The organism is Vibrio iocasae, assembly GCF_042245395.1.
Classification (GTDB): Bacteria; Pseudomonadota; Gammaproteobacteria; order Enterobacterales; family Vibrionaceae; genus Vibrio; species Vibrio iocasae.
Window position 1 is genome coordinate 519,044 of record NZ_CP145310.1, and the last position, 115,343, is coordinate 634,386.

Below are 115,343 nucleotides of genomic sequence, written 5' to 3' on the forward strand. Positions count from 1 at the left end.
TTTGGTCATTACCTGATGGGTTTGCCCATTAGCATTCTTTCTATGTTCGGAATGATGGCCATGACGGGCATTGTTATCAATGATTCACTAGTACTTATCACTCGATTTAACGCTGAATATAGAAAGGGTGTACCTCTGGAAGAAGCACTAATTATTACAGGTACAAGCCGTTTAAGAGCGATTTTTCTGACTACAATCACTACGGTTTGTGGCTTGATTCCGTTATTGCTTGAGAGTGCAGAGCAGGCTCAGTACCTAAAACCAGCAGCCGTGTCTCTGGTGTTTGGGGAGCTGTTTGCCACAACGGTGACCTTGATACTTATTCCGATATTACTTGGAATCAGTAGCAAACCTGTTTTTAGTAAAAAGCAGCAACAGACTGAAATGGAATTACCTGTAGCCGTGCAATAAACACCATCTGGTTTGCATTTATCTTTTCTAGTCGCCATAGTAGGGGTTATCTATCTTGTTTAACCTCTATCTATGGCCGATTCTTCAAACAAACCCTTCAAATTGGTACCAGAAATAGCTTTGCTGGAGTCATTACCAGAGCACCATAGAAAACGGTTTGAGTCAGCGCTTTACATGATGCATAACTCTCTGGAAGAGAGTTTGTCCTGGGAGCAGATAGCCGAAAAAAGTGCGATATCCCCATACCACTTTCATCGTCAGTTTACTCAACTGTTTAATGAAACCCCGGGACATTACCTGAGCCGCGTTCGGTTGCAATATGCTGTATACCTATTGTTTATCGACAATGGTTTAAAAATAACGGAGATTGCGCACAACTGTGGTTACTCCTCTTCTCAAGCAATGGCAAAAGTGCTTAAGCGCGAACTAGGGATGACTGCAAAGGATGTTCGCCAACATGTAGAGACGGGGACACCGGATGAAACCTCTCAGCTTCTGGAAAAACTTTCGCACCCGGGAAAGAGTTTATCTATGGAGAAGCAACTTGCCAGTTCAATGCCAACTGAGCTTGTATGGTACCCGGCAAGGGGAATGAAAACCGTTGATATACCGGATTTTGACTGGGACTTGATTTTTGATACATACAAAGAGAAAAGTACTCAGCTTATTGGTGCCACGCAGATTACAGAACTGGAGAAACCCTGGAACGAGATACGTTATAGAGCTGGAGAGTGGCAACTTCCCGAAGAGCAGTTCGATTTCTATATAAGCGAAGGCTACTATCTTTGCTGCGAAGTGTATCTTATTACGGATACTGCCTACGCGGCAGCAATCGACGGTTTGTTCGAGCAAGCAGAATCGCAAGGGTATCAGATAGACGAGAGCGGTTATCTGGTGGAGATGGTTCGTGACGTGGAACTTAGAGAAGAGGGTGGTGCTACCTTTGCTCTTCAGATACCGGTCACCCTATGATTCTCTGTTAGCGTTCTAATAAGGGAGGTTGTATGAAAAAGGCGTTGATAGATTTATCTGAGGTCACAGAGGTTTCCTGTGATACGGATAACATATGGACTCTATTTGGCCCTCCAGGAACACTATCTAAAATGCCGGTCACTCATAGGGATCAAATACATGTACTTGATCAGTCATCTACGCTAAATGCGTACGATGCTTTTAATCATACTGACCTGCTTTCAGGGGATGATGGATGGGGGAACCAGCCGTTCGCGGGAAATCCATTTAAGCGAGTTGAAACTTTCCACATGTTGAAAGACAGCGACAAAGATCTTAAAAAGTGGCTCTATCAGCGAGGTATCCCATTTAGCAATGAGGTGCTGTTGTTACCAGTCTATAAGAGTGAAGATGAACCCGCGATATTGACCACCTGGAAAATCGTCATCAAGAACGCTCAAGAACTGTTTGAGATGGATAATCTTGTCATCGTCAGCAATCACGCAGACTGGTGCCTTTATTATCACCATGATGGATTGATTACTGTAGGGCAGGAGCCAAGTGGCACTATTATCAGTGAGATTCGATAGAAAATAGCCTACTTATAATAGCTGTTCAAGCACGCTTTAATCGCTTCAATATTGGTAGGATTAATGATGTTTTCATCACGTTCTTTTTCTATCAGTCCATCATTAATCAACTCATGAATAATTCTGTTGTATGCCCTTTCTGTGCAGCCAAATCTCTGTGCTTCCTGATACATATAAGTATGGCTTAACGGCATGGAGACTTCGGTATAACGATGGAGTATGTCTTTTAAAATATTGTACTTCAATGGGTACAGAGAGCGCTCTATCGCCACATCCATCGAGCTTTGATATAGCTTTGAAGTATTGCAGTTCATCCAAAATGCTATCTTGCCATCATGTATAAGTAATTCAGAAAGTTGCTCCTTAGATATAACAACCAGTTCTGTATCAGCAGTTGCAACAATATCAAACTGGCAGAGCTCATCGGAGAAACACTCTACTTCTCCGAAGAACCGATCTTCCGAAAAGTAATCACCCAGGCTCAAAGTCTTCCCGTTTCTGGCAGTATGATAAATCGCGTACTGTGCAACACTCGCCCAATAAACGAAATCCAATACCTGATTTTGCCTAACAATGTACTCGCCTTTCCGAATACGAATCTCTTTGTAGCCTTCGTTTTTGATGTGTAAACGGATGTGCTCCAAACCTTCCTGAAGTAACTTACTCTTGTTCATTGTTAAGCCTCTGCCTCTTATTGCTTACTTAAATCTTTTGATGAGATTCAGGTAAAAAGGAGCAATTAACTCCGATCTGTGAAGAACATTCTTTCAAGCAAGACAATTGTCCTTCATCTGTTTTATCTGGCAATTGATAATACCATCATCTTATTGAACAAATAAAGGATAAAAAATGACTCCTCATATTAATGCTAAGCCTGGTGCGTTTGCAGAAACAATTTTATTGCCTGGCGATCCTTTGAGAGCAAAATATATTGCAGAAACATATTTGACTGATGCTGAATTAGTTTCTGATGTCCGAAATATGTTTGGCTATACTGGATTTTATAAAGGAAAGAAAATATCAGTGATGGGACACGGAATGGGTGTGCCGTCTGCATCAATATACTTTCACGAATTAATAAAAGAGTATGGTGCTAAAAGTCTGATTCGAATCGGTAGTTGTGGCGGGGTCGCCGATGATATTTATGTACGTGATATTGTCGTTGCAACGGGCTCTGGTACTGCTGGTAATACTAATCGTGTTCGTTTTGCTGGCTACGATTATGCGGCTGTACCCGATTTTGAACTATTAAAAAGGTGCTGGGAAGTTGCTGAAAGAAACGATGTGTCAGCCAAGTTCGGTTCGGTGTTTACTAATGATCTCTTCTACGGGTGTGATAAGGATTTACTTCCGGCACTTCAAAAAATGAATATTTTAGGTGTTGAAATGGAAACCTCAGCACTGTTCGCCATTGCAGCAGAAAACCGCGTTAAAGCCTTGAGTATATTGACGGTGTCCGACCATATTGTGACTGGTGAAGAGACAACAGCGGAAGAACGAGAGACGACTTTTGATCAGATGATGCTTCTTGCTCTGGACACTGCAGTAGGTATCTGAGTCATGTTTGATGTCGAATTTATTGGGTACCTGGGTTCGCTCTTTGTTGGCGTATCGTTACTAATGACAAATATGAAGCGGTTGAGATATATAAACTTTTGCGGCTGCGTTATGTTTGTTATCTATGGCGTATTTATTAATGCACTGCCAGTAGTATTTATGAATGCCTTTTGCGCATTGATTAACGTATATCACGTACTCAAAATAATTAAACAAAAAGAACAGCCATTGGTGTAATTCATTTAATGCCACCTAATATAATTTTGGTGGCTATTCCTATTTTAATCCATACCCTACGAGGTTATTATGAGTGTTCTCATCAGCATCTTGGGTATTGTTGTGCTTTTAGGAGCAGCAGTACTTATTTCTGAAAATAAAAAAGCAATTAATTTACGCACTGTAGGTGGTGCATTTGCTATTCAACTTGGCCTTGGTGCCTTTATTTTATATGTCCCTATCGGAAGAGATATTTTATTAAGTATTTCTCAAGGTGTATCTAGTGTCATCGCCTACGGTGGGAAAGGCATCGAATTTCTATTTGGTAATTTAGTCAACTTTAGTGTGGAAGGCATTGGGTTTATCTTTGCTTTTCAGGTTTTACCTATCATTATTTTCTTCTCGGCTTTGGTAAGCGTTCTTTACTACCTTGGCATCATGCAATGGGTTATCAAAGTGCTTGGTGGCGGTCTGCAAAAGGCGCTGGGTACCTCCCGGGCAGAATCCATGTCGGCAGCGGCAAATATTTTTGTTGGTCAGACGGAAGCACCTCTGGTTATTCGTCCTTATGTTCCGAAAATGACTGGCTCAGAGCTCTTTGCGGTTATGTGTGGGGGCTTAGCTTCAGTTGCGGGCTCGGTGCTGGCTGGTTATGCAGCGATGGGTGTCCCGATGGAGTACCTGATTGCAGCATCTTTCATGGCAGCACCGGGTGGCCTTCTTTTTGCGAAAATCATTAAGCCAGAAGTTGATACGCCTGATGAAAACGAACTGGAGAGCGAAAAGGGTGGAGAGGAATCAACAGAATCTGACGAGGAGAAGCCTACGAATGTTATTGACGCTGCTGCAGGTGGCGCTTCTTCTGGCCTTCAGCTGGCTCTAATCATTGGTGCTATGCTAATTGCTTTTATCAGTTTAATTGCAATGTTAAACGGGATACTGGGAGGTATTGGTGGTATTTTTGGAATGCCGGAACTGACTCTCGAACTGATACTTGGCTACATGTTTTCTCCACTGGCATTTCTTATTGGGGTCCCATGGGAAGAGGCGATGGTTGCAGGTTCCTTTATCGGCCAAAAACTGATTATCAATGAGTTTGTTGCCTATCTGAATTTCGCTCCGTATCTGGCTGATGCCACTGACATTATCTTATCTGACAAAACGAAAGCCATTATCTCATTCGCACTGTGTGGTTTTGCCAACTTAGCTTCTGTCGCAATCCTGTTGGGTGGTCTTGGTACTTTGGCCCCTAAACGTCGTGGATTTATTGCAAAGATGGGTCTTAAGGCTGTTGCCGCGGGCTCACTATCCAACCTTATGTCTGCAACAATTGCTGGCTTGTTCCTTTCTTTCTAATTACTCATGAGTGGGGCGTCCGGCTCCACTTATTTCAACACACTGTATTCATTTAATAACGAGATTAGGCATGAAGCGCGCAATTATATTGGTTTTAGACTCTTTTGGCATTGGTGCAACAGAGGACGCAAAAGACTTTGGTGATCAGGGTGCAGATACTCTTGGTCATATCGCAGAATACTGCTTTGCTGGAAAAGCAGATGATTTAGAAAGGAGGGGCCCTCTATCTTTGCCGAATCTAGCAAAGCTTGGATTAGGGTTGGCTGCGAAAGAGTCAACGGGTAATTTGCCGAAAGGGTTTGGCGATACTCCAGATATTATCGGTGCTTATGGCCACGCAGCTGAATTATCTTCAGGTAAAGATACACCATCGGGACACTGGGAAATTGCGGGTGTCCCTGTTTTATTTGATTGGGGCTATTTTACTGATAAACAAGCCAGTTTCCCTGTTGCATTATTAGACAGGATTGTTCAACGCGCTCAGCTACCGGGCTATTTGGGAAACTGCCACGCCTCCGGTACTCAGATTCTAGATAGACTAGGTGAAGAGCATATGAGAACAGGAAAGCCTATTTTTTACACGTCTGCAGATTCTGTTTTTCAAATTGCCTGCCATGAAGAAAGTTATGGGTTAGAGAATCTAATAAAATTGTGCCAAATTGTCAGAGAAGAGCTCGACGGATATAACATAGGAAGGGTTATAGCCAGACCTTTTGTTGGTAGTAAATCCGGTTCGTTTGAACGAACAGGAAATCGAAGAGATTTCTCGGTAGAGCCACCATCTAAGACCGTTCTAAGTAAACTAGTGGAAGAGAAAAGAGGTGAAGTGATCTCTATTGGCAAAATATCTGATATCTATGCTGGATGCGGTATTACCCAGAAGGTAAAAGCAACAGGTATAGATAACTTGTTCGAAGCCACCTTAAAGCAGATAGGCTCTGCTGGAGATGATACGATTATTTTCACCAACTTTGTTGACTTCGACTCTCAATTTGGTCATCGTCGCGATGTTAAAGGTTACGCGAAAGCCCTGGAGTACTTTGACTCTAGATTGCCAGAACTCATCAACAAGCTTAAAAAAGATGACATACTCATTCTTACAGCTGATCACGGTTGCGACCCAACATGGGAGGGCACAGATCATACGAGAGAACATATCCCCGTTCTTGTGTATGGAGATAGGGTGAACTCTGGAAGTTTAGGTAAAAGGGAATCCTTCGCAGATATTGGTCAAAGCTTGGCTACTTACTTCCAGTTATCAGAAACGGATTATGGTAAGTCCTTTCTGTAGATAATATTAATTTAAGTTCTTCGAATAAATAAGCTCCTTATAATAAGGGGCTTTATTTTTGTTTTTATAATGTCACGCATTATATACAAGACAATTGTCCTGTATGAGTTAATAAAATATCTCATATTATATACCTGCCCTATTAAATAAATCAGGTTAATAAAATGAAAAAAACACTTTTGTCTACACTTTTACTATCCCTTATTTACCCGTCCTATTCGTTCTCCGCTGAATACAATGATATACATGAGAATGACTATAAATGGATGCAGTTTAATTTAATGCATGCATTCAACGAGAAACCAGGTAACTCCGACCATGACTACTTAGAAATGGAATTTGGCGGTCGCTCTGGAATATTCGACCTCTATGGTTATGTTGATGTTTTCAATTTAACAAGCGATCCAGATAGCGATAAAGCAAAAAAGGATGCAAAGATCTTTATGAAGTTTGCACCAAGAATGTCTATCGATGCGGTTACTGGGAAAGACCTTTCATTTGGCCCCATAAATGAGTTGTATGTTTCTTCCGAAATGAACTGGGATGGGAACACTACAAATACGGCGGGCTATGCTGTAAATCAACAAAAAATCGGCTTGGGGGCAGATGTTACAGTCCCTTGGCTAGGAAAAGTGGGGATGAACTTGCTAGGTGTGTATGACTCACATCATAAAGACTGGAATGGCTATCAGATAGGAGTTAACTGGTTTAAGCCTTTTTATTTCTTTGAAGGCGGAGCATTCCTATCTTATCAGGGCTACGCTGAATACCAGTTTAATATGAAAGAAAGTTATTCAAAGGAAAGTGGTGGTGGTGCTACTTATCAGGGATTGCATTGGCATTCCGAGCGGTTCGCAGTCGGTTATGGATTGAAGGCATATAAAACAATATATGGGCTTGAAGATGGTGGGTTTGCCGGTGATACAACTGGTATTGGTCATTTTATTTCGGTTACTTACAAAATATAAATTATAAGTAGTAAATGTTTGAATAAAACAGTGACTAGATTTTGTTTTATTTTATAACTACTCAATGTTGAATTTAAAGTGGTTATTTATATTAATGTATTAAAGGTGAAAAATGAAACCTAAATTAACTACTACTCTTGCAGTTGTGCTCTTGTTTATAAGTAATTTAGCAATGGCAATAGAACGTGATATTAGTTTTTTTGTTGATGATCAGAAAGTAGTGGGTACGTTAAATTTGCCAGATGACGTAATTAACCCTGATATTGTACTCATATTTCATGGTTTCTCTGGTAATAGACATGAGTTACTTATAAATGGCGTAAATGAACATTTTTATGACAGATTAGCACGTAGCTTAGCGAATAAAGGCTTTGCCTCACTTAGAATTGACTTTCGTGATTCAGGAGACAGTTATGGTGAATGGGCAAATACAACCTTTAGCAAACAGATTGAAGATGGTAATGCGGCAGTTGAGTGGATTCTGAATCAGCCGGGCCTAAAAAAATCGAATATCTCGTTGATTGGATGGAGTCAGGGAGGGCTTGTCGCTAGTCACGTTGCACAAGATAATCCGCAAGTTAAAGCCGTAGCACTCTGGGCTCCAGTGACACATCCATATTTAACCTATTCCCGATTGTTAGGTGATGAACTGGTACTCGATGCAGCCTTAAGCGAAGAAGATAAGCTTTTTGAAGCGACGTTACCATGGGGAACAAAGACTCAGCTTCGAACTGGCTTTTTTAATGAGATTCTTACTATCAACCCTATCGCTGCAATCTCTGACTACAAAGGACCACTTTTGGTGATTCGAGGTACAAAGGATGAACTTATTCTTAGTGCCGATAGTTGGGTTAAATACCATAAGGGAAGTAACGCGCTGATAGAGCTGGATACCGATCATTCCTGGAGTTTATTCGAAGGGCCTGATGTTATCGATAACCAGTTGCTACCCAAAACAATCGGATGGCTTAAGGCAAACCAGTAGGCAGGAAGTTGTCACCCTCTGCATGCAGTTGTCAGAGGGTGATACTTTGTTCTCAATGCTTATGCTCTGGATAATAAGGAAGAAGCTGTTTAATGGCGTTTTCTAGCGCATCAACGTTTTTCAGGTCGGCTGTTTGTTTTACCTTCATCGCGGCTACTATCACTGAGTGGTGGTTTTTAAGTCTTTCGACGTAATCTTTCTGAGAGGCTTTCACTCGTTGTGTGAGGAAGTAATCGCTGATAGTCGAGATGATTTTTTGAGCGTGCAGTTCTTTGTTCATTACCCATCGGACAGACTGATTTGTTGCTTGTATACCGGATTGCTTTTCAAGCGCAGACATTTCCATTACCGCTTTTCTGGTTGTTTGCATGTCCTCTAGCATGGACTGCACACGTGCATGATCATCGTATATACCACACGGTACCTGACAGTGGCTCTGGGCTATTGGTGAGAAAGCCAGAAAGCTCACCGTCAGTAGAATGGTATTAACTAATTTATTCATTTTCGCTCTCCTCATAAGGTCGAATTAGCCTATGGTCTGACATCAAAAATGAGTATAGGTGATAGATTAGTTACTACCTTTTCATTGTAGGTTTATAAATGAGAATCCTTCTAATATCGTGCATTACCAATTTAGCGGTCCTTGAGTAAGCAATTAACTAAACTGGTACGCATCCATCGCTAATACATCGTACTGGACGGCATCATGTAGTCGTACCACTTCAGATAAATCACTGCTACCCATGGCGCTGAAAAGCGGCATAAAGTGTTCCTGAGTCGGGTGATTGAAAAGTGCATGAGGAGCATGCTTAAGATATTCAATCAGCGAACCTGTATCTTTAGCTTGCAACTTGTCGTCGACCCATGCGGTAAAGGCATCCACTTTTTGGCGTTTCTCTTTGTTCGGGTTCGGACTAAACACTTCTCGTAGGTTGTGGCTTATACCCCCGGAGCCGATCAACATGACACCTTCTCCACGAAGAGGCGCAAGCAACTTGCCTAATCGGTAGTTGCTTTCTACTCCGATTCGGCTGTTGATTGAAACCTGAACAATCGGAATGTCAGCATCGGGATACATTAGATAGAGCGGCATCCACACACCGTGATCCCAACCAAGCTCAGCATCCAGTCTGGATTCGATACCGGCATTCGCAAAGATTCGAGCGATGTCTTCAGCGAGTTCAGGGTGACCGGGTGCCGGATATTTGAGACTGTAAAGTGGTTTTGGAAAACCGTAAAAGTCGTAAATAAGTTCCGGTCGTTTTCCCGCTGTAATTATGACGTCATCAGCCACATCCAGATGTGCAGAGAACACGACAATCGCTTTAGGTTTTCCCAGTTGCTGGCCCAACTGAGACAAAAAGCGTGAGGTTTCTGAGTCCTCTATAGCCAGCATGGGGGAACCGTGGGAAATAAATAGTGTTGCCTGTTTCTCTATTCTCATGGCTAAGCTCCTGAAGTCGCTAAGTGATCCATATTATCCAGCCATAACGGGTGTGGCTTATTTAGACACAAACCTGGATTTATGGGAGTGGTAATTTTTTGCGATTACTTTTATGAAATTATTCTTTATTGAAGTAAGAATACAGTTCGTGGATATGTTGATAAATGATGCTAGTATTGAATAATTATCAACATGTTATTTTAAATAGGAGGCATGATGGACAAGCTTGATATGATGAAGACTTTCATCGCTGTTGCTCAAGAAGGATCGTTTTCCAAGGCAGCAGATAAGCTGGATATGTCACCTCAACTCGTTAGTAAGTACGTCTCAAACCTTGAGAAGAAGTTGCAAGCTCGCTTGCTAAACCGAACGACAAGAAAGGTGACTTTAACGGAAGCTGGCAGGCAGTATTCAAGTCGTTGTCATCAGGTTTTAGATGATATTGATGAGATGGAAAACTCACTTATCGACTGGCATCAGAAGGTTGCTGGTGTGCTTACTATCAATGCACCCATGTCTTTTGGTCATCGCCACCTGCCTCGTGTTCTTTTGGATTTTCAGAAAAAGTATCCTGATGTAGAAGTGAGGTTGAATCTTACTGATTCAAAAGTCGACATCGTGGCTGAAGGTGTGGATGTTGCCCTGCGTATTGGTAACTTGAACAGCGAAAGTATCATCGCCAGAAAGATTACGACCAGTAAAATAGCGGTGCTGGCATCACCGTCTTACCTAAAAAAGTATGGAACACCGGTAAAACCAGAACAACTACGTGATCATGACTTTCTTAACTATTCTTACGCAGATCAGGACCAACTGGAAGGCTTGTTGGGTATTAACGCCTCTGAACTGAACATTCGTTATAGCCTATGTGCGAATAACGGAGATTTGTTGATAAGTTCCGCTATTTTGGGGGCTGGTATCACTATTCAACCGACTTTCATTGCTAATGATGCATTAAAGGAAGGGAAGTTAATTCGAATTCTACAAGAGTATGAACCTGAACCTGTGGGGTTATATCTGATCTATGCCAACCGCCAGTTTCTTCCAAGTAAAACCAGAGCTTTTATCGACTTCTTTAGTGAGTACTATGAAAGCACGCCATACTGGGATCAGTTCTGATAAAGCGGCAGATTGCGGATTCTCTTATCAAGTTCCTCAATTTGCTGCTGGTAACGCTGAGTTTCGGTGGAACCGATAGCTTTATCGAACGCTTTTCCTTTGACTGGTTTTGGTAGTTCACTCAAGGCCGGAAAGAAGACGGATTCTCCTCGACTTGCTGCGAGCAAATCTTGCCCCTGTTTTGCAGCCTTTACGCTTGAGGATAGGTAACGGGAAAACTCGGCACCGGCTTTGTCGGCCATCAGATCTGAGAAATCAAATCCAGACCCTTTTGGATTCGCATCATACAACTCTTTTAGCTCTCCCACTTGTACGCTCAACGCGCTATTTCCCAGCCGCTCCATGACAGCCGAATATAAGAAGTGCAGTGAAAGGTCGGCTCTCTTTCCAAGAGTGGTAACTTTCTTTGGCATTTTCTTAAGTGTTTGTATTACTTCAGGTGTATCGGCTTTAATTACCTCTGCAAATCTGTGGTTCGCATACGCAATAGCGACCGCCCATAGCGCGGCTTCGTTCTCAGTTCGTGGGTCACTCGCTTCACTTCGTATTTGGGCGAGTTGAAATGCTCTGGAAAGTACGATGCTAAGTGACGCATTTCTCTCTGCGCTGCTCCATTTTATATCGGCTAGGTATTCTAAGTACGTATTGATGAGTTCCGGTTCGTAGACCTGAACTTCTGGCTCAGAGATGGTTTTAACCGCTGAAGCAACATTCTTGAGCCCACTTTGTATCCGTGCTTTGAAGTTGGGGGATTTGGTTGCTGTGAGCAAAACGAGTTGATTATGAATCTGAACATTGTTGATAAGCTGATTCACGGTGTTTTTCACACTGTTATCAAAAAACAGCTGTAATGAACTGTCTATGGTTTGTTGAACAAGAAATCCGGGAATTGACATGTTACCTAGTTGGCAAGACTCTATCGCACCAGATTCTCTTCCAGATACCAGGTTGCAGCTTACATTCAGATAGCCATCAAACCATTGATTTCGAATGTCCAGTGAACCGTTTAAGGACGCTTCTCTTCCCTCAACTTGACTCTCAAAGTTTGTTCTCGGAAGCAAGTGGGAAGCCGCTGTCATCACATCTTCGACCCCTCTTTTAGTGAGTATGATACGCACTTTCGGTGAAGGGCCGAATACCTGATACGAGATTCTTTTGTACTGAAGTACTGCGTTGTTAACCTGCTTTGGAGAGGCACTTTTCGCGGCAACAAGTGGGGTGTCAGAAACAGCATTTACAACAACATACAGAGTACCCATTGGCAGAGCAAATAGAAGAAAAATGAACAGGTACTTGATGACTTTAAACACAATGATAGCCTCACGAAAAGATGAAGTATGGATATCAAATATTTATAACTATAGCAATCGATTCCCTTATTCTATGCAGATAGCTCGAATAAAATTAAAAATAGAGCAATTGCTCATATAGGCCGAGTGAAGCCTTTTAGAATAACGATTTATAGGTGATTGCGGTCACATTTTAAACATACCCCTTTAGTGTAGTTTTTTTCTTAATTTGATTTATATCAGTAATTACGTGACTTGCGTCACTATGATTCTACCTAATTTTGATTACTACATTCAGGTAGCCCAATGAGCAATAAGATGCGTCTGGTCGTTATTGGTAACGGCATGGTAGGCCATCGTTATATCGAGGATTTAGTGGAAAAAGCGGATATTCAGAACATGGATATCACCGTATTCTGCGAGGAGCCACGAGTAGCGTATGACCGAGTCCACCTTTCTTCCTATTTTTCTCATCATACTGCGGATGAGCTTTCGCTGGTTAAAGAAGGTTTCTACGAGAAGCATGGCATCAACGTACTGATTGGTGAGCGTGCTATCAACGTAAACCGTGAAAGCCAGATCATCTACTCTAGCAGTGGACGTGAAGTAAAATACGACAAGTTAGTTTTAGCGACAGGTTCTTATCCTTGGGTACCACCAATCAAAGGTAACGAAGGTCCGGATTGTTTTGTATACCGTACAATCGAAGATCTGAAAGCCATTGAAGCGACTGCGAAGAAGAGCAAGTCAGGTGTTGTTGTCGGTGGCGGTCTGCTTGGTCTTGAAGCGGCAGGTGCGCTAAAAGCACTGGGTGTAGAAACGCATGTGATTGAGTTTGCTCCGGTACTTATGGCTGAGCAGCTTGATCTTCAGGGTGGACAGCAACTTCGCAATAAGATCGAACGTATGGGTGTTCAGGTTCATACCAGCAAGAACACACAGGAAATTGTGGCGGAAGGCGTAACGGCTCGCAACACGATGAGATTTGCTGATGGTACTGACCTTGAAGTCGACTTCATTGTCTTCTCAACCGGTATCCGTCCACAGGACAAATTGGCCCGTCAGGCAGAGCTGGATATTGCTCCTCGCGGTGGTATTGCCGTTAACAACAACTGTCAGACTTCTGATGAGAACATTTACGCTATCGGTGAGTGTGCATCCTGGAATGAAACTTTCTTTGGCCTTGTTGCTCCAGGCTACAAAATGGCCCAGGTTGCGGTTGACCACCTTGTAGGTAACGACAACAGCTTTGAAGGCGCAGACATGAGTGCCAAGCTTAAACTGCTTGGCGTTAAAGTAGGTAGTATCGGTGATGCAAATGGCTGTACACCTAATTGCAAAAGCTACGTTTACCTGAACGAAGATGAAGAAGTCTATAAGCGTCTGATCGTTTCTGAAGATGGCAAAAAACTGCTTGGTGCCGTTCTGGTTGGTGATACTTCCGATTACGGAAACCTTCTTCAGCTCAAACTGAACGACATTGATCTGCCTGAAAAGCCGGACACTCTAATTCTTCCTGCTCATGCGGGGGCTGAAAAGCCGGCGCTGGGTGCCGACTCACTTCCTGAAAGCGCAGTTATCTGTTCATGTTTTGATGTGACCAAAGGCAAGATCGCTCAGGCTGTTGCGGACGGTCATCATACGCTTGCCGACGTTAAAGCGGTTACCAATGCAGGTACAGGTTGTGGCGGTTGTATCCCTCTGGTTACCGACGTTTTGAATGCAGAACTGTCTAAAGCGGGTATCGAAGTCAACAACCACATTTGTGAGCACTTTGAATACTCACGTCAGGAATTGTTCCACCTAATCCGTATCGAAGGTATCAAGACATTTGATGCACTTCTTGAGAAGTACGGGAAAGGGTACGGCTGTGAAGTGTGTAAGCCCGCAGTAGGCTCTATTCTGGCTTCTTGCTGGGGTGAACATATCCTGAAACCGGAACTGGTTTCTCTGCACGATACCAACGACAACTTCCTTGGCAACATGCAAAAAGACGGTACTTATTCAGTTATCCCTCGTATGGCGGGTGGTGAAGTAACACCTCAGGCACTGGCTGTGCTAGCAAGTGTTGCGCAGGAATACAACCTGTACACCAAGGTAACCGGTGCTCAGCGTATTGGCTTGTTTGGCGCACAAAAAGATGATCTTCCGGCTATCTGGAGCAAGTTGATTGATGCAGGTTACGAAACTGGCCAAGCATACGGTAAGTCCCTGCGTATGGTGAAAACCTGTGTTGGTAGCACCTGGTGTCGCTACGGTGTTCAGGACAGTGTTGGTCTGGGTGTTGAGCTTGAAAACCGCTACAAAGGCATTCGAGCTCCTCATAAGATGAAGTTTGGTGTATCTGGCTGTACCCGTGAATGTGCCGAAGCACAGGGTAAAGACCTGGGTATCATTGCTACCGACGCGGGCTGGAACATGTACGTTTGTGGTAACGGTGGTATGAAGCCGCGTCATGCCGATCTGCTCGCGTCTGATCTGGATAAAGAGACGCTCATCAAATATGTAGACCGTTTTATGATGTTCTACGTTCGTACCGCAGACAAGTTACAGCGTACTTCGGTATGGATGGAAAACCTTGAAGGTGGTGTCGACTATCTTCGCGAAGTCATTGTTGATGACAAGCTTGGTATCAATGAGCAGCTTGAAGCAGATGTTCAGAAGCTGGTGGAAAACTTCAGCTGTGAGTGGAAAGAAACAGTGAATGATGAATCGCAGCTTAAGCGCTTCTCACACTTTGTTAACTCAGAAGAGCGCGACAACAACGTCATGTTTGTTCAGGCTCGTGAGCAGCACCGCCCGGCTACATTTACCGAAAAACACCCTGAAGCGAAAGGTGACATCCTACATGTCTCTCTTGGCAACAGCGCATCTACAGAAGAGGAAATGGCATGAGTAACTGGACAACAATCTGTCAGCTAGACGACATCATTCCCGGCACTGGTGTATGTGCTTTGGTAGACGGTGAGCAGGTAGCTATCTTCCGCCCAAGAGCGAACGATGAAGTTTTTGCGATCAGTAACATGGATCCGTTCTTTCAGGCGAACGTGCTTTCTCGTGGCCTTACAGTTGAACACAAAGGTGAGCTTTGGGTTGCCAGTCCTCTTAAAAAGCAGCGCTTTAATCTAAAGACAGGTGCATGCATGGAAGATGAGCAGTTCAACATAAAAGCTTACGAAGTACGTACAGTTGACGGTCAGGTAGAAATAGCAGCCTAAGCAATAAATCTAGGGAACTCCCTTAATGGAATGAGGGAGTCAAAGATTGCATAGCAAAAGGCTTTCAGATAACTCTCCGATTTGTGTGGAAGCTTTTGACTATTCATTCTTATCTTTTAATTTTTAACTTTTGAATAGGGACTTAAGATGTCGGATCTAAAACCTGTAGAATTTGTACAAACCATGATAGATGTTGGTGAAGCGAAGGTGAAAACCAGCACACGTGACCTTCTGCTGCGTGGCACCATGGCGGGTGTTATTCTTTCGCTAGCTGTAGTGGTTGCTATCACGACCATCGTTCAAACGGGCATGGGCATTGTTGGTGCATTAGTATTCCCGGTTGGTTTTTGTATTCTGAGCCTGATGGGCTACGACCTGGTAACGGGTGTATTTGGTCTTGCTCCACTGGCTAAGTTTGATAACCGTCCGGGTATCACCTGGAGTCGTATCCTGCGCTGTTGGGGACTTGTTGGTCTGGGTAACCTGATTGGTTCACTGATTGTTGCTTTCCTTATCGCACTATCTCTAACTAAAAACTTTACTATCGACCCTAACGCGGTTGCTCAGAAAATCATTGCTGTAGCGACTGCCCGTACGGTTGGATTTGAGACTCTTGGCACTGATGGTTGGATTACCTGTTTTGTGCGCGGCATCTTCTGTAACCTTATGGTTTGCCTTGGTGTAATCGGCAACATGACAGCTCGCACTGTTGCTGGAAAAATTGCTGCAATGTGGTTACCTATCTTCACATTTTTTGCACTAGTGTTCGAACACACGGTAGTAAACATGTTCCTGTTCCCACTTGGCATGATGCTGGGTGCGGACTTTGGTATCGCAACATGGCTGAACTTCAACCTTGTTCCTACTATTCTAGGTAACATCGTAGGCGGTTTGGTATGTACTTGTATCCCGCTATACATGACGCACGCTAAGACGGCACCGTCTATTGACGCTAAGCAAGATCAGAAAGTAACAGCAGAGCCTGCATTTAACGCTCGTTAATTCTTCTGACAAATTGTCTATGCTTACAGGGAGCCCGATTTTATCTGGCTCCCTTTTGTTTACTTTATCTATTTGGTTGATTGCAATATGAAAGAAGTATCTTCACACCAAAGCTCGAATGGATTTGTTTCTCTGGTTGGTGCCGGACCGGGTGATCCGGATTTACTGACAGTAAAAGGTCACCGGGTCATTCAGCAAGCTGACGTGGTGGTTTACGATCGTCTTGTTTCCCCTGAAATTCTCGCTCTGGCAAAGGACGGAGCGGAAATGCTTTATGTGGGTAAGAAGCTGGATTTTCACTGTGTGCCACAGCATGACATTAATCAGCTACTGGTTGATAAAGCGCAAGAAGGAAAGCGAGTTGTCCGGTTAAAAGGGGGCGATCCTTTTATATTCGGCCGTGGTGGAGAAGAGATTGAAACGCTGGCGGAAAATGGTGTTAAGTACGAAATTGTTCCGGGAATAACCGCTGCCGCAGGCGCAACCGCTTATGCTGGGATCCCGCTTACCCACAGAGACCACGCACAGGGTGTACAATTTGTCACAGGTCATATCCAGAAAGACGGGCAAGAGATCAATTGGCAGGCATTGGCGCAGTCTAATCAGACACTGGTGTTTTATATGGGTTTGAAACAGAGTGGCTATATCTCTTCTAAGTTGATCGAACATGGTTTGGAAGAGGAGAGCATGTGCGCTGTGATAGAAAAGGGAACCACATCTTCGCAAAGGGTTCATACCTGTCACCTTGTCTCGCTAGGAGAAACCGCCGCAAAAGCAGAAAGTCCGGCGCTTATTGTGGTTGGCTCAGTCACTTCACTGCATGAAAAGCTACACTGGTTTAAACCAGAAGAGATGTAAGTTTCGCGCAGATAGCTAAACCAAAGACAGCTAAAGATAGAATAAAGATAGAAAAAGGCCACATCACCCGATAATTGATGTGGCCTTTTTAATAGGATTTGCAGTAACTTGAGTTTCTATTTCCTTAAAAGAAGGTTAGATACCCAGAGCCTGACCACCACCGATCTGAACAGTTTCAGCAGTCATGAATGAAGCATCTTTGCTTACAAGGAATGCGATAACTGAAGCTACTTCTTCTGGCTGACCAAGGCGGCCAAGCATGATGCTGTTTGCCCACGAAGCAAAGACTTCTGGCTTAGTTTCTTTGATCTGCTTGTGGAATGGCGTATCGATAGTACCTGGAGATACACAGTTAACACGGATACCCGCAGGAGCAAGTTCTTTAGCAAGAGCGCGAGTCAGAGTATGAACCGCTGCTTTAGAAGTGCCATAGATACCTGCACCTGGACCACCTGCATTCCATGCTGCGTTAGAAGTAAAGTTAATGATAGACGCGTTGTCAGATTTCTTAAGGAAAGGAATTGCAGCGCGAGATACAAAGAATGCGCTATCAAGATTAAGAGCCATTACTTTATGGAAGAACTCCGTTGTCATTTCTTCGATTGAGCTACGGCCACCAAGACCACCGGCGTTGTTAACAACAACATCGATCTTACCAAACTTGTTACCGATAGTCGTTACGTTTTCTGTTACCGCGTTCTCATCAGTAACGTCAAAACCATAGTATTCAGCTTCTATACCAGCTTCGTTTAGCTCAGCAACGCGAGCCGCACCGTGTGCATCTTCGATACCATTAAGGATAACAGTGTAACCATCCTGACCCAGACGTTTCGCGACCTGGAAACCAATACCACCAGTTGCACCGGTGATTAATGCGATTTTATTAGACATATCTGTACTCTTCTTGTGAGTTGACCGTTCGTGCAAACAGAGTCATTAATGCTAACGAGTTGCCTGCTTTAGCAGAACTCTGCATGGCTCGGGGAACATATGGGTAGAATATCAAAAACAACCTTAAATGCAATATTGTATTACAAGTAAATCGTAAGATCTGAGACAGAGATGATCGAAGCGGGTTACACGATTTGTATTAATATGAGATTAAGAAACTGGTTTTATAACAAAGTCGTGCCTGAAAATAAAAATCATATAAATTTATAATTTAGCTCAGTTTGATCTATGTTCTGCTTGCAATTTAGTGATCACATTCATAATAACCAATTGTATTAGTAGCTAGAATTGAGTATCAAATTCACATGGACATGAAACTAAAAAATGAAAAAGGTCAGCTTCAAAGCCAAATTGCTCGCGTTGGTTGTTTTAATAATATTCTCAACAATTCTTACCTCTTTTTTAAGTGCAAACTATTTTATTAGTAGTTACATCTCTGAGAGTGATACCAAAACGATAACGACCAAAGTCGGCATGGTTAAGAAGTTGCTTGAAACCGCTATCGCAAGCGATGTTAAAGTTGCTGAATCTTCAAATTTTAGTATCAATGAATTACAGCAAACAATAGATAAGACAGGCTTTGCTGATGTAGTAAAAGTCACTTACGGTGTTGCTGTGACTAAAGAAGGCATTCTGGACAATAAAGCGGAAGCTGCGCCTTATCTGGAACTGGTAAAGCAATCTGCTGGTAAGACAACCGTCAGTGATGTCTATTTCGACAACGGGAAACCGATGATTTCTATTGTTGTCGCTGCTGATGAGAATGCAGGTAACATATTTTATATCGACCTTAGCCTTGGTGAACATATACTCGCGGATGCATCCGGAGAAGGCAGTTATTTCGAACTGATTGATGAAAAAAACACGGTTGTATTTAGTAATAAAACAGATGGTAATTTAACACCTATTTCCCAGCCTATCAGTTTTGGTGGTAAAGAGTGGAACCTTACTGGTTATGTTGACCTGGATTACATTCAGGCTAATACAGACCGACTCAATGGCGCAATCACCATCGCGCTTCTCATCGCTGCTGCCATTATTATTCCTATCAGTGTAGTACTAATTAATATCGCGTTTAAACCAATCGTGAGCCTTCGTGAGTTAATTACTGAGTTGGCCAGTGGTAGTGGCGACTTAACCCGTCGTCTTGATGTTTATACCAAAGATGATCTTGGTCAGATTGCAGAAGGCATCAACCAGTTTATTGCTAACCTTCAGTCGATGATGAAAGAAGTTTCTTCTTCCAGCCAAAGTATTAGCTCTGAGATTACTCAGCTAGAAGCTCAGGCTAGCTCAAATCAGGATTTGCTCAGTGCACACAGTGCAGAAATGGATATGGCCGTTACCTCGGTGACCGAGATGAGCTCAACAGCAGACTCTGTCGCACAAAGTGCAGCAGAAGCAGCTAAATATACTCAAACCACTAGCGAGCAGGCGGGCGCGTCTAAGCAAGCGGTACAACACGCGATGAGCAGCGTTACTGAACTGATGGTTGAAGTTGATAACATGTCGAACTCTGTTATTGAAAGAAGAGCCGATGCAGAAGAGATTCACTCTGTATTGGGTGTTATTGGTGAAATTGCAGAACAGACTAACTTGCTGGCTCTTAATGCGGCCATTGAAGCAGCGCGGGCAGGGGAGCAGGGTCGAGGGTTTGCTGTCGTGGCTGACGAAGTGCGGGCACTGGCTTCACGTACTCGAAGCAGTACTGACGAGATTGGTTCCATGCTCGATAAGCTTAAGTTTGGCAACGAAGATTTGGTTAATCGAATGGAAACAACCAAGCAGAGTTGTCAGCAAACAGTGGATACAACATCAGATGTTATGAACTCACTGGACACCGTTACTTCTTCAGTGATGGAGATTAACGATCTTGCTGCTCAGATAGCGACATCTGCAGAAGAACAAAGCTCGGTATCGGAAGAGATAAACCGAAACATGAGCGCGATTCGCGAGATGATTGATACGCTGAACAGTAATGGTCAGTCTACCGTAGAGAGTACTCATCAGTTAACTGGCACCAACGACCAGCTGGTTGATATCGTAGGTAAGTTTAAGATCTAACAATCAAACGTAAAATAGGCGACCATTGCGGTCGCCTTAAACAATCTAGATTGCCCCTTCATTATCAAAATAGTTTAGCAAGGGGGATACCAGTTGCTCGTCGCCCGATCTCCAAAATGCCTGAATTGGGCTGACAAACCCTTCCTGTCCTAGTTTAGTTTTGACCTCTTTTACATCATTCCAGCTGTCTGCGTGCATATGTGTGGGAAGAAATGCCCAGCCTCTTCCCTTTTCCAATGTGTACCTAAAGATTTCCTCATCATTAATAATTTTATTATTTGGAGTGAAAATATACCTGACATCCTTTGCTTTATTTGTATAGGCGCGTGGTAAAAGCTGAGTATGTTTTAACAGTTTACTCATATCAACTGAATCTGAACCAAAAAAGTTTTTAAGTGCGTAAAACCTATATTCCATAGAACCAATCATTTTCCAGTCGAAATCACCAGGAATTTCGTCACCTTCATCAGGTGTAATTATTAGGTCTACAACTTGATTATCTAGGAAGTCTCGGGAGTAATTACCACTCAATAAAATAAACTCGACATCTATATTTTGCGTATGGCAGTAATCAGTAAGGTCTAGGATTATTTTTTTCGGGACAACACAGTCATAAGCTACTCTGATTATTCGTTTATCTGCACTTGGCTTATTTTTTTCGACGGTATTCTGCCAAACACCTATCTGGCTGAGAAGCAATGCAGATGGGCTGTATATGTCGTTTCCATAAGGTGTTATTTGCATCTGTCGAGATGTTCTATCAAATAACTTGTGACCAAGTTCATCTTCTAAAGAATCGATGTGTTCAGACACTGTAGCTCTATTTTTGCCGATCTGTTTTGCAGCGAGTGAAATATTTAAACACTGTGCAACATGAACAAAAGAAATCAGTTGGTTATAGTTAAAGTCTTTCATGTTTAAATTCATCTTATTATGTATTGATTCTCAGTTGGCCTTTAGTGTTGGAAAAGCCTATGGCTGGTGATTTCTACCATCTGAGAAATTAAGATATAAATTCAACATCAGAATCATATCCAATGCAATCATTTATGTGAGACATTAATCATGGATAAAATAATAGCTAAGAAAAACGATGTTGAATTAGAAGACCACTCCCGTCGAAATTTCTTTAAATTAAGCATGGGAACTGCGGTGGGTGCTGCAGCAATTACTGGCTTTGCTCATGCTGACGCTAAAACTAGCGACATTAAAGGAGTTATGCATGGGGATTTTCCGGTTCCTATAGACCCTGATGTGTTGAAGCCTATGCCTCAGGAAAACTCTGTGTGGACTTTTGTTTCCAATAAGTCATTGGGAGATAAATATCCGGAGAGGAACCAAAATTTTGCTGGTGGCTGGAGCTTCCACGATAACCATCTGAATCCGTTTGTTGCGATGGATAACGCTAAACCTGGGATGCGTCATCTCGATTTAGCCTTAGAAGGCTCTGCTTGGATAATGAACCAATACTTGGCTCCGGGAGCCACGGAAATGGACTTCAATAAAGGTGTATACACCTGGAATCAAGAGCATGTTTCTCCTGAAAAGTGGCAGTTTGATAGTGGTGAAGACGCGAACTTGAGTATCAAATCTGCAGCAAGGCTCATGGGAGCGGTGCGCTGTGGCATTACAAAAAACAAAAAGGTATGGAACTGGGACCCTCTATACCATTACGAGGAAGACAGAGAAGTTTCCTGGGATGAATTCCCATTCGATCCTAAAAGCGTGATTGTAATACTTGTCGATGAAGACTACGAAGCGGTATCCACTGCACCATCCTTTATCTCTAGTGCTGCTTTCGCATTGGCATACGGAAAAATGGCCACGGTTGCGGGCACCATGGCGAACTTTATTAGGGGGCTGGGATACCAAGCGGTTGCCTCTGGCAATGATCTAGGTAACAACGTGGCATACGCTATTGAAGCAGGCCTTGGTGAGGCCGCAAGAAATGGCACCATTATGGCCCCTCGGTTTGGGCCGCGCGTTCGTATAGCAAAAATCTACACAGATATGGAACTCCCGGAAGATGGTTACGATAAACCAAGATCGTTTGGCATCATGGAGTTTTGTCAACGGTGCAAATTATGTGCAGAAAAATGCCCTTCACAAGCAATCAGTATGGACGATGAACCGGGTTGGGGGCCTACTTATGAAAATGGTGAAGACCCACTCTATTCGTGGCACCACCAACGTGGTGTAAAAAAGTTCTATAACGATGCGAAGAAGTGCTACAAGTACTGGGTTGATGGCGGGAATGATTGTGGTGCTTGTATCACTGCGTGTCCGTGGAACAAACCTGACTTTTGGCATCATAGATTGATTGATGCGTCCAATGTATATACCGGTGGCCCAATCCATAGCTTTATGAAAGTTATGGATGAGCTATTTGGCTACGGCGATATTTTTGATGAACAAGCTGTTCTCAATTTCTGGAAAACTGGTTCGGATATAGATGTGTAGAGGAGATGAAAAGATGATGGGACTTATGTGGTATCTGTTAGGTATGTTTACTGTTGCTTCATTTGTGGGCTATAGAAAAATTTCCGGTCTGTATCGACTCAATATCATTGCAATACTTGGTCTAATGACTTCGGCAGCAGGCATATGGTTTTGTGTTGCGTGGTCCTGGGCTTCGTTTGCTGAGCGAGAACCGCAATCTGGAGCTATGGGATTGATAATGTTCGGACTAACTTCCGTGGCTATTTTTGCAATTACTTGGCGAACTCAGATAGCACCAAACAAGCTGGTTCAAAAATAGCGAAACTTTAACGGAGCACAACGAATAAGGATCCCGCTCACAACCGGAAGGCAAGGATGCACTAGTTAATAATGTAGCAGGAGTTACTTTGATGTCAGACCAGATTCAAAATACGAAATTAAGTGATGCACAGGAGAACTATCTGAAAGCTTTGAACATTATTAAAAGCGAAGATACCGATGCTGATTCAGCTATTTCATACCTGTCTAAAGCAGCTAATCATGGGTTGAGAGAGGCACAGTATCAGCTGGGTGTTATCTACTTTAAAGGGCAGTATGTGCGAAAAAATCAGGATGTTGCTCTAGAATGGTTTGAAAAGTCTGCCGCCGTAAACTATATACCTGCGCAGTTTGCATTAGCAACACTATATACTCAGGCAGAAAAATATCAGCAAGCGCTCGTATATTTAGAAATACTAGCGAAGGATGATGTTCCTGAGGCCCAAACAAACCTTGCCGATTTTTACTTATGTTCGAAAGGCGTAGATAAAGATATAAAAAAGGCAGTACTACTGCTTACTCAAGCTGCCAATAACAATGATAGATTAGCCCAATATAGGTTGGGCTTGCTCTATTATCAGGGAGTAGACGTACCTACAGACTATATAAAAGCAAGAAAGTACATAGTGTTAGCTATGGAGCAACATTACCTGCCAGCATATTTTGTTATGGGTGCAATGCTTGAACATGGCTACGGTATCAAAAAAGATGTTACTAAAGCTTACTCTCTTTACTACTACTGCCAGTCCTATGGAATGCTAGAGCTTTCAGAGTTATTGGAAGATATTTTAAATGACCATGACGCGATCGAGCAGCAGCACATCCAGCTCAAATCACAGGAGTACTATAGATATGAACCTGCCCCTGAGTAATCGTTGGATGGGTGAAGTAGATTTCGCCCCATTGCTTAGCGAAAAAATCATGAGTTTCGATATATGGGGAGGGATCAGTTCAGCAGAAAGACTCAGAGGTAACTTTAAGGGGAATGATTTCAAATATATGACCCTTATGTACTCTACTTATTCCGTATCAATCGAAGACGTACGTAAAGAGCCACCCGCATTCTTAAACCAGAGCGATAGCAATGTTGAAAGGGTTTTATCAGCGTCAGTACCAATTGTTCATAAAAGTTCTTTGATTGATAGAACTCAGGTGGCAATGTTAAACCAGTTTTTTCGAAAGTTTGGCATAGCTGAAGGAAATGTATGGACGATCCTTGTTCCTGTTAATGAGAGTCTGGAAAGTAGATGGAAAGCGACAGTTTGCTTTGATATAGAGCCTGATGTTGAAAGCAATCCAACAACTTTTATAGAAAGGCACAAGGAAGAGCTATGTTTAATCAGTGACAATATCTATAAAATGTGGCGATTATTCGATGGTGGGAACTTTAATTTATACAAAGCCAGAGGGACTTTTTGCTCAAAAGCTATAGAGATAGCAACCATGCTTGCGGATGGCTATTCAACGAAAGCAATGGCTGAGAAACTAGAGATGACAAACTCCGGTATTGAATATCATATTGAGTCCATGAGGTATATATTAGGCGCTAAAAACCGTGGAAATCTGGTCGCAGAGTTGTTTCGGAAGGGTATCATTACTTGAATTAACCTGGATTCAAATCGCTGGTCCAAACAGATTGTACCGTTGGGTAGATTTCATTACCCCTAGAGCTACATATTCATAAGGCTTGCTCTCGTTCCCGTGTAGGAGTGAAGCGGGAACGAGCGCAGTACGTTTTGATAGCGTGCTGGATATGTAAATTATTAATCTGGCACAGAACTTTGAATACCCTCGCTAACGTTAATTTGAGTGAAAAAAGTTTATCAAGCCTCTGTCATTTCATTGCGCGTAATAATTTCATTTTGAACACTTTCACACAACTCAACAAAGAAAGCGCTATAACCAGCAACCCTCACAATTAAATCTCGATATTGTTCTGGATTCTTTTGTGCGTCAATGAGCGTCTCGTTGGTGACGCAGTTAAATTGCATTTGCCCGTTGCCAAGCTGTGATGCAGTTCGAATCACATTGGCGAGTGCAGCTTTACCTTCTTTATTCGACAATAAGTTGGGGGAAATTTTAAAGTTGTGCGCCATTCCTAAACTCATTGATTCTACATTAAGTTTTGATACGGATTTAACCACAGCAGTGATGCCATTAACGTCATAGCCTTGATTTGGGCTCATTCCATCAGATAAGCAAGTATTTGCCTCTCTGCCATCAGGTGTTGCTCCTATCATTTCTCCCAGTGGCGTATTAAATGACTGTGAAAGGGTGCCATGAATATGATGCGCAAAAAGAGAATCATGTGCGTTCATTTTTGCTTCTGTATAATCAAGAATATCTGCTGTTATTTGATCCACCTGATCGATATCGTTGCCAAATTTGCTCGCGTTCTGGCAATCCAGGCGAACTCGTTCATAACCTTGCCAGTCACTATTTAGTGCTGTCTTTATTTCATCAAGCGTATATTCTTGCTTATCATAGACCAGCTCTTTGATGGCATTGACAGAGTCTGCATAAGTAGCAAGCCCCGCAAAAATAGTTCCAGGTCCAGCGTATAACTTAGCACCGCCATTGGTGACATCTAATCCTGACTCAATACAACCTTCAATAAATAGCGACATGTACGGTGTGGGATTATGTTTTCTGAATTCATCTTGAATAAGGTTGGTTGCTATGCAGTTATTATCGATGACGAAATCCAGCCGCTCTTTTAACGCAGAATCAAACTTTTCAAAGGTATCTAACTCAGCGAGTTTGACGTCATTAAACCAAACTTTATCTGTTGAGTATGAATTTAACTTCCCATTGTTAAATAACAGCTCTAGCGACATGGGATATTGAGTAAAGCCGCCTGCTGTCCATTGATGCATTTGCCCTGAAATCTGAGGCTCTACACAACCCATCAAGCTATAATCTCTCGCTTGTTGAATAGTTGCTCCCTTAGCAAGCATCATTTTGATATGCGCATCATCAAAATGTACTGCCGGCATACCCGCACCAGCATTAATAACGTCAACTATCTTCGCTAAGTATTCAGGTGGTGATTGATTATGCACACGACAGGCAAGAGTTGGTTGATACAACTTAACGTCCGCTACTACATCCATGATGACATAAGTTAGTTCATTGACTCCGTCTTCGTTATCCGCTTTAGCACCACCCACGGTCATGTTTATATAAGGCATATAACCGGCAAAATAAGTTGCCGTGGCACCCGGTGTATACCAGATCATTTCAGAGCACTTGATCATGAAACAGGAAAATAACTCCTTCGCTTGTTCAGTAGTTAATACTCCGGCATCAATATCATGGCGATAAAATGGATACAGGTATTGGTCGATTCTACCTAGCGATGTACTGCATTGATTTTCTTCTAGTAGAAACAAAGACTGAATTGTCCAGACGGCTTGGAGTGCTTCATGAAAACTCTTCGGAGGATGGGTTGGCACATTCCTATTTATTGCACTAATAGCGATAAGTTCATTTTTTCGTTTTTTGTCGTTCGCTTCCTCAGCTAGCGTCATTGCCTTGTCAGATACTCTTTGGGCGTATTCCATGATCCCTTGGCATACTTCCAGTGAAGCAAGATAGAAATTTTTTTTACTCTTATCCAGGTTATCCAGGCGACTTTCTTCATTCAGCTTTGTTTCTATCTCTTTTATCAGGCCTGCTACGCCTTTTTGCATTACGACTCTTGCGTAATCGGGGCTACTGTCACCGCCACCATTCATGACATGATAGGTTAAGTCGCTGATACATGCTTCAGCGCCGAACTCCCACAAACCTTCTTCTCTTAACCTTTTTTCACATTTTTCGGCTAATGAGAGCCCTTTCCATACAGGTGCAATTTTATTACGAATAGTGGCTTTATCTTCCTCAGATATCTCATAAGGGTCTTGGGCTCTGACTCCAATCTCATCGATTTCATCAACTAACCACTCCCAAGCCACATCTGGAGAAAAAGAACCAGCTCTTGGCCTGCCACAAGGATGACCAACAATGAGTTCCTGAGCTTGAATTAGAATCGGTGCCGTTTGGCAAGCTTTTCTAAAACCTTTCGCTCTAAGCATGGGTTTATCCATTTGTGGATTGTTTTCAAGTACCTCTGTAAATGCTAAAGCACGGTTTATCTGAATACTCGGTTTTTGCTGCAAATAGTTATTTTTTAAACGCTTCACTCTATCGCTTAACATATAATCTCCTTACTCCCGAATTTAACTGCCATGTGCGACAACAACGGCAACCATATTTTTGTATCTTATCTGTCGACTGCTAATGCCTGATGAGTCGAATATTAAAATTAAAGCCCTCAATAAACTGCTCAAAGTCGTTCAATTCGTTTTCTGTATATTGCGTGTCATCTGAAATGGGATAAATCATGCCAAGCTTTTCATATTTAGGTTTTCCGAAAGCATGGTATGGGAGTATTTCTATTTTCTCTATATTCCCTTTTTCAGCTAATGACATGACATAATTAAATGTTTTACCCATAGATTCGTAGGAATCGTTAACTCCTTTGATAATGGCCATTCTGATAATGATGTTCGCTCCGATATCAATGAGATATTCAAGATTTTTTTTGACCTGATTATTGTTAATTCCTAAGAGCTTTTGATGTTTTTGGGTATCGATTTCTTTGATATCAAATAGAAATAAATCTGTGTATGCAGCAAGCTTTTTGAAATTTTTAAGTGAGGTGGTACCTTGTGTTTCGATTGCAGTATGAATCTGTTGTTTTTTACATGCGTTAAGCAACTCTACGGCAAAGTCAGTTTGTAAACTTAATTCCCCGCCACCTAATGTCACACCACCATTTGACGTTATATAAAAATCGTAATCTTGCATTATGATTTTCATCAAATCGTCAACCGAGTAATCTTTTCCTACAACGTTGATGGCTCGGCCAACACATACCTTTTCACATTCACGACAACCAGTGCATTCCCTGGCATGGTCGACGATATGCTTTTTGCCATTGGGTAGTGGTAGTAATGCATGGACTCCAGTAGGGCACACATCGATACAATCTCCGCAATCTGAACACTTACTGTCGCTATACATAACTTGGTATCTAAACTCTAAGCCTTCAGGATTCGCACACCAGTCACAGCGTAAATTACACCCTTTGAAAAAGACTAATGTTCTAATGCCGTAGCCATCAAAAAGTGAGTACTTCTGTATATTAAAAATACGTCCTGTTGGTGTTATGTTTTGTTCTGAAATAACCATGCTCTCGCCCGATTGCACAAATACATAAGTACGAAGTGGATGAATCAAGACCAGTTTCAATACCACTAAAACTATTGGCTTCTTGGTTAATGACGATAGCCTTCTCCTCACGGGGAAGGTCAACAATGCAATTTAAATAGTGATATCGTTGCCTCAAAATCAAAAATAGTTGGCTTGGTAGGTAACGACCGAAGTACTAAATACTGACGCTAAAAAAGAAACGAGCTTCGAAATGGGTGAGTAGTTTGCTCCAGTACCATTTTATAGAATGGTATGGTTCTGCTATCTAGAGGTGAATCGCTCAATGTCAGGTAGATTTGAGCTGCTTTGTGATAGAGGGGTTTACGCAATTGCTCAGCCCTTAAGAGCTGAGCATGCATATATTTGGTTGTATGCTTGAGTCTATAGTTAGAATCAGCCAGTTAAACCTTGTTTCGCCAGATACTCATCGTAAGTACCGTGGAAATCCTGAATACCATCTTTAGTTATCTCTATGATACGAGTGGCGATAGAAGATACGAACTGACGGTCATGGGATACAAAGAACAGGGTGCCTTTGTAGTTCTCTAACGCAAGGTTCAGAGATTCGATAGACTCCATATCCATGTGGTTGGTTGGCTCATCCATTAGCAGGATGTTTGGTCTTTGCATGATTAGCTTACCAAACAGCATACGACCTTGCTCACCACCAGAAATCACTTTTACTGACTTCTTGATATCATTCTGTGAGAAAAGCATTCGGCCAAGAATACCGCGAACAACCTGCTCGTCTTCACCTTCGTTTTTCCACTGTCCCATCCAGTCTAGCAGGTTCATGTCCATGTCGAACTCATCGGCATGATCCTGAGCGTAGAAACCGATGTTGTTGTTTTCAGACCACTTCACCATACCGCTCATTGGTTCCATAGCACCAACAAGCGTGTTCAGGAAGGTAGACTTACCAATACCGTTCTCACCGATGATCGCGATACGCTCACCCACTTCAACCATCAGGTTAACACCATTGATGAGGATGTTTTCACCATAGCCTTGCTTCAAGCCTTCAACTTCCAGAGCGTTACGGAATAACTCTTTTTCCTGCTCGAAACGGATAAACGGAGACTGACGGCTTGATGGTTTCACCTCATCTAGCTGAATCTTATCCAACTGTTTCTGACGAGAAGTAGCCTGCTTTGCTTTAGAAGCGTTTGCTGAGAATCGGCTTACGAAGGTTTGTAGTTCAGCAATTTGAGCTTTCTTCTTCGCGTTGTCTGCATGCAGACGCTCACGAGCCTGCTCAGCTGCTGTCATGTATTCATCGTAGTTACCAGTGAACATACGAAGCTCACCGTAGTCGAGATCCGCCATGTGAGTACAAACCGAGTTCAGGAAGTGACGGTCGTGCGAGATGATAATCATGGTGCAGTTACGCGCCATCAGCGTATCTTCAAGCCACGCGATAGTATGCATGTCCAGGTTGTTGGTTGGTTCGTCGAGCAGCATGATTTCAGGCTCAGCAAACAGTACCTGAGCCAGTAGTACACGAACTTTCAGGCCAGGAGCCACTTCACTCATTAAACCAAAATGTTGCTCTTCAGGGATGCCTAGACCAAGCAATAACTCACCCGCACGAGCCTCTGCAGAGTAACCATCCATTTCAGCAAACTCTGTCTCAAGATCGCCAACACGCATACCATCTTCATCAGACATTTCTGGTAGCGAGTAGATACGGTCACGCTCTTCTTTGATAGCCCACAGTTCTTTGTGGCCCATGATCACTGTATCGACTACTGTGTACTCTTCAAAAGCGAACTGATCCTGACCTAGTTTTGCCATGCGTTCGTTAGGGTCACAAGAGACAGTACCTGCTGACGGTTCTAACTCACCACCAAGAATCTTCATAAATGTGGATTTACCACTACCGTTTGCACCAATCAGGCCGTAGCGGTTACCGTTACCAAACTTGACCGAAATGTTCTCAAATAGTGGCTTGTCGCCAAACTGCATGGTGATGTTAGCTGTCGTTAGCACTGGAGTTCCTAATTCAAATTTCTGAGCATAAAAAAACTGGCGGTTAGCCAGTTTTTAAAATTTGCGCGATAGTAACAGGTTTTGTGATTTTCATCACGTGTTGTTTGAAGTTAGTTGTTGTCTGGATTATCCAAACTCAAAACCCTGTCCTGAGGCAATGTCTGAAAGTCGTTGTCTTGCCAGCGAAATATTGTCTGCCCAGCTCTCATCCTGTGCCCACATTTCGATAACTAACGGTGCGGTATAATTTATCTCTGCCAGTGTTTTAAATATCCCTTCGAAATCTACCTGACCTTCGCCAATGACTAAATCACGGAACTGTCCTTTACAGGTGTCACTCACTTTTAGCGTATCTTTTAAGTGAATCTGAACAATATGATCCTGACTTAACTTAAGCTCAGTGCAGGTGTCGTAGTTCCATCCTGTAATGTTACCGACGTCTGGGTAGGCCATGAAATATGGCGAAGAAACTTCTCTCTTGAGTACTTCAAACTTACTCAAAGAGTTCAAATAGGGCGTATCCATGATTTCAACACCCAGCATAATACCTGCATGTTCAGCCATTTTGGCGGAATCTTTCATCCCCTGAATGAAACGAGCATGAGTTGCTTCAGTCTGCTCCTCATAATAAACATCGTAACCGGCTAACTGAATACAGCGGATTCCAAGCTTATAAGCTAGGGATATCGCTTTTTCCATGATGCGGTATGCTTCCAGTTGGGTTACCTTGTCTTCGGAGCCAAATGGAAATTTACGATGCGCGCTAAGGCACATGGACTGAAGTGGCATGGCGTGCTTTTCACACAGATCTCGTAGCTGATAGATCTCTTCATCTGTCCAATCCAGACGTGCTCTTCGTTCGTCAGATTCGTCGACAGAAATTTCTACGAAGTCGAAACCGAGCTCTTTCGCTTTAATCAGTTTCTCTTCCCATGATAGATCGTTTGGCATGGCTTTTTCGTAAAGCCCTAAACGCCTTTGTTTCGCAAAGTTGTGCATAGCGGGTGTCCTGCATGTTAGGAAAACCGTTGGAAGTTATTGCTTGAAAAGTGCCATTTCCAACTGTTTAGTGGTCTGTTGTATGCGCGCAGCCAGGTTACCTGTACCCATGGCTTCAATACGCGGTGTTAGGGTTGAAATACTGACGGCATAAGCTGGTATGCCTGAATTATCGAAGATAGGAACGGCAGTACATGAGATGCCTGCTTCGTTTTCTTCGTCATCTATGGCATAGCCACGAGACTTAACCAGAGCCAGTTCCTGTAAGAACTTATCTTTGTCAGTAATTGTATTGGCAGTGAGTTTTTCCACGATTGACTGATTTCGGATCCAGTAGTTTTCCTGCTCTTTCGGGCTTGCATAGGCAAGGAAACATTTACCAGCCGCACTGCAGTACATTTGAGAATACATACCGATAAACGTACGAGTTCTGAAAGGAGAGCTCTGAGGCTCAAACTTGCCGCGAAAGACAATTTGATCCCCTTCCCGAGAAACGAAGTTGATCGTCTCGTTCAGTTCGTTCATCAGTTTGTTAAGGTAAGGTTGAACACTACCAATAACATCTGAGTTCTGAGCAGAGTGGCCCAGGTGCAAAAGCTTTAGTGTTAATTGGTATTTCTTGTTAGACGCTGGTTGAGAGACGTATCCCATCTGCTCAAACGTAGCAAGCATCCTATGAACAGAGGTTTTGTTGATGCCTGTATCCTCTGCGATTTGTTGAAGCGCAACACCATCAGGAAACTGTCCCAGATACTCCAGAACAGACATCGCTTTAACCAATGATTTTACTTGCTCGCTCATAGTTTTACCTTACCAGTATTTCTCAAATTCATTGTGGAATGCATCTGCTGTTTGTTGACCACCCTCACTTGCTAATGCTCTTCCCGCTATGAATGCTTTAGCGTTGATATTCTTAAATAAATGAATATCTTGAGGAACAATACCACCAGTGATAGAGAGTTCAATACCTAAGTCAGAGAGCTCTTTCATAATTTTGAGATCCTCCTCAGTCCAACTGACTCCAGCTGCCTGAGCATCGCGAGAACGATGGTAAATTGCCTGTTTTACACCTGCATCCAGCCACAATTGTGCATCCTCTAAATCCCACTTACCGAACAGTTCAATTTGAACTTCGCCATTGTGTTGTTGAGCCAGCTTATTCGCAGAGCGTATGGTTTCGATATGAGCACCGGCACCAACGGTTATCCAGTTGGTTCCCGCTTCGAATGCCATACCTGTAAGAATATCTCCGGCATCCAGGATCTTCATGTCACAGACAATAATATGATTCGGGTATTTTTTGCGTAGAGTACGCACCGCATTCAAGCCTTCAGCAAAAGCCAGAATGGTCCCGACTTCCAGAATATCAACTTTGTCAGCGATAATTTCTGCTGCTCTTAACGCGCTGTCTAAATCTTTCGCATCAAGTGCGATTTGTAAAAGAGGTTTTGTCATTTAAATAGCCTCAAATTGCTTAATCATTTCTACAAAGTTCAGGTAACGTTGGTACTTAGCTTTGTATTTTTCAAAATATTCCGGATTGGGCTGAATGGTGGTTACGTCTGGTGTAATTGCTTCTATCGCTTCCGTCACTGAACCAAATTCATTTGCACCCACCATGGAAACGAGCGCTGCGCCTAGTGAGCCTGTCTCTTCAATGTTTGGTATTTCTAGCGTCATACCGGACATATCAGCCAACATCTGCATCCATGTGTTTGATTGGGTGGTGCCACCTGTCACCCTTAAGGTTTTTGCATCAGGAAAACGCTGCATCATTCTTTGCAGGTGTACGTTGTGGCAGAAAAGGATGCCTTCCCAAATAGCCTGAATGATGTGTCCTTTGGTATGGTGTGCCTGTAATCCGTATAGTCCGGACTTGAGCCCTAGTCCTGCATTGGAACCATATAGGAAAGGAACGAAAAACAGGTCTGTCGAAACAGGTTCCAGCTCTTTAACTAATGCTTCGTTGGCTGGGTGATCAAGCTTTCCGTTGTCCCCCAGGTAAGGTGAGAACCATTCGTAATTGCTGGCTGAAGTCGGGCTTGCTTCGTGAATAATGTACTCTCCAGGCACTGCATAGTGGCCATAGACAAAGTTATGCCCCTGAGTTTGAGTAATTTCTCTGGTGATTCCGGATGTCACAGACCAGGTGCCCATGACGGCATTGAGTTTCTTTTCTGAGGCATCGATTCCAGAGCAGATCGCGGTAGAGACCACATCAAAAAGTCCGCCAAAGACAGGAGTGCCTTCTGCCAGTCCTGTCGCTTCTGCCATTTCCTGAGTAACAGAGCCCGCTTGTTCCGTAGGGTAGATTAGGGGAGGAAGGGCGTGGAAAACCTCTTCGATATCAAAAAGTTTTAGCAATTCGATATCATATTCACCAGTTTGAGCGTTGAAGAAGTTGCTTTCAGACATATTGGTGATCTCAGCAGCAATATGTCCTGTCAGGCAGTAGCGGATGTAATCATGAGACATCATGATGGAGCCGATGTTTTTGTATGTTTCCGGCTCATTGTCTTTAAGCCAGCGAACTATAGATACCGGATGGCCTGTCCACAACGTTTGTAACGTCAGGGGGTAAATCTTTTCAGGAAACTTATCAGCCTGCCACTGTTTTACAATTTCTATTGAGCGGGAATCGGATGACACGATGCCATTTCTAAGTGGTACACCTTGTTTGTCCAGAAGGTAGGCACCTTTGCCCTGAGCAGAGATGCTGATGCCTTTTATGAGGCTTGGATCAATATGGCTTTGTTTCAGAACGCCTTTAATGACATCTTTTGTATCCATCCAGAGCGCATCAAGGTCTCTTTCAACCCAACCTTTCTGAACGTTAACCACATCCGCATTCTTTCTGAAAATGGCGATTTCCTGACCTTTAGCATCGAACAAACCTGCTTTCATAAAGGTGCCGCCAGAGTCTATGCCCAGATAATAATTCATATTTAAGCCACCAAAAGGTCGTTGTGAATTTTTACAACCAGCTTTCTTACCTCTGAAACCTCGTTATCTTTGATATTGGTGAAATGAACGGTGTTAGGGGTAAACAGATAGAAGCGATCAGGTTGTGCTGTGAGGTAGTGGATTTGCATGCCATCACGTTTGTAATACTGAAGGTCTCTTTGCTCCAGATATTCACCATCGTTTTCAAACTCACCTTCGTCCAGGCACCAAGCCATTTTCTCTGTGCCGGATAGCACAATCTGAAGGTCAGAGTGATGGTGATGAATCTCTGGCTTAAAATTGGCCTCTTGTTCAGTCTGATATTCAAGAATGACAAACCATGCTTTATTACTGTCCAAAAAAGGCAGTTCGTGACGGCCTGTAGGTAATTTATCAAGCTCTTGTTGGTTTAAATATTCAAGAATATTGGTTACCACCGAAGGATAATATTTATGTTCGATGGTTTTGTTTATTTTTCCGACTAGCATAAGCATACTCAAACTTGAAAACTGTATTCCGGTGACGATGGGGTGATTATTTATTTTGACCGTAATAAGCATTTTCACCGTGCTTTCGGTTGTAATGCTTATCTGATAGCTCTTTCTGAATATTGATGCCTGTATTCAGAGAACGTGTACCGATTGCCATCGTGGCAACTTCTTCTAAAACAACGGCATTATGGACTGCGTCGGTTGCATTTTTGCCCCACGAAAACGGAGCGTGGCCACTGACGATTGCACTTGGTACGGCCTTTGGACTTAGCGCTCTGCGAGCAAACTCTTCAACAATCACCAGTCCCGTATTCTTTTCGTAATCACCTTCAATCTCTTCAGGTGTTAACTGTCGTGTGCAGGGGATATCACCATAAAAGTAATCGGCATGAGTGGTGCCAAGGGCAGGGATATCAAGGCCGGCTTGTGCCCAGATGGTAGCCTGACGTGAGTGCGTGTGCACAACACCGCCAATATCGTCGAAGGCTTTGTATAACTCGATATGAGTTTTTGTATCACTGGATGGATTGAGTTTTCCTTCAATAATATTACCGTCAAGATCAACGACCACGATGTCATCCACTTGCATGTCGTCATATTCCACACCGGATGGTTTGATAGCAATAACGTTATTTTCGCGGTCAATTTCGCTTACATTCCCCCAGGTAAAAGTGACCAATCCATATTTAGGTAACTGTAGGTTAGCTTTTAAAACTCTTTCTTTTAATTCCTGATACATAATACTAGCCTTATCAACTATTAATTAGTTAACTGCTTCAAATAAAGTTAGGGGGATTATTCGTCTGGTACGTGCATACCAGACGAATAAGGGACTACAAGGTAACAATCAGAGAGCGATTATTTTGATGCTAGCTGAATTTTCTTAATCATAGCGTCACCGTTTTTCTCGATGAATGCGTTCCATACTGGCTTAACCATGTTCTGGAATGCTGCGCCATCAACGTCGCGGTTTACAGTCATACCGCTTGCTTCAAGCTCTGCAATCATCTTGTCTTCTTTTGCGATGCTTAGTTCACGCTGCATTTTCACAGCTTCTGCCGCTACTTCAGTAATCACTTTCTGCTCTTCTGCACTTAGCTTGTTGAACTTCTTAAGGTTCATAGTAAGGATAAGAGGAGAGTACGCGTGCTGAGTCATGCTCAGGTACTTCTGTACTTCGTAGAATTTGAATGACAGTGTTACACCAATAGGGTGGTCCTGCGCATCAACAACGCCCGTTTCCAGAGCAGTGTATAGCTCCGCTACAGGGATCTGCTGTGGGTTTGCATCCAACTCGTTAAACATGTCATTCAGAGCTTTTGAGCTGTTTACACGCATGCGTAGTCCAGGTACATCATTAGGATTACGAATAGGGCCACGGTTGTTTGTCATGTTACGGTAGCCATTTTCTGGGAAGCCAAGGCCTTTAACACCCACACCTTCCATCTGCTTCATCACTTCCTGACCTGGTTCGCCATCCAGTACTTTGTACGCGACGTCACGAGTAGGGAACATAAATGGCAGTGTGAACGCTGCTGATTCAGGCAGTAGGCCAGAGTAGTTGTTTAAACCAACCATAGAGATATCGATGATGCCAGAGCGAGTACCGTCGATCATCTGCTTGTCGTTACCAAGCTGACCTTGAGGGAAAATCGCTACCTTCAGATCACTACGCGCTTCCACTTCTTTTTTGAAGTATAGAGACATATCTTGCTGAAGATCTGACTCAGGTGCTGCGTGAGCAAGTCTCAATGTTGCTGCTGACGCATAAGTAGTGCAAAGCGATAATACTGAAGCGATTCCTACAACTTTTAATAATGATTTCATCTTTTGTTTCTCCATGGATTTAACCAATAACAAGGGACATTGGAACGGTAATAATGCTTGGGAATATGACGAACAGTGCCAGTAACACGATGTATGCGCCAATAAACGGAAGTACACCTTTAACAGAGGTAGACATAGGGACTTTCGCTACGCCACAAACTACGTTTAACACGGTTCCTACAGGGGGTGTAATCAGACCAATCGAGCAGTTAATGACGAACATCAGTCCGAAGTAAACCGGGTCGATACCAGCCATTTTGATTACAGGCATAAGCAGTGGAACTAAGATTAGAATTGTTGGACTTAAATCCATTACCATGCCGACACACAGAACAAGTACCATGATTACCGCCATTAACAACCTAGGGCTATCAACGAGTGGACCAAGTAGTTCTGCAAGTTGCTGAGGAAGCTGAGCGACGGTGATCAACCAGGCGGCGACCATTGCACAACCTACAAGGAACATAACCATAGAGGTAGAGCGTCCTGCAGCGAGTAAAATTTGATAGAAAGTTTTTAGCGTAATCTCTTTGTAGATTACCGATGAAACGAAGATAGCGTATACCGCGGCAACAACGGCTGCTTCTGTTGGGGTAAAGATACCAAATCGAATACCACCAATGATAATGATAGGCAGCATCAGAGCCCACACGCCATCTTTCAGTGCTGCACGTTTCTCTTCTTTTGATGCTTTTTCCGAGATCTCCAGGTCTTCTTTACGGACCATAAAGCCCCACATTGTCATCAGAGTCAGACCCATCAACAATCCCGGTACAATACCACCCAGGAATAGGTTTTTGATGGATATGCCGCCGGCAACGCCAACCAGAATCAAAGGTAGCGAAGGCGGAATAACGGGAGCGATGATGCCACCGGAAGCTAACAGACCCATTGAAGGTGCTTCTGGGTAACGTGCCTGTTTCATCATTGGGTAAAGAATACTTACCAGAGCTGCAGCATCAGCAACCGCAGAGCCAGATAGACCTGCAAGCAGGACAGAGGTCATGATGGCAACGTAACCCAGCCCTCCTTTTCTGTGCCCGACGTAACATGTCGCAAGACGAACGATGCGGGTAGAAAGGCCACCGGAAGACATAACCTCACCGGCAACCAGGAAGAACGGAATTGCCAACAGAGTGAAACTGTCTACGCCATTTACCAGAGACTGAGCCAGGATGTCAGAGCTGAACAGATCCATATGAAGCATCAGTGCCATAGAAGAAAGTAGCAGAGCAAAGGCAACTGGCAGTCCTAATAGGATCGATATAATGAGTACAGATAAAAATATTGCGAGTGTCATACTACTTCTCTCCTGACTCTACTTTTTCGTTTAGCCAATCTGGGAAAATAACTCGAACTACAGCTAAAAATGCCATCAGACCACCAGATACCGCACCTGCAAGATAAAAGAGTGCAGATGGAAGACCTGTCAATTGAGAGATGTCGTTCCAGTTGTCCATCATCTGGTTGAATGAGCCAATGAACAGCATGGATACTGCGACAAGAATAATGAGCCAGCAGAGTCTTCTCAGGAAGGGAACTGCCTTTGGCATCATACGCTCGGAAAACTCATGGACGGCCAAGTGCTCATCACGACGGAGCACGACAACTGCCCCTAACATGACAACCCAAACAAGGCCCAGACGGGATAACTCAACAGACTCGCGAAGGCCCGATGAGAAGCCATATCTTAAAACTACGTTGGTAAAGACCAGCACAATCATAGCAACCAGTACGGCGGCCATCAGAAGATCGATGCAGTTCCATAACCATTTAAAGAATGTACGCATAAGTACCTCGAACTCTTATCCCGAAGCCGAAGCTTCGAGATGAATATCTAAGAATCAAAGAGCCTTGATTTGAGACCAGATTCCGTCGTTAATTTCAATGCCACCCTGCGCTTCATGTTTATCGAGGAAAGCCTGAATTTCAGAGCCGGCAATCATAACCTGACCGGTTTCAGCAGGTTCAGATGCAAGAACGTAGTCGCGAATACGTTTCATCTCTTCGGCATAACGAGTACTGTCCATTGTCTTGCTAAGGTCGATAGCAATCAGGAACTGGGATACACCAAACTCGCCACCCATATCTTCAGTTAACGCTGGTACTGACTGACCGCCAGTGATAGCTGTCAGCATCATATCCAACACGATAGCCATTGAAGAACCTTTCCAGAACCCCATTGGTAAAAGGCGTTTGTTTTCCCAAAGAACATGAGGGTCTTTCGTTAGTTCGCCATTGTCATCAAATCCACCTACGACAGGCAGCTCTTTGTCTGCCAGAACAAAGTTCTGTAACTGGCCGTAAGAGTATTGTGTCATTGAGCAATCAACCAATACAGGAGGTTCGCCTGCAATTGCCATGATGAGTGGATTTGAGCCTACACGGTGGTCTTTTCCGCCCCAAGCAGGCATAACAGCGATAGAGTTAGTTGATGCAATACCAGCAAAGCCTTGTCGTGCCATTTTCAATACGTAAGCACCTCCGCGCATCCAATGGTTAGAATTTTTCATACCAACCATACCGATTCCGTACTGCTTCGCGAGCTCCATTGCGCGGTCTGCACAAACCAAACCATTAAGTACACCCGGACCAAAATTACAGTCCCACTGTTCCAGGGCCCCCATGCTGTTTACACACTCTGGCTCTGCATTAAGCTTAATTTGTCCTTTATCAACCTGATCGATAAATACCGGGAAACGGTTGATACCGTGAGAGTAGGTTCCTTCGTTTGCCATTTCCACGAAACCTGCCGCCAGCCTGGTCGCTGTTTCAGGCTTCATATCACGAGCCAACAGGATTCTTTCATACTCATTTTGTAGTTCTTCAATTTTAACTAAAGGCATCTTGTTCTTCTCACTGTGTTTCACAATATGGAATTTAATTTATTTAATATTTCATATTTGTTGAAGTGAGGATTATTTGAACTGTGAACGCTTTCAGAAAAAATGAAACTATTTGATGTTTTTATTTCGTATTGCGGAATTGGGGTGTGGCGAACACGTTTGCTTAGTCTGAAATGAACGCTATATTGAGAGTAAGTGGTAGCAAAAGGAGAGGTGAGTGGTAACACCATCGATAAAGGTCAATGGAGATCAATCAGGTTTGTTTTAAGTGGTGTAACGATAAGCGCGGAGGGGATTGGCCTAAACGTGCGGAAATTGTAATTGATGGTAAGGATTTGGCCTGGTATCTGGAAGAGAAGAAACTGCTACCTTCAGCGAAGGCTCTCTGGCAATCTGTGTTTGAGTCGGGTGATATGCTCATCAAGTGCAGTGAAAAGACTGCTTACAAGGGGAAAACTTACACTATCCTAGAGTGTGCGTGTGGCGATCCTGACTGTGATTCCATTTTGGCTGATATTCACTGTGATGGTGAATACCTTGTTTTCAGGGACTTCTACACTTTACGCGATATTGGATTACCACAAGCTCAGAGGCGTTATGATATGACGATGCTGGAGCCCCTTATATTTGAAGTAAAACAGTGGCAAGATGCGATTGAAAAGCTGTAAAGCTTAGCTGTTAGCTAAAGCGATGAGCCAGGTAAACCAACTCAGGCAATGCAACAGCCCTGCTATCGACATTAACGAGTAGACCATAATCCCCGATGTTGCCTTGAGCAGGATATTTCGAAACAACAAAGATAAAGGTAAAAGAACAAGAGATACCAACAATAGGGGAATCATGACTCGGCCCATTCCTGGTCCTGCAGTCGAGAATATATAGATGTTCGCTATCAGAGTTAAAACAATAAACAAAGCTATCTGCTTTCGATGATTAATGTATTTGAACATGCTTAATATCAAAATCAGGTAGGCAAGCAATGTTGGATATTGTAAATAAAACATCCATTCAAACCTGAGCAGTGACTCCGGATAAATATTCCAAAGATTCATTTATTTCCCTTTATTAATGATGTTATTTTTGCCAGCCCTTTCTCTGTTCTTTATTGTGAAACGTCCATGCAATAAAACGGCTGGTCTTTTGTCCCTGAGTCATCTCTTCTATATGAATCTCGACAGCTCCTGCCTTCTCAAGATTTTTGCGCATCCAGCGTACGTTTTCTTTCTTAGAAATTAAGGTAGAGAACCAAAGTACCTGATCTGCAAACTCTTTGCTTTCAAAAGCCATGTTCTTTATAAATGCGGCTTCACCACCAGGGCACCAGAGCTCAGCTTTCTGACCTCCAAAGTTCAGTTTAGGTTGCTTCGCTGTAATTTGCTGAACTATTTGTTGGCCCCTTTTCTTTTTATTTGAGCTCAGGTTTCTGAGTTTACGTTCTGTTCCTTGTTGAGCTTCCTGCATTGATTTATGAAACGGAGGATTACAAGTTGTAATATAATAATACTCATTGGGTTGAATGATATTTTTGAATAGGTAGCGACTCTCTGTTTGCAAACGAGCTTCGACTTTTCCTTTTAGCACTTTATTGTTGCTTGCAATTGTATTTGCGGCATTCACTGATACCGGGTCGATATCACTTCCCACATAGTTCCAACCATACTGAACGGTTCCGACAATGGGATAGATACAGTTGGCACCAACACCGATATCTAGCGCTTTTACGGAATGTTGATTCAAGGTGTTATCGTCATCGCTAAGTAGTGTTGCCAGACGATGGATGTAGTCAGCTCGACCAGGAATGGGCGGGCAGAGATAACCTTCTGGGATATCCCACTGAGTGACGTTGTAGTGTTTCGCCAACAGTGCTTTGTTGAGCATTTTTACCGCAATAGGATCTGAAAAATTGATGCTATCTTGCCCCTTTGGGTTCTTTATTACATAAGGCTTGAGAGCGGGTAGGGCTTTTACTAATAACCTAAAATCGTAACGTCCGTGGTGTTGATTTTTGGGATGCAGACCTGAAGGCGACTTTTTGTTTTTAACCTTTGGCTGTGTTGTTACTTCAGATGATGTTTTCTTGGAACTCGGACGTTGCTTCATTGGATGCCAGAACTTATTGCATGATATGGATAGATATTAGGTTAGCGATTCTAGCAGATATGGATGACGAAAGGGGGATCGCAAGAAGAGAGACTTAGCTCTCTTCTTGATGTGATTAGATTTACTCTGAGTTTTTGAGAGAAAAATTTATGTTTAGACCGTTGTGCTAGCGACAATTTTTCCTATGGTGCGCTGTTCTCTCATCGCTTTAAGCGCGTCGCCAATTTGCTCTAACTTGATGATTTCAAGTTTAGGTATCGTTAGATCTCCACTTTCTATCAGCTCAGATACTTTGTTACCAGCGTGTGTGATGGTTGAAAAACCGTGCTCACCGTTGACATGGCCTGAACCTAAGCTGAGTTGGTGGAAGCTCAGTCCTTTAAGAAATGCACCCGGATAGTTATTTGGGTTCACAGTGGATACCAGCTCAACCATTTCTCCTTCGTAGCCTAGCACCGACGCGCAAATTAAGTCGTTTTCGCCACCTACACAATCCAGAGAGACTTCCACGCCTTTTTGGTCGGTAATGTCTAATACCGCTGCAACGACATCTTCGGTGCGGTAGTCGATAGTATGCGTTGCTCCAAGGCTTTTTACATAGTCGTGATTCGCCGCAGAACTTGTAGTGATAATGGTTTTTACGCCGGCTATTCTGGCAAGCTGGATGGCGAAGCTACCAACGCCGCCGGCACCGCCAGCGATAAAAACTGAACTGCGTTTCTCTATTGAGAGCTTTTCGAACAAAGCTCTATATGCAGTCCATGCAGCACACGGTGTCGCCGCAGCTGTCTCAGCGCTTACATTTGGATGACGAACCAGAGTGCGGGAGTCTTGTATCGCGAACTCGGCAAAGCCCCCATGAACTCGACGCATGTTACCGTGATAAAGCACTTTATCACCTACTTTCCACTCAGACACCGCACTGCCAACTTCCACAACTTCACCGGATACATCCAGTCCACCAACAAAATTGTCATCCATACCATTGACCATACCTGTCCATTGATGAACTTTAGCATCAACAGGGTTTAGTCCTACCGCCATTACTTTGACAAGTACATCATACTCGGTCTCAAGTTTAGGAGAGTTTGTCTCACTAAAAGTAAAGGTATCGGATTCTTTTTGATAAGTGACTGCTTTCATTGTTGTTTCCTATCTCTGTAATGCGGTGAAGGGCGTAATCTAACTAGAAGCTGGAGAAAATAGAAATTATCATTTATTCTTGTTTTCATAAATTTGTGTAATGAGTGGCAAGATGCTTAATCCCAACTGGTTGACAACATTCAAGACTTTAATTGATACCGGACACTTTACCAAGACCGCAGAAAGGTTGTTTATGACTCAGCCAGGGGTGAGTCAACATATTCGTAAGCTGGAGCATGCTTGCGGTCATGAGTTAGTTCGTCGAGATAAAAAGAGTTTTGAAATTACTGAGCAGGGAAGGCTGGTGTACGAATACGCTTTAAAGTTAGAGCTGAGTGAGGCAGAACTCATTGAAAATCTTAGCTTTGATGACCCGCGCTCCGGACACTGTAAGTTATCTTGTTCAGGCTCGCTGGCCCTTTTGCTTTATTCTGGATTGCTGAATTTACAGTGTGAATTTCCCAACCTGACTATTCATCTTGAGGCCGCTCCGAATAGGAAAATACTAAAAGAAATTAGTGATGGAGATATTGATCTTGGCATTGTCACTCATATTCCAAACCCAAGCCTGTTTGATGTGGAAGAGATTGGAGAAGAAGAGCTTTGCCTGATTCTTCCTGCTGAAAAGAGTGATCGTGAAGGCATGACCACTTTACTGTCTGAACTTGGCTTAATTCGACATCCTGACGTGATGCACTACTTGTCACTCTATTTTGACCGTTGTGGTGAGAGTGAGTTTAACTCATTGAATATAGGTGATATTCCGGTGTCCGGCTATGTTAACCAGCTCAGCCAGATATTGCTCCCGGTATCTAAAGGACTAGGTTTTACTGTCCTGCCACGAAGCGCGCTAGAGGGCTTCAGTCTTACTCATAACCTCAGTGTTTACACGCCAGAAAAATTAGTGTGCGAAACACTTTACTTAGTCAAGAAGCGCAATAGGGAACTACCTGCACGCTTTAGAACAGTAATAAATGAGCTAAAAGAGCGTCTAGAATACAAGTAACCAATTTTAACCTACTTTTTGCTGACGCTCAGCCTGTTGCCAGGCTGGGTCTGGCTTCCAATCTGTAATCCAGTCAGTAAGTTGTTTCGCTGGCATTGGCTTAGCGATACCGTATCCCTGTGCTAACTCACAACCCATCGCAAGTAACTGAGTTCCGTGTTCAATAGTTTCGACACCTTCTGCCGTGACTTTTCGGTTAAAGGCTGATGCTAGGCTAATCACCCCTTTTACTATCGCTCTGTCATCCGGGTCATCTAAAACATCTCGCACAAAACTCTGATCGATTTTGAGTAGTTCGATAGGAAGACGTTTAAGGTAGGTAAGGGAAGAAAATCCGGTACCGAAATCATCAAGTGCGAAGCCAACACCAAGGCCGATACAAGCTTTCATTGTCGCAAGTACTTCAGTGATGTCACCCAGAGCGCTGGTTTCAAGTATTTCGAGTTGCAACATGTCAGGAGATACGGACGGTGTCGATGATAAACATTGTGCTAATGTTTCTACAAAGTCTGGTTCCTGCAACTGGTAAGCATCCACGTTTACGCTGACAGGCACACTTAATCCTAACGATTGCCATGCTTCTATCTGGTTTAACGCAGATTTAATTACCCAGTCACCTAACTGCAGACTTACCGGGTGGTTTTCGATAACCGGAAGAAAGTCGTTTGGCAGCATCAGTCCTCGTTCGGGATGTTCCCAGCGGATAAGTGCTTCCGCACCGACGATTTCACCTGTTCGCATATTAACTTTAGGCTGGTAGTGCAGAACAAATTCCTGGTTGTCTAAACCATTTTCAATATGCTCTATGGTCTCTCTCTGAGTCTGGATGGATTTGTCTTTATAAACATCGAACAAGTGATAGCGGTTTTTACCTGTTTGTTTGGCAATATACATGGCCTGATCAGCGTGACGGACCAGTTGATCACCATCAACACCATCATGTGGGTACAAGGTGACACCGATGCTGGTGGAAACTTGTAGTGAGATGTCATTGATAGTGAGTGTTGTCATTGCTGCTTTTAGTAACCGGTCCAGTACGTGTTCACAGTCTTCCATCTTCTCGATATCAGCAAGTATGGCAACAAACTCATCACCACCGATTCGAGCGATTGTATCCCCTTCGCGTAAGCTATCTTGCATAAGTTGCGACAGGCCAATTAGTAACTCGTCTCCAACGCTGTGGCCATAGGCATCATTGATGGCCTTAAAACCATCTAAATCAAGATAGGCAACCGCAAGTGATTTGCCTCGTCTTTCACATTGGCTCATTGCGTGGTTAAGCCTGTCCGCTAACAGCATTCTATTTGGCAGGTTGGTCAGTTGATCGTAGTGGGCGATATGCTCAAGTTGCTGCTGGTGTTGTTTTTTTTGTGTGATATCAGAAAACAGAGCAACGAAATTTTGAATACTACCCTCAGCATCGGTGACCGCACTGATGGTCATTGACTCAGCAAAGAGAGAACCATCCCTATGTTTGTTCCAGATCTCACCTGACCATTGGTTTTTATCTAAAAGTGAACGCCAAAGCTCGGCATAAAATTCGGTTCCATGAATGTGAGATTTTAATATTCGAGGGTTTTGTCCAAGCGCTTCGCTACGGGAGTAGCCCGTAATCTGGCTGAAAGTGTCGTTAACTTCAATAATGTCACCATCTTTATTGGTAATCATTATTCCTTCGCGTGCGTGCGTAAATACACTTGCAGCTAACTTGAGTTGTTCTTCAGCTTCTTTTTGTTCTGAGATATCGATTAACTCAGCGACTCTGGCTTGTTTCCCTTTGTATACAAGGTTTTTACCAGTGATCATCAGCGGGTATTTAGAACCATCTTTACGTAACCCTACGACTTCGTAGCTGTCCGCAAAGTCTTTCCTCATGTTCTCAGCCACAGTGCTTCGTGATTCCGGAGCGATCAGTCTGAAGCCGTCCATACCGACAAGCTCATCGTATCCATAACCTGTAAGATCAGACAGACCGTCATTGCATTCAAGTAACGTGGCCCCTTTGTGGATGAGTAATCCACCGTGTGTAGCGACACTTAACGCTTTAAACCGTTCTTCACTTTGCAGCAGGTTGGTTTGAGCCTGAGCCATGCTTCGGTTAAATCGGTGAAGAATGATAGTGATGGTAGAGGTGACCGCAGCGATAACCAGCGAAGCAAACAAGACCGGAAATACCCATTCAGGAGTCGGAGCCGGGCTATTGTCGTATACAAAACCTTTTAAATGTCTATCATCTTTAATTTGTCCGGCTCTAATAAAGGTGTTCGTCATATGTTGCCAACGTTCCTGGTTCATATGACCTATTTTGATTAAGTCCGGGAGGATAAGTTTCCGCATTTCAGCTGCTTCAAATTCAAGATGCTGACGTGATTTCTTGACCTTATATTTGTTGATTAGCAGATCGATGATCTCTTCCGGGTTATCCATAGCGTAACGCCAACCTTTTAAGGTAGCACGGAGCATCGCATCAACACGGTCTGGATTCTCTTTGAGCTCTTGCTCAGTAGTGAAGAAAATATCGCTGTAGAAATCGACCCGATAGTTCATTGGATCAATGATGTTGTAGGGCAGGGCGAGCTGTTCAAGGACGAAGGGTTCATTGGTGCTATAAGAGTTAAATGCGTCTACGTTACCCTCAATAAGGTCATTAAGGTTGTAACTGCTCGGTACAATATCTAGCTGATGTAAATCGATACCTTCGTTTAGAAACATGGTAATGAAGTCTGCGTCTTCGTCTTCATTGGCTAGCATAACCTTTTTGCCAATCAGTTCATGTGCAGAGCGAATACCTGAGCTTTCTAACGTGAGCAGGACAGAAGGGGAGTGCTGAAATATGGCTGCTAAGGCTACGAGCGGTTCACCTTTAAGCCTTTCATAAAGAACTTCGCTGTTCCCCTCAGCGTATAAAGCTCTACCAGTTAAAACTTCGGAAACGGGTTGATGGTCCGGGTCACCATTCCGGATAAAGACATTTAGCCCTTCTTCTTTGTAGTAGCCTTTTTCAAGCGCAGCATAATAGCCAGCAAACTGAAACTGGTGATGCCAACGTAGCTGGAGCGTGATGACTTCGTCAGCTTTAGCGGTAAAGCCAGTTACCGGGTATATAAGGGATGTAAGTAGCAGAATAAGAAGGACAAGAGAACGGGACAAAAATCGTTCTCTCCACTGATAAGCGATTGCTAGATAATGCATTTTTGTCCTTCTTATTGATATCAGAAAGCAAATTAGTTTTGTATTAGCTCGTTTCCATGCAATATCTGATTTTAACGAAATGTTTCGGTTAATTATAGGAAACTATGTGTTTCATAATTAAAAATAGTTATACAGACTGGGTGTTTAGGCTGCTCCGGCTTTCATTTGGTACATTTTTTGATCAGCAAGCATTAATAACTCATCAATATTCTGGCTATCATCAGGGTAGTTGGCAGAACCTAGACTGGTTGTTACTTTTAGATTCTTTTTTTCATAACTAAATGGAGCTGCGAACAGCGCGTAAATCTCTTGTTTAAAACTATAGCTGTACTCACTGTTGCTGTTGTTCAACAGAATGGCAAACTCATCACCGCCTAAGCGATAGCTATTACAGTCATAATTGGTGAGGGATTGTAACCTTCGAGCAAACTCGATCAGTACTCTGTCTCCAGCGACATGCCCATATTTGTCGTTGATCGCTTTAAAGCCATTTAAGTCGAGCAAGAAAATAGTGACGTTATCTTCTGTGGGCGAAAGCTTGTTGGTGTTTTCAAATAAAGCGAAGCGATTATTTAATCCTGTTAAAGGGTCAGTGAGCGCTAATAGGCGACTATGTTTGAGTTCCTGATTAAAAATAAACCAGATAAGAATTACGCAAATAATAAATAAGCTCAGGAGAATGGTTTGTAGTGTATTTAGACTATTTGCTTGTTCCTGTTTTGCTAGAAGTATTGGGTTAGACACACGGAATATTTGGTGTACGTAATCTGAAACTTCCTGATGTAATTGAGCCGCAGGGATATAGAAGTTACTTATTGATTCAGGATCGTTTTCTTTGATTTTTAGCAGTGCAGGCTCCAGTGCTTTAAACCTAAGAAACATCTCTTCCAGTATCTTCTTTTCGTTTGTGATAGATAAAAAGTCGTCAGATTCTCGGCTTGAAAGCATAATATCAAAGCGACTCCATGTAAGATCGTACTGGAGCTGAACGTTGGCCAGGTGCGAGTGCTCATCGCCAATGTGACTCGCTTCAAACATCAACTCTCGATACTCTTTAGACAAATGGAAGAGAAACCAGGTAGCCTGATTTCTCTGGCTAGAGTACAGATCAGCAAGTTTATTGGTTTCATTCAGTATTAGCGTGTTTGCGATCAGAATAAATAACGCGAGAATACTTAGTAGCCATTTTGCAGGCCTGGAATAGAGTTGGATGCGTTTCTTACTGGTTTTACTTATCATCATCTAATACTTTGATGCTCTCCAGTTGCCATACCATTTGCCCCTGATACTTTGGAGTATCAAGTTCTGGGTGCTTTGCCAGTGAATAGATCAACCAATAAGGTCCTTTGTCTCGGATTCTCATCGTCTCTCCATCGCGAAGATAGGCGATGATAGGTTCATATTGTTGTATGTCCGATTTTATGATGACCGCAGCGTAATCGTTCAGAGCTCTAAGGCTCACTTTTTCTGGTATCGCACCAATGGTATTTTGTAAAAGATAGGAGAGCCGGACGCCTGTAAATTTGGATTCTCCTTTTGTCCAGGGCAGAGGGGTGATGTACGAGGTTTCAGGCATCGCCTGGAGCTCAGCAATGGTTAAAGTATGGACTTCACCATTGCCTTCAATAGACAAGGTGTTGGCACTGGTGAGCATTGGGCTAATGAGTGCCACTACAAACAAAAATAATAAACGCATTTATCAATACCACTTTGATTATTGTTAAAAATTATATGCATATAACATATTGTTTACAAATAAAACTAAGTTATTAGCTATAAGTGGTTTGATTTGCATAACTGTTTCCTGCTACACAGCAAAACAGAACAGAATCCTTTACTATAGATATAAAGGTAATTAATGATTCTGACTTGATGAACGCAATTGAACTCGCTCCAGAGCAATATTTGCAACATTTGCTCTCTGACTACTCTGGATATCCCAAAAATATCGGCAAAATTATTTTTGCCAGTAACTTACCGGAACCTCCTGAACTGGCATATCAGGTTCACTTTCAGCGCCTGGAAATGGTGGTGGAAGGTGAAGTTGTTATGGAGGTTGGGAATGATATCGGCCTGGATACCCGACACACGCTTACGTCCGGTGATGCGCTTTATATACCGACAGATTGTTGGAACAAACCACACTGGGAAAAACCGGTAATCATGCTTAATTTGCTGGTTGGTAAACAGAGTTTTGGTATCAGCTTACTAAAATGGGATGGAGCGCAGTTCTCAACGTTGGTAAAAGATAATGTCCAGCGTCGAGGACCACGTACGGGAAGCTTCATTCTTCAATCTTTGGAAGAGTTGCGTTCTCATGCAGAAGATCAGCATACCGCGAAACTGCTGGTGGCTTCTCTGCTTAGTCATGTTAACGACCTGATGCAAAACCCGCCGGAAACGCTATCACGCAGTAAAGCATTATTTGAAGCGGTGCGTGATTATATTGAGCAAAACTACCATGAGCCACTGACTCGTGAATCGGTAGCCGAACACTTTTATGTATCACCAAACTATTTGTCACAGCTGTTCCAGAAAGAAGGCAAGATTAAGTTTAATGAGCACTTGAATCGTATACGTCTGGAGCGGGCGAAGTACCTGCTGAAGGAATACGATATGAAGGTGAAAGAGGTGGCACACCGATGTGGCTTTAGTGACAGTAACTACTTCTGCCGGGTATTCCGCAATCAGACTGCGCGATCGCCTTCTGAGTATCGGACGCACTATCGGAGTCACAATTAAGAAAATAGGTATCAGAAAGTCCGGTAATTCCTGCGTAAAAACGCCACAAGTACATCCATGTACGCTCCGCTTTCTTTGTGTAAAAATGCTCATCCATGAAAAACAGGTTTTACTCCGGAACCACCAGACTCTCTCCCGTAGCAATGAAGTCTGAAAAGTATCTGCTACCAAATTGATGGGATGTTAAATCTCAATGATCGTTTTGGGTGGAGAGTTATAAACTCTTTCCAACATATCGAATATCTCTTGAGGCTGTCGTAAAAAGGTGGAGATATTCGCCTTTATCTGGCGAGTATTCTCAAAACGTTCGATGCCTTCTATATTGATATCTGCCACGATAATTGCCACATCGGCCTGCTCGATTTGTTCCTGAGAAAGACCATTTTCAAGGCCAAGTGCGCCCTGAGTTTCTACAACGACTTTAATGCCTTGTTTCTGGCAATATTTTTCAATAGCTTCTGCCGCCATATAAGTATGTGCGACACCGCTAATACATGCTGTAACTGCGACTATATTCATCTGAACCAAAATAAAAAAGAGATATACCAGATAGTATATCTCTAATATTGCTATTAATGCTTTTATTAGATAAAAAAATCAATCTAATTAGTTACTTTGTGCGCTAACACGCGTTAAGTGTCGGTTAAAGAACGTCCAATACGTTTGTGTCTTCACCATATACTGATTCCCAGTCGGATACGAATCCTGCTACCCCTGAATCTGTCAGTGGGTGAACCAGAAGAAGGTCGAATACATCGGCAGCAATAGTTGCTGACTGCACGCCTGCTTTTGCAATCTCATGCACTTGTTGAACGTTCTTAAATGACGCTGCCAGTACTTTTGCATCTAGGCCGTAAACATCAATCAGATGTGCAATTTCAGCTGCTACCTGAGTACCGTCAGCACAGATATTGTCCAGGCGGTTTACGTAAGGCGCCAGATATTCTGCACCCGCTTTTGCTGCCATTAGTGCTTGCTGCGGAGTCAGAATAGCCGTTGCTGTGATAGGGATGTTTTTCTCCGTCATCAGCTTCATTGCTTTAATGCCCTGAGGCGTTACCGGCACCTTGATGTACAAGTCAGGGTCAATCTTGCGCAGTGCTTCTGCTTCTTCAAGCATGACTTCGGCGGTTTTACCCATTACCTGAACGTGTAGAAGGCGGTCTGAACCAATCAGTTCACGGATGTTAAGGATGATCTCTTTAAGCGGCTTCTTCTCTTTTGCAATGATAGACGGGTTGGTTGTCACACCTGCAAGAGGGTATAGGTCGACCGCTTTTTTGATAGCATCTAGGTCTGCTGTATCCAGGAAGTAAATCATGTTGTCTCTCCGATAATTCTGTAAATTCTAAAATCTGTTATTTCTTAAAGCCAAATTCTTTCAGGCATTTAGTGATAGCGGCTTTACTGTCGGTAAAAACAATTCCTTGTTTTGCCAGCTTAGATGTATCCAGTCGTACATCACGTGTTTTTGGTGCTTCTGTTGACTCCAGTACTTCACCCCAGCGAACTTCCTGCCCCATTTCTACAAGGATATGCTTAGCGATCTCATAGCGACTATCAGGGTTGTGTGCACCAGTGTGGTATGTGCCATATGGAATCTCGAAAATGTTCTCGAACTGGTCAATTAGTTCGTGAATATAAGTCAGTCCACGGAATTCGTTAGTGCGCTCATGCATTTTTTCGCCACTCATCAGCGCCTGAAGAGTATTCCATACCACGTTCGGGTTAATGCTGGTGTTGCGCTCGGGTAAACCGAACATCCAGGTAAAGCGAAGAATCCACATCTCTTCAAGAATGCTCTTTAGTTCGTGCTCTGCTTCCAGCTTGTTCTGGCCATATACGGTATCCGGATTCGGCGTGTGTTCTTCAGAGTATGGGCCTGATTCTTCATTGCCGTTAAAGATCTGTTCGGTGCTGATAAAGACCAGCTTTGAGCCTTGCTCTTTACACGCTTTTGCTACGTTGATAGCCCCCTGTACGTTGACCTTATGAGCAATATCCGGGTGCTTGTTGCAGAAATCAGTCACTGCAATCGCTGCTGCGTGAATGACATAGTCTGGTTTTACTTCCGCGAATATCTTGTTCACCTGATCGGCATCGGTGATATCCAGTTGCTCGACGTCTGTTGGGGTAATATCAAACTTGTCCTGGTACTTATTGATAAAGCGAGTGCCGAAGAAGCCATTGGCACCAGTAATCAGAATTCTTTGTTTCATCTTTGTTCTCCTATCTGCTACCGTCAGCATTAGCCGCCGATAACAACCTTATAACCCTGAGCTTCGATATGTCGTTTCACCGAAGCTACTTCATCTTTCGTTGGAACCGTTACGTCTTTAAACTCGTAATCCATGTCCAACGTGTCGTATTTACTCGCACCATACTGGTGGAAGGGCAGGATATGCACCTCTTTCAGTCCAAATGGTTTGATGAAATTCATCACCTTGTAGACGTTTTCCATATCCAGTGTGTAACCCGGAATCAGTGGTAATCGAGGAATGACATTGACACCGCTCTCTACCAGTTTGGTAAATCCGTCTAGCACTCGCTCCAGGTTGATACCGATAACGTCTTTCGCCTGCTCTGAATCCATGATTTTGAAATCAAACAGGACTTCGTCGCACAGTTCACCAATACGTAGCAGTTGCGTTGTGCTGCCCTGACCAGAAGTTTCTATGGCCGTCTGGTATCCAAGCGTTTTCAGCTTTTTCAATAGCTCAATCACAAACGGCACCTGAGAGAGCACTTCACCACCTGACAGGGTGATACCACCACCGGAGGTGCGGTAAAACACTTCATCTTTGGCGATCTCTTTCAGCACTTCGTCCATGGTCATGTCATGGCCAACCACTTCAACCGCACCACTCGGACATTCATCCACATCCATATCGCAGGTATCACAATGGATACATTTAGCTTCACGCTTAATGGTGTGTGGCTTATGCGAACGAGACTCCGGGTTTGCGCACCACGGACACTTCAAAGGGCAGCCCTTGAAGAACACGACCGTTCTGATGCCTTCACCATCGTTTAGCGAATAACGCTGAATGTTGAAGACGTGTCCTGTGGAAGAGGCGTTACCCGCCTCGTCCAACTGAACCACATCAATTTGGTTGCTATTACAGTTCATGGGCAGTTCTTCGGATAATGTCGTCCTGAATCTCTTTAGACAGCTCGACGAAGAAGGCACTGTATCCCGCTACGCGAACCACCAGACCTGCGTAATCTTCAGGTTTTTCCTGTGCTTTGCGAAGTGTGTCTGCATTCAGAACGTTGAACTGAATGTGTTGCAGCTTTAGCTTCATAAATGCGCGCAGGAAGTCACCCAGCTTAGATAGACCTTGCTGACCTTCTAATGTTGAAGGGGTGAACTTCACGTTTAGCAGGCTACCGTTTGATAGCAGGTAGTTGTCCAGCTTCGATACTGATTTCAAAACCGCCGTCGGACCCTGATGGTCTTTACCCAGCATTGGTGAAAGACCGCCATCAGCTAACTGTTCACCTGACAGACGACCGTCAGGGGTTGCTCCTACAACAGCACCTAAAGGTACGTGGGCGGATACTGTGTAGGAGCCTGGGGTAAACTTGCCACCACGCGGGTTGTCATATTGTTCAACTTCTTTGCAGAACAGGCGCAACAGGTCAGAGCCGATGGAATCTACTTCATCAATGTCGTTGCCGTACTTTTCATACTTGTTCATAAGACGCGCACGTACTTTGTTACCATCTTCGGCTTCAAAGTTGCTGTCCAGCATCTCTATAAACTCAGCAAAGGTTGCACGCTTCTCATCGAACACAAAGCGCTTAAGGGCGTGCAGTGAGTCTGAAAGGTTCGCGATACCAATACCCTGAACACCAGAGAAGTTATAGCGGCTACCGCCATAAGTAATGTCTTCACCGTTATCGATACAATCACTGATAAACGAAGAGAGCAGGGGAACCGGAGCCCAGTCACGGTGGCCGATATCACAAATGTTCGAGCCTTTCACCATTAGGTTCACGTAGTGACAGATGTCGCTGCGGATCTCTTCAACAAGCTGGTCATAGGTTACTTCTGCATTGTTTTGGTTGCGCTTAAGCACCAGCTCCATGACTTTGAGCAGGTTGAACATAGCAATGTCGTGCAGGCCGTACGTTTTGCCCGGAATGGATAGCTCAACACAACCCACTACAGAGTAGTCACGCGCATCTTCCAGAGACACACCGCGGTTCAGGAACGCAGGAACAACCACTTCGTCGTTAAAGATCTGAGGGATACCTGTGCCCAAACGAATCGTCTCAGCAGTTTTCATCATGAACTCACGGTCCATAAACTCGTTGACGCGCACACCAAGGTTCGGCTGTGGTAACTGAACGCTCTGATAAGAATCAAGACAGAGTGTAGAAAGCGTGTTTACCGCGCTCTGGCCAGTTTCAGTCAAACCACCAAGTAGAATGGTGTAGCCAGTCGGGAAGCCCGCAAAGAACTTCGCACTGCCTGAAGAACGAAGCAGAACGATGTCATTGGTCTTGATCCAAAGACTTTCCAGGTACTCTTTTAGGAACGCTGGATCTTCACCCTGTTCGATAGATTGGTTATAGAACGGCATCATGTACTGGTCGAAGCGGCCCAGTGACAGTGAACTTGCGTTTGATTCATACTGAAGAATGATGTTCATGTACCAGAACAGCTGACACGCTTCGATAAAGCCTTCAGGTTTCGCGGTTGCAATCTTCTCTGATACAGATGCAATTATTTCAAGCTCGATACGTCGGGTTTCGTCTTCGCAGTTAGCAGCCATTTCTTTAGCTAGTGCTTCGTATCGGCGGATATGACGTACTGAAGCCTGAAGCAGGATCAGTACTGACTGATAGAATTCGTTTTCTGGTTGAGAAACCGTAAGGGTTTCAAGCTCATCGATTAGCGCACCAAGGCCGTTTTCTAGCAAGCGGTCAAAATCGATGATGATGTGTCCCTGACCTTTGTCGGTCTGGTTAACACTAAAAATTTTCTGACCTACAGCATCTTTGATTTCCGCAGGGATCTGGCTGTTGATGAAGTCTTTCATCGAGCGCTCTGACCAGTATGTCAGAAGCTCTTCGCGGTATACTTTTTTGTCTTCTTCTGAGATGTAGAATTTGTCTTGTGGACGGGATTCAAAGATATCTAACTCTTTTTCAATCCAGTATGGGTCCATCTCAGGGGATACGATACCCGCACGAGGTTTAATGGTACGGTTACCGGCGACTAATTCGTCTTCACGGATAGATATTGCAACGTTATCCAGGATATGAGCGGTTGCTTTTGCACGGCGGATTAGCGTGTGTTCGCCTTCAGTTTGCTTATGACTTTCGGTGTATAGCAGCGCTCGTTCTAGTGATATTTCTCTTTTGGCTGCAAATAGTGCCGATTTTAGTCTTTCGATTCTGGCTGTGCTCATCACAAGCTCCATTTATATGTTGTTCGGTTTATCAGATTTGTTGAGTTTTGTTGTTCTTTATCATGCTACCCGTCCGATTTCTTGGTCTTCCGACGCACCTTCGCGCCTTCTTCTCGTTCCCACGCTCCAGCGTGGTAATGAGTATGGAGTTTAGGGTAGTGGTGTATAGCTGTTGTTACTGTTCGGTATGCATTCCCACGCAGAGCGTGGGAACGAGGAATGCTAATTAAGCAGTTGCCAGGTGAGCTTCGATCTTATCCATTACTACAGCTGCGCGTTTTACTGCGTCGCTAACACCGATGCGTACAACCATTTTGCCTTCGAAGCGCTCCTGGTTTTTGATGTCGATATCTTTAGTCAGGATAACTACGTCTGCTGCTGCTACTTGCTCTGCAGTCAGTTCGTTTTCGATACCGATAGAACCTTGAGTTTCAACATCGCAGTTCCAGCCTTTTGCTTTTGCTGCTGCTTCGATTGCTTCTGCTGCCATGTATGTATGTGCAACACCTGATGGACATGCTGTTACTGCTACTACGTTAGTCATAATACTCTCCAGAAATATAGATTTAGTTATTTGGTTGGGCGGCTGGCCATTCCTACCGGATGCCTGACTGACCAGCTGCCCGTTTGTTCGAATTGAGTCGGTTTAAAAAGGAATTAACCGATAGTGATGTCTAGGTCGATGTCGTCAGAAGACTCTTCTTTTGGTGCTTCTACTTTGCGACGTGCTTTAAGAAAGTTCACCATAAGCGCTGTTACTACAGAACCAACCGCTAGTGCTACAAGGAAGCCAACGCGACCTTCAACAACAGGTAGTACAATCAGACCACCCCATGCGGCGAAACACTTAACACCTAGTAACGCTGCTGTTACCGCACCACAAGCTGTACCGATCATGATTGATGGAAGTACGCGTAGTGGATCTGCTGCTGCGAATGGGATTGCACCTTCAGTGATACCCATAGTACCCATCAGGATTGAAGCACGACCTGCTTCTTGCTCGTCTGCACCGTATAGTTTTTTGTTCATGAATGTCGCAAGACCCATACCTACAGAAGGTGTTGCTACTGCTACTGCTGAGATACCTGCAACGTTGTAGATGCCTTCACCCACACAAAGGATAACGAATGCATAAGCTACCTTGTTTACAGGACCACCCATATCGAATGCGATCATTAGACCCATGATGATAGCCAGAACAACGATGCTTGAATCCTGCATACCTTTCAGGAATTCAGTTAGTGCCGCTGTACCTGCACCGATAGGCTCACCGATACCCCAAACAATTGCACCAGCAGTGATGAACGTACCAACAATAGGGATAACGAAAATTGGCATGATGGAACGTGCAAATGAAGGTACTTTTATCTTCTTAAGGTAGAAAACAACAATACCACCCAGAAGACCTGCGAAGATCGCTCCGAAGAAGCCAGTGTTGTACATGTTTGCGCCGATGAATGCCGCAATTGCTGATGGAGCAAGAGCAGAACGGTCGGCAATTGAGTAACCGATGTAAGCAGCAAGAATAGGTACCATTAACTGGAAGCCGGCAACACCAATGAAGAATAGGTCATGCAACCAGGTTCCTTCTGCTGGTACAGCACCTTCACCGTATAGCATTACAGAAGCTGCGAGTAAGATACCACCTGCAACCACAAATGGGATCATGTGAGAAACACCCGTCATAAGGTGTTGTCTTGTGTTTTTCAGTATGGAAATGATGTCATTCATAATACTGTCCTTAGAGCACAAAGTTATTATTAAAAGTTTAGTTAATTAAAACAGTTCACGTTTACTCGCTGCGCAGCGTTTGTAATCCTTTCACTATCCGAATGAAATACACTTCATCCGGGTTGTGTCCATAATATAGTGAGTAAATGTGCTATCAAGTTAGAGGACAAAACATCTATTTACTGGATATTTGTAAGATCTATTCAAGAAGGTGATCTAAGGCACATAAATGTGTGATTACTTAAAAATCGATCATTTACATTGGTTAAATCTTTATAAATCAATTGGTTAATTTGAACTCATGCAAAATTAACAAAATATAAGCATGACTTTTGTCACAAAAATAGTAGTAAATTTGAGCGTGCTCACACTTGGCTTTGTATCTAACAAAAGTCCAGTAAATCGAAGGAATGTCCAATAGTGGCAAACGTGCGGAAGTTCTATTGTGTATAAAAAGCGAATCAACGCTCTGACAGCGAAACGAACTTCTGGTATAGATTGGTTCTAAATAAGTGCAGAGCGAACAAGATAAACTGTTCTGAGGTCAGAATTTATGAAAACTTTCTCATTTTCCTGCGAGCTACCAAATGGTGTACATGCTCGCCCTGCCAGCCACGTAGAAGCTCTTTGTAATGAGTTTGATGCTGATATTAAGTGGCAGAACGAACGTACCGGCATTTCTGCTAACGCGAAAAGCGTGCTTTCTCTTATTGGTACGGACACACTGCTTGGCGATAAGTGCTTAATTACCATCGATGGTGAAGACGAAGAATCTGCATTTGAGAAAATCAAAAGCTTTATTGCTAACGAGTTTCCACACTGTGACTCTCCACTCGAAACCAATGAAGAAGAAACAGGCGAGTTTGTTGCTCTGCCAAGAAGCTTCACTAACTTAGAGGCTCCTGTCGTTCGTGGTAACGCAGTGAGTGCGGGCTTTGGTTTTGGTCAGCTAATGCGTGTTGGCGCAATTAACTTTGACACATTGACAGACCTTCCTGAGAAACGCGACCTTGAAACAGAGAAGTCTTCTCTTGAGCTTGGTATTAAACAGCTAGCAAAAGCGTTTGAACTTCAGTTGAAAACAGCAAACCATACTGAAGCTGAAGTAGTAAACGCGCATTTCTCCATTGTTAAAGATGCAGAGTTCAAACAGACGCTGGAAAGTAACCTGGTTGAAGGTCGCAGTGCGGCAGATGCGGTTATCGCAACAGCAAAACACTTCGGTGAGCAGCTACAGAAGTCCGCGTCTGCTTACATGCGTGAGCGTGAGTTGGATATCCGTGATGTCTGTTTCCAGCTACTACAAAGCATTTATGGTGACGAGAAGTTCTCAAACCAACTTAACCTAAACGGGCCAACCATCTGTATTGCTGATGACCTGACGCCAAGTCAGTTCCTTGAGCTGGATAAGAGCCTGCTAAAAGGTCTTGTACTGACACACGGCGGTAGCACATCGCACACCGTTATTCTTGCTCGTTCTTTCGCAATTCCTACGTTGGTGGGCATTGATGAAAGCAAGCTATCTTCATTTATTGATTCAGAAGTGCTGATTGATGGTAGCCTTGGTCTGGTGGCAACGGAGATCAGTGAACCACTGCGTCGCTACTACGAGCAAGAGCAGCGTGTTGCAGATACAGTTAAATTACGTCAGAGCCAGTTTAAAGATCAGACTGGTGTGACTGCAGATGGTAAAACTCTGGAAGTGGCTGCAAACATCGCACACTCCGTTGAAGCAAAAGCAGCATTTGGTAATGGTGCTGAGGCCATCGGCCTGTTCCGTACAGAAATGCTGTACATGGACAGAACATCGGCTCCGGATGAAGATGAGCTGTACAACATTTTCTGTCAGGCGCTTGATGCGGCTGAAGGTAAATCTATCATCATCCGTACTATCGATATCGGTGGTGACAAGCCTGTCGATTATCTGAATATCCCGGCTGAGAACAACCCATTCCTGGGTTACCGCGCGGTTCGTATCTACGAAGAATTTATCGATATGTTCAAGATTCAGCTTCGCTCTATCTTGCGTGCATCGGCTCACGGCTCACTTAAAATTATGATCCCTATGATCTCTTCTATGGAAGAAATCCTATGGGTAAAAGACATTCTTTCAGAAGTACGTAAAGAGCTACGCGCAGAGCAGATTCCATTTGATGAGAAGATCCCTCTGGGCATCATGATGGAAGTGCCGTCGGTTGCATTTATCATCGACCAGTGCTGTGAAGAGATTGACTTTTTTAGTATCGGTAGTAACGACCTGACCCAGTACCTGATGGCCGTTGACCGTGACAACTCTAAAGTGACTAAGCACTACAACAGCCTGAACCCGGCATTCCTGCGTACTCTGGACCACGTGGTACGCGAAGTTCACCGTCACGGTAAATGGATTGGCCTATGTGGTGAGTTGGGTGCGAAAGGGTCGGTTCTGCCTCTGTTGGTTGGCCTTGGACTGGATGAAATCAGTATGAGTGCACCAAGCATTCCGGCGACGAAAGAGCGTATTGCGAAACTGGACAGCCGTGAGTGTCGTCAGCTACTGAACAAAGCGATGGATTGTCGTACTCCGCTTGAAGTTGAGCACCTGCTTGCTCAGTTCCGTATGCAGCAGTCTGATGCTCCACTTATCTCTCAGGATTGCATCACGCTAGACAATGACCTTCGTACGAAAGAAGAAGTGATTAAGACACTGTCAGACAACTTGTTCCTTGCTGGACGTTGTCGTTACCCAACGAAGCTGGCAGACGATTTGTGGGCCCGTGAGGATGTATTCTCAACTGGTCTTGGTTTTGGCTTTGCGATTCCTCATACAAAGAGTGAGCACATTGAGCAATCGACCATCAGTGTGTCTCGTTTAGCAAAGCCTATTCAGTGGGGAGATGAAGAAGCTCAGTTTGTGATTATGCTTACGCTCAACAAACATGCAGCTGGCGATCAGCATATGAAGATCTTCTCTAAACTGGCGCGTCGCATCATGCACGAAGAGTTCCGTCAGAGTCTGATGAACGCGGCATCTACCGAAGAGATCGAGAATAAGCTGAAAGCTGAATTAGAGCTATAAGTGATTAGGTTATTACCTAATTTATAAACGGGAAAATACTCTCCTCGGAGACCTTTGGCGGTGTATAGAGATATCACCGCCCTTTTTATTCTATAAACATAGTCGTTACCTTGTTCCCATGCTCTGCGTGGGAATACATATCGGACATTATAAGGACTGCTGTTATAAAGAAGAGTGGTGTCTGAAGTGAGCTAAGGTATGCATTCCAACGCGGAGCGTTGGAACGAGAAAAGAGACATAAATAATGAAAGAACTACTAAACGAAATCCTCGAACAGGAAAAACGCCTTCAATTTACTCAGTTTTCACACGAGATTGCGTGGGAACTTGGATGCGCTCTTAAAAAGGCCGCAGAAGAGAAGGGGGCAAGTGTTGCCATCGATATCTCAATGAATGGTCTCTGCATCTTCAGCTACGCGATGCCAGGTACAAGAATCGACAATGTTGAGTGGATTCGTCGCAAGAAAAATGTGGTTAACCGCTACCAGAACAGTTCCTGGTATATCGGCAATTACTATAAGAACAAAGGTGTCTCTATCGCAGAAGGCTCGCTGGTGGATGGAAAAGAGTTTGCTGCATTCGGTGGTAGCTTCCCTCTGGCAGTGAAGAACGTCGGTATCATCGGCACCATTACGGTTTCTGGGTTGCCGCAGGTAGAAGACCATCAGTTGATTGTGGATGTGCTTGAGAAGTTCTTAGAGCTTCAATAATCGACTATTTCGTTAGGGGTAGAGATAAGCGCTGTACGAGTGGTAAGAATCTTATCTGAGAAGTAGAGTCCCCACTTTACTTGGTAAAACAAGACAGCTCACATCGTACAGCCGAAACAGAATCTACCTCAGCAATAGTTACCAAAAGGTTACCATCTGATTCTTATAACTATTCTATTTCTTGTTTACCGATGGATGCACGTGTCCATGCAGAACTGCTTTTGAGATCGCCTGATAGCGATTGACCACACCAAGTTTTTTAGTTGCGTTGTTCAAATGGAAGTAGACGGTCCTTTCAGTACAACCCAAAATATGACCAATCTCCCAGGTCGTTTTTCCTTCTGCTGCCCAGTAAATCACGTCCTTTTCCCGGGCCGTTAACTGACTCTCTTTTCTTTCTATCTGACGACTTTCAATTTCAATCAACTTAGAAAATGCACTAGGTGCTATTGCTTGTGACAGCAAAAGTAACTCGGTTAACTCATTGCTATTAAACTCGTTGTACCCTCTCGTGGTTGCGAGGCTGAATATGCCAATCTCGCTTTTGCTGCCGTGAATAGGCACGCTCAATCCAGAGTTTAATCCGTGCTCTTTGGCGGCCTTGAAGAAGTCACGCTCTTGCTTGGAGTTATAGGTTTGCTCTAGTTCGTTCCAAATAACCGCTTTTGTACTTGTATAGCAGTGCTTAACGACGGGATCGAGTTCTACGTAATTGTTTTCATCATAGTGAAGCCGCCATTCAGTTGGGTAATTGTTATAAATTACTGTATAGCTTCGTGAGAAAGAGACAGGAATGGAAACGCCAAAAAGATAGAACTCCATATTACAGCGATGAGCTATTTTGCTAATAATATTTTCCACGTCAGCGGCACTATCTGCGACATGTAGCTTTTCTGCATATTCCAATACGTTACGCATAGGTATAAACAACGGCTCCTTTTGAACTTCATCACTAATGAGTGAGTGAAAATAACCGAATAAAGCCCAAAGTAGGAAGGGTTTATTTGCTATTTGTTGATATGGGTATCACTACGTATAACGCTTTAAAAGTTATACAGGGTAATTACGAGGATACCAATATGATCATAGATCAATCTACTAAATTATTAAGCAACATTATAGAAATTGGTGAGATAAATACCAAAGCAGAAGCTGAGACCTATCTACATAAAATCAAAAACCTAATTGATATTGAATTCTTCCTAATGGGAATGTCCGTACCAATAACGATGACAAGGTCTGAGAGCATCATTATTGATAATTATCCATCGGGTTGGCGGACACTATATGACCAAAATCATTTAAAAGACATTGATCCCGTGGTTAAGCACTGTATGGAAAACTCATCCCCGGTTTCCTGGGGGGAGATAAAGTTACTTAAGCGCGCGAATACTATTAATGTGATGGAAGAGGCGAAAACATATGACCTTAATTTTGGGGTTAGCATTCCTATTCATACCAACAACAGTGCTTTCGGGATGGTTAGTTTTGCCAGTTCAGAAAAAATGAGAACCGATACCAGCTTAGCCGTTATGGCGTCTAATCTGGTTCAGCCGTTGATTTCCGATTTTGTGACAAAGCAGTCCCAGTCTCTCCGCGATGTCCATTCTGTTTCTTTAACTGACCGTGAACTGGAATGTTTAAAGTGGTCTGCGGAAGGGAAATCGGCCTGGGAGATATCCCGGATAATTTGCTGCTCAGAACGTACGGTTATTTTCCATATCTCTAATATGTGTAACAAGCTTGGGGCTGCGAACAAATACCAGGCAATCTCTAAAGCCATTATTTCGGGGGTTATGCATCCAGAGTATTAACGCCATAGATTAGGTACTACTACTTGTCACCTGTAATACCTTCCAGTACAGCGTAATGCCAAGCTTGATTATCATCAGATCTGGCAAAGGAGGTGACCAATGTTAAGTGTAAGATGCAAGAACAGAACGTTATTGTCAGATGTTGATTACATGAGCTTATTACAACTCAGACATAAGGTTTTTAGAGAAAGGCTCAAGTGGGATGTTAAGTCAGAAAACTCGCATGAAAGTGATGAATATGACACTCAGGAGACACAGTATCTCTACGTCAAAGATGATATCGGTAATCTGTTTGGCTGTTGGCGTATTCTCCCTACAACGGGAACATATATGCTGAAAGATACTTTCAATCAATGTCTTGGTGAAGAGAAAGCACCGGAGTCACCGACTATCTATGAGCTAAGCCGGTTTGCGGTCGATAAAACCTTGTCCTCTGGTTCGCATTTCACGCCAGGCAAGATAACGATGGAAATGTTCAGGGCAGTCTATAAGTATGCGGTCTACAACAGAATTGATTATTACGTAACGGTGACGTCTGTAGGCATAGAAAAATTATTGAAACGCATCGGACTGCCTCACGAACGTATTGGAGACAAACAGGTGCATATGCTCGGCAACACTCGATCGGTTGTTTTGCTTATTCCTATCAATGAGCAGTTTCGTGATTCGGTTGGCTTAAACACCATAGACATAAGGCAAAATTTTGTTTTTGAAGCAAATACTCTAGAGGTGGAAGCGGCATAGCAAATAATATAGGCAAACTAAAACGAGCATTAACTCAAATTTGTCAACCTGTTCGTTACGACAGGTTGTAGTTTACTGGGGTGAATCTAGTATTTAGTGGTAAGGCTAACTGACTGTTTTGTTATAAACAGGTGGCGGAACTTAAAGCTACAAATAATAACAACGTTATGGCTACTACAAAAAATAAATGCTAGGTGACCCATATGGATATTGTGGTTATTGATAAAAATAAAGCGTTCAGCTCTCCAGTCGGCAGATTAGAACGCAGTAACCACGATATCCTATGGGCAAATAATACTCATGATCTCATCGCGCTACTAAATGGCTTGTCCTGTCCTTATATGGTTTTGGCTAACTTTCAGTCAGTCATTATGGACAATGCCATTAGCGCTCTTTTAGAAAATAACAGCCAATGTCTGAAAGGTGTCATCTTATATGGTGATGTCGATGAGAGAATATTATTACCAATCAGAGTGTTCTGTAATAAACTTGGTGGGTGCCGACTACATTTTTTGGGCAATTCACTAAACATTTCTAAGCTGAACCGCTTAATTTCAAATGCGGAAAGTTCAGAACTTGGTATTACAGACTTCAAGAGCGAAGTTGTTCATGACTCTGTCAATGAAAAAATCGCAATAAATTACCAAACAATTACACCTTACTTTCAGTCTATCGTGTCAGGAGAGACAAAGCGCAACGTTGGTTATGAAGTGCTTGGTCGTATTTCACACAACAATCAAACTCTATCCCCCTTAGTATTTCTTGAGCAGCTAATCCAAAGCGGTGCGATTACCGATTATACCTACACCCTTGTTTACAAGGCGCTGGAAAGCATCCAACAACTGGATAATTTCGATGGTACGTTATCTTTCAATATCGACTATCAATCTTTGGATGACAGCAATTTCCATAAAAAACTTTGCACCGTATTTAAGGCATTTGATTTTCCACTTCACAGAGTCATTCTGGAGCTTTCTGAACATAACCCTATATACAGCGGGACGGTTATTGAGAACCTAACCAAGTTCAGAGGGGATGGTGTCGGAATTTCAATCGACGATTTTGGTATGGCTGATTCTGGCTTTACGCAACTGTTAAATATCCCATTTACAGAGATCAAAATTGACAGGAGTTATATCTCTGAAATGGAAGGCTCTGACTATATGTACAAGATCGTAAAGGCCCTATCTTCCGTTGCAAGCTGTATGGAAGTCAATGTAGTTGCTGAAGGCGTAGAAAACGCAACACAGATAACAATGCTCCAGTTAATTGGAGTGAATCGATTCCAGGGCTTCTATTTTTCCAGGCCCGCACCAATAGAAAGCATCGTTACAAAAAATAAATATCACTAAAACTTCTATCAGGCGATGTTCAAATAGATTAAGGCTAGGCATCTAATGAACAAGAGAAATTTATCCACAAACAACAACGAAGTTGAAGTAGCGGAGGGGATTGAGCTGGTCTCGACCACAGATAAACGCGGCGTAATTACTTATGTTAATGAGGATTTTTGCCGAGTGTCCGGGTTTTCTTCTGAGGAGTTAATCAACAAAAATCACAACATTGTGCGCCACCCGGATATGCCCAAAGCCGCGTTTGAAGATCTATGGTCTCATCTTAAAAAAGGAGAACCCTGGAGAGGAGCGGTTAAAAACCGTTGCAAAGACGGTGGTTTCTACTGGGTGGACGCGTTTGTTACGCCAATCATGGAAGAGAATAAACTGGTAGGTTATCAGTCGGTGCGGCGGAAGCTTGCTCCTGAGTTCAGAAGCAGGGCAGAAAAGCTATACACAGTATCCGCAAAAGGAAAACAGCTTACCTCTAAGCTTCAACTTTCAACACGCCAACGCATATTGGCCTTGATAGCGGTGACTTTCGTCTCTCTATTTTTAGCGCATCTGGTCAACCCTTGGTTTAACCTTATTACCCCAATAGCCGTATTCGCCATTTTGTATAACGAATTGTTTGTGCGCCAACCATTTTATGAAGAACTCAAGCGAAACTATGACAGCATATCTCGCAGTGTTTATTGCAATGACAGTACTAATACCGCTGAATTTCATCTTCAAATGCAAAAAGGGCGGGTTCAGACGATTCTGGGGCGAACATTTGACAGTAGCCGCTCTCTTTTAAGTCAGGTACAAAGTTTGGAGCAAGCGTCAGAGCATGCTCATCACAATGCGAAGGAAGAGCTTCAACAACTTGAAGCGATTTCTACCGCAATGGAAGAGATGGTCCAGACGGTTGAAGAAGTCGCGAAAACGAGCGTTCAGGTATCCGGAGAAGTGCAAAGTGTGACTGATAAATGTGAACGAGCGAATGATGCAATGTCAAAAACGCGTTCCGATGTGGTTGCGTTTGCTAAAGCCGTAGAAGCGTCTTCTGAGTATGCGACTGAGATATCCGGTGAAATGGACAGTGTTATTGCGTTGATGGATGAGATTCAGGGTATAGCACATCAAACAAATCTGTTAGCGCTGAATGCAGCTATCGAAGCGGCCAGAGCTGGCTCAATGGGTATGGGATTTGCGGTTGTTGCGGATGAAGTCAGGTCGTTGAGCTCAAGAACGCAGTCGGTAACAGAAAATATTCATGTCACAATGAGTAATCTGATGGAATCGTTAGAGAAGCTTGCTGCCAAGCTTAAAGCGGATTGTAACTATGCCGGTACAAGCGTCGACCTGACAAACGAAGTACTAAGCCTTATCTCAAGCCTTGAAGATGAAATCAAAACCATTCATCAGGCGACGTATGAAATTTCTGCCGCTACGGAACAACAGACGATGGTTGCAAAAGAGGTGAACAACAGCATCCATGTCGCGAAGTCGGCCTCGATAAGTAATCTGGAAGATGCTGATCAAGTTGCAGATTTAGCTCATACGATAGATACCAAAGCACATCAGCTTGCATCATTGGGGAGCTCATTTGGCAGGTAGAAACGGTTAAATGAATTTAAGTAAGATAGGGTGATCTCTTCATGCTAATGATGTTTAATAACATGTAGTCAATCATTTATGGAAGACCCTGATGTTACTTACCAATTATCATACGCATTGTCATTTCTGTGATGGAAAAGGAAGCCCGGAAGAGATGCTGAGCCAGGCTAGAGAGCTCGGCTTTAAAGCGATAGGTTTTAGCTCTCATGCGCCACTGCCTTTTGAAAATGACTTTACACTCCAGTCAGAACGCCTTCCTGAATATATAGAGACAATTACTCGTCTAAAAAACAGCACCAGTGATATGGAAGTTTATCTCGGGTTAGAGATCGACTATATGGCGGGCCTGATGTATCCGGCTCAGGCAAAGTGGGGAGAGTTAGGGTTAGACTACGTCATTGGTTCAGTTCATGCGCTGGCTGCACCTGACGAACAGTATCCAATGCTGAGTGTCGATGGTCCTGATGAGGAACTGGATGCCCTGATAAACGACGTGTTTAGTGGTGATGTTCGCAAAATGATAGAAACCTACTATCAACGTATTTCCGATCTTTGTCAGGAAGGAGGCTTCGACATCCTTGGTCACTATGATCTGATTAAAAAACACAACCTTCGTAAACCTTTTTTCGATGAGTCTGCTTCCTGGTACAAGGACGTTGCCATATCCACTCTGGATGATGTCGCCAAATCAGGCGTCATTATGGAGGTGAACTTCGGTGGTATGCTGCGTGGGGCAACGGACGATGTTTACCCACCATTGTGGCTAATCGAAGAGGCGTTTAAACGAGGCATCCCAATGCAAATTAACGCCGACGCGCATGCACCTAAGCATTTAGGTGTCCACCATGAATACAGCCGTGATTTGCTGGTTAAAGCGGGCTATAAGACGCAACGGGTTTTGTTATCAGGAACATGGCAGGATGTTTCTCTTACAAACTGATATTGATATCGATGCTTCCTCTTGACCCGTCTACTGGTGACGGGTTCACAATGCGCCTCGTACTTAAGAGGAAGTGCTATGTTTTATCTGAAATCCACCATTTGTTTCCCTGTCTCTGATGCAGCAAAAGGCATCTCTCTCGCTCTAGTATCGACCGCTTTGTTTGTATTGTCTGGAATGATAGTCCGTATGCTGAGTGGTACGGTTGATAGTTTCCAGATTCTGCTTTTCCGTCAGATGGTAATCAGTTCAACGCGCTGGAAGATGAGATCCAGCGATTAAGGAAACAACAGAAAGCCATTTTGTCCTTGTTAAATGAAGGCGCGACGACATCACCAGATATTTTGACAAAAGAACGTTGGGTAGAGCTCATGGCCGCTTCAGGCCTTACTGAAGAAGATATGACAAACTGGCATGTTCAGTTTGAACAGATGGAACCCCAGGCGCATCAACGCTTTTTAGAGTCTCTGGGAATCGATGAAAATGAAACTGCTTTGCTGCGGAAAAGTTTTACTTCTCCATCCAAATAATTCCTCTTGCATGAACAAGATATGATCAATATCTTATGGGCATAATTTGCGCTGTTAACGGTTATGGGTATGTTTAGAAAATTCAGTGTGTTGATTGTTTCCTTGCTTCTCACTTTTTCTGTTTTTTCAGCAGAGAAATATTCTGAAAGTGATCTGTTAGATAGGCCGCTGATGGAGCGCTATATTCTTGATGAATTGAAATCCATCAGGCTTGAGCAACAAGATCTTGAGCGTAGGTTAACGATCGAGATGACAGACAGAGAGCTTGCAGTTGCGGATAAGTCGCTAAACTACGCCAATGTTACCGTTACTTATTTCTTTTATATCATCGCGGGCGTCGCTTCACTCGTAGCTTTGATTGGCTGGCAATCTCTTAAAGATATTAAGCAGAACACTAAAGAGATGGCGGATGCCCGTTTAGATAAAATTACCAAAGAGTACGAGAAGAAGTTCTTAGCGTTAGAGCGAGACTTAAAACGTAAAACCCGCATTATTTCTGAGAACAACCGGGAAATCGAAATCATCAACGAGGTTCACAACCTCTGGCTCCGTGCTCAAAATGCGCAGACGGCAGAGCAGAAGATCGAAGTTTACGATGAGATCCTGAAGATTAGACCGGGTGATCTGGAAGCATTAACCTATAAAGCCGATGCCGCGATGGAGATTCGCGAGTATCACTGGGCAATGAGTATTTGTAATCGGGTGCTTGAAGTTGACGATTCTAACGCTCATGCACTTTATCAGCGCGCTTGTGCGTACTCGCGCTTAGGCGCAGAAGAACAAGCGATATATGACCTTCAACGCTCAATTGAAGCCAGCGCATCAATTCGTGAGTTGGCAGCAGAAGAGCCCGATTTCGAGTTGCTAAGAGGAAACGAAAAGTTTGAAGCCATGATTGAGGTGGCAGAAAACAGTTAACCCCGACACATTCATCTGGAGTGGTTAAGTACGTACTGCTCCAGATTTATTTATCAAAAAGCTTCTACCTATCAAACCGATAGATATTCACTATTATTCTAGTTGGACGCATCTTGTTACTATTGTTGTCCAATTTGCACATCTGAATTGCCGTGATTTTTGTTGACAAATGTTACCGGTAACTTAAAGTGTAACGGTTCGGGTTTAGTGATTGATTACGAGACAGCTATGGAAAATGTAGAAAGCACGGTTCGACCAGAAAACAATGCCATCGTTATATTTGGCGCTTCTGGTGATTTAACGCACCGTAAACTTATCCCCGCCTTTTATCATCTGTTTGCAGATGGCATGCTGCCGGAAGACTTTGCAGTTCTGGGTGTCAGCCGTACTAAGTTCAGTGATGAAGAGTTTAGAGTGAAACTAAAGCACTCATTGGTTGAAAACGAGAAGACCGATGAAGCGTTAGTCGAGAAGTTTTTTGAACATGTCTATTATCAGGCGCTGAATACTTCAGATAAAGAAGAGTATGGTCTGCTAAAAGAGAGACTTGATGTAATCAAGCAAACACATGACACTCAAGGCAACACAGTTTATTACCTCTCTACGCCTCCTAGCCTGTATGGTGTGATTCCTGAGTGTCTGGCGGCTCATGGTCTTAATGAAGAGCATGATGGCTGGAAGAATCTGATTGTTGAAAAACCATTTGGTTACGATTTGCAATCAGCGATCGACCTGGACAAAAAGCTGCACGACAGTTTTCAGGAGCACCAAATCTACCGTATTGACCACTACCTTGGAAAAGAGACAGTACAGAACCTGTTGGTTCTTCGCTTCTCAAATGCGATGTTCGAACCATTGTGGAATCGTAATTACATCGACCATGTAGAGATTACTAACTCTGAGTTTCTTGGTGTTGAAGAGCGAGGTGGCTATTACGATGGTTCTGGTGCACTTCGAGACATGTTCCAGAATCACCTGTTGCAGGTACTGGCAATGGTTGCGATGGAGCCACCTTCAGTCATTAACGCAGATTCAATGCGAGACGAGTCGGTTAAAGTCATGCAATGCTTCCGCCCATTGTCTGATGAAGATTTGAAAAATAACCTTGTACTTGGGCAATACACAGCATCTATGGTGCGTGGCGAAGCGCTTCCGGGCTACCGCGAAGAGAACGGTGTTGCAAATGACTCTCGCACTGAGACTTATGTTGGCCTGAAAATGTTTATCGATAACTGGCGCTGGAATGGTGTTCCTTTCTATGTTCGTACCGGTAAACGCCTCCCAACACGTGTGACGGAGGTAGTTATCCATTTCAAGAACACGCCACACCCTGTATTTGGTGTGAACGCGCCTGAAAACAAGCTGATTATCCGAATTCAGCCAGACGAAGGTATTCTTTTAAGCTTTGGCCTTAAGAAGCCGGGTGCAGGTTTCGAGGCGCAGGAAGTATCAATGGACTTCCACTATCAGGATCTTCAGGAAACCAACATGTTGACTGCATACGAGCGACTACTGCTTGATTGTATGAAGTCGGATGCCACCCTGTTTGCACGTACTGACGCAGTAAAAGCGTGTTGGGAGTTTGTACAACCGATACTCGATTTTAAAGATAAGTGTGAACACTTATATGGCTATGCGGCAGGAACCTGGGGGCCAAAAGAGGCAAATGAACTACTGAAAAACGACGGTCGTGACTGGCGTTTCCCTTGTAAAAACCTGACTGTAACGGACTATTGCGAGCTTTAATTTAATGAATTATCAATTATTTGAAACACCAGAAAATGTAGTCGAATCACTAGCCGGTACCATGCTTGAGCTGAGCAAACTTGGACGTCCGGTGCATATATCTCTTTCTGGTGGTAGTACACCTAAGCTGTTGTTTAAGACTTTGGCACAAGCACCACACAACACTGACATTGAGTGGAAAAACCTTCACTTTTGGTGGGGTGATGAGCGTTGTGTCGCTCCAGATGATGCTGAGAGCAATTATGGTGAAGCCAACGAGCTTCTATTTAAGAACGTAGACCTGCCAGAGGGAAATGTTCACCGTATTCGTGGTGAAGCGGATCCAAAGAAAGAAGTACTGCGTTTTGCTCAGGAGATGGAACTGGTGATTCCACCTAAAAAAGGCATGCCTGCGTTTGACTGGATTCTTCTAGGCATGGGTACCGATGGCCACACAGCTTCTCTGTTCCCACATCAGACAGATTTCAGCGATCAAGAACTGTCCATCATCGCTAAGCATCCTGAAAGCGGTCAGGTTCGTATCTCTAAAACCGCGAAATTGATAGAGAATGCAGACCGAATCACATATCTGGTTCTGGGTGAGAGCAAGGCAGAAGTGCTAAAAGAGATTCAAGATACGCCGGCAGAGCAACTGCCTTATCCGGCGGCAAAAATTCAATCCACATACGGTCAAACCGAGTGGTATTTAGATTCACAAGCAGCAAAACTGCTGGCTTAAGGAGATAAGAATGAAAGGTGATATCGGCGTAATCGGTTTGGCAGTAATGGGCCAGAACCTGATCCTGAATATGAATGACAACGGTTTTAAGGTTGTTGCATTTAACCGTACGGTTTCAAAAGTAGAAGAGTTTCTGGAAGGTCCGGCAAAAGGTACGAACATCATCGGCGCGACTTCGATGGAAGATCTGGTTTCTAAACTAGAGTCGCCTCGTAAAGTGATGCTAATGGTTCGTGCTGGTGACGTTGTCGATCACTTTATCGATGCGCTGGTTCCTCTATTGGATAAAGGCGATATCATTATCGACGGTGGTAACTCCAACTATCCAGATACAAACCGTCGTGTTGCTGCACTGGAAGAAAAAGGCATTCATTACATCGGTACAGGTGTTTCTGGTGGTGAAGAAGGTGCTCGTTTTGGTCCTTCAATCATGCCAGGCGGCTCACCGGAAGCGTGGCCACATGTTAAACCTATTTTCCAGGCTATCTCAGCAAAAACAGATGCTGGTGAAGCGTGCTGTGACTGGGTTGGTAAAGATGGTTCTGGTCACTTCGTTAAGATGGTACACAACGGTATCGAATACGGCGATATGCAGCTTATCAGCGAAGCGTACCACTTTATGAAAGAGGGACTGGAGCTTTCTCATGACGAGATGCAGGCTATCTTTGAAGAGTGGAAATCAACTGAGCTGGATAGCTACTTGATTGATATCACGACTGACATTCTTGGCTATAAAGATGAAGATGGCGAGCCATTGGTTGAGAAAATCATGGACACTGCTGGTCAGAAAGGTACGGGCAAGTGGACGGGTATCAACGCTCTGGATCTTGGTATTCCTCTGACTCTGATTACAGAATCTGTATTTGCTCGTTGCTTATCTTCTCTAAAAGATCAGCGCATCGAAGCAGAAAAAGTGTTCGGTCATACGATTGCCAAAGTTGAAGGCGATAAAAAAGAGTGGGTTGAAGCCGTTCGTCAGGCACTTCTTGCTTCTAAGATCATCTCTTACGCTCAGGGCTTTATGTTGATTCGAGAAGCGTCTGAAGAGAACGGTTGGGCACTGAACTACGGTAACGTAGCATTGATGTGGCGTGGCGGTTGTATTATCCGTAGTGCTTTCCTTGGCAATATCCGTGATGCTTACGCTAACAACCCGGATATCCAGTTCCTTGGTTCGGATCCTTACTTCAAAGAAATCTTGTTAAACGCTATGCCAGCATGGCGTAAGGTTGCAGCGAAAGCGATGGAAATCGGCCTGCCAATGCCAACAATGACTTCTGCATTGACGTTCCTTGATGGCTATACGACATCACGTCTGCCTGCAAACATGCTTCAGGCGCAGCGCGATTACTTCGGCGCTCATACCTATGAGCGTGTAGACCAGCCTCGCGGCCAGTTCTTCCACACTAACTGGACTGGTACTGGTGGTGATACTGCATCAACGACTTACGATGTTTAACCACTTATAAGCTATGAATAAAAGGGTCTGTCCGCAAGGTCAGACCCTTTTTTACTTAACGCGTTTTATAATTGTCTTTTTCTATGTTGTATTTACGCATTCTCAGGTAGAGTTTTTTACGCGTGATATGCAGTTGGTTTGCGGCTTCGGTTACCTTGCCTGAGTGTAGATAAAGTGCATCTTCAATTAACTGCTTCTCATACTCGTCGACCAACTCATCTAGAGGTGATTTTATCTCCTCTTTACTGTATGTACGCTCATTGCCAGTGAGTTTAACGATGCCGACAGCGTACAGTTCTGCAATATTTCGCAGCTCGCGCACGTTTCCTCTCCACGAGTGATGACGTAGTACCGATAAGTAGTGAGAGCTGACTTTTGGAATGGTTTTACCGAGATTTCTGCAACTCTGCTTAAGGAAGTAATGAAATATTGGCGCGATATCATCTGGCCTTTGCCTCAATGGGGGGACTTTTACCATCCCTCTGTTAAGTAGGAAGTAGAGTTCAGGTAATAGCGATTGATTTGCGACCAATACTTCAGGGTTTGTTTCAAAAATGCCAATGATGCGTACCCTATGCTGTTCATTGCGTTCACAGCACAACAGCTTATGGGCAAGCTGACGTTGCTCTTTCTCGTCCAGAGTATCAAGATCGTAAAGAAACAAGATACCGCTTGTACTGCTATCCAGGTGCTCATTGAGTCTGAAACCATCACTCTCATTGGCTAATCTAAATTCCTTCGGCGTGTGCGTTAAACTTCCGGATTGTGCGATAAGGTTAGCGATATGATGTCGTCCAGTGCCGGTCTCTCCCCATATAATCAGATGGGTATCCAACAATGCATAACGAGCGATATCCTGCCGAATTTCATTAAGTTGAGCGGATTTTCCAGCCAGCTCCTGACAGATTTTTTTACTTACTTTATCTTTTTGTTCAATAAAGGATTTGCGAAACCCTATCTGTGTTTTGATGGTTTCCAGTAGTTCGGGAGGGTTAATGGGTTTTTCCATAAACTCGCATGCACCTTTTTTTACCGCATCGACAGCAATAGGGATATCTCCGTGTCCGGTAACAATGATGACCGGGATATTTGGGTCAAGTTCTTTGATTTGTCTAAGTAACTCTAAACCGTGCATTTTGGGCATGTACATATCCAGCACGACCACACCAACCCAATCCTTATGGAGATGATTTAGAGCAGAAGTTGGGTCATCGATGGTTTTAGCAATTAAGCCTGAGATAGATGCAAGATAAGAATATGATTCCAGTACATCATGGTCATCATCGACAAAAAGAACGGAGTAACTATTTTGATTCATATTGAAGTTCCATAACGATCATTGCTCCTTTACTTAAATTAGAGGCCAGATATATCTCTCCAGAGCTGGCATGAACGAGGGATTTGCAAATATTCAGTCCAAGCCCAAGGCCAACTTCTTTTGTTGTGGTGAAAGGAGTAAATAAGTGTTGAGTAATCTCAGAGTTAAAACCTGTACCTGAATCAGAGACGATTAGGGTGCAGAGGTTATTTCTGTGTTCCAGTGTTTCTATGCTCACTTTCTTGCTCGAAGAGACGGTTTCGCTAATGGCTTCAAAGCTATTCACCAGAAGATTTATTAACACTTGCTCAAGTCCAAGTTCACTGACAACCACTACCGCATCAGAAGCTATGTTCACATCGATAGATACGCCTTCCTGCTTTGCTTTTGTGTAGACTAAGGTAATCGCTTGATTGACCACTTTCATAAGTTCAACGGGTTCTATTGACGCTGATTTGTTGTCTTTTCGGGCAAAGCGTCTGAGGTTATTGACCAGATTGCTCATGCGGGTATGTAGCTCATCAATTTTCGCCAGCATATCTTGAAGCTTTTGGGAACCGTATTTCTGACCCAAGTGGTTGGCGCTAAAGATATAGGTAGACATGGCATTGAGGGGTTGATTGAGTTCGTGAGCGAGGCTAGTCATGGTTTGCCCTACAACAGCCATCTTAGCCGCCTGTATTAACTCAGACTGGGTGTTTTTTAGGCTCTCTTCGGCTCTTTCTCTTTCCTGAATCTGGCAATGAAGTTCTTTGTTTTTTAAACGCAGATCGCGAGTCTTCTTTTCTACTAAAGACTCTAATTCCATTGCAGTCAAAGTCTGCTCTGTAATGTCAGTGATTGTGATGATGACTTTATGTGTGTTTGTCTGCTCAAACAGTCTAAAGTCGAAACGTAGGTAGTGAATCCTCGACTGGATTAAATGCGCTACGGTGAGCTGGTCATACTGTTTTAAATACAGAGATGACTTGTTTTCGAACATAGTTTTTATTTGGTGCTTACTGCCCGAAGGAGAACAAATCCAAACAGGTTGTTGATAGGAAACCTGAGTTAACCCTAAAAGAGCTTTCGCACTTGAGTTAGCGGATTCAATGTTACCGGAAAGATCACAGGTTATAATACTTGCAGTGGTATTGTTGATGAGATTGAGCGCGTTAGTTCGCTGCATTTCCTGAACTTTATTGCCATATTCGGAAAGTTTATGTTCCAGTTGACTGATTTCGTCTGAACTTTTCAATCTGGAAGGGTAGGTTAGATCGCCTTTTATGGTCGAATCAATTCGTTGGCTAAGGTTGTGCAGCCTTACCACGACCCCGCGATGAACGTAGTAATAGGTTAGTGCAATACCAAAGAGAATTGAGATACTAAAGCTAATGATCAGGGCACGGCTACCATAGGTGACGGTTTTTGATGTGTCACTCTGTACTTTATGAAAGGTTTGATCAGCGTCAACAACAACATTGGCAATTTGCTGATGAATACTGTCTAACTGCTGATTCGTTATTCGACTGAGCTGGTCGAGTTCTTTGAGTAAAAGAACCCGTTTAATCAGTAACTTGTGAAAGTGTCCTTCTTTGTGCAGCAAGTCGTTAAAGCTTTTAAGTAACTGTTGATACGACAAGGACGAAGGGTGGTCAAATATTGGCTTGCTTAAAGTGTTAAGCTCTTCGAGGTGGTAATAAAGTACTTCCAGACTGTTATTTACAAACTCGGACTTACGTTTTGAATGAATTTCCTGACTTAACTCGAAGATCTTGTTTTCCAAATCCAGAGCCCGTTGAATAAACCCGAGCAATTCAAACGCTCTATTCGGAGCTTCATAATCACGTTCTAACTGCCATAACAACTCGTGATACAGCGGATGCAACTCATCCCTGATATCCTGATGTAGCCAGCTAAGTTGCTCGTAATAACTATCGACTTTACGTTGGGTGCTTATTTTATTGAAAACACGCTCTGATAGCTGGGACATTTGTACAGCGAGCTGTTCATAATTTGCTTTTAGCGCGCTTTTATCGTCAATAGCATCTATCTGATGAATACTATTGAACTGTTTTTTCATCGTGTCTTGCAGTTCCGCCAGTTCTGCTTTGTTACTGGTTTTCACCAGCATTTCGACTTGATGACGAAACTCGTTGCTACGACTCTCCAGTAAGTAGCTGGCGCTATAGTGGGGAACGGCGGATTCCAGTAGGATATTCACCTGCCCATTCAGTCTGCTCCAGACAAACCAGGCGACAGAACAAACCAGACATAAAAGAAGGGTGAACAGAGTAAAAGCTGTAATAAGCTTTACTCCAATTGAGTTTCTTAGCTTCATTGCTGCAATCCGTTTGCGGACTTCATGTATTGGATATCTTGTTCAATACTCTCCATTTCTCGACGAAGCTGGCGGTTTAGATTATGGGCAAATTTGGTCGTTAGTAATTGGTTTTGTGCGCTTTCTTGGTTCTCTCCACTTTGTAGCTGTAAAGCAAGGCGCTGGATATCTGCCTCCGAAACAGGCAGTGAAAAAAGGCGGGCTTTGAGGTGGGCTAGTTTATTCTTACTACCTCTGCCCTGAAGATCGGATTCAAGCGATAAGATAGAGGCCCAAAGCTCTCTCAATGTAGGGAGACGTTCTGTAACTGCAACATCAAAAATCAGGTTAACCAACTCCTCTCGTATCATCATGTTGCTCAGCTCTAGGGTAGGCAGTTCGTCTCTATGCAAGCTATTGTCGGTAAGGCTGGTTTTTGAAAATGCATTTTGAGCCAGGCTGGTTTGGAACTCCTTAGAGTGAACCATAGAAATGAATGGGTCGACTGATGGATTTAATGATGGTTTGTTTAATTTTGCCAGATAGGTAGGGAAGAGAGTGAACTCTTCTGCATATTTGAAGTTAAGGTGATCGAAGTTACGTTGCAGCAATAGGGCGTGAGTATCTATGGTGATACCGAGCCCGAATTCTCCTCTGGCGATGTAATCACTTACGGTAAAACTGCGTGATGAAACGGTTCCAAGATTAGCACCGATGTTCATCACGATTTTCCAGCCTTCTTCCCACCCATGTTTGCTCAGGATGCTTTCCAGCATGAGTTGAGAGGTTCCCGAACGGCTCGGAGGCGACATGGTCAAGTGCTCCATATAGATAGGATTAGCTAACTCGATTACTGAGTTTGGAACCGGCAAATCATGAGCTTTGAGGTAGTCTTGGTTCCAAACAATACCGGCTCCGGAATAAGCAAACACGTCAATCTCATTTGGTGGTAACAAAACATATTTCTCTAGCCAGTCTGGTATGTTGGCTTGGTACTCAATAGGAGAAATTTTGTTTTGGTGCATGAGTCTTTGAACAAGCAGGGGAGAAGAGGTCAGGATAAGATCGATATTGTGACGGTTTCCTCTGGAGAGCAGTTTTACGCTTGATTGAGTTCGTCGATAGATAAACTCAACGTCCACATCTGGATACATCTGTTCAAATGTATCAGCCAGTACCTCCAGCGAACCCTTGGAGAAAGTAGATAGTACGATCAACTTGTTTTGTGATGAATAGGCTGCGTAGCTCAACGATGAAGTGGTGACACAAACTACAGCCTGGATTATTAGTTTTGCGAAGGTGCTCAGGGTCACAAAATCACTCCAATACGTGCTTTAACTCAAAGTTTCAAAAGTTTAATGAAAACTAGCTGACTATTGTCAGGGGACAAACATGTCTCATCCTGTCACTAACAAATTGTTATTTTATCAACGTGAAAATCTCTACTCAGCACTTGAGTGACCAAAATGACCCGGTGTACTTATTTGTTTGAGCCCGGTTTGTCCCATTTCCGTGTTTTTGAGCTGTGTGTCATCAGAAGCAATGATGAAAACGCAAAGCCAATATGACTTTATTTAACACGGAGATTTTATGATTAACTTTTTTAAAACACGGCCAGATGTACCGTTGTCGGATGGCTCTAAACAAGAGATGCAATCGCGCTTCAAGCGTTATCAATGGCAGGTGTTTTTGGGATTAGTTCTTGGATACGCTGTATTCTATGTTGTACGAATGAACCTTGGCGTGGTTAAGAAGCCGATGCTGGATGCGGGCATCGTTAGCCTGGAAGAGTTAGGTTTGATGGGATCCGCTTTCTTCTTCACTTATGCATTTGGTAAGTTTTCGAACGGCTTCCTTTCTGATTATGCCCATATCGGCCGCTTTATGTCGTTCTTCCTGTTCTTATCTGGCCTGGTTGCTATTGCGATGGGGATGAACACTTCGGGCTTGTTCTTCATTCTTTTATGGGGACTGAATGGGTGGTTCCAGTCGGTAGGTTCAGCGCCTTCTTGTGTTTCAATCTTCCAATGGTTTTCGCCAAAACAACGCGGTAGCCGTTATTCCGTCTGGGGTGGATCTCGTAACATCGGTGAAGGTATCACATGGATTCTGACAACGACCCTAGTGAGCTACCTTGGTTGGAGAGCAGGCTTTGTCGGTGCAGGCATTGCGGCAATTGCGGCCGCTGGGTGTATGTACCTTGCGCTTAAAGACAGACCTCAGACATACGGCTTACCTGACGCAGCAACCGCTTTTGACGAAGAGCCTGAAATAAAGAAGGAAAACACGACGGAAGATACACGCAAAGCTCAGTTATTTGTATTAAAGCAGCCGGTTGTATGGCTAATTGCCGCAGCATGTGCCGCTATGTATACATCACGATATGCGATGTCTTCCTGGGCTGTGCTTTACCTTCAGGAGTCAAAAGGCTACGACCTGATTGACGCGGGATTCGCTATGTCTACGTACCCTATTGCTGGCCTGTTTGGAGCAATATTATCGGGTATCATTTCTGACAAGCTATTCAATGCGAACCGCCATATTCCGACTCTTCTATACGGAATCGCTAACATCGCTGGTATGTGCTTGATGTTCTTCGGCCCTGAAAGTCGTGTTGTAGACGCAATTGCATTAAGTTTGGTTGGTTTTGCCATTGGTGGTTTAGTTGTCTTCCTTGCAGGCCTGACGGCATGTGACCTTATGCCTAAGAACGCAGTGGGTGCAGTAAAAGGATTCATTGGTCTGTTCTCATACATTGCAGCTTCCGCACAGGAAATTATTTCTGCGAATCTAATCGAGATTACCGAGATTGAAGGTGTGACTCATTACGACTTTGGCCAGGCACAATACTTCTGGTTGGGCGCAAGTGTTGTTTCTCTGTTTCTTGCTCTGACAGTCTGGAACGCTAAGAAAGTTGTCGATATAGATGATGAACAACAAGTAGAGCTAAAACCACAAACCCACTCCTAATCATGATGTCGGGCCTGAAAAGTCATCGTTGCTGCTCAGGCCCCAAGCAGAAATCGACTTAGCAAACCAACATATTTACTAAAACAATAAAAACACAAATAGGACACCATATGTGTAAAACAAAGATTGTGGCAACTTTAGGCCCTGCATGTCACTCAAGAGAAACCTTGAGAAGTATGATTAAAGCTGGTGTAAATGTTGTACGTTTAAACTTCTCTCATGGTAGCGCAGAGGAACACGCTCTTAGAGCGAGAATGGTCAGACAGTTGGCTTCCGAACTCAATAAGAGTGTCGGCATTTTGGCTGACTTACAAGGCCCCAAAATTCGTATTTCATGTTTTGAAGAGGGAGCTGTAGAGCTCGTTAAGGGAGACACTTTTTATCTCGATAGTCGGGTAACTGAACGGGGAGGGGATAAGTTTAAAGTCGGGCTTGATTACCCTCAACTTATTCAGGATATTCGTCTTGGTGACACCTTGCTGCTGGATGATGGGCGGTTGAGACTGAAGGTTACTGAAGTTGATGACAACAACGAATGGATTCAAACAAGGATTTTAAATAGCGGAAAGTTGTCAGATAGAAAAGGTATTAATCTGCTTGGTGGTGGCCTCTCCGCGCCAGCGTTAACGGATAAAGATAAAAAAGACATTCTGACTGCGGCTGAGATTCAGGCTGATTTTCTAGCAGTCTCGTTCCCTCGCAATGCAGAAGACATTGAGTACGCTAGAGAGTTGGCGAGGGAAGCGGGGTGCAATGCAGATATCGTCGCTAAGGTTGAGCGTGCGGAGATAATCGACTCTCCGGCTAATATGGATGAGCTTATTCTTGCTTCAGATTCAATTATGGTCGCAAGAGGTGACTTAGCAGTAGAAATTGGAGATGAACGCTTACCATTTGCACAAAAAAACCTTATCGCGCGAGCACGGCATTTTGGTAAGCCAATCATTACTGCAACTCAGATGATGGAGTCGATGATAGAAAACCCGGTTCCGACCAGAGCGGAAGTTCTGGATATCGCTAATGCTATTATTGATGGCACCGACGCCATCATGCTGTCAGCAGAATCTGCTGCCGGACAATATCCAGTAGAAGCAGTAGAAACCATGGTACGTATTGCTCGTGGTGCTGAACAGGACATCAAACCCGATTCCAGCAGTTTCGAGGAGCTACAACCACTTTGTGAAGACACAGAAAGAAGCTTCGCGGTTTCTGCGATGGTGACAGCGTCGAAAGCCCACAAACACCTTGGTGTGGTTGTACTTTCAAGAAAGGGAGAAACACCAAGGTTAATGTCGCGCTGTAACAGTAAAGCTAGAATCTGGGCACTGAGTAGCGACCGTTCTCTACTAGGCAAATTTACCCTTCTCAGGGGAGTCACGCCACTTTATTTCGAATACCCAGATTTTAGTGACACGTCGGTATCAGAAGTCGTCGTCAGATATCTGAGAGATGAAGTCGAAGCTCACAAGATATCATCTCTGTTGATTACTCAGTTTGAGTCCGTTGATGGTAGTGGCACAACCAATGTATGTCGTCTGCTTACTTTGGATAAAAGAGAGATAGCAGCTTAATTCCCCAGTCACACTCCCTTTGATGCTCCAGTAGGGCTTGGCCTGTCGTTCGCGGCAGGTCTTTTTTGTTGCTTTCAAATATTTCTTTATTGGCTTATGCCTTAAGTCACTGCATACTTAGCGACAGTATTGATATTCCAATTAGAGTTTTAAGAAAAATCATGAAAAAAGTTGTCGTTAGTGTCGCCAGTTTGAACCAGACTCCGGGTTTATTGGCACAGAACCGGGCCAATATTCTCAAAGCCAGTCAGTTAGCACAGGAGGCCGGAGCAAGTCTACTAGTCACTCCTGAACTATCACTATCTGGTTATGGGCTGGAAGACTACTTTCATTCTCCGAAAATGATCGAAAACTGCTTCACGCATCTTCTTAAACTGGCTGAAGAACTGCCGGAAGATCTGATTGTTTCGGTGGGTGTGCCTTATCTGTTTAGTGGCCGCTTGTACAACGCCGCTGCGGTTCTTCTGAATGGTAAAGTTCTGGGTCTGACGTTTAAGAAGAATCTGGCATCTAACGGTATTCACTACGAGCAGCGTTGGTTTACTCAGTGGCAGTCGAACGAGGTATTTATCGACCGTCCGGCAGGCCTGGATTATGATGTACCCGTTGGTACACCTATCTTTGACATCTCTGGCCTGAGATTTGGTATCGAGATTTGTGAAGATGGCTGGGTATCTAATCGTGTGGCCTCTCACTATTTCAACTGTGGTGTGGACATCATTGCCAACCCAAGTGCCAGCCACTTTGCGATTGGTAAATTTGCGACCCGCCAGCGTCTTGTTCAGGATTCAAGCCGTGCCCATGGTGTTACCTACCTTTACTGTAACCTGAATGGTTGTGAGTCGGGTAGGGCAGTATACGACGGTGGTTGTTTGATCTGTTCTGATGGCGAAATTATGAATCAGGGTGAACGACTGCACTTTACCGATGTTGAGATTACTACCTCTACCATCACCAACAACTTAAGCCGTATTAGCAAGTTCACCGCGAGTCAGCGTTATTCAGAAGTACCAACAGATACTAGCGGTATTATTGTTCCGATAACCTTTAAAAATGATCCTGTAAAAGACACCAATCACTACACGACAGATAAACGCCCTCAGCCTCTTAAGGAAACACCAAAGAACCGTGTCTTGGCATGGGAAAGTAGCGAGAATCTTGAACACGAAGAGACAGTTCGTGCTATCGCTTTGGGTCTCCGAGACTGGTCTAAGAAGACGTTTACAGGTGGCTATGCACTGTCATTAAGTGGTGGTGCTGACTCAGCGTTGGTCTCTGTGCTTTGCTATCTTTCTATGCACTATGAAGTGTCTGAACTTAAACGCAAAGGTATCGATCTAACTCAGAGCTACTTTAGCCGTTTTGTCGAAGATATTAATACTGCTGATGCCAATGACATCATGAAGAAATATTTGACCACGGGTTATCAGCCGAGTCGTAATAGCGGTAGCGTTACAAGAACCGCTGCGAATGAGCTGGCGAATTCTCTTGGTGCAGATCACTATATCTTTGAAGTGGGTGATATCGTTGAAGCTTATGAGAGTGAGCTGAGCAAAAATATGGGTATCGAGTTCAACTGGGAAGAGCACGACATCTTCAAGCAGAACATTCAGGCGCGTACTCGCTCTCCAATGATTTGGGGTGTGGCGAATGTTAAGAATGTACTTCTGCTCACGACGAGCAACTTATCTGAAGCGAGTGTGGGCTATGTTACTCAGGATGGTGACAGCTCCGGTGTGCTTGCTCCTATTAGTGGTGTGACTAAATCTCGTGTTCTGCGCGTTCTTCAGTGGCTTGAGACCGATGGCACCATGGTTTGTGATGCCGACTCAAGCGCACCATTTAAGTTTGAAAAACTTTCCTATATCAATGAACAACGTCCGACGGCAGAGCTTCGCCCGGTCGAGCAGACCGATGAAGATGACTTAATGCCATTTAGCCTGCTGGATAAGATTATTGAACTGCATATTCAACAGAATCACTCTCCGGTTGAGATTTTTGAAGAGCTGATTTGCCTTCATAAAGACAAAAACGAAAGCTATCTGGCCGAGTGTATAATTAAGTATTTCCGTTTCTTCCATAGAAACCAGTGGAAGCGTGACAGACAGGCTCCGGGTTTCCATATTGAGATTAACTCGCTTGATCCAAAAACGTATAAGCGTATGCCGCTTTTGGGTACCGCATTCCAGGGAGAGCTGGAATTATTACAGAAATACATCGCTTCTTAAGTTTTATACACAAACGAAGCTAAAATTATTGTAAGCACTTAGTTCGGCCCCTATACGCGTATAGGGGCTTATTCGTCTATAACGCTTGCGTATATCCGGTCAACCGTTCCGTCGTCCCACATCTCGCTGAGCTTGGCGTTTAACTCTCTGACTAAACTAGGCATATTTTCCGTATCTGTTGCTTTTGAAAGTAATAGATAGGAAGGGTTTGTTTTACTGATAGGATCGCTGTGAACCTTTATCTGGTCGAGAATGTTGAGTCGATTGGCTCCGTCGAGAACGACAGTTTTATCATTCACATAAACATCGATTCTACCGCTGATCAGTTTTCTAAGGTTCTGTTCTAGGGAGCTGGCTTCCTCCACATATATATCACCACGTTTAGCCGCTAAATCGAATTCGGGTGAAACACTATGACCAAGGTTTATACCGACTCTGAGCCCTCGCAAATCATCTGTAGTATGTAGTTCAAGTAAGCTATCACTTCTCGTTACTGTGTAGTAGGCGGCTTTTCTTAATGGAGTTTCGACAAAAACAGCAAACTGCTCTCTTTCCTCAGTTTTAAATGCTGCGAACAAACCATCAACATTTCCGACTTTAAGGTGATAAAGCGCTCGTTTCCATGGGTAGCAACTAATGGTGTAGGGTTGATTTGCTCTACTGAAGAGTTCGTTGATGAGTTTGAAATAAATACCTTTTACTTCGTCGTTTTCGCACCAGATAAAGGGTTTAAAATCCAATGTTGCCAAACGAATGGTTTTAGCCGAAACAGTGGCTGATGGAAGTACGAGACAGCCAATTAACACAATATATAAAAAGAACTTCCCCATTAGTCAGCCTGTTAGCGATGAATTCCTATTGGTTAAGGTTAGTTGTGTTATTACATGAAGTCTAATTGATGTGGCTCATTGTCTCTGCTGATAGATTACTTAGCTGTCGAAGCGATTGGTTTTACTGTGCTAGAATCGCCTCTCTAAAATTTCCACTAGCTTTTTTGTTGTAAGCACTATGTTTAAAAATGGCTTCTTTTCAAAACAATTTAAACGTTTGATAAAGGAAAATAACTCAGAAAAAGGGTCGGCGAAAACAACGTTTTATCGTAGCCATTATCTAAAGAAACAACCGGATGGTGATGATCTTTGGAGCACGAAAATAGATGGCCTTGTTGTTACTGGTAAACTGGAAAACATAAAAAAAAGCGTTGATAGCTGGTGCGACAATAAGATTGTCATTCCGCCCGATAGCTTCGAGTCATTGCCGGGTCGTCCTACTAATCGCCAGGTTGTTGAGTACAAAGGTTTTAAAATAATCAATGACAAGGGTGGTGAGAAAGACTGGTATGTCACTCACAAAGGAAAATTACTTAAAGGCTCAAGAGTTGCTATCGAAAACAAAATTGACCAGGCAATTCAAAGACTGCAAGCCAGAAAAGAGGCCATGGTATCCAAATCGATTAAAATGGCTAACAACATAGACAAGCGTGCATCATAGTTGTCGCTTGTCCCTTCTTTTTATTTCTAATGGTCTAATCCCATACCTTCCTAAGTTCTAGTTAGCTATAGGTATATAGGCGACTTTTTCTACAATGATGTATCACATTGTAAAGCTTTGTATTGAGCTTTATCGGTGCTAGCGCTAATAGCGTTTATACTCCCTATAGCTACTCACGTGTCAATGCTTATCTGATTGATTTTTATCGCATATATTAAATAACTTTTAGATACATAACCGTACTTATCCTTCCGTAGAACATGTGTTTCTATGCCGTTGATTGTGATCTTTATTCCAATAATACGGAGGGTGCCTGTGAATATAAATCTGCAATTAAAGCCTCTGATAACACTGACAACGTCGTTAGTTTTTTCTTTAGTTCTTACTGGGTGTGAAGGAGGGGGGAGTGCCAGTTCAGCTGACACTCCGGATCCTTCTCCACCACCTGTAACGGTTCTACCAGATATTTCAGTACCTGATACTGATACAGAAGAAACGCTTCCTCCTGACAAACCAGTACCACCCCCAACAACCGAAACGGTAACCCCCGAGATACCTAAACCTCTTCCTGTTCCAGAAAATAATGTGGTACCTGTTGCTCCAATTGTTCCTATCGTTCCACCACCACAAGAAATTGTATTAACACCATTTAATCTACAAAGAATATCTGCATTTGAGGTTCGTGATTATCACGAAGCCGAAGGCATTCGACGAGCAACGTTTGCGTGGGATGATGCCCTTGCCAACGGTAGTACAGTCGATGTGACTTATACAGTCTGTGAAAAAAGCCTTGTGGAAGATAACTCTTGTAAAGCCCTGGGCTCTGTAAAAAACAGCCTGACCGCTGACATTGATATAGGGAGTTTGATTGATGCAATTGCTAATGATTATTTTGTAATGGCAACGGTGGGAACACAGGTGCTATCCAGCTCTGAGCGCAGCGTTGAACTGAGTGAGATATACAAGATGCTCGGCCACTTTAAAGGAGCAAATTCAGCGGAAGGTGACTGGTTTGGATCGGCAGTGAGTATCAGCACTGACGGAAAAACGCTTGCTGTATCAGCGCCCGGAGAAAGTTCATCTGGAAACAGAGTCGTCAACGGCATCAGTGGAGGTATAGATAATATCTCAAATGCGAAGTCTGAATCGGGGGCGGTGTATCTATTCAGTAATGAGTCTGGAGAGTGGAAGCAAATTACTTTTATTAAAGCTTCCAACAGTGATGTTGGTGATAGATTTGGTCATTCATTGGCGTTAAGTGGTGATGGAAAGACACTAGCTGTCGGCGCGATAAAGGAAGCTTCAAACTCCACAGGAGTTTATACAGATCACGCTGGTGGAAACAACAATGGCGCTTTGGGTTCCGGGGCCGTGTATGTGTATGACACCAACGGAACCCTATGGTCTCAAATCGCCTATATCAAGGCATCAAACACCGATGCCGGAGATTGGTTTGGTAATGCCGTCAGTTTAGATTTTAATGGGAGCACTTTGGCTGTAGGGGCACCAATGGAAAGTTCGAATTTTTCAGGCTTTATTGACCCATCTAGACCAGATAACAATAACTTGCAGAACTCAGGAGCGGTATATTTGTACGAAAAACAACCTGACGGTTGGGCGCAGACCCATTACGTAAAAGCGTCAAATTCTGACAAAAATGACCAGTTTGGATTCTCACTGGCGCTAAGTGATGATGGAGAGAGCTTAGCGGTAGGTGCAAAAGGGGAAAGTTCTGGTCATCCTGGTATCTCTGCTAATGGTGATGGGGAGCACGACAACACGTCAGGGGGAGCAGGAGCGGTGTATATGTATTCCAAGGCGGGCTCGAACTGGGAACAAGCAGCTTATGTGAAACCATCAACAACAGAAGATGGTGGCAATTTTGGCTACTCATTAGATCTCAATGCTGATGGAACGTCTTTAGTAGTTGGCGCAACGCAACTGCACACATCGTCACCGGAATCGGGAGTCGTATATACGTTTGAAAACAAAGGAACTGGCTGGGAAGAAACTGGCAGTATTAAACCGTCCAACGGAGGAAACAATGACCAATTTGGTAGTTCGGTTGCAGTAACCTCATCCGGGGACAAAATTATTGTTGGTGCTCTTGGTGAAGACTCATCGTTTAGTGGGATAACCTCAGATGTCAGCCTTGGAGGTGATGATGGACGCAAAAATAGTGGTGCTGCATATCTGTTTACTAAAGATGGCAATCAAAACTGGCAACAGAGCGCTTATATCAAACCTTTCCTTAGTGAAGCCAATCCTCCTGGTGGAGAGATTTCAGTTGCAATAGATGGAGATGGTTCGACAATCGTTGTTGGTGGAGCACTTGAAGATAATGGGTGTAGGATTGTAAGTAGCGGCACGCCATTATGCGCTGAAAGTGAGAACTCAGGGGCCGTAGTTCTTTACTAAATTCTGTTCACCTAAAAAGCTAAAAAAGCGCTGGAATCAGCGCTTTTTCAGTATAGTCAATGCAATAAAAGTTACACAGCACTTCGTCGGTACTGCCTGTAATCCGCATCCCAGAAGTTCTCTTCGATTTTCTCTTTCAGGCGCTCTTCTGTGCGTTTCGAGGCAACACCTTGCTCCATCGCTTTTTTGCCTACCGCTAGTGCGATGTGCTTAGATACTTTCTGTATTTCTTCTAAAGGAGGAAGCAGAGGGCCAGAACCGTTTTTCGCAAGTGGCGAGCATTCAGCTAATGCGCGACTCGATTCCATAAGCATTTCATCAGTGACGCGTCGGGCACGCGCAGCCAAAACACCTAAACCGATACCAGGGAAGATATAGCTGTTATTACATTGGACGATAGGATAGGTTTTGTTACCGACCACTACCGGGCTAAATGGGCTACCAGTCGCAACGAGTGCCTGACCATTTGTCCAGTTGAGTATGTCAGATGGCAAAGCTTCAACACGACTTGTAGGGTTAGAAAGAGGGAACACAATTGGCTGCGGACAGTGCTTATGCATCTCTTTAATTATCTCTTCTGTAAACAAACCGGGGGCACCAGAAACGCCAATAAGTACCGTTGGTTTCGCGTTCTTCACAACATCGAACAGAGAAATCTGAGTTGAAGTTGTTTCCCACTTATCCAGAACTGTACGTTTTTGTACAAGCTTTTGCTGGAAGTCCAATAAATTTGGCATATCATCAGAGAGCACTCCCCAGCGATCAACCATAAACACCTGAGAACGAGCTTTCTTATCCGATATACCTTCAGAAACCATCTGAGCAATAATGGCTTCAGCGATGCCGCAACCCGCAGAACCAGCACCAAGGAAAGTGATGCGCTGCTCACTAAGCTTAGTATTCGAAGCCTTACAAGCCGCAAGCAATGAGCCGACGGTTACAGCAGCGGTACCCTGAATATCGTCATTGAAACAGCATACTTCGTCTTTGTAGCGCTGCAGTAAAGGCATCGCATTTTTCTGCGCAAAATCTTCAAACTGAATCAGAGCCTCTGGCCATCTGTCCTTGACCGCTGAAACAAATTCGTCGACAAACGCTTTGTACTCGCTGTCAGAAATACGTGGGTGTCTCCAACCCATGTACATAGGGTCTGACAATCGTTGAGGGTTATTGGTACCGACATCAAGTACAACAGGCAACGTGTACGCAGGGCTGATACCACCACACGCGGTATAGAGTGAAAGCTTACCAATAGGTATACCCATACCCCCAATGCCCTGATCACCAAGTCCAAGAATTCGTTCACCATCTGTCACAACAATAACTTTAACGTTGTTACGAGAAGCGTTGTTCAGCATGTCTTCGATGCGATCGCGGTTCGGGTAAGAGATAATTAAACCTCTTGCGCGTCGGTAGATTTTAGAAAAGTTTTCACAAGCTGCACCAACAGTCGGTGTATAGATGATTGGCATCATTTCGGTGATGTGATTTTGTACCAGTCGATAGAACAGGGTCTCGTTGGTGTCTTGGATATTTCTTAGGTAGATATGTTTATCCATATCTGACTCAAATGCCGAGTACTGTTCGTAGGCGCGATCAGCTTGTTCTTCAATTGTTTCGATTGCTTCTGGTAAAAGGCCTTCCAGGTTAAATAACTGCCTTTCTTCCTGAGTGAAAGCACCGCCTTTGTTCAAAAGTGGAGCTTCAAGCAGTGCAGGGCCTGCATAAGGGATATATAGGGGTCTTTTATGTTTACTCATTAGTAGTTTTCTTCTATCTAGGCTGACAGGTTGAGGAGCATCAATCACATTATGTTAACGTAATTTTATTTTTAACGATATCTGGGAAATAGTTTTTCCGCTGTTAAGTCTGTGATCTTATTCCGACTATGATGAAACAAGCCCAAACCTTCGACATTTCGACTGTGAGGTCTTATTTTAGAGGTTTGTTAATAGTATATTAAAGGCTTTGATCACAAAATATATGCAATGTATTGATTAGAATAAATTTAATGTTCTTAATTTCAGTTATTCAAGCTCTCAATAATTTTTGAGGTTTTTTTGTACTTTGGTTCGCAAATTGCTTAGCTTTGACATCGCAACTTAGGAGTGGTGAAGGGGATGGCGGTGAATAACGACAATACAAAACGCAAAAGTCAGGATTTAAACAACCTGATTTTTCCCGTGTCTAAAAAATATGAACAACACCTTTCCGACGCTTCCTATTTTAAAGGTTACGCTGACACTATTTCTTTTCCTAACAGTACGTTAGAAGTTTCTCGCATAATCAAAGCGTTATTTCGGTCAAATGTTCCTATCACTGTTCAGGGGGCGAGAACCGGATTGACGGGAGCGGCTGTTCCTAATGGCGGCCATATTATGTCCATGCAGAAGATGAACAAGATTCTTGGGCTGAGGCAAAATAGTGCCGGTGATATATTCGTTCATGTTGAACCTGGCCTTAGACTGGCTCATCTACATAAAATGATCGCGAACGGGTTTAAAGGATTATTTGATGCAGATGATGAAACCAAGGAAGTATTGGCGGCCAATCCAGATATTAATGACTATTTTTGGCCTGTCGATTTACTCGAAGGTTCTGCGACTATAGGGGGTATTGCCGGTACCAATGCCTCTGGTGTTACCTCATATATGTACGGTAGAGCGGCAAACCATATTGAAGGCATTCGCTTTATTGGCGAGTCAGGCAGTGATTTTTGGGTTTCCAGAAAAGGGAATGAGCAATTAGAATCTGAAGACCAGCAGATTGCAGGAACAGTACTCTTTACTCAGCAAGATTTGTTAAACGCGATTCTGGGTGGAGAAGGAATGTACGGTGTTATCACGGAACTTGCTCTCAAGTTAAGGAAAAAACCAAAGGAAAAACTCGGTTTACTGGTTTTTGTTCAGGATGAATCTCAGCTTGAAGTGTTCGTTGATAAGTGTCAGGACAACCTGTCACATGAACAGAAAGCCTTAGTTGCAACATTTGAAGTCATGGATCAGAGAAGTATCGAAGCCGTACATGCTCTAAGTGGAAGGTTAAAAGGTTGTCCGCCTATTCCTGACTTTCCAACTGATTCTCAAGGCGCTGCTTATATTGAGTTGCATGGAGACAATCAAAAAGCGCTGAATGAGTTGTCTAAATGCTGCACAAATTGCATCAGTGACGTAGGAGTAAGATCTGATTCGGTACTGATGGCAACCGACCATGAAAGCCTGGAAAGATTGAGAGCATTGCGTTATGCAGCCCCTCGTGTGGCAAATCTTTTGGTCGAACTGAATCATCAAAAATTCAGTGCGATTACCAAGCTTTTCACGGATATTCGATTTGAAGGCCGTTTCTCCGCTGTTTTTCAAGACTATCTCAGGGATCTCCAGGATATGCATATGCCAGCGACCATCTATGGTCAGGTGCTGGATAATCATCTACATGTCAACTTGTTCCCTGAAGATGAGAGACAGCTTGCCATTGCAAAAAGGCTGTTGGCGCACTGGGCTCAAAAAGTGAGAATTCAGCGGGGAAAACTAGTTGGGAATCACGGTATCGGGAAACTGAAAACAGACGATACTTACCCTGAGATGCCAGAATCTCAGAAGCTTAGAGAAAAACAAATCAAAGCATTTTTTGATCAGCGTGGATTGTTTAATCCTCATAATAGAACACCGCTAGGTTAAGTTACATTTCACTAGTAGCTACTAATTTACAACGGCCAGAAATTAGATTATGGTCTGAAAATGTGAATTATTATCGAGTGCGGTAATGTGAAAAAAGCAGCATTAATTTCAATCGGGTGGATAGCCACCGGGTTGGGCTTCCTTGGAATCTTTCTCCCATTACTTCCAACAGTTCCCTTCATACTGTTAGCTATGTACTGTTTTAGTAATAGTTCACCGAGGTTTTTGCACTGGTTAGAGAATAATAGATTTATTGGTGAAGTGGTTACCCGCATAAGGAACGACATAGGGTTAACAGTAAAAGAAAAGTGGCGAATCCTGATAGCTAGCTATATTTCAATCGGGGCTACTGTTATTTTTGTTCTGGACTCATTCCATGGACGCTTTATGCTTTGTTTAATTCTCGTGATAGAAACCTGGATAATTGTCAGATATAAAACTCATACTGAAGACAGTTCTCAAAACTGCCCCGAGTAGGGGCAGTTAGTCAATTATCCCTTAAATGATTCTTCAGCTGCTCTATATCCGTAGTTAATTAACTCTTCCGCTTTGTCGAACTCAAATGTCCCACACAAGTTCTGTGGAATATCGATGATCTTATCAGGCGGATAAGCGGCCAGTTTTTGTCTGGCTATCGTACTTTGCATTGCATCAAATGCCTGGTTAGCAATGTCGAACGCTGCAAAGTTGATGTTCAGAGAGTCGAATACCGAGTCTTGCACCTTTTCTATATATCCACTGATTCGTGCTTTCATTGATGGGTTCGTATGAAGGTGTATTGGCTTTGGTTTTTCTGGATGTTGAATATGGTCGCCACCAAGGTTTACTGCCAGCGTAAGATCGGTTTTATCACCAAAGGTAGGAGCGATAGGGACAGGGTTTAGTACACCACCATCAATAAGAGATTCTCCATCTATTTCGTATGGGGTAAAAAACAAAGGAAGTGAAATTGAAGCTCTTATGGCATCAAAGAGAGAACCAGAGTTAATCCATACTTCTTTCTCTTCTTCGACGTTAGCCGCAACAGCCGTAAATGGGATGTTGAGTTCTTCAATGGTGATATTACCGATAAGGTCCACAAGAGTTGCGATGATTTTATCGCCTTTGAAAAGCCCGCTTGACTGCCATGAAATATCGAGCAAATTTGCCATAGCGACTTTATCGATAGCGGTAACCCACTCCTCGAACTCATCCAGCTTACCAGCGGCATAGATACCGCCAACCAGAGCACCAGCGGAGCAACCGGATATCGATTTTATTTGGTAACTGTTCTCTTCTAGCCAACGAATAACACCAATATGAGTCAGTCCACGTGCTCCTCCGCTACCGAGCACCAATGAAACCGTTTTATTTGACATGGAAAATTCTCTTAAATGGGTGTTAGTACTAAAACTATAGGCTTTTCTGCCACTTAGGAAGTGAAACTTTTTGGAAATTTTATATCGATGAAATTAATGTAATTAAATTACGTAAAAATGTGACAAATATCTTGTAAATGAAAATTATGTGACTATAATCACAATTGATGAGTAATTAAATTACATTTTGGAGATCGATTATGGGTAACGATATTGGTGCAGCGTTCGTAAGTAACATCATTGCAAAGAAAATGATCGATGAAGCGCTATACGGCAAGCCTGTTCCGCAAAAGAAAAAATCAAGCATGAAAAAGTTTTTCAAGAAGCTGATTAAATAAAATTTTTAAGCCCTGACTTAGTCAGGGCTTTACTTTATGTGATAGAAATTAACCAGCAGCTTCCATTTTCAGCACATTGTCTGGTGTCTCTGTCAGCCCTTTCTCTTTCAATAGCTCTTCGAGCTTATCTGAGCCGCCCACATACTTACCGTCTATCCATATTTGTGGCACAGTCACTGGCGTTTTCTCTCCGATAATCGCTTTGACTTCTGGGATCATGCGATACAGAGCTGCACTGTCTTTTACGACATCATGATACTCGTAATTGATACCTGCATTATCAAGTGCTTCTTTTGCTTTTACACAATATGGGCAAGTGGCTTTACCATAAACGATGTTGCCTTTTAGGGTATCCCTTTCAGTCCATTCTTTTATCACAGACTGAACCAGCACACCGCGGTTTAATGCTTCTCCCTGGCTAATTACTTTGCCTTCTACAACAATAATCGGCGCGTGCCATGCCCCAAGTTTTAAAGGCTCCCACCAATGAGATAACCAGTCTTTCACTTCCAACTCTACAGGAATGCCATTCAACTCTGTTTCAAAAGTATCTTTAAGTATGTCTTTTGTAAGGGTGCACTCACCGCAAGGGATTTTTACTTTGAAAGGGCCCCAGCTACCTGCCCATCGATAAAGTGTAATTTTTACAGGTTTTGTCATGTGCTTAATCCGGTATTTGTTTGACTTAAATAATAGGACAGGTGGAAAAAGAAAATAATTTCAGGATATATAAAAAATATCTGAGATATCTTATCCTCTTACTTAAGATACTGAAAATACATTTGGAACAAAGTGGTTAAGACAACGCGACTTCACCCTAAGTTAGACCTTGAGATTGCTCCCTCTGAGATCTTTATGAATTTTGATGCGTTCAGAGAAAATACGGAGACAAGATTGCATTCTCATGCTTGGGGACAACTGCAAATCATCAATGGCGGTACGTTGGAACTGAATGCGGAAGGTATGCGCTTTTTGGCACCACCTCATTTAGCTATATGGGTACCAGCAGGGATAATGCACTATAGCTACAACCGAAGGCCGCTTAATTATTGCTCATTGAACATCGATAAAAACAGAACAACCATGATGCCCGATCACACCTGCTTAGTGAGTGTAACACCTATTGTAACTGCGATTATTGACGATTTCAGACGCCGAGAGATTAGTATTGCTGAGTCGATTCCCGATCAGAGGCTGGCTAATGTTCTGCTCGATCAACTCGCAATTAGCAAAGAACAGCAACACTTTTTACCCAGCAGTACGCATAAGATGCTTCAGCCGATTCTTGATAGGTTAGAAGAAGAACCCTTAAATACAATGTCATTGAAAGAGTGGGCGGATGCTATCCATACAACAGAAAGAACGTTAGCCAGACATTGTCAGAGTGAGCTTGGAATGAGCTTCACTGAGTGGCGAATTCGGGCAAAATACCTACACTCAATGACCTTGCTAAAACAAGGAATGTCGGTAAAAGAAGTTGCGCTAACATTAGGGTATAAACAGGCAAGTCCGTTTATTTCGATGTTTAAGAAATACGCAGGTGAGACGCCCGAACAATACAAAAACCGCATATAACAAGGCCGAAGCGAATGCCTCGGCCTTGATAACATTCTTAGTAGAGTTATTGAATTTCCAACAGCTCTACATCAAAAATTAACGTCGCTGATGGTGGAATTGGACCGGTACCATTCTTACCATATCCAAGAGTACTTGGAATAAATAACCTAACCTTCTGGCCGACAACCATGTTCTGAACACCTTCCTGCCAGCCTTTGATTACACGGTTTAGCGGAAACGAGATTGGCTCACCTCGATCAACAGAGCTGTCAAATACAGTGCCATCGATAAGTGTTCCATGGTAGTGAACTTTGACCATGTCTGTTGATTTTGGATGCGTATCACCACTACCTTCCTGAAGGATAAGATACTGGAGACCACTCTCTGTGGTCATTACCCCTTCTTTCTTCGCGTTTTCAGCAAGAAAAGCCTGACCTTCTGCAAAGTTTACATCGGCCACTTTGTGATTGGTCCATGTCCTGTAGATAAAGAAACCGGCTAGAACAAATACAACAATTGGAAATATGATTTTAAACACGAGTGTTTCCTTACTTTTTTAGTTTTGCGTCAGTAGATAATTCATTGTTTTAGCCAGATCTTCAATTGATTCATGGCCTTCGGTGATGATCTGGTATTTCCCACCGACAATAAAAGTGGGTACAGAGTTAATTTGGGCATCCTGAGTGACCTTATCGGCAACGGTGACCAACTTGTTCAACTCTTCCATGTCTTTATTGTCCATTTTGTATGGGCTTTTCAGACCGCGAGAGGTAAATGCCTCTTCGATAGCTAGCTGCTGCTGTGTCATGGTTACATCACGCATCTGAACAGCAGCGAAAAGCGCTTCCAAGAGTTCTGCGTCGGGCTTTTCACCCAACTGCAATACGGCACTATAATAAATGAGAGCAGCAACCTGTGAGTTTTGATTAAAGGTAACATGAACTTTACCAACTTCCTGATGAATGTTGCTCTCGATTGCAGGGAGCATCGTTTCCATGTTACGACAATGACCACAGGTGAGTGAGAAGATTTCAGTCACAGGGGCGAGATCAAGCTTGCTTAAATCGGCAGGCAGTTGCGAGTACTGTTTTCCTAGCTCTGGCGTGTCACTGTCACTACAGGCAACGGTCAACATCAATGTGACGAGTACGAGGAAAGCTTTAACTGAATTTTTTATCATAGTAATTGAAAGGCTTAGATGAATGAATTTCTGATTCTACATTCAGAACCCTAAACGGGGAAGAGTGATAAACGAGAAGAAGGTTAAAGAATTGTCATTCGGTGCCGATACCATAATCAGCAGAGGTTCTGAGATTTAACTGGTTATTAAACGATGAAGAAACTAATTATTATTTTTGCATTAGCGCTCAGCGGATGTGGCTCGTCAGAAATATCGAAGATGCTGCCGGGTTCCATGCTCGATACCGCACCTAGCAACGATGCGGAACTTATGTACCCGGATTGGAGAAATGCTTCCGAACTAGAACGTCAGGCATCGATGGTTGAAGGGCCGTATGGAGTGCGTAAGAGTGATTCACTCGATGCGTTCTCTTATTACTTGTCTCAACTCGGCATCGAGCATGAAATACTGCCGGGTGACCACTTGGTAATTAAGCTAAGAAAAAAAGTTCAGTTTAATACCGGCTCAGATAATGTGTCCTGGGATTCGCAGCAATGGCTGAGTCAGCTGGGTTATTACGTGGCGCGAATGCCAAATTTAGATGTGGTTATTGAAGGGCATACCGATAATACCGGGAGCGCGGCCATAAATGAGCGCCTTTCCCAAAAGAGGGCGCTCAAGGTCAAAGATGAGCTGATGAAACAGGATGTGATGCCTGGAGCCATTTTTACCCGTGGCTACAGCGACTACAAGCCCCGTTGTACCAATAAAACAACATCAGGTAAAGCTTGCAATCGCCGGGTAGAACTTTCTTTTATTTTGGCGAATAATTAAGGTCAACAGACCCTAGTGTCGGGATAAACCTCAGCTTAAACCGACGATTTCACCATCTTCACAAATATCCAGATTCATAAATGCAGGCTTCTCAGGAAGCCCTGGCATGGTTAACACATTACCCGTTAATGCGTAGATAAAACCGGCACCTGCACATAACTTCAATTCTCGTATATCAATATCAAAATCTTTGGGAGCCCCTTTTACAGATGGGTTCGTCGATATTGAAAGTGGTGTTTTCGCCATACAGATGTTTAAGTTGCTGTATCCCAGTTCTGTGTATTTAGACAGTTGCTGTTTGGCTATATCAGAAAGGTTTACGGTTCTCGCTCCATACCCCACCTCTGCGACAGACATAAGCTTCTCTTCCAGAGATTGTTCTTTTGTATAGAGCGGTTTAAATGCCGTTGTCGAACTTGTAGCTTCAACCACTTTCTCGGCCAACTCAATTGCACCCGCACCGCCATCGGTGAAGGCATCGCTGATTGCTGCTGTAACCGGGAGCGAAAGAGCATTAATTTTCTGTAGTAACCGTGCCAGTTCTTCGTCCGTATCCTGTGGGAAACGATTAATAGCGACAACCGCAGGGATACCATATCTTGTTACGTTTTCTATGTGCCATTGCAGGTTTTCAAACCCTTTATCAAGCGCTGCTGAATCTGGTTCGAAAATAGAGTCGGGTAGTGCTTGACCTGGTCTTAAATCATAGAGACCAGAGTTCGCTTTTAAACCTCTTAAAGTCGCAACGATTACTGCACAATCAGGGGTTTTATCTGATACTGATGATTTGATATTACAGGCTTTCTCAAACCCCATATCAGAACCAAAACCCGCTTCAGTTACGGTAAAGTCAGTCAACTTAAGCGCGATATTGTCTGCAATAATAGAAGAGTTTCCGTGGGCGATGTTTGCAAAAGGACCAGCATGGATAAGTGTTGGAACACCTTCCAGTGTTTGCATAAGAGTTGGTTCAATGGCTTCTTTCATGGATACTGCCATCGCCCCAGCAACTTTCAGATCTTCGGCTGTCACAGGAAGGCCATCGATATTGTATGCCAGTACAACCTCACCGATTCGTTTGCGCAGATCTTTAAGATCAGAAGCAAGCGCGAGAATCGCCATCAGCTCAGATGCAGCAGAGATATCGAAACCATCATTGCGCTGAAAACCGTTGATGGTTTTGCCATCTTCGTTGTTACCAACGGTAATCATTCGAAGTGCTCGGTCATTATGATCCATCACTCGTCGCCAGACGACATTTTCAGGATCGATTTTTAACGCTGGCAGATCAGTCTTTGTTGTGAAGGTTTCGTAACCATGACGTTGTTCATGGTAGATTCGAGCATCAATCGCAGCAGCAGCTAAGTTATGTGCAGCGGTAACTGCGTGAATATCTCCGGTAAGGTGAAGATTAAGCTCTTCCATCGGAGCGACCTGGCTGTAGCCACCACCTGCCGCGCCGCCTTTTACCCCAAAAACCGGACCCATAGATGGTTGTCGAATACAGGCTGCTACAGACTTATTAATTTTTGATAGCCCTTGAGCCAGACCGATGGTTGTTACCGTTTTGCCTTCACCAAGAGGAGTTGGGGTAATAGCGGTAACCAGAATGAGTTTGCCTTCCCGATTCTCTTTGAGTCTGTTAATGCTCTTTAGAGATACTTTTGCTTTGCTCTCCCCATAGGAAATAAACTCGTCATCCTTCAAACCAAATTGACGACCTACTTCCTTTATAGGCCTAAGTTTTGTATTTCTACAAATCTGGATATCACTTAGCATAAACTACCTCTAAATGCTTTACGAAAACGTTTGCGCGGGCATAATACCGTGCAAAAATGCTTTGTAAAGCAAATTTGGTAGGTATCTGTGTCGGGCATTTTACACGATTGGAAAATTTTTAGCTGAGGGATCTTGGATATATAAAGCGAGAGAAATACCATCCGAAAATGATATTTCGGATGGTAATGATATAGAAGTTTATTTTTCAGTGTTGCTAACTTGTTCCTGATAGGCTTCGGTTCCCCAAAGAGGCACGGTAGACAAGCTGTGCTTGAAGCTGCCTGACGTCTCTTTGGTGGAGTAAGCGAGGTACATTAGTGTTTGATTCTCTGGGTCAAATATTCTTCTTATTTTCATATTCTTAAAGAAGATACTTTTTGACTTCTTAAATACAACTTCTCCCGACTTAGAGCGGTCAATCTGCGCAATCATCTCTGGTGTAATATCACCAGTCTGACGACAGGCAATAGAACTGTCACTTGGGTCGGACAAGCTAAAATCCGTTTCGATAGAAGCAATGTGGCAGGTTACACCAGTCACTATTGGGTCGGTGAGCTTATTAAGTTTGATATCGGTAAGTGTGAAGGCACCTAAAGAAACATCACCAACTTCATCGTCACTACAAGCTGTCAGTGCTAATGTGATAGCAGCAGCGGTCAGGATTTTTTTTAACATAGTTTGCTCTCATGTATGATGTACTCTTTTAACATATTGGCGAAAAGCGATTTTTTCAAGATTAACGACGGCATATATTTTAGGAATCAAGAGTGACCTATCCTGGGTAGGTATCTCAGTTGTCGAAGCTATTCGTCTGTCGAATGGCATATATTCTGCTTAAAGTAAGGTATACTCGCTTGCTAAAGTGGTGAGAGTCAATCAGGAGAAGTGTTATGAGAATCTTAGCAATTGCTCTGCTAATGTGTGCGTTAGGTGGATGCAGTTCATCACCGGCATCAAGTGTTTGCACAGCCGCTGTATGTGATATTTGGAATTAATAGTTGAGATAACGGATGGAAGAGATAAAGGGACTGGTCAGCAAAAAGAATAAATGGCTTGCTAGTCAGGTAGAGGTTGATTTCCCAACTGCTGAGAGCATAAAAGGCAGGGAGCTATATCAAAAGGCGGAAGAGTCTTGTATTTACAAGCAGCTTACTGCTTGCTCCGAGTCCAGTGTCGAAGGCTTAGAGATACATAAAGCAGACTTTCATCGACTCACCGTGATTTTCGCTCAGTTACAGTCTACCCAGTTTCAAGGCGATGAAAGTGCCTGGGTTTTAGAATTTTTTGCTCAAATAATTTTATCGAATGAACATGACCTTTATCTCGGTTTTATCGGTCAGAAGCCTGTCTTTGCAGCCATTGTGAGTTGTGAAGGTACTCAGTTTTTAGTCTCAGATATAGCGATTGCCCCTGAAAATAAACTGCTTAGTTATCAGGATGTAGCTAGTCAACTGGCACAGTTATTAGAACTGGACACGAAACATACAGATATCTGGTTCTGCAATTACGAAAAGTGATCCACATACGAATTTAAAGATTTCCTCACGTTTAAACTATCAGATTAGATCTCTCCCTCTTTTATATTTACCTCTGAATGAAATACTGCCTTATGAGCATAAGAGCTCAGGCAGTTGTGGGGTAGGTATGAATCAAAATAAAAAAGTAAACTGTGTCATTTTTGATTGTGATGGTGTTCTGGTAGACAGCGAAAAACTCTGCTGTCAGGCGCTGTCTAATGTGTTCAATCGGTTTGGTTTAAATACCTCACAGTCCGACTTTCTAGCTCACTTTCAAGGTGGCAAGTTAGCGGATATGTTAAGCGCAGCAAAAGATAGACTAGGGATGAAGGTATCCGTTGATACTTTGGAGCCTTTATACAGACAAGAGCTGGAAAAGCAGTTTGAGAAAGGGCTTAAACCTATAGACGGGGTTGTAGAAGTGCTCGACGAACTGGATAGACAAGGCGTTAGCTACTGCGTCGTATCTAACAGCCCTTTAGACAAAATTAAGCTTATGCTTCAACTGACAGGACTGGAAGAACGGTTTGCGGTGACTTGTTTTTCGGCTTTTGATGCGAATAGCTGGAAGCCTGATCCTGACTTATTGCGATATGCAGCGATGAACATGGGCTTTGTAACTAATGAATGTGTCTATATTGACGACACGCTAAAAGGTGTACAAGCGGGTATAGGTGCTGGAATACGTACCTTCTACTTTAGGCCAGAGGAAAACAGTGGTTATCAGGGAAGTGAAGACGTAGTCAGCATTTCAGATATTCGACAGATCAAACAATATTGTTTGAAATAATCCACTCACAACAATTTTAGCCACAGGAACATGTTTTCTGTGGTTCCACTTTCGCCGTCACGCTGAAGTCAAAACAAAAGCTAACTTCTCTCATTTAATATTTCACTTATCCTATCCATTAGCAGATATCAGCGTACGAATTGTATGGGGAAAATGCATACATTAAAGTTCGCAATGATTGTAAATAGTAAACACTCTTGAAACATGTTTTTAGCACTTGGTTGGCTCATAACCTCCTGTTTATAATTCATTTATTTCTGAAATGTCAAAATGGCGTCAAAGGTGGTTTTAGATGGTTTCGGGCGTGTGTTTCCCGCTATACACTCTCGTCCTTCTTTAATTCACGGTGGTTTAAACATTATGAAATTATCAAAACTAAAAATTGCGATGGTAGCGGGATTAGGTGTAATTACGCTTTCAGGTTGTATGGGGCAGATGGCGACTACAGGTATGGTTACTAAGTTTAACCTGGAAGTTGTCGATAACCGTTACGGCCGCGAAGGTATGTTTGTGCTTCTTTCTCCAGTTTACGCAATCGCGTCTGCAGCGGATCTATTTGTTTTCAACGCGGTAGAGTTCTGGACTGGCACGAACCCTATCACTAAAAAGTCTCCAGCGGTTGTAGATTCTCCAGTTGATGCCATTTTTAAAGTGAACGATGATCTTGATCCTTCATTGACCACTGTTCCGGTAACAAAAAATAGTGATGAAATTGAGAAAGCGATTATGCAGCAAGTCGATGAAAATACGCTGCAAATGCACGTAACGTACGTTGATGGTACTCAAAAGGTGCTACGCGGTGAGAAAACAGACGAGGTGGTTGATTTCTATTTGAACGATGAGTTCATCACCACAGTACAAGTTTCTGAAATCGAAAATTACGTGTCTGTCGCTAAAATCTAACCCCTTTTGGTTATTGATAAGCATAATTTAAGCCAGCCTTTTAAAGGCTGGCTTTTTTTGTGTTTGGAGAAGGAAGAGATCAGAATCTTCGGAAATATGTAAGAAAGTATTTCAATACTTACAAATTGTTTCAATATAATTGCAGAAAATAACCTGTAACTAAATATTAACAAACGAACTGGTCGTTTTTTAAACTTTATGATTTCAGTGGGTTATATTGATCTATGTTAACCTTATGTTAATTAATGATAAGTTTCGAAAAAAGTTTTAATGAAATTACATATTAGGGGTTGATTTAATGCTATAAATAAGGAAAATGCACTGCAAAATTAGTTTTCAATTTTGAAAGGATGCTCTCAGACAGTTGTATAGAGGTGGTTTATGAAGCTTTTTCTTGTATTAATGGCGTCGATCTCTGCCGGTGTGATCTCAGCGGATCATTTGCATTCTTTCATGTTAGGACTAACTGTTGCTTCACTGGCAGTGGGTAGTTGTTACTGGTTTGCATTCAGAACCACTCGTGTTCCTGAACTCGCTATGATTCTTTTGATTTGCGGTGTTTTCTCGAAACTTACGATTACAATCGCAGGTGTTGTTATTGGTGTTCAGGCTGCAATAATTACATCTCCACTGGTGTTTGCGCTTTCTTACTTATTCTTCTCTTTGGTGGTGACTTTCCTATGGTTCACCTATCGTGATGCAATCACGCCTAAAGCCAAAAATATCGAGAAGGCAGCGTAAGTTAACATTTTTAAAAGATTTTATTTTAGGGGAGCTCAAAATGAGCTCCCCTAATTGTTTCTACGACTATTGTCCAAAGGTAATTCTTACGATTTCTATTTAAAATTAGGTCAGATACATCGATAGAGGTCTTGGTATGGAAACCAGCTTATTTTGGATAGAAAAGACAGTATTACTGCTGGGTGTTTTATTCGTCCTTACTGGTATTGTGCAGTATGGGAAAAGAAGTGCCGACTGGAAAGGCGTTGCGACTATGTTTTACAAACGTATCCCAATGTCCATTTCTGAGTACAAGTGGTATCGATTAGGTATTGCTCTAGTGGTTTTTGCATTTGTTTTGAGAATCATCACCTTGACGCTTTGGCCTTAAGCAACTTTTAAAACGACTCTTACTTTCATCTCAAAAAGCCAACTTTCTAATAGAGTTGGCTTTTTCTGTTATTTTCTTCTTAATCTGAACAAACAGATTTCTTTATCTCTGATACACTTAATCAATACACTCGTGATAATAATTAAGTTCAGTTGCCAGGGCACATACAACGAATGAGTGTTAACTAAACTGTTAGTTCTGAAATTTTAAAAGGTGTGAGTATGTCGTACCCAGTCATGATATGTGATGACTCAGCGTTAGCCAGAAAGCAGATGGCGAGATCGCTGCCTTCGTCTCTTGGTGCCGATATCACGTTTGCCGTAAATGGCATAGATGCGTTAGAAAAACTAGAACAGCAAAGTTTTAAATTGCTGTTCCTGGATCTGACGATGCCAGAACTGGATGGTTTTGGAACGTTAGAAGAGATACGAAAGAAAAGAATAGATGTATCAGTGGTGGTGGTATCTGGTGATATCCAACCGAAAGCCAAAGCTAAGGTGGAAGCACTTGGTGCGGTTGCATTTATTCAAAAACCGATCGACAAAGAGTTGTTGAAGAAAGTTCTGCGTGAGTTGGTCGAACCTCAGCAGACACAACAAGTTGTTTCTCATACCCCTGTAGCGCTTCCGATTCTTAAGCGTCGCGATATCTATATGGAAGTCGCGAACGTTTCAATTGGTCGTGCTGCAGATGCGTTAGCGCGTCATTTTGACGTGTTCGTTCACTTACCCCTTCCTAATGTGAATATCTTTGAAGTGAGTGAACTGCACATGGCACTGCAGGATTTGGCGGGCAACGATGCGGTATCTGGTGTTTGTCAGGGTTTCAACGGCGAGGGTATCGCTGGGGAAGCATTAGTATTGCTTAGTGACTCTAGTATTTCTGATCTTAAGCGTTTGATGAAAGTACCCGCAGACAGCGAAGAGCTCGAAGAGCTTGAACTGCTTATGGATGTGTCGAACATCCTTGTAGGTGCATTTCTGAATGGTCTTGGTCAACAATCGGAAGTGCGATTTTTCCAGGGGCAACCCGTGCTACTCGGACAACATATACCAATCGAGTCCGTTATCGAGTCAACGACAGGTTCTTTCTCTAAAACAATGACTTTTGAAGTGAGCTATACCATAGACAACACCAGCATTCGTTGTGACTTGCTGTTTATGTTTGTTGATGAGTCCCTCCCGCTTCTGGATAACAAGCTTTCTTACCTAATGGAGGATTTCTGATGCTAGGTCTTCCCGCTGAATTCGAACAGTTTCACTGGATGGTAGACATGGTTCAGAATGTCGACCTTGGGCTGGTGGTGCTGGATACAGATTACAAAATACAGGTATGGAATGGATTTATGACTCACCACAGTGGCAAACAGTCACATGAGGTGATTGAGAAGTCTATATTCGAAGTCTTCCCAGAGATCCCACAGGACTGGTTTATGATCAAAGCGAAACCTGTTTACGATCTAGGGTGCCGCAGTTTTATCACCTGGAGACAGAGACCGTATCTGTTTAAATGCCGTAATGTTAGACCCGTAACTCAGCAGGCTGAGTTTATGTACCAAAACGTAACGCTCAACCCAATGCGTACACCTACCGGAGAGATTCGCTCTCTGTTTCTGTCAATACAAGATGCAACAGCCGAAGCGCTAATGGATAAGCGCGTATAAAAAATTGGAGTACTAGGTGACAAGCAACGACGCAAGTCTTTATTTAGCCAGTGATGTAAGGGATGGAGAAAAAGAAGTTGCCTCCCGTTTAGGTTTAGATATGTATGAGCTGATGAGCCGGGCAGGGCAGTCAGCATTTGATGTTCTACTTTCAGAGTTTCCAGAGGCAAAGTCGCTTCTTGTTGTTTGCGGAGGTGGTAACAATGGCGGAGATGGCTATGTTGTTGCCCGGCTAGCGAAGAAGCTATGCCTGAATGTGGAGCTTTGGCAACTCGGAGACCATACCGCTTTAAAGGGTGATGCTGCTAAGGCCAGAGACCAGTGGTTGGATGAAGGCGGTGAGATTAAGCCTCCTCAACCGCATATCGAAGACCAGCCAGATGTTATTGTCGATGCGCTTCTTGGTACAGGCCTTTCTGGTCGGGTACGCGAAGAGTATGCTCACGTTATAGACACCATAAATGGTTCATTCAAACCCGTACTTGCCATCGATATTCCTTCAGGTTTGTGCTCTGACACTGGCGTCGAGCTAGGTCCGGTTGTGCAAGCTAAGCATACCGTCTCATTTATTGCGCTTAAACGCGGATTGTATAGCGGGAAGGCGGCCAATTTTGTTGGCCAGTTGCATTATGCCGATCTTGACCTGGGCGAAGAGTTTCATGAAGTGGTTGAGTCTCAATGCCAACTGATTACTTCAGAGCATATATATGCCCTTTTGAGTCCGCGCGACAGAGCATCGCATAAAGGAAGCAATGGAAGAGTGTTGTGTCTGGGGGGCGATCGAGGAATGTTTGGTGCGATTCGTTTGACTTCAGAAGCTTGTTCACGAGTTGGAGCTGGGCTCACCAGAGTAGTGACGCAGCCTGAAAACGTTCCGGCACTGGTCAGCGCTCGTCCGGAAGTGATGACATTCGATTGGCGGGGCAACAGTAATGAAATTAACGATCACCTTGATTGGGCCGATGTTATTGCTATTGGACCAGGATTAGGTTCTTCGAGCTGGGGAAGATCACTGGTTGGTTACTCCAGAACGGTTGAAAAACCTATGGTCGCTGATGCTGACTGTCTGAACATACTTGCTAAAACCCCCGACTTTAACAGCCAACGTATTATCACACCGCATCCGGGAGAAGCTGCTCGCTTATTAGGTATCTCTGTTCGTGAAGTAGAAAGCGACAGGTATAGCGCGACAAGAATGATGCAACTTAAATACGGAGGAGTAGCAGTGCTCAAAGGTGCTGGCACCATTATTTATGATGGTTCTCAGTTCTGGGTATGCGATGCTGGTAATCCGGGAATGGGATCTGGCGGTATGGGAGATGTGCTTACTGGTACCATCGCTGGATTGCTGGGACAAGGCTTTAACTTGCCAGAGGCTGCAAGAATAGGCGTATGGATTCACTCTACAGCAGCGGATCTTTGTGCTGAAGAAGAAGGTGAAAAAGGCATGTTAGCCTCAGACCTGTTTCCATATATCAGGAAGTTAGTTAATTAGTTTCCACCAGAAAAGGTGTAGCAATTTGCTACACCTCGTACTTACTCTTATCACCAATATCAAAGTGTCTTGGCATTCGCCATTTGTAGAAGCTTGTAATCAGAAATAGAAGCGAAGCGATGGTTGCCAATACTTTTGCTGGGATATCTGCATCAAACACCATACAAAACCATAGAGAAGCAAGAATTAATGGTTGCAGGGGCAGCCCCGGGACTCTGAAACAAAAATACTCTTTAAAACACAGTCCACCTAGGGTAATGAATGCACCTCCAATTCCTATCATGGGATAACCCATTACAAAACAAAGCAAGCCTACCCAGGTAGCAAACTGCAGCAACAATCGGAATGACTTCATGTAGATATGCAGTGAAGATGCACACATTGCTGCGCAAACGAAAACCAATTTTTCCATTGGGTAACCCGTTTCCCAAGGCAGTAGTGCAATAACAGGAAACGCAAAGGTAAACCCAAGACGATAGATGATTACTGTTAGGTGATCTAACCGGTCCATTGGTGATTTGATGTGTGGGTCAGCCATGTATCTCTCTTTGTTTTTACTTAATGTTAGCTCGCTAAGTTTAAGTTCTACGTTGTGTAAATAACAGCGTAATTAAAGATTTGCGTATGTAATACGCATTACTTATTCAGGTGCTATGCTTAACATATTGTTTTACATGATAGCTTTTTTATATGGCAGAACTGACGGACAAGAAACTTCTTCGATTAATTACCTATGTTCCAGCATTTATTGTCGCTACCTTTACATCCCTGTGGGTTGTATTAACCGTAAACGATGCGATCAAAAACTCTCAGCAGGAGCTGATTGCGTTAGAGAGCGATTTTAAGCAGCGTCAGGAAGCAGAGCTGATTCATCAGGTTAATTACGTCTCACAACAAATCAAGTTTGCAAGAGAGCAGACGGAAGAGCAGCTAGAAACCACCATTAAAGAGCGAATTTACGAAGCTCATATCATTGCTACACGGCTCTATGAAAGTAATAAACACCTCCCAGAGGCGGAAGTGACGCGACTTATTACTGATGCACTTCGAGATATTCGATTTAATCAGGGGCGCGGATATTTCTTTATTTACAAAAGCAATGGTCTGAACGTTATGCATCCGCTGCTTCCCCGCGTGGAGGGTACATCACTTTGGAATTTTAAGGATGTACGGGGAAGTTACATCGTTAGAGAAATGGGTGAACAGGTCAAAACCAAAGGTGAGGCGTTTTACCGGTGGTGGTTTGTTAAGCCAGACAACAAAAACAAAGAATTTGAGAAAGTTGGATTCGGCAAGTATTTCGAACCCTATGACTGGTTTATTGGTACTGGTGACTATGTTGTTGATGTCGAAAATGATATCAAGCAGACGGTGCTCAAATGGTTAAAGAACCTGAGATTTGGTGAGCACGGTTACGTGTTCGTTCTCGATAAAGACGGCACGATATTGTCCCATATAGAGCAAGACAAAATAGGGCTCAATGGTCACGATGTGAATCCCGAAGGTGTACCAAAAATCTTGCAAACCGACGGTGGATTTATTGGCTACAAAGCTTCATATGCGCCACCGACCATCGATGATCATGCCAAAGTCAGCTATGTCGTACAGGACAAAAACTGGGGTTGGGCTATTGGCGCTGGTCATTACGACAAAGTAAGTTACCAATACTTACAGCAACGTCGAGAGCAGGCACAACTGGAACAACAAAGCACCGTACAACAGATTACCATTATCGGAATTCTGACAACCTTGGTTGTTGCTCTGTTTTCATTCGCCCTTGGCCGTATGATTGCCAAACGTTTTAAACGGTTCCAGTCTCGAATCAGTCACGACTTTGATAGTTTGCAAACAACCAAAGATAAGCTGGAGTATTTGGCTCAGCACGATGAGCTAACTGGTTTACCAAACCGCTCTCTGCTCCATGGTCACATAATGGATGGAATTAGCTTTTCCAGACAGAACTATACCCAGCTAGCGGTAATGTTTGTTGACCTGGATGACTTTAAGAAGGTGAATGACCTCTACGGGCATAGCGCGGGTGACAAGTTGCTTAGCGAAATTGGTAAAAAGTTCGAGACTATCATGGAGAAGCATGATTTTGTTGCACGTTTTGGAGGAGACGAGTTCATTTTTTGTTTCTCTAATCTTGCAAACCTGGACGACGCAAGAGCCAAAGTTGAGCAGATAAAAGAGGTGTTTAAACGGCAATTTGTTATTGATGGTAAGGTAATGTTCGCTAGCTGTTCAATTGGGGTCTCTATGTACCCTTCGGATGGGGATGAACCTGAAGATCTCATATCCAAAGCAGATATTGTGTTGTACAAGTCTAAGGCGCGTCAGAAGGGCGATGTGCTCTTTTTCGATAGCTCCATCAATCAACAAGTACAGTATGACTTCTTGCTTGAACGTGAGCTAAGAGGCGCTATAGAGCGTGGCGAGCTATACGTCACTTATCAACCACAAATTGACTCGAAGTCCGGGGAGTTACACGGTGTTGAAGCTCTGTTACGTTGGCATAGCCCGAGTATTGGCCATGTATCCCCACTTGAGTTTATCTCTCTGGCGGAGGAGATAGGCCTTATCAATGAGCTTGGCATGTTTGTTATCGAGCGTGCGTGCCAGGAGATGTGTGAGCTGCCAGACGATCTGGTCATTTCGATCAACATATCTCCAATGCAATTAACTAAAGAGACGTTTATTCCTCACTTGCAGGAAACCGTAGATAAATACGGAATTTCCAGTCATCGAGTAACTTTAGAAATTACAGAAAACGTATTAATCAACGAACTGCCTGTCGTTTCTCCAATTATCAGTGAACTGAAATCTCTCGGATTTACTATCTCGCTGGATGATTTTGGTACGGGTTACTCTTCATTAAGTTATTTAAGTAACCTACCGCTCGATGAACTGAAAATAGACCGAGTGTTTGTGGACAATATGCTGAACTCTGAACAGAGTGACTCGCTTGTTAAAGCGATTTTAGCGATCGCGAAATCTTCAGAGATGAGAGTAGTGGCAGAGGGTGTCGAAACTCAAATGCAAAAGGATGTTTTAGTTAAATATGGGTGTGATTTGCTTCAGGGTTACTATTTTGAAAGGCCAATTTCAGCAGCAATTTTGAAAGAAAAGTACTTTAAATCAGGAGAATGAGCTTCAAGTGTGCAAAAAATATGCTGAGCAAGTGTGCTGTATGTGCGTAAATGAAAAGTGATATCTTTTTGATTAATAAAGATTTCTTTATGAAAATGAAAGAAGTTGAGGTTTTCTGGATATGGAATCTTCGAAATGGTAACACAAAAAAAATATAAATATCAGACTTGTCACAAATAAATCACAGCCTATAATGCTGAAAACCGGAGCGTCTGCCAACGCTCCGGTTTTTTTGTGTCCGAAGAAAGGTAAAGCTTCTGCCAAAGCATTGCCACGCACTGCTCAAAAGTGTTGCCGTGTGAAGGACACACAGTTTAACAATCAAGGAATTGCACAATGCGTATCGAACAAGAACTTAAGCTTGGTTTTAAAGATGTACTGTTTCGCCCTAAGCGATCAACTCTTAAAAGCCGCTCTCAAGTAAATTTAACCCGCGAGTTTACATTCAAGCATAGCGGTCGTCAATGGTCTGGTGTACCAGTGATTGCAGCTAACATGGATTCAGTGGCAAGCTTCGAAATGGCTGCGGCTCTTGCGGAACACAACGTAATGACAGCAGTTCACAAGCACTACACAGTTGAAGACTGGGCTGAGTTTGTAAAAGGTGCCGATGCAAAAACGTTAAACAACGTGATGGTATCAACAGGTACATCGGAAGCTGAGTTCCAGAAAACCATCGATATCATGGCGCTTTCTGATGACCTTATCTTCATTTGTATTGATATCGCGAATGGTTACTCAGAGCACCTTGTTGAGTACGTAAGCAAGGTTCGTAAAGCGTTCCCTGAAAAAGTTATCTCTGCGGGTAACGTAGTAACAGGTGACATGGTAGAAGAACTGATTCTTGCAGGTGCAGATATCGTTAAAGTAGGTATCGGCCCAGGTTCTGTATGTACTACGCGCGTTAAAACAGGTGTTGGTTACCCTCAGCTTTCTGCAATCATTGAATGTGCAGATGCAGCGCACGGTCTTGGCGGCCGTATCATCGGTGATGGTGGTTGTGCTTGTGCAGGTGATGTATCCAAAGCATTTGGTGGCGGTGCAGACTTCGTAATGCTTGGTGGTATGCTGGCTGGTCACGAAGAATCAGGCGGTGAAGTTGTAGATGTGAACGGCGAACAGTTCATGAAGTTCTACGGCATGAGCTCTCAGTCAGCTATGGACAAGCATTCTGGTGGTGTAGCACAGTACCGCGCAGCTGAAGGAAAAACCGTACTATTGCCATTCCGTGGCAGCGTTCACGGCACTATCTCAGACATCCTTGGTGGCGTACGATCAACTTGTACATATGTAGGTGCAGCAAAGCTTAAAGAGCTAACAAAGCGCACGACATTCATTCGAGTACAAGAGCAAGAGAACAACGTTTTCGGTAAAGAGTAAAACGCTGACCTTTCGAACAATTCGAAGTATTGAGAGCCGCTTTTAGCGGCTTTCTTTTTGCCCGAAGTTTGTAAAGTTGCGACAAAGTGGCGACACTTTACCAAAAATTATTTCCTGTCACAGAGTGGCTATTGGGTTTTGGTACCGGAATAGTGATATTGTATTTACTCACCTTGATCTGGCTTTTGGACTGGATCCTGTTACAAGAAGTAATTTGATAACACTGAATTACGGTCTAACAGAATACTCAACACTCGCTTTCAAGTCGGTTTTAGCCACTCCCGCTACCGTGTAGTTAATACAAAACTTTCCGAACGGTTTTTTATCTAACCGGTCGTTATCAAATCGGTCTAGCTCCACTCTAAGAGTTAGTTTCTGGCTTCTAGGCATGAATATTGGGACCGTAGTCCGTTCAGTTCTACCGCTTACATCAGGGTTCCCCAAGGCACTGTCTTTTTTTATCGGCTCGAATAGAGAAATCTCGTTACCATATAAGTTGTGGTCGAAATAACGAATGCTGGTTTGTTTAGGGTCTAAAGCAGCTATAGACTCTATATACACACCATGCATACCTGTATTTTCAATCTCTATTATTAGTTCGTGTTTATGTTCTGTGCTCATCGAACCCAATACAGAAATTAATAACGGTTTGTGAGGTTTTGTACTTTGATAAACCTTACGTCCGTCTTTACCAATATCATAGATGAACTTAGAACCAGATATTAACGCTGAAGCTGGAATAGCAGTTTCGAAGAACATGTTCGGTTCTTGTCTAAGCTTTTTGTTTTTCATGTCGACACCCTTTTAGCCATCTGACTTTTAGTAATTACGAAATATATCCAATACAACATTTTTTCGCTTTGGTTTACTGTCAAAGAGTAGTACAAAATTTGTTTGTGAAGGTAAGTTCCGTCTACATAATGTTTGTCTGGGATAGGGAAACCTAGACCAAGTCCTTCAGCATCCTCACATAGTGAGAGAACGAAGAGCAACTTCATTTTATTACAGTTTTTGTAATGCGAAATTCCGAGCATATAAAATTTCAATGATTTCATTTTTTATCAGTTAATTGAAAAAAATAAAGATCTCAGTAGAGCCAGTAAATAACATTAAGTGTTTGAAATATAGTCTTGTTTTGATTTTCTTTATGGTTTTTAAGGATTTACTGGAAATATCAATTTTCAAAAAGTCACACGGTTATTAGTTGTAAGAGAATAAGCGAGATATTCATTCCATACTGCACAATAATATGGGTATTTTGTGAGAACTTCTTTGAATAGCACCCGTCAGTTAGAATCTTTACTCTATCTTTAAATTAGAACTACCAATAAAAACATGAAATATGTCAGGAGGGCATTATGGTTGCACCTATTTTAGTACCTATTTTATCCACCGCTGGTTCATATTTAGCAAGCAAAGGTATGGACCTACTAAGTAGTGTATTTAAGAGTAGCGTCAATAAAGGTATTGATGTAGTAACAAAAAAAATTGAGGAAACTACCGGTATTAAAGTTGATGATATCGCAGATGAAAAAGTAACGGAGGAAGACCTACTTAAGCTGAAACAGTTCGAACAAGAGCATCAGGAGTTCTTACTTGGTCATTTGGAGAGAATGAAAAGTCTGGAAATTCAAGAGGAAGCTGTTCATCAGAAGGATAGACAAAGTGCAAGGTCTATGCAGGAAGCTGCATTGGCGCAAGATGATGTATTCTCAAAAAGGTTTGTTTATATTTACGCTTTACTAATTACTATATTGACGTTCGCGTACATTTTCGCAATAACATTTGTTCCAGCAAGTACTCTTGAACCGCAGCAATGGCGAATTGCTGATACTGTGCTGGGATTTTTATTAGGTGTGTCGCTCTCCGCAGTAATTCAGTTCTTTTTTGGTTCTAGTAAGGGTAGTGCAGAAAAGGCTAATCAATTGTCAGATATTACAAAAAAGTTAGTTGATAAAGCTGATGATAATGGGGGTGTAAGATGAGTCTTGTAAAAAAACAAGCTGAGTTCTTGATTCATGTTACCCAGCTACTGCAAAAATCTTATGAGCTTAATTTTATAGTAACGGGTGGGGAGCTCTACCGTACTGCGGATCAGCAGAAACTTTATGTTCAACAGGGAAGAAGTAAAACAATGAGTAGTAAGCACCTAAGGCGGTTAGCGATTGACCTCAACTTCTTCACTCAGAATGAGAAAGGTAAGTTAGAGCTAACATACGATAAAGACCAGCTACAGCCACTAGGTGATTTCTGGGAGAGTTTGCATCCTGATAATCGATGGGGTGGGAACTGGAAGTCATTTAAAGATACGCCTCATTTTGAAAGAAGAGGTTAGAACTTATATGGCTAACTAGCATCCATTTTTCTGTTATTCGTATGTATTCTCTTATTTGTAATCAGGGGAGTAGTAGCCATAACCTACTCCCTATTCTAAAAGTGAACTATTATTCTAATGGTGGTACCTCTCGCTACACTAACCGCTCCAACGCAGTAGAAGTTACGATTTTATCAAGGTTTTCAAAGGCAGAGAGTTGCTGACGTACTTGATTAAGCCTCTCCATAGAGCGAGCCTGCACAAACAGCAGAACATCGGTTGAACCGCTGAGAGAATGTGCCTGACGTATTTCAGGAATAGCTTGCAGTTGCTGCATAACAGCTTGAGGTTCAAAAGGATGAAAGGTGAGTTCAAAATAAGCACAGATTGACTGTTCCTGAGATTCATTCCCAAGTTCTATTGTATATCGTCGTATTGTCCCTCTCTCTTCGAGCTTACGAATGCGCTCATTCACTGCTGTACGGGATAACCCAATCGTGTCTCCAATGGTAGCAACGGATTGGCGAGAGTTTTCGGTCAATAGATTAATGATGGCTTGGTCAAACTTATCCATGTCGTCTTCGGGCAAATATTTACAGATTGAACGGGTAAATTGTCATATTGGTGCTTATAGCGGCAGTTTCACTAAAATTCCGTCTAAATGACGGTGGCTTCAGTGGATCTGTCAGCAGTCAGTTGAAATCGATTCACGTATGCTTTTTCTGAGGAACAAACAAAAGGTTTTGTTCTACTAAGATTGAAGGAGCTTTATCGTGACACGACCAACCGAGCCAGTTTATTACTATCAGGGTGAGTTGCAAATGGAATCCTGTAAGATTCGTTCACTTGCCGAAAAGATGACAACACCATTTTATTGTTATTCCGAGGCTCGTTTATTAGATAACGTGCACCGTTGCAAAGCTGCTTTTGAACCAAGGAGCATACGCGTACATTACGCAATGAAAGCTAATAGCACCCTTCATATTTTACGTTTAATCGCTGAGCAAGGGGTAGGTGTCGATCTTGTCTCCGGAGGCGAGATGCAACGTGCTTTATCGGCGGGTTTTGCCCCTCAACATATGATCTTTTCGGGAGTAGGGAAAAGTATTACCGAGCTCAACACCGCCATTGAAGTTGGTGTAGGGCAATTTAACGTGGAATCAGCAGAGGAATTAGCTTTGTTGGCGAAGTTGGCGGAACAGCAAAATGCTCGAGTCAATGTTGCTTTGAGGGTGAACCCAGATGTCACGGTAAATACTCATAAAAACATCACTACAGGTCAAAAAGGTAATAAGTTTGGTATCGATATGAATCGAGTGGCTGAGCTAAGCAGGCAGTATGCTGGGAATAACCACCTGACTATCGAAGGCTTGGCGATGCATCTCGGTTCGCAGCTTTGTGATCCTGAACCCTATCGAATCGCGATAGACAAGATGATGACAATGATCGAACAGTTGGCTCAGGAAGGAATTGAAATTACTCGTCTGGATTTGGGTGGCGGTTTTGGTATTGACTATGGTCAGGGCTCATCCTTGGATTTTGAAACCATTGCAGATCTGATTGCGATAGAGACTCAAAATTTTAAGGGGACCGTGATTGTTGAGCCCGGACGTTCTCTCGTCGCGGATACCGGAGTCCTCGTATCGCGTGTGAATTATGTGAAAGAAGCAGAGCCCAACACATTTGTTATTCTGGACGCTGGTATGAACGACCTGATGCGTCCGGCTTTATATCAGGCAGTTCACCCTATTATCACCGTTGCCGAGCCAAAGGGGAGCTTCACTAAAGAATACGATATCGTCGGGCCAATTTGCGAAAGTACCGATACGTTTGTACGAGACTATCCGCTAAGTGATGAGATAAAAGCTGGAGATCTGGTGGTATTCCAATACGCCGGTGCTTACTGTTCCGTGATGAACTCCACTTACAACAGCCGCACTATCACTCCAGAGATAATGCTGAGTGGTGGTGACGCTAAAGTTATTCGCCAGCCGATTAGTCAACAAGCTCTGATGGAGTTTGAACTGGATGTCACGTCGCTACAACGACAGGTATAGTTATTCAAGTAATTGAAAATCTGTTTTTTATGATATTCGATAAAGTTTCTTTAGATGATGTCGTTAAGCTGGTCAAACTACCACGGGGGTTCTAATGAAGCTGATAATTACTATTCTTCTTTTGCTAATACCATTTTCTACTTTTGCTCGTTGTGATGAGGAAAATGCCAGAAATGCTGTTTCTGAAGAGATTTCTCTTCGCGGTGCTTCACGAAAAATAATTCTTGAAATTAGAGACTTTGATGAGAAGTACTATTACAAAAGAACCCCGCTCTCAAAGGTCTTTGAAGCGCCAGAACAGTTAGCTTGTTCTATGAAGCGATCTGTAGTGATGGATATTGCTGCGAGTACAAGTATGAACATTATTGAAGACTGTGAAGAGAAGATCAAAGAGTGGCGTCAAGATGCTCAGTCATTTAATCAAGACGGTCAGAAGATGTTTTCTGTCTGGGAGGAAGTATACGATCAGTGCTCTAACGTAAGAGACAAGGATTTAAGGGGAAAAGTCAGACTCTACTATGATCAGCGTGATAGTTACAAGTGGACGATGGACCACATCCTTAACAAACGTATTGCTCCTCTTGAAAAGAAATGCCAGGAAGAAAAGAAATACCTGCAAGACGCTATTGCAATAAAAGATACACAAAATTGTGGTTAGAGCTAGATGTAACATTGCATTAACATTTTGAGTTCAACTGTAAATCAAACCAACGCTGCTTAGTCCATTGATAGCAACCATTTTCCTGTTCTAGATGCTTGTGCGTAACAATTTGTTTACATGTAGGTGGATTTTCACTGTGCCCGTTCATTTCCCTCCATGCATTCCATTATCTCCGCTTGTGGGCCAAATTTAATTGAGGACAAAAACACAACAAAAAACCGATAGGTACGAGGAGATAGTTCATGGTGGATACACACAACCCACTTGGCACGGATGGATTCGAGTTTGTTGAATACACTGCTGTTGACCACAAGGGAATTGAGCAGCTTAAAGCGCTGTTTGTGTCACTTGGTTTTGCTGAGATCGCTAAGCACAGGTCTAAAGAGGCTTGGTTATATCGACAAGGCGATATCAACTTTATCGTCAATGAACAGCCACACAGTCAGGCTGAGTCGTTCGCTAAGGTGCATGGGCCATCGGTTTGCGGTATGGCGTTTCGTGTTAAAGAGTCAACTACTGCCATGGAGCAAGCGCTCAAGGGCGGTGGTGAAGAGTACAAAACAGAAATAGGGCCGATGGAGCTGAGTATACCTGCCATTTATGGTATCGGTGAAAGCCTGCTCTATTTTGTAGATCGCTATGGTAAGCAGAGCATCTATGATGTGGACTTCCGATTCTATGACGATGCTGAAGAGCGCATGGCGAAAGCTGATGTTGGCCTTTATGAAATCGACCACCTTACACACAATGTTAAGCAAGGAAATATGGATGTGTGGTCTGGATTTTATGAGCAAATCGGTAACTTCCGAGAGATTCGCTACTTCGACATTGAAGGTAAACTGACAGGCCTTGTGAGCCGCGCGATGACATCTCCATGTGGCAAAATCCGCATCCCTATCAATGAGTCTTCTGACGACAAATCCCAGATTGAAGAGTTCATTCGTGAATACAACGGTGAAGGCATTCAACATATTGCGCTTGCAACTGACGACATCTACACAACCGTGAAAACTCTGCGTGATCGCGGCATGGACTTTATGCCAACGCCGGACACCTATTA

Annotated in this window: 107 protein-coding genes (2 of these 107 running past the window's edge); 60 read left to right on the forward strand and 47 right to left on the reverse strand. The window is 43.3% G+C overall.

Going from position 1 to position 115,343, the window contains the following annotated elements; genetic code table 11:
- The 3 genes from SNR28_RS02365 to SNR28_RS02375 all read left to right on the forward strand — a co-directional run.
- On the forward strand, positions 1-411 hold the end of the coding sequence (locus tag SNR28_RS02365; protein WP_375749417.1) for an efflux RND transporter permease subunit. 2,691 nt of this gene lie to the left of the window's left edge; the window shows 411 of its 3,102 coding nt (coding positions 2,692-3,102); its start codon lies beyond the left edge, outside the window; the stop codon is at positions 409-411.
- Between the two features lie 120 nt (positions 412-531).
- Positions 532-1,383, forward strand: a complete 852-nt coding sequence (locus SNR28_RS02370; RefSeq protein ID WP_375749418.1) for an AraC family transcriptional regulator — start codon at positions 532-534, stop codon at positions 1,381-1,383.
- 32 nt (positions 1,384-1,415) lie between these two features.
- Positions 1,416-1,952 carry a hypothetical protein gene (locus SNR28_RS02375; protein ID WP_375749419.1) on the forward strand — a complete coding sequence of 179 codons (537 nt, stop codon included), beginning with the start codon at positions 1,416-1,418 and terminating at the stop codon, positions 1,950-1,952.
- 8 nt (positions 1,953-1,960) lie between these two features.
- Here the strand turns inward: SNR28_RS02375 and SNR28_RS02380 are convergent, their stop codons facing one another.
- A complete protein-coding gene (locus SNR28_RS02380; RefSeq protein WP_375749420.1) occupies positions 1,961-2,626 on the reverse strand; it encodes a Crp/Fnr family transcriptional regulator in 666 nt (221 codons plus the stop codon).
- A gap of 175 nt (positions 2,627-2,801) precedes the next feature.
- Here SNR28_RS02380 and deoD point away from each other — a divergent pair, with 175 nt between their 5' ends.
- The 6 genes from deoD to SNR28_RS02410 all read left to right on the forward strand — a co-directional run bounded on the left by deoD (position 2,802) and on the right by SNR28_RS02410 (position 8,325).
- Positions 2,802-3,509 (forward strand): purine-nucleoside phosphorylase, encoded by a 708-nt coding sequence (deoD, locus tag SNR28_RS02385; protein WP_375749421.1) that lies wholly within the window; start codon positions 2,802-2,804, stop codon positions 3,507-3,509.
- Between the two features lie 3 nt (positions 3,510-3,512).
- Positions 3,513-3,746: a YgjV family protein gene (locus tag SNR28_RS02390; RefSeq protein WP_375749422.1), complete on the forward strand. Its 234-nt coding sequence runs from the start codon at positions 3,513-3,515 to the stop codon at positions 3,744-3,746.
- Between the two features lie 69 nt (positions 3,747-3,815).
- Positions 3,816-5,081 carry a NupC/NupG family nucleoside CNT transporter gene (locus tag SNR28_RS02395; protein ID WP_375749423.1) on the forward strand — a complete coding sequence of 422 codons (1,266 nt, stop codon included), beginning with the start codon at positions 3,816-3,818 and terminating at the stop codon, positions 5,079-5,081.
- 70 nt (positions 5,082-5,151) lie between these two features.
- Positions 5,152-6,372 carry a phosphopentomutase gene (locus tag SNR28_RS02400; RefSeq protein ID WP_375749424.1) on the forward strand — a complete coding sequence of 407 codons (1,221 nt, stop codon included), beginning with the start codon at positions 5,152-5,154 and terminating at the stop codon, positions 6,370-6,372.
- 164 nt (positions 6,373-6,536) lie between these two features.
- The gene (locus SNR28_RS02405) at positions 6,537-7,340 is read left to right on the forward strand and encodes an outer membrane protein OmpK (RefSeq protein ID WP_375749425.1); all 804 of its coding nucleotides are present in this window, start codon (positions 6,537-6,539) and stop codon (positions 7,338-7,340) included.
- Between the two features lie 112 nt (positions 7,341-7,452).
- Entirely contained in the window at positions 7,453-8,325 is an 873-nt protein-coding gene (locus SNR28_RS02410) for an alpha/beta hydrolase (protein WP_375749426.1), read from the forward strand.
- 52 nt (positions 8,326-8,377) lie between these two features.
- Here the strand turns inward: SNR28_RS02410 and SNR28_RS02415 are convergent, their stop codons facing one another.
- Positions 8,378-8,827, reverse strand: a complete 450-nt coding sequence (locus SNR28_RS02415; protein ID WP_375749427.1) for a superoxide dismutase [Ni] — start codon at positions 8,825-8,827, stop codon at positions 8,378-8,380.
- Positions 8,828-8,980: 153 nt separating this feature from the next.
- A complete protein-coding gene (locus SNR28_RS02420; RefSeq protein ID WP_375749428.1) occupies positions 8,981-9,769 on the reverse strand; it encodes a DODA-type extradiol aromatic ring-opening family dioxygenase in 789 nt (262 codons plus the stop codon).
- A gap of 213 nt (positions 9,770-9,982) precedes the next feature.
- Between SNR28_RS02420 and SNR28_RS02425 the strand changes: the two genes are divergently transcribed.
- Positions 9,983-10,888 (forward strand): LysR family transcriptional regulator, encoded by a 906-nt coding sequence (locus tag SNR28_RS02425; RefSeq protein WP_375749429.1) that lies wholly within the window; start codon positions 9,983-9,985, stop codon positions 10,886-10,888.
- On the opposite strand, the gene SNR28_RS02430 is transcribed toward SNR28_RS02425, so the two are convergent.
- A complete protein-coding gene (locus SNR28_RS02430) occupies positions 10,879-12,198 on the reverse strand; it encodes a hypothetical protein (protein WP_375749430.1) in 1,320 nt (439 codons plus the stop codon). The genes SNR28_RS02425 and SNR28_RS02430 overlap by 10 nt on opposite strands.
- 285 nt (positions 12,199-12,483) lie before the next feature.
- On the opposite strand from SNR28_RS02430, the gene nirB reads away from it, so the two are divergent.
- From nirB to cobA, 4 genes are all read left to right on the forward strand, one after another.
- A complete protein-coding gene (gene nirB, locus SNR28_RS02435) occupies positions 12,484-15,072 on the forward strand; it encodes a nitrite reductase large subunit NirB (RefSeq protein WP_375749431.1) in 2,589 nt (862 codons plus the stop codon).
- The gene (gene nirD, locus SNR28_RS02440; RefSeq protein WP_375749432.1) at positions 15,069-15,395 is read left to right on the forward strand and encodes a nitrite reductase small subunit NirD; all 327 of its coding nucleotides are present in this window, start codon (positions 15,069-15,071) and stop codon (positions 15,393-15,395) included. Before nirB ends, nirD begins: the two co-directional genes overlap by 4 nt.
- A 147-nt stretch (positions 15,396-15,542) precedes the next feature.
- On the forward strand, positions 15,543-16,397 hold the full coding sequence (locus tag SNR28_RS02445; RefSeq protein ID WP_375749433.1) for a formate/nitrite transporter family protein: 855 nt from the start codon (positions 15,543-15,545) through the stop codon (positions 16,395-16,397).
- Between the two features lie 87 nt (positions 16,398-16,484).
- Positions 16,485-17,255 carry a uroporphyrinogen-III C-methyltransferase gene (gene cobA, locus SNR28_RS02450; protein WP_375749434.1) on the forward strand — a complete coding sequence of 257 codons (771 nt, stop codon included), beginning with the start codon at positions 16,485-16,487 and terminating at the stop codon, positions 17,253-17,255.
- Between the two features lie 135 nt (positions 17,256-17,390).
- On the opposite strand, the gene SNR28_RS02455 is transcribed toward cobA, so the two are convergent.
- Positions 17,391-18,146 carry an SDR family NAD(P)-dependent oxidoreductase gene (locus tag SNR28_RS02455; protein WP_375749435.1) on the reverse strand — a complete coding sequence of 252 codons (756 nt, stop codon included), beginning with the start codon at positions 18,144-18,146 and terminating at the stop codon, positions 17,391-17,393.
- Positions 18,147-18,530: 384 nt separating this feature from the next.
- On the opposite strand from SNR28_RS02455, the gene SNR28_RS02460 reads away from it, so the two are divergent.
- Complete coding sequence (locus tag SNR28_RS02460) at positions 18,531-20,270, forward strand: methyl-accepting chemotaxis protein (RefSeq protein WP_375749436.1); 1,740 nt, start codon at positions 18,531-18,533, stop codon at positions 20,268-20,270.
- 45 nt (positions 20,271-20,315) lie between these two features.
- Here the strand turns inward: SNR28_RS02460 and SNR28_RS02465 are convergent, their stop codons facing one another.
- Positions 20,316-21,185 carry a LysR family transcriptional regulator gene (locus SNR28_RS02465; RefSeq protein WP_375749437.1) on the reverse strand — a complete coding sequence of 290 codons (870 nt, stop codon included), beginning with the start codon at positions 21,183-21,185 and terminating at the stop codon, positions 20,316-20,318.
- A gap of 150 nt (positions 21,186-21,335) precedes the next feature.
- Between SNR28_RS02465 and SNR28_RS02470 the strand changes: the two genes are divergently transcribed.
- The 4 genes from SNR28_RS02470 (at position 21,336) to SNR28_RS02485 (ending at position 24,629) form a co-directional block, all read left to right on the forward strand.
- Positions 21,336-22,730: a reductive dehalogenase gene (locus tag SNR28_RS02470; RefSeq protein WP_375749438.1), complete on the forward strand. Its 1,395-nt coding sequence runs from the start codon at positions 21,336-21,338 to the stop codon at positions 22,728-22,730.
- 13 nt (positions 22,731-22,743) lie between these two features.
- Positions 22,744-23,028, forward strand: coding sequence for a tetrachloroethene dehalogenase (locus SNR28_RS02475; protein WP_375749439.1), 285 nt, complete (start codon positions 22,744-22,746; stop codon positions 23,026-23,028).
- 91 nt (positions 23,029-23,119) lie between these two features.
- Complete coding sequence (locus tag SNR28_RS02480) at positions 23,120-23,899, forward strand: tetratricopeptide repeat protein (protein WP_375749440.1); 780 nt, start codon at positions 23,120-23,122, stop codon at positions 23,897-23,899.
- Entirely contained in the window at positions 23,880-24,629 is a 750-nt protein-coding gene (locus SNR28_RS02485; protein WP_375749441.1) for a helix-turn-helix transcriptional regulator, read from the forward strand. The genes SNR28_RS02480 and SNR28_RS02485 overlap by 20 nt, the downstream gene beginning before the upstream one ends.
- 221 nt (positions 24,630-24,850) lie before the next feature.
- Here SNR28_RS02485 and cutC read toward each other — a convergent pair whose 3' ends face one another.
- The 13 genes from cutC to yiaK all read right to left on the reverse strand — a co-directional run bounded on the left by cutC (position 24,851) and on the right by yiaK (position 39,378).
- Complete coding sequence (gene cutC / locus SNR28_RS02490; RefSeq protein WP_375749442.1) at positions 24,851-27,226, reverse strand: choline trimethylamine-lyase; 2,376 nt, start codon at positions 27,224-27,226, stop codon at positions 24,851-24,853.
- Positions 27,227-27,305: 79 nt separating this feature from the next.
- Positions 27,306-28,262 (reverse strand): choline TMA-lyase-activating enzyme, encoded by a 957-nt coding sequence (cutD, locus tag SNR28_RS02495; RefSeq protein ID WP_375749443.1) that lies wholly within the window; start codon positions 28,260-28,262, stop codon positions 27,306-27,308.
- A gap of 414 nt (positions 28,263-28,676) precedes the next feature.
- Positions 28,677-30,272: an ABC-F family ATPase gene (locus SNR28_RS02500; RefSeq protein WP_375749444.1), complete on the reverse strand. Its 1,596-nt coding sequence runs from the start codon at positions 30,270-30,272 to the stop codon at positions 28,677-28,679.
- Positions 30,273-30,398: 126 nt separating this feature from the next.
- On the reverse strand, positions 30,399-31,271 hold the full coding sequence (locus SNR28_RS02505; RefSeq protein ID WP_375749445.1) for an L-ribulose-5-phosphate 3-epimerase: 873 nt from the start codon (positions 31,269-31,271) through the stop codon (positions 30,399-30,401).
- Between the two features lie 36 nt (positions 31,272-31,307).
- On the reverse strand, positions 31,308-32,072 hold the full coding sequence (locus SNR28_RS02510; protein WP_375749446.1) for an IclR family transcriptional regulator: 765 nt from the start codon (positions 32,070-32,072) through the stop codon (positions 31,308-31,310).
- Positions 32,073-32,081: 9 nt separating this feature from the next.
- Positions 32,082-32,726, reverse strand: coding sequence for a 3-keto-L-gulonate-6-phosphate decarboxylase UlaD (locus SNR28_RS02515; RefSeq protein WP_375749447.1), 645 nt, complete (start codon positions 32,724-32,726; stop codon positions 32,082-32,084).
- A complete protein-coding gene (locus SNR28_RS02520; RefSeq protein ID WP_375749448.1) occupies positions 32,727-34,214 on the reverse strand; it encodes an FGGY-family carbohydrate kinase in 1,488 nt (495 codons plus the stop codon). It lies immediately after the preceding gene.
- 2 nt (positions 34,215-34,216) lie between these two features.
- Positions 34,217-34,708 (reverse strand): YhcH/YjgK/YiaL family protein, encoded by a 492-nt coding sequence (locus SNR28_RS02525; protein WP_375749449.1) that lies wholly within the window; start codon positions 34,706-34,708, stop codon positions 34,217-34,219.
- A 40-nt stretch (positions 34,709-34,748) separates the two neighbouring features.
- Positions 34,749-35,444: an L-ribulose-5-phosphate 4-epimerase gene (locus SNR28_RS02530; RefSeq protein WP_375749450.1), complete on the reverse strand. Its 696-nt coding sequence runs from the start codon at positions 35,442-35,444 to the stop codon at positions 34,749-34,751.
- A gap of 119 nt (positions 35,445-35,563) precedes the next feature.
- Positions 35,564-36,532 (reverse strand): DctP family TRAP transporter solute-binding subunit, encoded by a 969-nt coding sequence (locus tag SNR28_RS02535; protein ID WP_375749451.1) that lies wholly within the window; start codon positions 36,530-36,532, stop codon positions 35,564-35,566.
- A gap of 19 nt (positions 36,533-36,551) precedes the next feature.
- Positions 36,552-37,832: a TRAP transporter large permease subunit gene (locus SNR28_RS02540; RefSeq protein WP_375749452.1), complete on the reverse strand. Its 1,281-nt coding sequence runs from the start codon at positions 37,830-37,832 to the stop codon at positions 36,552-36,554.
- Position 37,833: 1 nt separating this feature from the next.
- Positions 37,834-38,322, reverse strand: a complete 489-nt coding sequence (locus tag SNR28_RS02545; RefSeq protein WP_375749453.1) for a TRAP transporter small permease — start codon at positions 38,320-38,322, stop codon at positions 37,834-37,836.
- A 54-nt stretch (positions 38,323-38,376) separates the two neighbouring features.
- Positions 38,377-39,378 (reverse strand): 3-dehydro-L-gulonate 2-dehydrogenase, encoded by a 1,002-nt coding sequence (gene yiaK / locus SNR28_RS02550; RefSeq protein WP_375749454.1) that lies wholly within the window; start codon positions 39,376-39,378, stop codon positions 38,377-38,379.
- Between the two features lie 242 nt (positions 39,379-39,620).
- Here yiaK and SNR28_RS02555 point away from each other — a divergent pair, with 242 nt between their 5' ends.
- Positions 39,621-40,046, forward strand: coding sequence for a hypothetical protein (locus SNR28_RS02555; protein ID WP_375749455.1), 426 nt, complete (start codon positions 39,621-39,623; stop codon positions 40,044-40,046).
- A 3-nt stretch (positions 40,047-40,049) separates the two neighbouring features.
- Here SNR28_RS02555 and SNR28_RS02560 read toward each other — a convergent pair whose 3' ends face one another.
- The 3 genes from SNR28_RS02560 to SNR28_RS02570 all read right to left on the reverse strand — a co-directional run bounded on the left by SNR28_RS02560 (position 40,050) and on the right by SNR28_RS02570 (position 42,621).
- On the reverse strand, positions 40,050-40,430 hold the full coding sequence (locus tag SNR28_RS02560; protein ID WP_375749456.1) for a hypothetical protein: 381 nt from the start codon (positions 40,428-40,430) through the stop codon (positions 40,050-40,052).
- 22 nt (positions 40,431-40,452) lie between these two features.
- Positions 40,453-41,478 carry a 23S rRNA (adenine(1618)-N(6))-methyltransferase RlmF gene (rlmF, locus tag SNR28_RS02565; protein WP_375749457.1) on the reverse strand — a complete coding sequence of 342 codons (1,026 nt, stop codon included), beginning with the start codon at positions 41,476-41,478 and terminating at the stop codon, positions 40,453-40,455.
- A gap of 153 nt (positions 41,479-41,631) precedes the next feature.
- A complete protein-coding gene (locus SNR28_RS02570; RefSeq protein ID WP_375749458.1) occupies positions 41,632-42,621 on the reverse strand; it encodes a zinc-binding dehydrogenase in 990 nt (329 codons plus the stop codon).
- A gap of 112 nt (positions 42,622-42,733) precedes the next feature.
- Between SNR28_RS02570 and SNR28_RS02575 the strand changes: the two genes are divergently transcribed.
- The gene (locus tag SNR28_RS02575) at positions 42,734-43,627 is read left to right on the forward strand and encodes a LysR family transcriptional regulator (RefSeq protein ID WP_375749459.1); all 894 of its coding nucleotides are present in this window, start codon (positions 42,734-42,736) and stop codon (positions 43,625-43,627) included.
- A 6-nt stretch (positions 43,628-43,633) separates the two neighbouring features.
- On the opposite strand, the gene SNR28_RS02580 is transcribed toward SNR28_RS02575, so the two are convergent.
- From SNR28_RS02580 to SNR28_RS02590, 3 genes are all read right to left on the reverse strand, one after another.
- The gene (locus SNR28_RS02580; RefSeq protein ID WP_375749460.1) at positions 43,634-46,819 is read right to left on the reverse strand and encodes an EAL domain-containing protein; all 3,186 of its coding nucleotides are present in this window, start codon (positions 46,817-46,819) and stop codon (positions 43,634-43,636) included.
- Positions 46,820-46,963: 144 nt separating this feature from the next.
- Positions 46,964-48,061: a GGDEF domain-containing protein gene (locus SNR28_RS02585; RefSeq protein WP_375749461.1), complete on the reverse strand. Its 1,098-nt coding sequence runs from the start codon at positions 48,059-48,061 to the stop codon at positions 46,964-46,966.
- Entirely contained in the window at positions 48,048-48,515 is a 468-nt protein-coding gene (locus tag SNR28_RS02590) for an oxidoreductase (RefSeq protein WP_375749462.1), read from the reverse strand. Before SNR28_RS02590 ends, SNR28_RS02585 begins: the two co-directional genes overlap by 14 nt.
- A gap of 176 nt (positions 48,516-48,691) precedes the next feature.
- Here SNR28_RS02590 and SNR28_RS02595 point away from each other — a divergent pair, with 176 nt between their 5' ends.
- On the forward strand, positions 48,692-49,561 hold the full coding sequence (locus SNR28_RS02595; protein WP_375749463.1) for a helix-turn-helix domain-containing protein: 870 nt from the start codon (positions 48,692-48,694) through the stop codon (positions 49,559-49,561).
- A 183-nt stretch (positions 49,562-49,744) separates the two neighbouring features.
- Here the strand turns inward: SNR28_RS02595 and SNR28_RS02600 are convergent, their stop codons facing one another.
- The 7 genes from SNR28_RS02600 to SNR28_RS02630 all read right to left on the reverse strand — a co-directional run bounded on the left by SNR28_RS02600 (position 49,745) and on the right by SNR28_RS02630 (position 56,712).
- Positions 49,745-50,080 (reverse strand): fructose PTS transporter subunit IIB, encoded by a 336-nt coding sequence (locus tag SNR28_RS02600; RefSeq protein ID WP_375749464.1) that lies wholly within the window; start codon positions 50,078-50,080, stop codon positions 49,745-49,747.
- 124 nt (positions 50,081-50,204) lie between these two features.
- Positions 50,205-50,882, reverse strand: coding sequence for a fructose-6-phosphate aldolase (locus SNR28_RS02605; protein WP_375749465.1), 678 nt, complete (start codon positions 50,880-50,882; stop codon positions 50,205-50,207).
- Positions 50,883-50,919: 37 nt separating this feature from the next.
- Positions 50,920-51,810, reverse strand: coding sequence for an SDR family oxidoreductase (locus SNR28_RS02610; protein ID WP_375749466.1), 891 nt, complete (start codon positions 51,808-51,810; stop codon positions 50,920-50,922).
- Positions 51,810-52,691, reverse strand: a complete 882-nt coding sequence (locus SNR28_RS02615; RefSeq protein WP_375749467.1) for a [formate-C-acetyltransferase]-activating enzyme — start codon at positions 52,689-52,691, stop codon at positions 51,810-51,812. Before SNR28_RS02615 ends, SNR28_RS02610 begins: the two co-directional genes overlap by 1 nt.
- Positions 52,681-54,981 carry a formate C-acetyltransferase gene (locus tag SNR28_RS02620; RefSeq protein WP_375749468.1) on the reverse strand — a complete coding sequence of 767 codons (2,301 nt, stop codon included), beginning with the start codon at positions 54,979-54,981 and terminating at the stop codon, positions 52,681-52,683. Before SNR28_RS02620 ends, SNR28_RS02615 begins: the two co-directional genes overlap by 11 nt.
- 226 nt (positions 54,982-55,207) lie before the next feature.
- Complete coding sequence (locus SNR28_RS02625) at positions 55,208-55,525, reverse strand: PTS fructose-like transporter subunit IIB (RefSeq protein ID WP_375749469.1); 318 nt, start codon at positions 55,523-55,525, stop codon at positions 55,208-55,210.
- Positions 55,526-55,638: 113 nt separating this feature from the next.
- Positions 55,639-56,712, reverse strand: a complete 1,074-nt coding sequence (locus SNR28_RS02630; protein ID WP_375749470.1) for a PTS fructose transporter subunit EIIC — start codon at positions 56,710-56,712, stop codon at positions 55,639-55,641.
- 553 nt (positions 56,713-57,265) lie between these two features.
- Between SNR28_RS02630 and ptsP the strand changes: the two genes are divergently transcribed.
- Both ptsP and SNR28_RS02640 read left to right on the forward strand, forming a co-directional pair.
- A complete protein-coding gene (ptsP, locus tag SNR28_RS02635) occupies positions 57,266-59,770 on the forward strand; it encodes a phosphoenolpyruvate--protein phosphotransferase (RefSeq protein ID WP_375749471.1) in 2,505 nt (834 codons plus the stop codon).
- A gap of 244 nt (positions 59,771-60,014) precedes the next feature.
- On the forward strand, positions 60,015-60,479 hold the full coding sequence (locus tag SNR28_RS02640; protein ID WP_375749472.1) for a heme-degrading domain-containing protein: 465 nt from the start codon (positions 60,015-60,017) through the stop codon (positions 60,477-60,479).
- Between the two features lie 174 nt (positions 60,480-60,653).
- On the opposite strand, the gene SNR28_RS02645 is transcribed toward SNR28_RS02640, so the two are convergent.
- Positions 60,654-61,397, reverse strand: a complete 744-nt coding sequence (locus SNR28_RS02645; protein ID WP_375749473.1) for an autoinducer binding domain-containing protein — start codon at positions 61,395-61,397, stop codon at positions 60,654-60,656.
- A gap of 161 nt (positions 61,398-61,558) precedes the next feature.
- On the opposite strand from SNR28_RS02645, the gene SNR28_RS02650 reads away from it, so the two are divergent.
- The 11 genes from SNR28_RS02650 (at position 61,559) to gnd (ending at position 72,284) form a co-directional block, all read left to right on the forward strand.
- Positions 61,559-62,293, forward strand: coding sequence for a LuxR family transcriptional regulator (locus SNR28_RS02650; protein ID WP_375749474.1), 735 nt, complete (start codon positions 61,559-61,561; stop codon positions 62,291-62,293).
- 99 nt (positions 62,294-62,392) lie between these two features.
- Complete coding sequence (locus SNR28_RS02655) at positions 62,393-63,037, forward strand: acyl-homoserine-lactone synthase (RefSeq protein ID WP_375749475.1); 645 nt, start codon at positions 62,393-62,395, stop codon at positions 63,035-63,037.
- A gap of 203 nt (positions 63,038-63,240) precedes the next feature.
- Positions 63,241-64,389: an EAL domain-containing protein gene (locus SNR28_RS02660; RefSeq protein ID WP_375749476.1), complete on the forward strand. Its 1,149-nt coding sequence runs from the start codon at positions 63,241-63,243 to the stop codon at positions 64,387-64,389.
- A 45-nt stretch (positions 64,390-64,434) separates the two neighbouring features.
- A complete protein-coding gene (locus tag SNR28_RS02665) occupies positions 64,435-65,973 on the forward strand; it encodes a methyl-accepting chemotaxis protein (protein WP_375749477.1) in 1,539 nt (512 codons plus the stop codon).
- A gap of 91 nt (positions 65,974-66,064) precedes the next feature.
- A complete protein-coding gene (locus SNR28_RS02670; RefSeq protein WP_375749478.1) occupies positions 66,065-66,913 on the forward strand; it encodes a histidinol-phosphatase in 849 nt (282 codons plus the stop codon).
- Between the two features lie 78 nt (positions 66,914-66,991).
- Positions 66,992-67,195, forward strand: coding sequence for a hypothetical protein (locus tag SNR28_RS02675; RefSeq protein ID WP_375749945.1), 204 nt, complete (start codon positions 66,992-66,994; stop codon positions 67,193-67,195).
- Between the two features lie 20 nt (positions 67,196-67,215).
- A complete protein-coding gene (locus SNR28_RS02680; RefSeq protein WP_375749479.1) occupies positions 67,216-67,443 on the forward strand; it encodes a hypothetical protein in 228 nt (75 codons plus the stop codon).
- A gap of 69 nt (positions 67,444-67,512) precedes the next feature.
- Positions 67,513-68,361 (forward strand): tetratricopeptide repeat protein, encoded by an 849-nt coding sequence (locus tag SNR28_RS02685; RefSeq protein WP_375749480.1) that lies wholly within the window; start codon positions 67,513-67,515, stop codon positions 68,359-68,361.
- A gap of 228 nt (positions 68,362-68,589) precedes the next feature.
- Positions 68,590-70,107: a glucose-6-phosphate dehydrogenase gene (zwf, locus tag SNR28_RS02690; RefSeq protein WP_375749481.1), complete on the forward strand. Its 1,518-nt coding sequence runs from the start codon at positions 68,590-68,592 to the stop codon at positions 70,105-70,107.
- Positions 70,108-70,111: 4 nt separating this feature from the next.
- Positions 70,112-70,825 (forward strand): 6-phosphogluconolactonase, encoded by a 714-nt coding sequence (gene pgl / locus SNR28_RS02695; RefSeq protein ID WP_375749482.1) that lies wholly within the window; start codon positions 70,112-70,114, stop codon positions 70,823-70,825.
- 10 nt (positions 70,826-70,835) lie between these two features.
- Entirely contained in the window at positions 70,836-72,284 is a 1,449-nt protein-coding gene (gnd, locus tag SNR28_RS02700; protein WP_375749483.1) for a decarboxylating NADP(+)-dependent phosphogluconate dehydrogenase, read from the forward strand.
- A gap of 55 nt (positions 72,285-72,339) precedes the next feature.
- Here gnd and SNR28_RS02705 read toward each other — a convergent pair whose 3' ends face one another.
- The 3 genes from SNR28_RS02705 to SNR28_RS02715 are packed head-to-tail and all read right to left on the reverse strand — an operon-like array spanning position 72,340 to position 77,214.
- Positions 72,340-73,602 carry a sigma-54-dependent transcriptional regulator gene (locus tag SNR28_RS02705; protein ID WP_375749484.1) on the reverse strand — a complete coding sequence of 421 codons (1,263 nt, stop codon included), beginning with the start codon at positions 73,600-73,602 and terminating at the stop codon, positions 72,340-72,342.
- Positions 73,589-75,922: an ATP-binding protein gene (locus SNR28_RS02710; RefSeq protein ID WP_375749485.1), complete on the reverse strand. Its 2,334-nt coding sequence runs from the start codon at positions 75,920-75,922 to the stop codon at positions 73,589-73,591. The genes SNR28_RS02705 and SNR28_RS02710 overlap by 14 nt, the downstream gene beginning before the upstream one ends.
- Positions 75,919-77,214, reverse strand: a complete 1,296-nt coding sequence (locus SNR28_RS02715) for an ABC transporter substrate-binding protein (RefSeq protein WP_375749486.1) — start codon at positions 77,212-77,214, stop codon at positions 75,919-75,921. The genes SNR28_RS02710 and SNR28_RS02715 overlap by 4 nt, the downstream gene beginning before the upstream one ends.
- Positions 77,215-77,491: 277 nt before the next feature.
- On the opposite strand from SNR28_RS02715, the gene SNR28_RS02720 reads away from it, so the two are divergent.
- From SNR28_RS02720 to nadE, 3 genes are all read left to right on the forward strand, one after another.
- Positions 77,492-78,871 carry an MFS transporter gene (locus SNR28_RS02720; protein WP_375749487.1) on the forward strand — a complete coding sequence of 460 codons (1,380 nt, stop codon included), beginning with the start codon at positions 77,492-77,494 and terminating at the stop codon, positions 78,869-78,871.
- A gap of 110 nt (positions 78,872-78,981) precedes the next feature.
- Entirely contained in the window at positions 78,982-80,442 is a 1,461-nt protein-coding gene (gene pyk, locus SNR28_RS02725; protein WP_375749488.1) for a pyruvate kinase, read from the forward strand.
- Between the two features lie 161 nt (positions 80,443-80,603).
- Positions 80,604-82,670, forward strand: coding sequence for an NAD(+) synthase (nadE, locus tag SNR28_RS02730; protein WP_375749489.1), 2,067 nt, complete (start codon positions 80,604-80,606; stop codon positions 82,668-82,670).
- Between the two features lie 68 nt (positions 82,671-82,738).
- Here the strand turns inward: nadE and SNR28_RS02735 are convergent, their stop codons facing one another.
- Positions 82,739-83,500: a substrate-binding periplasmic protein gene (locus SNR28_RS02735; protein WP_375749490.1), complete on the reverse strand. Its 762-nt coding sequence runs from the start codon at positions 83,498-83,500 to the stop codon at positions 82,739-82,741.
- A gap of 178 nt (positions 83,501-83,678) precedes the next feature.
- On the opposite strand from SNR28_RS02735, the gene SNR28_RS02740 reads away from it, so the two are divergent.
- Together SNR28_RS02740 and SNR28_RS02745 are read left to right on the forward strand one after the other, a co-directional pair.
- The gene (locus tag SNR28_RS02740) at positions 83,679-84,161 is read left to right on the forward strand and encodes a DUF3319 domain-containing protein (protein ID WP_375749491.1); all 483 of its coding nucleotides are present in this window, start codon (positions 83,679-83,681) and stop codon (positions 84,159-84,161) included.
- Between the two features lie 315 nt (positions 84,162-84,476).
- Positions 84,477-86,579, forward strand: coding sequence for an FG-GAP repeat protein (locus tag SNR28_RS02745; RefSeq protein ID WP_375749492.1), 2,103 nt, complete (start codon positions 84,477-84,479; stop codon positions 86,577-86,579).
- A 71-nt stretch (positions 86,580-86,650) separates the two neighbouring features.
- Here SNR28_RS02745 and SNR28_RS02750 read toward each other — a convergent pair whose 3' ends face one another.
- The gene (locus SNR28_RS02750; RefSeq protein WP_375749493.1) at positions 86,651-88,339 is read right to left on the reverse strand and encodes an NAD-dependent malic enzyme; all 1,689 of its coding nucleotides are present in this window, start codon (positions 88,337-88,339) and stop codon (positions 86,651-86,653) included.
- A gap of 366 nt (positions 88,340-88,705) precedes the next feature.
- Here SNR28_RS02750 and SNR28_RS02755 point away from each other — a divergent pair, with 366 nt between their 5' ends.
- Positions 88,706-90,256 (forward strand): FAD-binding oxidoreductase, encoded by a 1,551-nt coding sequence (locus SNR28_RS02755; protein WP_375749494.1) that lies wholly within the window; start codon positions 88,706-88,708, stop codon positions 90,254-90,256.
- 87 nt (positions 90,257-90,343) lie between these two features.
- Positions 90,344-90,733: a YbaN family protein gene (locus SNR28_RS02760; protein ID WP_375749495.1), complete on the forward strand. Its 390-nt coding sequence runs from the start codon at positions 90,344-90,346 to the stop codon at positions 90,731-90,733.
- A 14-nt stretch (positions 90,734-90,747) separates the two neighbouring features.
- Here the strand turns inward: SNR28_RS02760 and SNR28_RS02765 are convergent, their stop codons facing one another.
- A complete protein-coding gene (locus tag SNR28_RS02765; protein ID WP_375749496.1) occupies positions 90,748-91,614 on the reverse strand; it encodes a patatin-like phospholipase family protein in 867 nt (288 codons plus the stop codon).
- Between the two features lie 200 nt (positions 91,615-91,814).
- Between SNR28_RS02765 and SNR28_RS02770 the strand changes: the two genes are divergently transcribed.
- Positions 91,815-91,952: a hypothetical protein gene (locus SNR28_RS02770; protein ID WP_375749497.1), complete on the forward strand. Its 138-nt coding sequence runs from the start codon at positions 91,815-91,817 to the stop codon at positions 91,950-91,952.
- A gap of 48 nt (positions 91,953-92,000) precedes the next feature.
- Here SNR28_RS02770 and SNR28_RS02775 read toward each other — a convergent pair whose 3' ends face one another.
- A complete protein-coding gene (locus SNR28_RS02775) occupies positions 92,001-92,612 on the reverse strand; it encodes a glutaredoxin family protein (RefSeq protein WP_375749498.1) in 612 nt (203 codons plus the stop codon).
- A 132-nt stretch (positions 92,613-92,744) separates the two neighbouring features.
- On the opposite strand from SNR28_RS02775, the gene SNR28_RS02780 reads away from it, so the two are divergent.
- Positions 92,745-93,527: a helix-turn-helix transcriptional regulator gene (locus SNR28_RS02780; protein ID WP_375749499.1), complete on the forward strand. Its 783-nt coding sequence runs from the start codon at positions 92,745-92,747 to the stop codon at positions 93,525-93,527.
- Positions 93,528-93,573: 46 nt separating this feature from the next.
- Here the strand turns inward: SNR28_RS02780 and SNR28_RS02785 are convergent, their stop codons facing one another.
- Positions 93,574-94,047: an FKBP-type peptidyl-prolyl cis-trans isomerase gene (locus SNR28_RS02785; protein WP_375749500.1), complete on the reverse strand. Its 474-nt coding sequence runs from the start codon at positions 94,045-94,047 to the stop codon at positions 93,574-93,576.
- 18 nt (positions 94,048-94,065) lie between these two features.
- The gene (locus SNR28_RS02790) at positions 94,066-94,689 is read right to left on the reverse strand and encodes a thioredoxin domain-containing protein (RefSeq protein WP_375749501.1); all 624 of its coding nucleotides are present in this window, start codon (positions 94,687-94,689) and stop codon (positions 94,066-94,068) included.
- A 153-nt stretch (positions 94,690-94,842) separates the two neighbouring features.
- Between SNR28_RS02790 and SNR28_RS02795 the strand changes: the two genes are divergently transcribed.
- Entirely contained in the window at positions 94,843-95,463 is a 621-nt protein-coding gene (locus SNR28_RS02795; RefSeq protein ID WP_375749502.1) for an OmpA family protein, read from the forward strand.
- Between the two features lie 30 nt (positions 95,464-95,493).
- Here SNR28_RS02795 and SNR28_RS02800 read toward each other — a convergent pair whose 3' ends face one another.
- Both SNR28_RS02800 and SNR28_RS02805 read right to left on the reverse strand, forming a co-directional pair.
- On the reverse strand, positions 95,494-97,242 hold the full coding sequence (locus tag SNR28_RS02800; protein WP_375749503.1) for a formate--tetrahydrofolate ligase: 1,749 nt from the start codon (positions 97,240-97,242) through the stop codon (positions 95,494-95,496).
- A gap of 198 nt (positions 97,243-97,440) precedes the next feature.
- On the reverse strand, positions 97,441-97,917 hold the full coding sequence (locus tag SNR28_RS02805) for a CreA family protein (RefSeq protein WP_375749504.1): 477 nt from the start codon (positions 97,915-97,917) through the stop codon (positions 97,441-97,443).
- A 335-nt stretch (positions 97,918-98,252) separates the two neighbouring features.
- On the opposite strand from SNR28_RS02805, the gene SNR28_RS02810 reads away from it, so the two are divergent.
- The 8 genes from SNR28_RS02810 (at position 98,253) to SNR28_RS02845 (ending at position 104,721) form a co-directional block, all read left to right on the forward strand.
- Positions 98,253-98,759 carry a flavodoxin gene (locus tag SNR28_RS02810; RefSeq protein WP_375749505.1) on the forward strand — a complete coding sequence of 169 codons (507 nt, stop codon included), beginning with the start codon at positions 98,253-98,255 and terminating at the stop codon, positions 98,757-98,759.
- A 127-nt stretch (positions 98,760-98,886) separates the two neighbouring features.
- On the forward strand, positions 98,887-99,549 hold the full coding sequence (locus tag SNR28_RS02815; RefSeq protein WP_375749506.1) for an HAD-IA family hydrolase: 663 nt from the start codon (positions 98,887-98,889) through the stop codon (positions 99,547-99,549).
- Between the two features lie 360 nt (positions 99,550-99,909).
- A complete protein-coding gene (locus tag SNR28_RS02820) occupies positions 99,910-100,452 on the forward strand; it encodes a DUF3332 domain-containing protein (RefSeq protein WP_375749507.1) in 543 nt (180 codons plus the stop codon).
- A gap of 381 nt (positions 100,453-100,833) precedes the next feature.
- Entirely contained in the window at positions 100,834-101,193 is a 360-nt protein-coding gene (locus SNR28_RS02825) for an NADH:ubiquinone oxidoreductase (RefSeq protein WP_375749508.1), read from the forward strand.
- Between the two features lie 136 nt (positions 101,194-101,329).
- The gene (locus SNR28_RS02830; protein WP_375749509.1) at positions 101,330-101,563 is read left to right on the forward strand and encodes a hypothetical protein; all 234 of its coding nucleotides are present in this window, start codon (positions 101,330-101,332) and stop codon (positions 101,561-101,563) included.
- Between the two features lie 221 nt (positions 101,564-101,784).
- On the forward strand, positions 101,785-102,789 hold the full coding sequence (locus SNR28_RS02835) for a response regulator (RefSeq protein ID WP_375749510.1): 1,005 nt from the start codon (positions 101,785-101,787) through the stop codon (positions 102,787-102,789).
- Positions 102,789-103,226 carry a PAS domain-containing protein gene (locus tag SNR28_RS02840; protein WP_375749511.1) on the forward strand — a complete coding sequence of 146 codons (438 nt, stop codon included), beginning with the start codon at positions 102,789-102,791 and terminating at the stop codon, positions 103,224-103,226. Before SNR28_RS02835 ends, SNR28_RS02840 begins: the two co-directional genes overlap by 1 nt.
- Before the next feature lie 16 nt (positions 103,227-103,242).
- Positions 103,243-104,721, forward strand: a complete 1,479-nt coding sequence (locus tag SNR28_RS02845; RefSeq protein ID WP_375749512.1) for an NAD(P)H-hydrate dehydratase — start codon at positions 103,243-103,245, stop codon at positions 104,719-104,721.
- Positions 104,722-104,749: 28 nt separating this feature from the next.
- On the opposite strand, the gene SNR28_RS02850 is transcribed toward SNR28_RS02845, so the two are convergent.
- Positions 104,750-105,259, reverse strand: coding sequence for a DUF2301 domain-containing membrane protein (locus tag SNR28_RS02850; protein WP_375749513.1), 510 nt, complete (start codon positions 105,257-105,259; stop codon positions 104,750-104,752).
- 152 nt (positions 105,260-105,411) lie between these two features.
- On the opposite strand from SNR28_RS02850, the gene SNR28_RS02855 reads away from it, so the two are divergent.
- Both SNR28_RS02855 and SNR28_RS02860 read left to right on the forward strand, forming a co-directional pair.
- On the forward strand, positions 105,412-107,871 hold the full coding sequence (locus SNR28_RS02855; protein WP_375749514.1) for a cache domain-containing protein: 2,460 nt from the start codon (positions 105,412-105,414) through the stop codon (positions 107,869-107,871).
- A gap of 336 nt (positions 107,872-108,207) precedes the next feature.
- Positions 108,208-109,251, forward strand: a complete 1,044-nt coding sequence (locus SNR28_RS02860) for a GMP reductase (protein WP_375749515.1) — start codon at positions 108,208-108,210, stop codon at positions 109,249-109,251.
- Between the two features lie 228 nt (positions 109,252-109,479).
- Here the strand turns inward: SNR28_RS02860 and SNR28_RS02865 are convergent, their stop codons facing one another.
- Positions 109,480-110,043 carry a hypothetical protein gene (locus SNR28_RS02865; protein ID WP_375749516.1) on the reverse strand — a complete coding sequence of 188 codons (564 nt, stop codon included), beginning with the start codon at positions 110,041-110,043 and terminating at the stop codon, positions 109,480-109,482.
- Between the two features lie 566 nt (positions 110,044-110,609).
- Here SNR28_RS02865 and SNR28_RS02870 point away from each other — a divergent pair.
- Complete coding sequence (locus tag SNR28_RS02870) at positions 110,610-111,236, forward strand: hypothetical protein (RefSeq protein WP_375749517.1); 627 nt, start codon at positions 110,610-110,612, stop codon at positions 111,234-111,236.
- The gene (locus SNR28_RS02875; RefSeq protein WP_375749518.1) at positions 111,233-111,586 is read left to right on the forward strand and encodes a M15 family metallopeptidase; all 354 of its coding nucleotides are present in this window, start codon (positions 111,233-111,235) and stop codon (positions 111,584-111,586) included. Before SNR28_RS02870 ends, SNR28_RS02875 begins: the two co-directional genes overlap by 4 nt.
- A 133-nt stretch (positions 111,587-111,719) precedes the next feature.
- Here the strand turns inward: SNR28_RS02875 and SNR28_RS02880 are convergent, their stop codons facing one another.
- The gene (locus SNR28_RS02880) at positions 111,720-112,139 is read right to left on the reverse strand and encodes an Lrp/AsnC family transcriptional regulator (RefSeq protein WP_375749519.1); all 420 of its coding nucleotides are present in this window, start codon (positions 112,137-112,139) and stop codon (positions 111,720-111,722) included.
- Between the two features lie 199 nt (positions 112,140-112,338).
- Here SNR28_RS02880 and lysA point away from each other — a divergent pair, with 199 nt between their 5' ends.
- The 3 genes from lysA to hppD form a co-directional block, all read left to right on the forward strand.
- A complete protein-coding gene (gene lysA / locus SNR28_RS02885) occupies positions 112,339-113,622 on the forward strand; it encodes a diaminopimelate decarboxylase (RefSeq protein ID WP_375749520.1) in 1,284 nt (427 codons plus the stop codon).
- Between the two features lie 94 nt (positions 113,623-113,716).
- Positions 113,717-114,280: a hypothetical protein gene (locus SNR28_RS02890; RefSeq protein ID WP_375749521.1), complete on the forward strand. Its 564-nt coding sequence runs from the start codon at positions 113,717-113,719 to the stop codon at positions 114,278-114,280.
- Positions 114,281-114,525: 245 nt separating this feature from the next.
- Positions 114,526-115,343 carry the 5' portion of a 4-hydroxyphenylpyruvate dioxygenase gene (gene hppD / locus SNR28_RS02895; RefSeq protein WP_375749522.1) on the forward strand. 256 nt of this gene lie beyond the right edge of the window, so only the first 818 of its 1,074 coding nucleotides appear in the window; it begins with the start codon at positions 114,526-114,528; its stop codon lies off the right edge, out of view.

Bases quoted from the DNA above. Each gene is read 5' to 3' on its own strand.
- SNR28_RS02375 (WP_375749419.1), top strand. From the start codon at position 1,416: ATGAAAAAGGCGTTGATAGATTTATCTGAGGTCACAGAGGTTTCCTGT.
- SNR28_RS02380 (WP_375749420.1), bottom strand. From the start codon at position 2,626: ATGAACAAGAGTAAGTTACTTCAGGAAGGTTTGGAGCACATCCGTTTA.
- deoD (WP_375749421.1), top strand. From the start codon at position 2,802: ATGACTCCTCATATTAATGCTAAGCCTGGTGCGTTTGCAGAAACAATT.
- SNR28_RS02390 (WP_375749422.1), top strand. From the start codon at position 3,513: ATGTTTGATGTCGAATTTATTGGGTACCTGGGTTCGCTCTTTGTTGGC.
- SNR28_RS02395 (WP_375749423.1), top strand. From the start codon at position 3,816: ATGAGTGTTCTCATCAGCATCTTGGGTATTGTTGTGCTTTTAGGAGCA.
- SNR28_RS02400 (WP_375749424.1), top strand. From the start codon at position 5,152: ATGAAGCGCGCAATTATATTGGTTTTAGACTCTTTTGGCATTGGTGCA.
- SNR28_RS02405 (WP_375749425.1), top strand. From the start codon at position 6,537: ATGAAAAAAACACTTTTGTCTACACTTTTACTATCCCTTATTTACCCG.
- SNR28_RS02410 (WP_375749426.1), top strand. From the start codon at position 7,453: ATGAAACCTAAATTAACTACTACTCTTGCAGTTGTGCTCTTGTTTATA.
- SNR28_RS02415 (WP_375749427.1), bottom strand. From the start codon at position 8,827: ATGAATAAATTAGTTAATACCATTCTACTGACGGTGAGCTTTCTGGCT.
- SNR28_RS02420 (WP_375749428.1), bottom strand. From the start codon at position 9,769: ATGAGAATAGAGAAACAGGCAACACTATTTATTTCCCACGGTTCCCCC.
- SNR28_RS02425 (WP_375749429.1), top strand. From the start codon at position 9,983: ATGATGGACAAGCTTGATATGATGAAGACTTTCATCGCTGTTGCTCAA.
- nirB (WP_375749431.1), top strand. From the start codon at position 12,484: ATGAGCAATAAGATGCGTCTGGTCGTTATTGGTAACGGCATGGTAGGC.
- nirD (WP_375749432.1), top strand. From the start codon at position 15,069: ATGAGTAACTGGACAACAATCTGTCAGCTAGACGACATCATTCCCGGC.
- SNR28_RS02445 (WP_375749433.1), top strand. From the start codon at position 15,543: ATGTCGGATCTAAAACCTGTAGAATTTGTACAAACCATGATAGATGTT.
- cobA (WP_375749434.1), top strand. From the start codon at position 16,485: ATGAAAGAAGTATCTTCACACCAAAGCTCGAATGGATTTGTTTCTCTG.
- SNR28_RS02455 (WP_375749435.1), bottom strand. From the start codon at position 18,146: ATGTCTAATAAAATCGCATTAATCACCGGTGCAACTGGTGGTATTGGT.
- SNR28_RS02460 (WP_375749436.1), top strand. From the start codon at position 18,531: ATGAAAAAGGTCAGCTTCAAAGCCAAATTGCTCGCGTTGGTTGTTTTA.
- SNR28_RS02465 (WP_375749437.1), bottom strand. From the start codon at position 21,185: ATGAAAGACTTTAACTATAACCAACTGATTTCTTTTGTTCATGTTGCA.
- SNR28_RS02470 (WP_375749438.1), top strand. From the start codon at position 21,336: ATGGATAAAATAATAGCTAAGAAAAACGATGTTGAATTAGAAGACCAC.
- SNR28_RS02475 (WP_375749439.1), top strand. From the start codon at position 22,744: ATGATGGGACTTATGTGGTATCTGTTAGGTATGTTTACTGTTGCTTCA.
- SNR28_RS02480 (WP_375749440.1), top strand. From the start codon at position 23,120: ATGTCAGACCAGATTCAAAATACGAAATTAAGTGATGCACAGGAGAAC.
- SNR28_RS02485 (WP_375749441.1), top strand. From the start codon at position 23,880: ATGAACCTGCCCCTGAGTAATCGTTGGATGGGTGAAGTAGATTTCGCC.
- cutC (WP_375749442.1), bottom strand. From the start codon at position 27,226: ATGTTAAGCGATAGAGTGAAGCGTTTAAAAAATAACTATTTGCAGCAA.
- cutD (WP_375749443.1), bottom strand. From the start codon at position 28,262: ATGGTTATTTCAGAACAAAACATAACACCAACAGGACGTATTTTTAAT.
- SNR28_RS02505 (WP_375749445.1), bottom strand. From the start codon at position 31,271: ATGCACAACTTTGCGAAACAAAGGCGTTTAGGGCTTTACGAAAAAGCC.
- SNR28_RS02510 (WP_375749446.1), bottom strand. From the start codon at position 32,072: ATGAGCGAGCAAGTAAAATCATTGGTTAAAGCGATGTCTGTTCTGGAG.
- SNR28_RS02515 (WP_375749447.1), bottom strand. From the start codon at position 32,726: ATGACAAAACCTCTTTTACAAATCGCACTTGATGCGAAAGATTTAGAC.
- SNR28_RS02520 (WP_375749448.1), bottom strand. From the start codon at position 34,214: ATGAATTATTATCTGGGCATAGACTCTGGCGGCACCTTTATGAAAGCA.
- SNR28_RS02525 (WP_375749449.1), bottom strand. From the start codon at position 34,708: ATGCTTATGCTAGTCGGAAAAATAAACAAAACCATCGAACATAAATAT.
- SNR28_RS02530 (WP_375749450.1), bottom strand. From the start codon at position 35,444: ATGTATCAGGAATTAAAAGAAAGAGTTTTAAAAGCTAACCTACAGTTA.
- SNR28_RS02535 (WP_375749451.1), bottom strand. From the start codon at position 36,532: ATGAAATCATTATTAAAAGTTGTAGGAATCGCTTCAGTATTATCGCTT.
- SNR28_RS02540 (WP_375749452.1), bottom strand. From the start codon at position 37,832: ATGACACTCGCAATATTTTTATCTGTACTCATTATATCGATCCTATTA.
- SNR28_RS02545 (WP_375749453.1), bottom strand. From the start codon at position 38,322: ATGCGTACATTCTTTAAATGGTTATGGAACTGCATCGATCTTCTGATG.
- yiaK (WP_375749454.1), bottom strand. From the start codon at position 39,378: ATGCCTTTAGTTAAAATTGAAGAACTACAAAATGAGTATGAAAGAATC.
- SNR28_RS02555 (WP_375749455.1), top strand. From the start codon at position 39,621: ATGGAGATCAATCAGGTTTGTTTTAAGTGGTGTAACGATAAGCGCGGA.
- SNR28_RS02560 (WP_375749456.1), bottom strand. From the start codon at position 40,430: ATGAATCTTTGGAATATTTATCCGGAGTCACTGCTCAGGTTTGAATGG.
- rlmF (WP_375749457.1), bottom strand. From the start codon at position 41,478: ATGAAGCAACGTCCGAGTTCCAAGAAAACATCATCTGAAGTAACAACA.
- SNR28_RS02570 (WP_375749458.1), bottom strand. From the start codon at position 42,621: ATGAAAGCAGTCACTTATCAAAAAGAATCCGATACCTTTACTTTTAGT.
- SNR28_RS02575 (WP_375749459.1), top strand. From the start codon at position 42,734: ATGCTTAATCCCAACTGGTTGACAACATTCAAGACTTTAATTGATACC.
- SNR28_RS02580 (WP_375749460.1), bottom strand. From the start codon at position 46,819: ATGCATTATCTAGCAATCGCTTATCAGTGGAGAGAACGATTTTTGTCC.
- SNR28_RS02585 (WP_375749461.1), bottom strand. From the start codon at position 48,061: ATGATGATAAGTAAAACCAGTAAGAAACGCATCCAACTCTATTCCAGG.
- SNR28_RS02590 (WP_375749462.1), bottom strand. From the start codon at position 48,515: ATGCGTTTATTATTTTTGTTTGTAGTGGCACTCATTAGCCCAATGCTC.
- SNR28_RS02595 (WP_375749463.1), top strand. From the start codon at position 48,692: ATGAACGCAATTGAACTCGCTCCAGAGCAATATTTGCAACATTTGCTC.
- SNR28_RS02600 (WP_375749464.1), bottom strand. From the start codon at position 50,080: ATGAATATAGTCGCAGTTACAGCATGTATTAGCGGTGTCGCACATACT.
- SNR28_RS02605 (WP_375749465.1), bottom strand. From the start codon at position 50,882: ATGATTTACTTCCTGGATACAGCAGACCTAGATGCTATCAAAAAAGCG.
- SNR28_RS02610 (WP_375749466.1), bottom strand. From the start codon at position 51,810: ATGCTGACGGTAGCAGATAGGAGAACAAAGATGAAACAAAGAATTCTG.
- SNR28_RS02615 (WP_375749467.1), bottom strand. From the start codon at position 52,691: ATGAACTGTAATAGCAACCAAATTGATGTGGTTCAGTTGGACGAGGCG.
- SNR28_RS02620 (WP_375749468.1), bottom strand. From the start codon at position 54,981: ATGAGCACAGCCAGAATCGAAAGACTAAAATCGGCACTATTTGCAGCC.
- SNR28_RS02625 (WP_375749469.1), bottom strand. From the start codon at position 55,525: ATGACTAACGTAGTAGCAGTAACAGCATGTCCATCAGGTGTTGCACAT.
- SNR28_RS02630 (WP_375749470.1), bottom strand. From the start codon at position 56,712: ATGAATGACATCATTTCCATACTGAAAAACACAAGACAACACCTTATG.
- ptsP (WP_375749471.1), top strand. From the start codon at position 57,266: ATGAAAACTTTCTCATTTTCCTGCGAGCTACCAAATGGTGTACATGCT.
- SNR28_RS02640 (WP_375749472.1), top strand. From the start codon at position 60,015: ATGAAAGAACTACTAAACGAAATCCTCGAACAGGAAAAACGCCTTCAA.
- SNR28_RS02645 (WP_375749473.1), bottom strand. From the start codon at position 61,397: ATGCGTAACGTATTGGAATATGCAGAAAAGCTACATGTCGCAGATAGT.
- SNR28_RS02650 (WP_375749474.1), top strand. From the start codon at position 61,559: ATGATCATAGATCAATCTACTAAATTATTAAGCAACATTATAGAAATT.
- SNR28_RS02655 (WP_375749475.1), top strand. From the start codon at position 62,393: ATGTTAAGTGTAAGATGCAAGAACAGAACGTTATTGTCAGATGTTGAT.
- SNR28_RS02660 (WP_375749476.1), top strand. From the start codon at position 63,241: ATGGATATTGTGGTTATTGATAAAAATAAAGCGTTCAGCTCTCCAGTC.
- SNR28_RS02665 (WP_375749477.1), top strand. From the start codon at position 64,435: ATGAACAAGAGAAATTTATCCACAAACAACAACGAAGTTGAAGTAGCG.
- SNR28_RS02670 (WP_375749478.1), top strand. From the start codon at position 66,065: ATGTTACTTACCAATTATCATACGCATTGTCATTTCTGTGATGGAAAA.
- SNR28_RS02675 (WP_375749945.1), top strand. From the start codon at position 66,992: ATGTTTTATCTGAAATCCACCATTTGTTTCCCTGTCTCTGATGCAGCA.
- SNR28_RS02685 (WP_375749480.1), top strand. From the start codon at position 67,513: ATGTTTAGAAAATTCAGTGTGTTGATTGTTTCCTTGCTTCTCACTTTT.
- zwf (WP_375749481.1), top strand. From the start codon at position 68,590: ATGGAAAATGTAGAAAGCACGGTTCGACCAGAAAACAATGCCATCGTT.
- pgl (WP_375749482.1), top strand. From the start codon at position 70,112: ATGAATTATCAATTATTTGAAACACCAGAAAATGTAGTCGAATCACTA.
- gnd (WP_375749483.1), top strand. From the start codon at position 70,836: ATGAAAGGTGATATCGGCGTAATCGGTTTGGCAGTAATGGGCCAGAAC.
- SNR28_RS02705 (WP_375749484.1), bottom strand. From the start codon at position 73,602: ATGAATCAAAATAGTTACTCCGTTCTTTTTGTCGATGATGACCATGAT.
- SNR28_RS02710 (WP_375749485.1), bottom strand. From the start codon at position 75,922: ATGAAGCTAAGAAACTCAATTGGAGTAAAGCTTATTACAGCTTTTACT.
- SNR28_RS02720 (WP_375749487.1), top strand. From the start codon at position 77,492: ATGATTAACTTTTTTAAAACACGGCCAGATGTACCGTTGTCGGATGGC.
- pyk (WP_375749488.1), top strand. From the start codon at position 78,982: ATGTGTAAAACAAAGATTGTGGCAACTTTAGGCCCTGCATGTCACTCA.
- nadE (WP_375749489.1), top strand. From the start codon at position 80,604: ATGAAAAAAGTTGTCGTTAGTGTCGCCAGTTTGAACCAGACTCCGGGT.
- SNR28_RS02735 (WP_375749490.1), bottom strand. From the start codon at position 83,500: ATGGGGAAGTTCTTTTTATATATTGTGTTAATTGGCTGTCTCGTACTT.
- SNR28_RS02740 (WP_375749491.1), top strand. From the start codon at position 83,679: ATGTTTAAAAATGGCTTCTTTTCAAAACAATTTAAACGTTTGATAAAG.
- SNR28_RS02750 (WP_375749493.1), bottom strand. From the start codon at position 88,339: ATGAGTAAACATAAAAGACCCCTATATATCCCTTATGCAGGCCCTGCA.
- SNR28_RS02765 (WP_375749496.1), bottom strand. From the start codon at position 91,614: ATGTCAAATAAAACGGTTTCATTGGTGCTCGGTAGCGGAGGAGCACGT.
- SNR28_RS02770 (WP_375749497.1), top strand. From the start codon at position 91,815: ATGGGTAACGATATTGGTGCAGCGTTCGTAAGTAACATCATTGCAAAG.
- SNR28_RS02775 (WP_375749498.1), bottom strand. From the start codon at position 92,612: ATGACAAAACCTGTAAAAATTACACTTTATCGATGGGCAGGTAGCTGG.
- SNR28_RS02790 (WP_375749501.1), bottom strand. From the start codon at position 94,689: ATGATAAAAAATTCAGTTAAAGCTTTCCTCGTACTCGTCACATTGATG.
- SNR28_RS02795 (WP_375749502.1), top strand. From the start codon at position 94,843: ATGAAGAAACTAATTATTATTTTTGCATTAGCGCTCAGCGGATGTGGC.
- SNR28_RS02800 (WP_375749503.1), bottom strand. From the start codon at position 97,242: ATGCTAAGTGATATCCAGATTTGTAGAAATACAAAACTTAGGCCTATA.
- SNR28_RS02805 (WP_375749504.1), bottom strand. From the start codon at position 97,917: ATGTTAAAAAAAATCCTGACCGCTGCTGCTATCACATTAGCACTGACA.
- SNR28_RS02810 (WP_375749505.1), top strand. From the start codon at position 98,253: ATGGAAGAGATAAAGGGACTGGTCAGCAAAAAGAATAAATGGCTTGCT.
- SNR28_RS02815 (WP_375749506.1), top strand. From the start codon at position 98,887: ATGAATCAAAATAAAAAAGTAAACTGTGTCATTTTTGATTGTGATGGT.
- SNR28_RS02820 (WP_375749507.1), top strand. From the start codon at position 99,910: ATGAAATTATCAAAACTAAAAATTGCGATGGTAGCGGGATTAGGTGTA.
- SNR28_RS02825 (WP_375749508.1), top strand. From the start codon at position 100,834: ATGAAGCTTTTTCTTGTATTAATGGCGTCGATCTCTGCCGGTGTGATC.
- SNR28_RS02830 (WP_375749509.1), top strand. From the start codon at position 101,330: ATGGAAACCAGCTTATTTTGGATAGAAAAGACAGTATTACTGCTGGGT.
- SNR28_RS02835 (WP_375749510.1), top strand. From the start codon at position 101,785: ATGTCGTACCCAGTCATGATATGTGATGACTCAGCGTTAGCCAGAAAG.
- SNR28_RS02840 (WP_375749511.1), top strand. From the start codon at position 102,789: ATGCTAGGTCTTCCCGCTGAATTCGAACAGTTTCACTGGATGGTAGAC.
- SNR28_RS02850 (WP_375749513.1), bottom strand. From the start codon at position 105,259: ATGGCTGACCCACACATCAAATCACCAATGGACCGGTTAGATCACCTA.
- SNR28_RS02855 (WP_375749514.1), top strand. From the start codon at position 105,412: ATGGCAGAACTGACGGACAAGAAACTTCTTCGATTAATTACCTATGTT.
- SNR28_RS02860 (WP_375749515.1), top strand. From the start codon at position 108,208: ATGCGTATCGAACAAGAACTTAAGCTTGGTTTTAAAGATGTACTGTTT.
- SNR28_RS02865 (WP_375749516.1), bottom strand. From the start codon at position 110,043: ATGAAAAACAAAAAGCTTAGACAAGAACCGAACATGTTCTTCGAAACT.
- SNR28_RS02870 (WP_375749517.1), top strand. From the start codon at position 110,610: ATGGTTGCACCTATTTTAGTACCTATTTTATCCACCGCTGGTTCATAT.
- SNR28_RS02875 (WP_375749518.1), top strand. From the start codon at position 111,233: ATGAGTCTTGTAAAAAAACAAGCTGAGTTCTTGATTCATGTTACCCAG.
- SNR28_RS02880 (WP_375749519.1), bottom strand. From the start codon at position 112,139: ATGGATAAGTTTGACCAAGCCATCATTAATCTATTGACCGAAAACTCT.
- SNR28_RS02890 (WP_375749521.1), top strand. From the start codon at position 113,717: ATGAAGCTGATAATTACTATTCTTCTTTTGCTAATACCATTTTCTACT.